General features: G+C 76.1%; 111 protein-coding genes, 1 pseudogene and 2 riboswitches (2 of these 114 cut by a window edge). Of the genes and pseudogenes, 46 read left to right on the top strand and 66 right to left on the bottom strand.

What is annotated here, in order from left to right; translation table 11 throughout:
• Positions 1–707, bottom strand: partial view of a M3 family metallopeptidase gene (locus BLS82_RS07185; RefSeq protein WP_092864945.1) — the 5' portion only. Its footprint begins 1,387 nt before the window's first position; only the first 707 of its 2,094 coding nucleotides appear in the window; its start codon is at positions 705–707; its stop codon lies beyond the left edge, outside the window.
• 174 nt (positions 708–881) lie between these two features.
• On the opposite strand from BLS82_RS07185, the gene BLS82_RS07180 reads away from it, so the two are divergent.
• Positions 882–1,319 (top strand): OsmC family protein, encoded by a 438-nt coding sequence (locus BLS82_RS07180; RefSeq protein WP_092863404.1) that lies wholly within the window; start codon positions 882–884, stop codon positions 1,317–1,319.
• 118 nt (positions 1,320–1,437) lie between these two features.
• On the opposite strand, the gene BLS82_RS07175 is transcribed toward BLS82_RS07180, so the two are convergent.
• Complete coding sequence (locus tag BLS82_RS07175) at positions 1,438–1,974, bottom strand: ATP-binding protein (protein WP_176818979.1); 537 nt, start codon at positions 1,972–1,974, stop codon at positions 1,438–1,440.
• 77 nt (positions 1,975–2,051) lie between these two features.
• Between BLS82_RS07175 and BLS82_RS07170 the strand changes: the two genes are divergently transcribed.
• A complete protein-coding gene (locus BLS82_RS07170) occupies positions 2,052–2,393 on the top strand; it encodes an STAS domain-containing protein (protein WP_092863398.1) in 342 nt (113 codons plus the stop codon).
• Positions 2,390–4,648, top strand: a complete 2,259-nt coding sequence (locus tag BLS82_RS07165) for a SpoIIE family protein phosphatase (RefSeq protein ID WP_176818978.1) — start codon at positions 2,390–2,392, stop codon at positions 4,646–4,648. The genes BLS82_RS07170 and BLS82_RS07165 overlap by 4 nt, the downstream gene beginning before the upstream one ends.
• 19 nt (positions 4,649–4,667) lie before the next feature.
• Here the strand turns inward: BLS82_RS07165 and trxA are convergent, their stop codons facing one another.
• From trxA to BLS82_RS07150, 3 genes are all read right to left on the bottom strand, one after another.
• Positions 4,668–5,039 (bottom strand): thioredoxin, encoded by a 372-nt coding sequence (gene trxA, locus BLS82_RS07160; protein ID WP_092863393.1) that lies wholly within the window; start codon positions 5,037–5,039, stop codon positions 4,668–4,670.
• 125 nt (positions 5,040–5,164) lie between these two features.
• A complete protein-coding gene (locus tag BLS82_RS07155) occupies positions 5,165–6,397 on the bottom strand; it encodes an epoxide hydrolase family protein (protein WP_092863390.1) in 1,233 nt (410 codons plus the stop codon).
• On the bottom strand, positions 6,394–7,041 hold the full coding sequence (locus BLS82_RS07150) for a TetR/AcrR family transcriptional regulator (protein WP_092863387.1): 648 nt from the start codon (positions 7,039–7,041) through the stop codon (positions 6,394–6,396). Before BLS82_RS07150 ends, BLS82_RS07155 begins: the two co-directional genes overlap by 4 nt.
• Before the next feature lie 107 nt (positions 7,042–7,148).
• Between BLS82_RS07150 and BLS82_RS07145 the strand changes: the two genes are divergently transcribed.
• Positions 7,149–9,371: a S9 family peptidase gene (locus BLS82_RS07145; protein ID WP_092863384.1), complete on the top strand. Its 2,223-nt coding sequence runs from the start codon at positions 7,149–7,151 to the stop codon at positions 9,369–9,371.
• 21 nt (positions 9,372–9,392) lie between these two features.
• On the opposite strand, the gene BLS82_RS07140 is transcribed toward BLS82_RS07145, so the two are convergent.
• Together BLS82_RS07140 and BLS82_RS07135 are read right to left on the bottom strand one after the other, a co-directional pair.
• Entirely contained in the window at positions 9,393–9,923 is a 531-nt protein-coding gene (locus BLS82_RS07140; protein ID WP_092863381.1) for a hypothetical protein, read from the bottom strand.
• Between the two features lie 106 nt (positions 9,924–10,029).
• Positions 10,030–10,551, bottom strand: a complete 522-nt coding sequence (locus BLS82_RS07135) for an Lsr2 family DNA-binding protein (RefSeq protein WP_176818977.1) — start codon at positions 10,549–10,551, stop codon at positions 10,030–10,032.
• 186 nt (positions 10,552–10,737) lie between these two features.
• Here BLS82_RS07135 and BLS82_RS07130 point away from each other — a divergent pair, with 186 nt between their 5' ends.
• The 3 genes from BLS82_RS07130 to BLS82_RS15645 all read left to right on the top strand — a co-directional run bounded on the left by BLS82_RS07130 (position 10,738) and on the right by BLS82_RS15645 (position 15,188).
• A complete protein-coding gene (locus tag BLS82_RS07130) occupies positions 10,738–12,816 on the top strand; it encodes a RecQ family ATP-dependent DNA helicase (RefSeq protein ID WP_092863375.1) in 2,079 nt (692 codons plus the stop codon).
• Between the two features lie 118 nt (positions 12,817–12,934).
• On the top strand, positions 12,935–13,984 hold the full coding sequence (locus BLS82_RS07125; protein ID WP_092863372.1) for an aldo/keto reductase: 1,050 nt from the start codon (positions 12,935–12,937) through the stop codon (positions 13,982–13,984).
• A 118-nt stretch (positions 13,985–14,102) separates the two neighbouring features.
• Positions 14,103–15,188 (top strand): hypothetical protein, encoded by a 1,086-nt coding sequence (locus BLS82_RS15645; RefSeq protein ID WP_176818976.1) that lies wholly within the window; start codon positions 14,103–14,105, stop codon positions 15,186–15,188.
• Positions 15,189–15,206: 18 nt separating this feature from the next.
• Here BLS82_RS15645 and BLS82_RS07115 read toward each other — a convergent pair whose 3' ends face one another.
• Together BLS82_RS07115 and BLS82_RS07110 are read right to left on the bottom strand one after the other, a co-directional pair.
• Positions 15,207–15,422, bottom strand: coding sequence for an RNA-binding S4 domain-containing protein (locus tag BLS82_RS07115; protein ID WP_092863369.1), 216 nt, complete (start codon positions 15,420–15,422; stop codon positions 15,207–15,209).
• A 23-nt stretch (positions 15,423–15,445) separates the two neighbouring features.
• A complete protein-coding gene (locus BLS82_RS07110) occupies positions 15,446–16,423 on the bottom strand; it encodes an aldo/keto reductase (protein WP_092863366.1) in 978 nt (325 codons plus the stop codon).
• 122 nt (positions 16,424–16,545) lie between these two features.
• Positions 16,546–16,638, top strand: a riboswitch (TPP riboswitch).
• On the opposite strand from BLS82_RS07110, the gene thiM reads away from it, so the two are divergent.
• The 4 genes from thiM (at position 16,631) to BLS82_RS07090 (ending at position 19,732) form a co-directional block, all read left to right on the top strand.
• A complete protein-coding gene (gene thiM / locus BLS82_RS07105; protein ID WP_092863363.1) occupies positions 16,631–17,494 on the top strand; it encodes a hydroxyethylthiazole kinase in 864 nt (287 codons plus the stop codon). It overlaps the preceding riboswitch by 8 nt.
• On the top strand, positions 17,491–18,159 hold the full coding sequence (thiE, locus tag BLS82_RS07100) for a thiamine phosphate synthase (RefSeq protein WP_092863360.1): 669 nt from the start codon (positions 17,491–17,493) through the stop codon (positions 18,157–18,159). Before thiM ends, thiE begins: the two co-directional genes overlap by 4 nt.
• On the top strand, positions 18,156–18,974 hold the full coding sequence (thiD, locus tag BLS82_RS07095) for a bifunctional hydroxymethylpyrimidine kinase/phosphomethylpyrimidine kinase (protein WP_092863357.1): 819 nt from the start codon (positions 18,156–18,158) through the stop codon (positions 18,972–18,974). The genes thiE and thiD overlap by 4 nt, the downstream gene beginning before the upstream one ends.
• Complete coding sequence (locus BLS82_RS07090) at positions 18,971–19,732, top strand: thiaminase II/PqqC family protein (protein ID WP_092864942.1); 762 nt, start codon at positions 18,971–18,973, stop codon at positions 19,730–19,732. Before thiD ends, BLS82_RS07090 begins: the two co-directional genes overlap by 4 nt.
• Positions 19,733–19,844: 112 nt before the next feature.
• Here BLS82_RS07090 and BLS82_RS07085 read toward each other — a convergent pair whose 3' ends face one another.
• The 4 genes from BLS82_RS07085 to BLS82_RS07070 are packed head-to-tail and all read right to left on the bottom strand — an operon-like array spanning position 19,845 to position 24,647.
• Positions 19,845–21,380, bottom strand: coding sequence for an arabinosylfuranosidase ArfA (locus BLS82_RS07085; RefSeq protein WP_092863354.1), 1,536 nt, complete (start codon positions 21,378–21,380; stop codon positions 19,845–19,847).
• 53 nt (positions 21,381–21,433) lie between these two features.
• Positions 21,434–22,360, bottom strand: a complete 927-nt coding sequence (locus BLS82_RS07080; protein WP_092863351.1) for a carbohydrate ABC transporter permease — start codon at positions 22,358–22,360, stop codon at positions 21,434–21,436.
• The gene (locus BLS82_RS07075; RefSeq protein ID WP_218123698.1) at positions 22,360–23,331 is read right to left on the bottom strand and encodes a carbohydrate ABC transporter permease; all 972 of its coding nucleotides are present in this window, start codon (positions 23,329–23,331) and stop codon (positions 22,360–22,362) included. The genes BLS82_RS07080 and BLS82_RS07075 overlap by 1 nt, the downstream gene beginning before the upstream one ends.
• A complete protein-coding gene (locus tag BLS82_RS07070) occupies positions 23,328–24,647 on the bottom strand; it encodes an extracellular solute-binding protein (protein ID WP_176818975.1) in 1,320 nt (439 codons plus the stop codon). The genes BLS82_RS07075 and BLS82_RS07070 overlap by 4 nt, the downstream gene beginning before the upstream one ends.
• A gap of 91 nt (positions 24,648–24,738) precedes the next feature.
• On the opposite strand from BLS82_RS07070, the gene BLS82_RS07065 reads away from it, so the two are divergent.
• Positions 24,739–25,752, top strand: coding sequence for a LacI family DNA-binding transcriptional regulator (locus BLS82_RS07065; protein WP_218123697.1), 1,014 nt, complete (start codon positions 24,739–24,741; stop codon positions 25,750–25,752).
• A gap of 13 nt (positions 25,753–25,765) precedes the next feature.
• On the opposite strand, the gene BLS82_RS07060 is transcribed toward BLS82_RS07065, so the two are convergent.
• From BLS82_RS07060 to BLS82_RS07030, 7 genes are all read right to left on the bottom strand, one after another.
• Complete coding sequence (locus BLS82_RS07060; protein ID WP_092863341.1) at positions 25,766–27,040, bottom strand: D-arabinono-1,4-lactone oxidase; 1,275 nt, start codon at positions 27,038–27,040, stop codon at positions 25,766–25,768.
• Positions 27,041–27,090: 50 nt separating this feature from the next.
• Positions 27,091–27,939, bottom strand: a complete 849-nt coding sequence (locus BLS82_RS07055; RefSeq protein ID WP_218123696.1) for an ABC transporter permease — start codon at positions 27,937–27,939, stop codon at positions 27,091–27,093.
• Positions 27,932–28,897, bottom strand: coding sequence for an ABC transporter ATP-binding protein (locus BLS82_RS07050; protein ID WP_092863337.1), 966 nt, complete (start codon positions 28,895–28,897; stop codon positions 27,932–27,934). Before BLS82_RS07050 ends, BLS82_RS07055 begins: the two co-directional genes overlap by 8 nt.
• Before the next feature lie 7 nt (positions 28,898–28,904).
• On the bottom strand, positions 28,905–30,134 hold the full coding sequence (locus tag BLS82_RS07045) for a LolA family protein (protein WP_092863334.1): 1,230 nt from the start codon (positions 30,132–30,134) through the stop codon (positions 28,905–28,907).
• 91 nt (positions 30,135–30,225) lie between these two features.
• Entirely contained in the window at positions 30,226–30,507 is a 282-nt protein-coding gene (locus BLS82_RS07040; protein WP_092863331.1) for an isoamylase early set domain-containing protein, read from the bottom strand.
• 182 nt (positions 30,508–30,689) lie between these two features.
• The gene (locus tag BLS82_RS07035) at positions 30,690–32,150 is read right to left on the bottom strand and encodes an aldehyde dehydrogenase family protein (protein ID WP_218123695.1); all 1,461 of its coding nucleotides are present in this window, start codon (positions 32,148–32,150) and stop codon (positions 30,690–30,692) included.
• A gap of 10 nt (positions 32,151–32,160) precedes the next feature.
• Complete coding sequence (locus BLS82_RS07030; RefSeq protein WP_092863328.1) at positions 32,161–34,209, bottom strand: beta-galactosidase; 2,049 nt, start codon at positions 34,207–34,209, stop codon at positions 32,161–32,163.
• Positions 34,210–34,298: 89 nt separating this feature from the next.
• On the opposite strand from BLS82_RS07030, the gene BLS82_RS07025 reads away from it, so the two are divergent.
• From BLS82_RS07025 to BLS82_RS06995, 7 genes are all read left to right on the top strand, one after another.
• Positions 34,299–34,766 carry an NUDIX hydrolase gene (locus tag BLS82_RS07025; protein ID WP_092863325.1) on the top strand — a complete coding sequence of 156 codons (468 nt, stop codon included), beginning with the start codon at positions 34,299–34,301 and terminating at the stop codon, positions 34,764–34,766.
• Between the two features lie 47 nt (positions 34,767–34,813).
• Positions 34,814–35,590: a cyclase family protein gene (locus BLS82_RS07020; RefSeq protein WP_092863322.1), complete on the top strand. Its 777-nt coding sequence runs from the start codon at positions 34,814–34,816 to the stop codon at positions 35,588–35,590.
• A 2-nt stretch (positions 35,591–35,592) separates the two neighbouring features.
• Entirely contained in the window at positions 35,593–37,248 is a 1,656-nt protein-coding gene (locus tag BLS82_RS07015) for a thiamine pyrophosphate-binding protein (protein ID WP_092863319.1), read from the top strand.
• Between the two features lie 90 nt (positions 37,249–37,338).
• Positions 37,339–37,995 (top strand): peroxiredoxin-like family protein, encoded by a 657-nt coding sequence (locus BLS82_RS07010; protein ID WP_092863316.1) that lies wholly within the window; start codon positions 37,339–37,341, stop codon positions 37,993–37,995.
• 160 nt (positions 37,996–38,155) lie between these two features.
• Entirely contained in the window at positions 38,156–39,601 is a 1,446-nt protein-coding gene (locus BLS82_RS07005; RefSeq protein WP_092863313.1) for a cation:dicarboxylate symporter family transporter, read from the top strand.
• A gap of 133 nt (positions 39,602–39,734) precedes the next feature.
• Positions 39,735–40,481, top strand: coding sequence for a response regulator transcription factor (locus BLS82_RS07000; RefSeq protein ID WP_092863310.1), 747 nt, complete (start codon positions 39,735–39,737; stop codon positions 40,479–40,481).
• Positions 40,482–40,487: 6 nt separating this feature from the next.
• The gene (locus BLS82_RS06995) at positions 40,488–41,903 is read left to right on the top strand and encodes a sensor histidine kinase (RefSeq protein ID WP_092863307.1); all 1,416 of its coding nucleotides are present in this window, start codon (positions 40,488–40,490) and stop codon (positions 41,901–41,903) included.
• Here BLS82_RS06995 and BLS82_RS06990 read toward each other — a convergent pair.
• A complete protein-coding gene (locus BLS82_RS06990; RefSeq protein WP_092863304.1) occupies positions 41,884–42,882 on the bottom strand; it encodes a TAXI family TRAP transporter solute-binding subunit in 999 nt (332 codons plus the stop codon). The two genes, BLS82_RS06995 and BLS82_RS06990, sit on opposite strands and share 20 nt — an antisense overlap.
• Before the next feature lie 137 nt (positions 42,883–43,019).
• On the opposite strand from BLS82_RS06990, the gene BLS82_RS06985 reads away from it, so the two are divergent.
• A complete protein-coding gene (locus tag BLS82_RS06985; protein ID WP_092863301.1) occupies positions 43,020–44,129 on the top strand; it encodes an LLM class flavin-dependent oxidoreductase in 1,110 nt (369 codons plus the stop codon).
• A gap of 235 nt (positions 44,130–44,364) precedes the next feature.
• Here the strand turns inward: BLS82_RS06985 and BLS82_RS06980 are convergent, their stop codons facing one another.
• Entirely contained in the window at positions 44,365–45,768 is a 1,404-nt protein-coding gene (locus BLS82_RS06980; protein WP_092863297.1) for an amino acid permease, read from the bottom strand.
• Positions 45,769–45,947: 179 nt separating this feature from the next.
• On the opposite strand from BLS82_RS06980, the gene BLS82_RS06975 reads away from it, so the two are divergent.
• A complete protein-coding gene (locus BLS82_RS06975; protein ID WP_176818974.1) occupies positions 45,948–46,484 on the top strand; it encodes a CAP domain-containing protein in 537 nt (178 codons plus the stop codon).
• Positions 46,485–46,542: 58 nt separating this feature from the next.
• On the opposite strand, the gene BLS82_RS06970 is transcribed toward BLS82_RS06975, so the two are convergent.
• Positions 46,543–47,523, bottom strand: coding sequence for a pirin family protein (locus BLS82_RS06970; protein ID WP_092863291.1), 981 nt, complete (start codon positions 47,521–47,523; stop codon positions 46,543–46,545).
• Positions 47,520–48,449, bottom strand: a complete 930-nt coding sequence (locus BLS82_RS06965; protein WP_218123694.1) for a PfkB family carbohydrate kinase — start codon at positions 48,447–48,449, stop codon at positions 47,520–47,522. Before BLS82_RS06965 ends, BLS82_RS06970 begins: the two co-directional genes overlap by 4 nt.
• 128 nt (positions 48,450–48,577) lie before the next feature.
• Here BLS82_RS06965 and BLS82_RS06960 point away from each other — a divergent pair, with 128 nt between their 5' ends.
• Positions 48,578–48,967, top strand: a complete 390-nt coding sequence (locus BLS82_RS06960; protein ID WP_092863288.1) for a hypothetical protein — start codon at positions 48,578–48,580, stop codon at positions 48,965–48,967.
• A gap of 84 nt (positions 48,968–49,051) precedes the next feature.
• On the opposite strand, the gene BLS82_RS06955 is transcribed toward BLS82_RS06960, so the two are convergent.
• Positions 49,052–51,454, bottom strand: a complete 2,403-nt coding sequence (locus BLS82_RS06955; RefSeq protein ID WP_092863284.1) for a glycoside hydrolase family 31 protein — start codon at positions 51,452–51,454, stop codon at positions 49,052–49,054.
• A gap of 1,027 nt (positions 51,455–52,481) precedes the next feature.
• Here BLS82_RS06955 and BLS82_RS06950 point away from each other — a divergent pair.
• Entirely contained in the window at positions 52,482–53,948 is a 1,467-nt protein-coding gene (locus tag BLS82_RS06950; RefSeq protein WP_218123693.1) for an ExeM/NucH family extracellular endonuclease, read from the top strand.
• Here the strand turns inward: BLS82_RS06950 and BLS82_RS06945 are convergent.
• From BLS82_RS06945 to deoC, 5 genes are all read right to left on the bottom strand, one after another.
• Positions 53,930–54,493, bottom strand: a complete 564-nt coding sequence (locus BLS82_RS06945; RefSeq protein WP_092863279.1) for a C40 family peptidase — start codon at positions 54,491–54,493, stop codon at positions 53,930–53,932. The genes BLS82_RS06950 and BLS82_RS06945 overlap by 19 nt on opposite strands.
• A 4-nt stretch (positions 54,494–54,497) precedes the next feature.
• Positions 54,498–54,653, bottom strand: a riboswitch (cyclic di-AMP (ydaO/yuaA leader).
• A gap of 240 nt (positions 54,654–54,893) precedes the next feature.
• A complete protein-coding gene (locus BLS82_RS06940; protein WP_218123692.1) occupies positions 54,894–55,679 on the bottom strand; it encodes a DUF429 domain-containing protein in 786 nt (261 codons plus the stop codon).
• Positions 55,676–56,569 carry an aldehyde dehydrogenase family protein gene (locus BLS82_RS06935; protein WP_092863276.1) on the bottom strand — a complete coding sequence of 298 codons (894 nt, stop codon included), beginning with the start codon at positions 56,567–56,569 and terminating at the stop codon, positions 55,676–55,678. Before BLS82_RS06935 ends, BLS82_RS06940 begins: the two co-directional genes overlap by 4 nt.
• Positions 56,559–58,007, bottom strand: a complete 1,449-nt coding sequence (locus BLS82_RS06930; protein WP_092863273.1) for an aldehyde dehydrogenase family protein — start codon at positions 58,005–58,007, stop codon at positions 56,559–56,561. The genes BLS82_RS06935 and BLS82_RS06930 overlap by 11 nt, the downstream gene beginning before the upstream one ends.
• Before the next feature lie 46 nt (positions 58,008–58,053).
• Complete coding sequence (deoC, locus tag BLS82_RS06925) at positions 58,054–59,052, bottom strand: deoxyribose-phosphate aldolase (protein WP_092863270.1); 999 nt, start codon at positions 59,050–59,052, stop codon at positions 58,054–58,056.
• Positions 59,053–59,339: 287 nt separating this feature from the next.
• Between deoC and BLS82_RS16600 the strand changes: the two genes are divergently transcribed.
• The 6 genes from BLS82_RS16600 (at position 59,340) to BLS82_RS06895 (ending at position 68,039) form a co-directional block, all read left to right on the top strand.
• Complete coding sequence (locus BLS82_RS16600; RefSeq protein ID WP_218123691.1) at positions 59,340–60,152, top strand: LysM peptidoglycan-binding domain-containing protein; 813 nt, start codon at positions 59,340–59,342, stop codon at positions 60,150–60,152.
• 180 nt (positions 60,153–60,332) lie between these two features.
• Positions 60,333–61,196: a hypothetical protein gene (locus tag BLS82_RS06915; protein ID WP_092863267.1), complete on the top strand. Its 864-nt coding sequence runs from the start codon at positions 60,333–60,335 to the stop codon at positions 61,194–61,196.
• A gap of 176 nt (positions 61,197–61,372) precedes the next feature.
• Complete coding sequence (locus BLS82_RS06910) at positions 61,373–62,164, top strand: beta-phosphoglucomutase family hydrolase (RefSeq protein WP_092864922.1); 792 nt, start codon at positions 61,373–61,375, stop codon at positions 62,162–62,164.
• Complete coding sequence (locus tag BLS82_RS06905; protein WP_092863264.1) at positions 62,161–64,533, top strand: glycoside hydrolase family 65 protein; 2,373 nt, start codon at positions 62,161–62,163, stop codon at positions 64,531–64,533. The genes BLS82_RS06910 and BLS82_RS06905 overlap by 4 nt, the downstream gene beginning before the upstream one ends.
• A gap of 237 nt (positions 64,534–64,770) precedes the next feature.
• Positions 64,771–66,366 (top strand): ABC transporter ATP-binding protein, encoded by a 1,596-nt coding sequence (locus tag BLS82_RS06900; protein ID WP_092863261.1) that lies wholly within the window; start codon positions 64,771–64,773, stop codon positions 66,364–66,366.
• A complete protein-coding gene (locus tag BLS82_RS06895; RefSeq protein ID WP_092863258.1) occupies positions 66,363–68,039 on the top strand; it encodes an ABC transporter ATP-binding protein in 1,677 nt (558 codons plus the stop codon). The genes BLS82_RS06900 and BLS82_RS06895 overlap by 4 nt, the downstream gene beginning before the upstream one ends.
• A gap of 66 nt (positions 68,040–68,105) precedes the next feature.
• On the opposite strand, the gene BLS82_RS06890 is transcribed toward BLS82_RS06895, so the two are convergent.
• The gene (locus tag BLS82_RS06890; RefSeq protein ID WP_092863255.1) at positions 68,106–68,732 is read right to left on the bottom strand and encodes an SGNH/GDSL hydrolase family protein; all 627 of its coding nucleotides are present in this window, start codon (positions 68,730–68,732) and stop codon (positions 68,106–68,108) included.
• Between the two features lie 214 nt (positions 68,733–68,946).
• Here BLS82_RS06890 and BLS82_RS06885 point away from each other — a divergent pair, with 214 nt between their 5' ends.
• On the top strand, positions 68,947–70,065 hold the full coding sequence (locus BLS82_RS06885; protein ID WP_255378183.1) for a DUF3616 domain-containing protein: 1,119 nt from the start codon (positions 68,947–68,949) through the stop codon (positions 70,063–70,065).
• Between the two features lie 66 nt (positions 70,066–70,131).
• Here BLS82_RS06885 and BLS82_RS06880 read toward each other — a convergent pair whose 3' ends face one another.
• Both BLS82_RS06880 and BLS82_RS06875 read right to left on the bottom strand, forming a co-directional pair.
• Complete coding sequence (locus BLS82_RS06880) at positions 70,132–71,178, bottom strand: NAD(P)-dependent alcohol dehydrogenase (protein WP_092863249.1); 1,047 nt, start codon at positions 71,176–71,178, stop codon at positions 70,132–70,134.
• Positions 71,179–71,262: 84 nt separating this feature from the next.
• The gene (locus BLS82_RS06875) at positions 71,263–71,628 is read right to left on the bottom strand and encodes a hypothetical protein (protein ID WP_143028772.1); all 366 of its coding nucleotides are present in this window, start codon (positions 71,626–71,628) and stop codon (positions 71,263–71,265) included.
• 52 nt (positions 71,629–71,680) lie between these two features.
• On the opposite strand from BLS82_RS06875, the gene BLS82_RS06870 reads away from it, so the two are divergent.
• Positions 71,681–73,144: a protein adenylyltransferase SelO gene (locus tag BLS82_RS06870; protein WP_092863243.1), complete on the top strand. Its 1,464-nt coding sequence runs from the start codon at positions 71,681–71,683 to the stop codon at positions 73,142–73,144.
• A 10-nt stretch (positions 73,145–73,154) separates the two neighbouring features.
• Here the strand turns inward: BLS82_RS06870 and BLS82_RS06865 are convergent, their stop codons facing one another.
• Positions 73,155–73,646, bottom strand: coding sequence for a DnaJ family domain-containing protein (locus tag BLS82_RS06865; RefSeq protein ID WP_092863240.1), 492 nt, complete (start codon positions 73,644–73,646; stop codon positions 73,155–73,157).
• Positions 73,647–73,849: 203 nt separating this feature from the next.
• Complete coding sequence (locus BLS82_RS06860; protein WP_092863237.1) at positions 73,850–74,143, bottom strand: NUDIX hydrolase; 294 nt, start codon at positions 74,141–74,143, stop codon at positions 73,850–73,852.
• A 259-nt stretch (positions 74,144–74,402) separates the two neighbouring features.
• On the opposite strand from BLS82_RS06860, the gene BLS82_RS16025 reads away from it, so the two are divergent.
• From BLS82_RS16025 to BLS82_RS06840, 4 genes are all read left to right on the top strand, one after another.
• Positions 74,403–75,161: an excalibur calcium-binding domain-containing protein gene (locus tag BLS82_RS16025; protein ID WP_218123690.1), complete on the top strand. Its 759-nt coding sequence runs from the start codon at positions 74,403–74,405 to the stop codon at positions 75,159–75,161.
• 107 nt (positions 75,162–75,268) lie between these two features.
• Entirely contained in the window at positions 75,269–76,714 is a 1,446-nt protein-coding gene (locus BLS82_RS06850; RefSeq protein WP_092863234.1) for a lipase maturation factor family protein, read from the top strand.
• Between the two features lie 158 nt (positions 76,715–76,872).
• Positions 76,873–77,628 carry a hypothetical protein gene (locus tag BLS82_RS06845; RefSeq protein WP_143028771.1) on the top strand — a complete coding sequence of 252 codons (756 nt, stop codon included), beginning with the start codon at positions 76,873–76,875 and terminating at the stop codon, positions 77,626–77,628.
• A gap of 53 nt (positions 77,629–77,681) precedes the next feature.
• Positions 77,682–78,410, top strand: coding sequence for a hypothetical protein (locus tag BLS82_RS06840; protein WP_092863229.1), 729 nt, complete (start codon positions 77,682–77,684; stop codon positions 78,408–78,410).
• 234 nt (positions 78,411–78,644) lie between these two features.
• On the opposite strand, the gene BLS82_RS06830 is transcribed toward BLS82_RS06840, so the two are convergent.
• The 11 genes and pseudogenes from BLS82_RS06830 to BLS82_RS06775 all read right to left on the bottom strand — a co-directional run bounded on the left by BLS82_RS06830 (position 78,645) and on the right by BLS82_RS06775 (position 84,991).
• Positions 78,645–79,289, bottom strand: a complete 645-nt coding sequence (locus tag BLS82_RS06830; protein WP_143028770.1) for a helix-turn-helix transcriptional regulator — start codon at positions 79,287–79,289, stop codon at positions 78,645–78,647.
• Between the two features lie 140 nt (positions 79,290–79,429).
• Complete coding sequence (locus tag BLS82_RS06825; RefSeq protein ID WP_092863220.1) at positions 79,430–80,890, bottom strand: carboxylesterase/lipase family protein; 1,461 nt, start codon at positions 80,888–80,890, stop codon at positions 79,430–79,432.
• Positions 80,887–81,231: a type II toxin-antitoxin system PemK/MazF family toxin gene (locus BLS82_RS06820; protein ID WP_092863217.1), complete on the bottom strand. Its 345-nt coding sequence runs from the start codon at positions 81,229–81,231 to the stop codon at positions 80,887–80,889. Before BLS82_RS06820 ends, BLS82_RS06825 begins: the two co-directional genes overlap by 4 nt.
• Positions 81,228–81,470, bottom strand: coding sequence for a hypothetical protein (locus BLS82_RS06815; protein ID WP_092863214.1), 243 nt, complete (start codon positions 81,468–81,470; stop codon positions 81,228–81,230). Before BLS82_RS06815 ends, BLS82_RS06820 begins: the two co-directional genes overlap by 4 nt.
• A gap of 82 nt (positions 81,471–81,552) precedes the next feature.
• Positions 81,553–81,939, bottom strand: a pseudogene (locus tag BLS82_RS16345) (DUF86 domain-containing protein).
• A 47-nt stretch (positions 81,940–81,986) separates the two neighbouring features.
• Positions 81,987–82,391, bottom strand: a complete 405-nt coding sequence (locus BLS82_RS15640; protein ID WP_092863208.1) for a hypothetical protein — start codon at positions 82,389–82,391, stop codon at positions 81,987–81,989.
• Between the two features lie 55 nt (positions 82,392–82,446).
• On the bottom strand, positions 82,447–82,815 hold the full coding sequence (locus BLS82_RS06795) for a hypothetical protein (RefSeq protein ID WP_092863205.1): 369 nt from the start codon (positions 82,813–82,815) through the stop codon (positions 82,447–82,449).
• A 120-nt stretch (positions 82,816–82,935) separates the two neighbouring features.
• Positions 82,936–83,403 (bottom strand): very short patch repair endonuclease, encoded by a 468-nt coding sequence (locus BLS82_RS06790; RefSeq protein WP_218123689.1) that lies wholly within the window; start codon positions 83,401–83,403, stop codon positions 82,936–82,938.
• 44 nt (positions 83,404–83,447) lie between these two features.
• Complete coding sequence (locus BLS82_RS06785) at positions 83,448–84,296, bottom strand: nuclease-related domain-containing protein (protein ID WP_176818973.1); 849 nt, start codon at positions 84,294–84,296, stop codon at positions 83,448–83,450.
• A 108-nt stretch (positions 84,297–84,404) separates the two neighbouring features.
• Positions 84,405–84,692 (bottom strand): type II toxin-antitoxin system RelE family toxin, encoded by a 288-nt coding sequence (locus BLS82_RS06780; RefSeq protein ID WP_218123688.1) that lies wholly within the window; start codon positions 84,690–84,692, stop codon positions 84,405–84,407.
• Positions 84,689–84,991 carry a type II toxin-antitoxin system Phd/YefM family antitoxin gene (locus BLS82_RS06775; RefSeq protein WP_176818972.1) on the bottom strand — a complete coding sequence of 101 codons (303 nt, stop codon included), beginning with the start codon at positions 84,989–84,991 and terminating at the stop codon, positions 84,689–84,691. The genes BLS82_RS06780 and BLS82_RS06775 overlap by 4 nt, the downstream gene beginning before the upstream one ends.
• A gap of 252 nt (positions 84,992–85,243) precedes the next feature.
• On the opposite strand from BLS82_RS06775, the gene BLS82_RS15270 reads away from it, so the two are divergent.
• On the top strand, positions 85,244–85,723 hold the full coding sequence (locus BLS82_RS15270; RefSeq protein ID WP_143028769.1) for a hypothetical protein: 480 nt from the start codon (positions 85,244–85,246) through the stop codon (positions 85,721–85,723).
• Between the two features lie 286 nt (positions 85,724–86,009).
• Here the strand turns inward: BLS82_RS15270 and BLS82_RS06770 are convergent, their stop codons facing one another.
• The gene (locus BLS82_RS06770; RefSeq protein WP_143028768.1) at positions 86,010–86,360 is read right to left on the bottom strand and encodes a hypothetical protein; all 351 of its coding nucleotides are present in this window, start codon (positions 86,358–86,360) and stop codon (positions 86,010–86,012) included.
• A 285-nt stretch (positions 86,361–86,645) separates the two neighbouring features.
• Here BLS82_RS06770 and BLS82_RS16745 point away from each other — a divergent pair, with 285 nt between their 5' ends.
• The 3 genes from BLS82_RS16745 to BLS82_RS06755 are packed head-to-tail and all read left to right on the top strand — an operon-like array spanning position 86,646 to position 89,533.
• Positions 86,646–86,927 (top strand): hypothetical protein, encoded by a 282-nt coding sequence (locus BLS82_RS16745; RefSeq protein WP_092863193.1) that lies wholly within the window; start codon positions 86,646–86,648, stop codon positions 86,925–86,927.
• Positions 86,928–86,958: 31 nt separating this feature from the next.
• Positions 86,959–87,789, top strand: coding sequence for a hypothetical protein (locus BLS82_RS16740; RefSeq protein ID WP_369811066.1), 831 nt, complete (start codon positions 86,959–86,961; stop codon positions 87,787–87,789).
• Positions 87,680–89,533, top strand: coding sequence for a DNA/RNA helicase domain-containing protein (locus BLS82_RS06755; protein ID WP_369811065.1), 1,854 nt, complete (start codon positions 87,680–87,682; stop codon positions 89,531–89,533). The genes BLS82_RS16740 and BLS82_RS06755 overlap by 110 nt, the downstream gene beginning before the upstream one ends.
• Positions 89,534–89,545: 12 nt before the next feature.
• Here the strand turns inward: BLS82_RS06755 and BLS82_RS06750 are convergent, their stop codons facing one another.
• The 5 genes from BLS82_RS06750 to BLS82_RS06730 all read right to left on the bottom strand — a co-directional run bounded on the left by BLS82_RS06750 (position 89,546) and on the right by BLS82_RS06730 (position 92,229).
• Entirely contained in the window at positions 89,546–89,947 is a 402-nt protein-coding gene (locus BLS82_RS06750) for a type II toxin-antitoxin system VapC family toxin (protein WP_092863184.1), read from the bottom strand.
• On the bottom strand, positions 89,944–90,207 hold the full coding sequence (locus BLS82_RS06745) for a type II toxin-antitoxin system Phd/YefM family antitoxin (RefSeq protein ID WP_092863181.1): 264 nt from the start codon (positions 90,205–90,207) through the stop codon (positions 89,944–89,946). Before BLS82_RS06745 ends, BLS82_RS06750 begins: the two co-directional genes overlap by 4 nt.
• Positions 90,208–90,334: 127 nt before the next feature.
• The gene (locus BLS82_RS06740) at positions 90,335–91,582 is read right to left on the bottom strand and encodes an alpha/beta fold hydrolase (protein WP_218123686.1); all 1,248 of its coding nucleotides are present in this window, start codon (positions 91,580–91,582) and stop codon (positions 90,335–90,337) included.
• Positions 91,583–91,624: 42 nt separating this feature from the next.
• Entirely contained in the window at positions 91,625–91,990 is a 366-nt protein-coding gene (locus BLS82_RS06735; protein ID WP_092863178.1) for a type II toxin-antitoxin system VapC family toxin, read from the bottom strand.
• A complete protein-coding gene (locus BLS82_RS06730; protein ID WP_092864907.1) occupies positions 91,987–92,229 on the bottom strand; it encodes an AbrB/MazE/SpoVT family DNA-binding domain-containing protein in 243 nt (80 codons plus the stop codon). The genes BLS82_RS06735 and BLS82_RS06730 overlap by 4 nt, the downstream gene beginning before the upstream one ends.
• Before the next feature lie 97 nt (positions 92,230–92,326).
• Here BLS82_RS06730 and BLS82_RS06725 point away from each other — a divergent pair, with 97 nt between their 5' ends.
• Complete coding sequence (locus BLS82_RS06725) at positions 92,327–93,583, top strand: cysteine desulfurase-like protein (protein WP_092863175.1); 1,257 nt, start codon at positions 92,327–92,329, stop codon at positions 93,581–93,583.
• A 68-nt stretch (positions 93,584–93,651) separates the two neighbouring features.
• Entirely contained in the window at positions 93,652–94,641 is a 990-nt protein-coding gene (locus BLS82_RS06720; RefSeq protein ID WP_092864904.1) for an LLM class flavin-dependent oxidoreductase, read from the top strand.
• 18 nt (positions 94,642–94,659) lie between these two features.
• Here BLS82_RS06720 and BLS82_RS06715 read toward each other — a convergent pair whose 3' ends face one another.
• From BLS82_RS06715 to BLS82_RS06700, 4 genes are all read right to left on the bottom strand, one after another.
• Positions 94,660–95,055: a type II toxin-antitoxin system VapC family toxin gene (locus BLS82_RS06715; RefSeq protein WP_092863172.1), complete on the bottom strand. Its 396-nt coding sequence runs from the start codon at positions 95,053–95,055 to the stop codon at positions 94,660–94,662.
• Entirely contained in the window at positions 95,052–95,327 is a 276-nt protein-coding gene (locus BLS82_RS06710; RefSeq protein WP_092863169.1) for a FitA-like ribbon-helix-helix domain-containing protein, read from the bottom strand. Before BLS82_RS06710 ends, BLS82_RS06715 begins: the two co-directional genes overlap by 4 nt.
• 446 nt (positions 95,328–95,773) lie before the next feature.
• Entirely contained in the window at positions 95,774–97,168 is a 1,395-nt protein-coding gene (locus BLS82_RS06705) for a glucose-6-phosphate dehydrogenase (RefSeq protein ID WP_092863166.1), read from the bottom strand.
• Between the two features lie 52 nt (positions 97,169–97,220).
• Positions 97,221–98,090, bottom strand: a complete 870-nt coding sequence (locus tag BLS82_RS06700; RefSeq protein ID WP_092864901.1) for an SDR family NAD(P)-dependent oxidoreductase — start codon at positions 98,088–98,090, stop codon at positions 97,221–97,223.
• A 162-nt stretch (positions 98,091–98,252) separates the two neighbouring features.
• Here BLS82_RS06700 and BLS82_RS06695 point away from each other — a divergent pair, with 162 nt between their 5' ends.
• Positions 98,253–99,563 (top strand): MFS transporter, encoded by a 1,311-nt coding sequence (locus BLS82_RS06695; RefSeq protein WP_176818971.1) that lies wholly within the window; start codon positions 98,253–98,255, stop codon positions 99,561–99,563.
• Between the two features lie 30 nt (positions 99,564–99,593).
• On the opposite strand, the gene BLS82_RS06690 is transcribed toward BLS82_RS06695, so the two are convergent.
• The 7 genes from BLS82_RS06690 to BLS82_RS06660 all read right to left on the bottom strand — a co-directional run bounded on the left by BLS82_RS06690 (position 99,594) and on the right by BLS82_RS06660 (position 106,230).
• Complete coding sequence (locus BLS82_RS06690; protein ID WP_092863160.1) at positions 99,594–101,096, bottom strand: flavin-containing monooxygenase; 1,503 nt, start codon at positions 101,094–101,096, stop codon at positions 99,594–99,596.
• Between the two features lie 59 nt (positions 101,097–101,155).
• On the bottom strand, positions 101,156–101,644 hold the full coding sequence (gene nrdR / locus BLS82_RS06685; protein ID WP_092863157.1) for a transcriptional regulator NrdR: 489 nt from the start codon (positions 101,642–101,644) through the stop codon (positions 101,156–101,158).
• Between the two features lie 169 nt (positions 101,645–101,813).
• Positions 101,814–102,338 carry an OsmC family protein gene (locus BLS82_RS06680; protein ID WP_092863154.1) on the bottom strand — a complete coding sequence of 175 codons (525 nt, stop codon included), beginning with the start codon at positions 102,336–102,338 and terminating at the stop codon, positions 101,814–101,816.
• Positions 102,338–103,255 (bottom strand): ribonuclease Z, encoded by a 918-nt coding sequence (locus tag BLS82_RS06675; protein ID WP_092863151.1) that lies wholly within the window; start codon positions 103,253–103,255, stop codon positions 102,338–102,340. Before BLS82_RS06675 ends, BLS82_RS06680 begins: the two co-directional genes overlap by 1 nt.
• An 89-nt stretch (positions 103,256–103,344) precedes the next feature.
• A complete protein-coding gene (locus BLS82_RS06670; protein ID WP_092863148.1) occupies positions 103,345–103,716 on the bottom strand; it encodes a hypothetical protein in 372 nt (123 codons plus the stop codon).
• A gap of 379 nt (positions 103,717–104,095) precedes the next feature.
• Positions 104,096–105,175: a hypothetical protein gene (locus BLS82_RS06665; protein WP_092863145.1), complete on the bottom strand. Its 1,080-nt coding sequence runs from the start codon at positions 105,173–105,175 to the stop codon at positions 104,096–104,098.
• Positions 105,176–105,276: 101 nt separating this feature from the next.
• A complete protein-coding gene (locus tag BLS82_RS06660; protein WP_092864898.1) occupies positions 105,277–106,230 on the bottom strand; it encodes a ribokinase in 954 nt (317 codons plus the stop codon).
• Positions 106,231–106,389: 159 nt separating this feature from the next.
• On the opposite strand from BLS82_RS06660, the gene BLS82_RS06655 reads away from it, so the two are divergent.
• Positions 106,390–107,703, top strand: a complete 1,314-nt coding sequence (locus tag BLS82_RS06655) for an ATP-binding protein (protein ID WP_092863142.1) — start codon at positions 106,390–106,392, stop codon at positions 107,701–107,703.
• A gap of 87 nt (positions 107,704–107,790) precedes the next feature.
• Entirely contained in the window at positions 107,791–108,645 is an 855-nt protein-coding gene (locus BLS82_RS06650) for a formate/nitrite transporter family protein (RefSeq protein ID WP_092863139.1), read from the top strand.
• A gap of 8 nt (positions 108,646–108,653) precedes the next feature.
• Here BLS82_RS06650 and BLS82_RS06645 read toward each other — a convergent pair whose 3' ends face one another.
• Genes BLS82_RS06645 through BLS82_RS06635 form a run of 3 tightly spaced genes read right to left on the bottom strand, consistent with a single transcriptional unit; the run spans position 108,654 to position 111,877 of the window.
• The gene (locus tag BLS82_RS06645; protein ID WP_092863137.1) at positions 108,654–109,565 is read right to left on the bottom strand and encodes a carbohydrate ABC transporter permease; all 912 of its coding nucleotides are present in this window, start codon (positions 109,563–109,565) and stop codon (positions 108,654–108,656) included.
• A 3-nt stretch (positions 109,566–109,568) separates the two neighbouring features.
• Entirely contained in the window at positions 109,569–110,510 is a 942-nt protein-coding gene (locus BLS82_RS06640; RefSeq protein WP_092863134.1) for a carbohydrate ABC transporter permease, read from the bottom strand.
• Positions 110,507–111,877: an extracellular solute-binding protein gene (locus tag BLS82_RS06635; RefSeq protein WP_092864895.1), complete on the bottom strand. Its 1,371-nt coding sequence runs from the start codon at positions 111,875–111,877 to the stop codon at positions 110,507–110,509. Before BLS82_RS06635 ends, BLS82_RS06640 begins: the two co-directional genes overlap by 4 nt.
• A gap of 193 nt (positions 111,878–112,070) precedes the next feature.
• On the opposite strand from BLS82_RS06635, the gene BLS82_RS06630 reads away from it, so the two are divergent.
• Together BLS82_RS06630 and BLS82_RS15635 are read left to right on the top strand one after the other, a co-directional pair.
• Positions 112,071–113,120 carry a LacI family DNA-binding transcriptional regulator gene (locus BLS82_RS06630; RefSeq protein ID WP_218123684.1) on the top strand — a complete coding sequence of 350 codons (1,050 nt, stop codon included), beginning with the start codon at positions 112,071–112,073 and terminating at the stop codon, positions 113,118–113,120.
• A 45-nt stretch (positions 113,121–113,165) separates the two neighbouring features.
• A protein-coding gene (locus BLS82_RS15635) for a glycoside hydrolase family 2 protein (RefSeq protein WP_176818970.1) crosses the window boundary here: on the top strand, positions 113,166–113,303 show its start. The gene runs 1,791 nt beyond the window's last position; only the first 138 of its 1,929 coding nucleotides appear in the window; its start codon is at positions 113,166–113,168; its stop codon lies beyond the right edge, outside the window.

Raw genomic sequence — 113,303 nt, 5'->3', positions numbered from 1 at the left:
AGGGAGGCCAGCACCGGCTGGGCCGTCGGCAGGGCCAGCGGCAGCAGGTGGCCGCCCTCGTGCCCGCGGGCGCGGGCGGCCTGCGCGGCGGCGGAGACCTCCTGCGGCGAGAGGCCGTCGAGGGCGGCGGCGTCCTCCACGAGCACCGCGAGCGCGTTGGTCTCCTCCAGCAGGTGCGTGCCGAACGCCGTCGTCAGCGCCGACAGCTCCTCGTTCAGCGCGCGCAGCCGCTGCTGCTCCTCGGGCCCCAGCGCGGCGCCGGCGCGCACGAAGTCGGTGTGGTAGCGCTCCAGGACGGCGCGCTGCTCGGCGTCCAGCCCTGCAGCGTCACCGGCCGCCCGGGCGCGCACGGCGTCGATGCGCGCGAACAGGCGCGGGTCGAGGTGGATGGCGTCCGAGTGCGCCGCCAGCAGGGGCGCGACCTCGCTCTCGACCGCGCGCAGCTGCTCGCTGGAGACCGAGCTGGTGAGGTTGAAGAAGGTGTTCGCCGCCCGCGCGAGCAGCCGCCCGGAGCGCTCGAGCGCCTCGACGGTGTTCGCGAAGGTCGGCTCGGCCGGGTCGGTGGCGATCGCCTCCACCTCGGCGCGCTGCTCGGCCATGCCGGCCTCCAGCGCGGGGCGGTGGTGCTCGACCCGGATCCGGTCGAACGGCGGCAGCTGGTGCGGCAGGTCGCTGGGCGTGGCGTAGGGGTTCGTCGGCGCGAGCACCTGCGGCACGCTAGACCCGGTCCTCCCGCTGCGGCAGGGTGAGCCGGCGCCGCGGCACGGGCCGCGGCACCCCGCGCGGCGCCGCGCCGAGGATGAGTTGCGCGCGACCGATCCGCGGGACAGGCTCGCCGAGGAGCGGCTCCCGCCCGGGGGGCCGCCGTCGAGAGGAGCACCATGCCGACGAGGACCGCCCGCACCGCGTGGAACGGGACCCTGCAGGAGGGCTCGGGCCAGGTCGAGCTCACCAGCTCCGGTGTGGGGACGTACCACGTCTCCTTCCCCCGCCGCGCGGCCGACGACGCCGAGGGCGTCACCAGCCCCGAGGAGCTCATCGCCGCCGCGCACTCCTCCTGCTTCGCCATGCAGCTGTCGGCGCTGATCGGCCAGGCCGGCGGCACCCCGCAGCACCTGGAGGTCAGCGCGGACGTCTCGCTGGGCCCGGACCCGGCCGGCGGCTTCCAGATCACCGGCATCGCGCTGAAGGTGCGCGGCGAGGTCGACGGGCTCGACGCCGCCGGCTTCGAGAAGGCCGCGCAGGAGGCCAAGGTCTCGTGCCCGGTCAGCAAGGCGCTCAAGGCGGTCGACATGACCCTGGACGCCGCGCTCGACTGAGCCGCGCCCGGGCCTGGATCGAGCCTGGATGCAGTCGCGGCGCAGCCCCCGGCACCCGCCGGGGGCTGCGCTGCGTCGAGGGGCCGTGCCCGCGTCGAGGGGCGTCGGGCCGAGGGGCTCAGGCGGCCAGGAGGATCGAGCCCGGCTGCACCCGCAGGTTCTTGACGAGCACCAGCGTGGTGCCGTCCACGTCGGGCACGAAGTGCAGCTGGTCCACCAGCAGCTCCATCAGGCCGATGCCGCGCCCGTGCGTGAGCGGGTCCGCGTCCGGCAGGTCCGCGTCCTCGAGCGCGTCCGCCGCGGCGGCGGCCTCGGCGCCTGCGGAGGAGCCGGACCCGGGGTCGGCCGCAGTGCCGGTGCCGGCCGGGCCGGTGGTGGCGCCGCCGTCCTGCGCGCCCGGCCCGCGGTAGCCGACGCCGTGGTCGACGACCGTGATGCGGCAGACGGTGCCGTCCAGCTGCACGGCGATCTCGAAGTCCTCGAGGCTGCCGGCGTGCTTGACCACGTTCGCGCACGCCTCGGTGATCGCGAGGGCGACGTCGCCGACGCAGTCGGCCTCCACCAGCAGCTCCTCGAGCGTGGTCACCAGCAGCCGCCGCACGAGGGAGACGTACCGCACGTCCGTCGGCAGCCGGAGGCCGTAGGCCAGCTCCACCGCGTCACCTCCGCATCCGTCAGGTGCGATGATGACACGCCACCAGGCCTCCACCACTTTGGCACACCGGGAGCTCCGTGCAGGACTTCGCCGTGCAGTCGCACCGGGTCGGCGACCGCACCGTCCTGCGCGTCACGGGCGAGCTCGACGTCGCCACCGCGCCGCACCTCGACGCGGCGGCCCACGACGCCCTGAGCACCGGGTGCCCGCTCGTCGTCGACCTGAGCACCTGCACGTTCCTCGACTCCACCGGCGCCCGCGCGGTGGGCCTGGTGGCCCGCGCGGGCGCGCGGGCGGGCGCCGCCGTGGCGCTGGTGTGCCCGCCGTCCGCGCGCATCCCGCGCCGCGTGGTCGACCACGTCGGCCTGGCAGTGGTCGTGCCCGTGGTGGACACCCTCGACGAGGCGCTGCGGGCGTGACGGACCTGACGGACCGGGGAGGGGGGACGCCGGGGGGCGCCGTCCCCGACGACGTCGCCGCCCGGGCGGCGCGCGCCTGCGACACCGAACCGATCCGGGTGCCGGGCAGCGTCCAGCCGCACGGCGTGCTGCTGGCGCTGCGCCCGGACGACCTCGCCGTCGCGGTCGCCTCCACCGGCGCCGAGCGCCTCGTGGGGCGGCCGGCGCCCGACCTGCTCGGCGCCGCGCTGGCGGACCTGCTGCCGGACGCCGTCCCGCTCGCGCGGGCCGTCGCGAGCGGCGCGGACGACGTGGCGGCCTCCCCCCGGGCCGTGGCGACGCCGACGGGCGCGGCCGTGGACGTCCTCGCCCACCGCAGCGAGGACCTCGTCGTCCTCGAGCTGGAGCCGGCGGCGGACGGCGCGCACGAGGCCCCGTGGCACCACCTGCTGCCCGTGGCGCTGCGCCGCCTGCAGGAGGCGACGTCGGCGGCCCGGCTCTGCGAGGTGCTGGCGAGCGAGGTGCGCCGCCTGACCGGCTTCGACCGCGTCATGGTCTACCGCTTCGACGACGCCTGGAACGGCGAGGTGGTCGCCGAGGACCGCCGCGAGGACCTCGAGCCCTTCCTCGGCCTGCACTACCCCGCCTCGGACATCCCCGCCCAGGCCCGCGCGCTGTACGCGACGCAGTGGCTGAGGATCATCGCCGACGTCGAGTACCTCCCGGCCCCGCTCGTGCCCCCGCTGCACCCGGGCACCGGGGCGCCGCTGGACCTCTCGCAGGCGGGGCTGCGCAGCGTCTCGCCCGTGCACCTGCAGTACCTGCGGAACATGGGCGTCGCGGCGTCCATGTCGATCTCCCTGCTGCACGAGGGGCGGCTGTGGGGGCTCGTCGCGTGCCACCACTGCGCCGGGGCGCACCGGCCCGCCCAGCCCGTGCGCTCGGCCGCCGAGTTCCTCGGCCGCACGGCCTCGCTGCTGCTGCCGACGGTGCAGCGGCGCGACTCCTACGAGGCCGTCCTCGCGTCCGCGGCCGTGCGCTCGCGCCTGACCGAGCTGCTCGCCGCCCGCCCGGACCTGCCGCTGGAGGCCCTGACGCGCGAGGAGACCACGCTCGCCGACCTCGTGCCGTGCGGCGGCGCGGCGGTGCGCCTGCACGGGGAGCTGCGGCTGCTCGGCTCGACCCCGGACGCCGCGGACGTGCTCGCCCTGGCCGAGCGGCTGGGCCCCGAGGGGCTGGTCACCTCCGCCCTGGCCGAGGCGGTGCCGGAGCTGGCCGGCCTGAGCGCTGCGGCCAGCGGCGTGCTGGCGGCCCCGCTGGCCGGCGGGCGGCCCGGGGACCTGGTCGCCTGGTTCCGCCCCGAGGTGCTGCGGGAGGTCACCTGGGGCGGGGACCCGCGCTCGGGCGAGGTCGTCGTCGACGGCGAGGACGGGCCGCGGCTGAGCCCGCGGGCGTCGTTCGCGGCGTGGAGCGAGCTGGTGCGCCGCACCGCGACGCCGTGGGCGCCGCACGAGGTGGAGGTGGCCACCGCGTTCGCGCGCCACCTGTCGGACTCCCTGCTGCGCGAGGTCGAGCGCACCAGCCGCCTGGCCACCGCCCTGCAGCAGACGCTGCTCCTCGAGCGGCTGCCCGACCTGCCCCAGGTCGACGTCGCGGTGCGCTACTCCCCGCACAGCGACGACGTCGTCGGCGGCGACTGGTACGACGTCATCCCGCTCGCCAGCGGGCGCGTCGCGATCGCGCTGGGCGACGTCGCGGGGCACGGGCTGGCCGTCTCCGCGATCTCGGCGCAGATGCGCAACGGCCTGCGCGCCTACCTGCTGAGCACGGAGGACCCGGGCCAGGCGCTCAGCCGCCTCAACGACCTCGTGGTCTCCCTGCTGCCGGGGGAGCTGGCGACGGCGGTCGTCGCCGTCCTCGACCCCGGCACCGGTGCGGTGGACGTCGCGAACGCCGGGCACCCCCCGCTCGTGCGCCTCGGCGCCGGCGGCACGGGCCTGCTCGAGGAGGAGGCCCGCGGGCCGGCGCTGGGGCTCGTGGCGGGCGTGGACTACGCCTCCGCGCGCCTGCACCTTGACCCGGGCGAGCTGCTCCTGCTCTACAGCGACGGGCTCGTCGAGGAGCGCAGCGGCTCCTGGGACGAGCGGATCGCCCGCCTCCTGGACGCCGTCGCCGCGCCCTCGGACGACCTCGACGCCTACTGCGAGCGCCTCGTCGGCACGGTCTCGGCGCACGCGGACGACACGACCGTGCTGGCGCTGCGCTCGGTGCGCTAGCGCCAGCACGGCCGGCGGCTCAGCCCTGCTGCGCCTCGCGCTCGGCCAGGCGCGCCCGCACGTCGTCCATGTCCAGGTCCTTCACGGCCGTGATGACCTGCTCGAGGGCGGGAGCGGGCAGCGCGCCCGGCTGGGAGAAGACGAGCACGCCCTCGCGGAAGGCCATGAGCGTCGGGATCGACGTGATGCCGGCCTGCGCCGCGAGCGCCTGCTCGGCGTCCGTGTCGACCTTGGCGAAGGTGACGTCCGGGTGCGCCTCGGAGGCGCGCTCGAAGACCGGGCCGAACTGGCGGCACGGGCCGCACCAGGTGGCCCACCAGTCCACGAGGACGACGTCGTGGTCGACGACGAGCTGCTCGAAGGTGTCGGTGGTGGCGGTGACGGTGGCCATGCGCTCCTCCTGGAGGGGACGACGGGTGCTGCGTTCCTCGACGACGTTCCTCAACGACGCGGCGGCGCGCGGCATGCCCGCCCCGCCGCTCGTGGCCGGAGCGGGCCTCCTCGTCCGTCACGGTCTCAGCGCAGCCCGCGGAAGGTGGTGCGCACCTCCTCGACGAGGGCGTCCGGCTGCTCCAGGGCGGCGAGGTGCCCGCCGGCGGGGAGCTGGTCGAAGTGGACGAGGTCGCTGTAGCGGCGCTCGGCCCAGCGGCGGGACGTGCGCACGTACTCGCCCGGCATGACGGTGATCCCGGTGGGCACCGCGACCGGCGCCTCGACGCGGGCGGCGGGCGACCAGCGGGCCCGGGTCATCTCCCAGTACATCCGCGCCGCGGAGGCGCCGGTGTTCGGCAGCCAGTACAGCATGATGTCGTCGATCATCTCGTCGACGTCGAAGGCGGCCTCGGCGTTCCCGCGCGAGCCGCCGACGTCCTGGAACATCGCGTACAGCCACGCGGCGAGGCCGGCCGGGAAGTCGGCCAGGGAGTAGCCGATGGTCTGCGGGCGGGTGGACTGCACCTTGGCGTACCCGGACAGCTCCTGCCAGTAGTAGGCCGCCTCCTGCAGCATCACCGCCTCCTCGGCGGTGGCCTGCGCCACCTCCTCGGGGGTGGGGGAGGACATCGCCGTGTTCAGGTGGATGCCGACCAGCCCGGTGGGGGTGGTGGCCGCCGCGTCGCCGGCCGTGGTGATGGCGGCCATCTCCTCGGTGATCCCGGCGCCGAGGTCGCCGCCCTGGGCGCCCCACCGGGCGTGGCCGAGCCGGTGCATCAGGGTGATCCACGCCCGGGCGGTGCGGCACAGGTCCCAGCCGGTCGTGGTGGGCCTGCCGGAGAAGCCGAACCCGGGCAGGGAGGGGATGACCAGGTCGAAGGCGTCGTCGGCGCTGCCGCCGGAGGCGACGGGGTCGGTCAGGGGTCCGACGACCTTGCGGAACTCCAGCACCGAGCCGGGCCAGCCGTGGGTCATCACCAGCGGCAGGGCGCCGGGGAGGGGTGAGCGGACGTGCAGGAAGTGGACGTCCGGGCCGTCGATGGTGGTGGTGGACTGCCCCAGGCCGTTCAGCAGGGCCTCGGCGGGGCGCCAGTCGTAGCCGGTGGCCCAGCGCCGGACCAGGGCCTGGACCTCGGCCAGCTGCGGGCCCTGGCTGGTGCCGGGAACGGTCTCGCGGTCGGGCCAGCGGGTGGCGGCCAGGCGCCGGCGCAGATCGGCCAGCTGCTCCTCGGGCACGGCCAGGTGGAAGGGCGCGACCCGCTCGGAGGCCCGCCCGTCGGGCTGGCCGGTGAGCGGGTCGGCGGTGTGCTGGGTCATCGGTGGTCCCCTCGGGACGAGGAAGGGGAGGGGCGCGGGGAGGCGCCCAGCAGGGGCAGCAGCACGGTGTCGACCAGCGCGGCTCGTTCGCCGTCGGTGGGTGGCGCGCCGTGCAGCAGCGTCGTCAGGAGCACGTGGGCGACGGCCACCACCACCACGGGGCCGCCCTCGACGTGGGTGAGGAGCTCGCCGCGGGCGGCGGCGCGGGCGCAGACGTCCCGGCCGACCCGGGCGCTGCCGTCCTCGATCTGCGAGCGCACCTGGGCGCGCAGCACCGGGTCGTCGCGCACGGCCTCGACCAGGCCGAGCAGGGAGGGGCCGGCGAGGTCGCCGGTGCCCGTGACGGCCCGGGCGGTCGCCCGCACGGCGGCCAGGAGGTCCCCGCGCAGGCTGCCGGTGTCCGGGAGGGCGATCGGGCCGTCGCCCTGGGCCTGGCGGCGCAGCGCGTCGGCGACCAGCTCGGCCTTGCCGGACCACCGGCGGTAGATCGTCGCCTTGGAGGCGCGGGCCCGGGCGGCGATGGCGTCGCAGGTGAGCCGCTCGTACCCGACCTCGCTGACCAGCTCGACGGCCGCGGCCAGGATGGCCTCCTCCCGGGCCCGTCCCCGCGGGGAGCGGGCGACGCCGGCGTCCGTGGTCGTCATGTACGAAACGGTGTCGTTCACCTCGGTCCCGGTCGAGCCGGCGCCGCCCCGCCACCCGCCCTCGGGCGCCCCGGAGGACCGCCAGGACGCGCCCTAGGCTCGCCCGCGTGAGCGAGACCGCCCCCTCCCCCGCGGCAGCGGCCGTCGAGCCGGCCGGCGCCCCGCCCGTCGCCCCGCCCGTCGCGCAGCGGGTGCCGACCGAGCGCGTGCACCACGGCGACGTCGTCGTCGACCCCTACGAGTGGCTGCGGGACGCGCAGGACCCGGCCGTGCACGCCCACCTGGACGCCGAGAACGCCTACGCGGCCGCGCGCACCGCCCACCTGCAGGGGCTGCGCGGGACGCTGTTCGAGGAGATCCGCTCCCGCACGCAGGAGAGCGACCTGTCGGTGCCCGTGCGCGAGGGCGACTGGTGGTACTACACGCGCACCGTGCAGGGCGGGCAGCACCCGCTGCTGTGCCGCTGCCCGGTGACCGCGCCCGACGACTGGACCCCGCCCTCGACCGAGGACGGGGCTCCCCCGCCCGGGGAGCGGGTGATGCTCGACGGCGACGCGCAGGCGGACGGGCACGCCTTCTTCGCCCTGGGCGCCGCGGCCGTCAGCCCCGACGGTCGGCTCCTGGCGTGGTCGGTGGACACCACGGGCGACGAGCGCTTCACCCTGCGGGTGCGCGACCTGGCCACGGGGGCGGACCTGCCCGACGAGGTGCCGGGCGTCTTCTACGGCGCGACCTGGGCGGCGGACTCGCGGACCGTCCTGTACGTCACCGTCGACGCCTCCTGGCGCCCGCACCGCGTCGTGCGCCACCGCGTCGGCACGCCGGTGGCCGAGGACGCGGTCGTGCACGAGGAGCCCGACGAGCGGTTCTGGCTCGGCGTGGGACGCACCCGCAGCGACCGGTACCTGGTGATCAGCGCCGAGTCCAAGACCACCACCGAGGTGCACCTGCTCGACGCCGGCGCCCCGGAGGGCGAGCCCCGCCTGGTGGCCGCGCGCCGCGAGGGCGTGGAGTACGCCGTCGACCACGCCGTCGTCGGCGGCCGGGACGTGCTGCTGGTGCTGCACGACGAGGGCGCCGAGGACTTCGCGCTCGCCGTCGTCGACGCCGACGACCCCGCCCCCGAGCGCTGGCGCACCGTCGTCGAGCACTCCCCCGGTACGCGACTGGACGACGTGGACGCCTTCGCGGACTTCGTCGCCCTCTCCTACCGGCGCGAGGCCCTGCCCCGCGTCGCGGTGCTCCCCGTGGGCCCGGACGGGCTCGGCGCCCCGCGGGAGGTCGCCTTCGCCGAGGAGCTGTCGAGCACGGCGGTGTCCTCGAACCGGTCCTTCGCCGCGCCGCTGCTGCGCCTGGAGCACGGCTCCTTCGTCGTCCCGCCCGCGGTCGTGGACCTGCGCGTCGCCGACGGCGAGGTCCTCGTGCGCAAGCGGATGCCCGTGCTCGGCGGCTACGACCCCGCCGACTACGAGGAGCACCGCGACTGGGCGAGCGCGCCGGACGGGACCCGCGTGCCGGTCTCGGTCGTCGTGCGCGCCGGCACCCCTCGCGACGGCACGGCGCCCGGCCTGCTGTACGGCTACGGCGCCTACGAGCACAGCACCGACCCCGTCTTCAGCCCCTCGCGCCTCTCGCTGCTCGACCGCGGCGTCGTCTTCGCGGTCGCGCACGTGCGCGGGGGCGGGGAGCTCGGGCGGCACTGGTACCAGGACGGCAAGGGCCTGGCGAAGCCGAACACCTTCACCGACTTCGTCGCCGTCGCCGAGCACCTCGGGCGCGCCGGCTGGATCGACCCCTCCCGGCTCGCGGCCATGGGCGGCAGCGCCGGAGGGCTGCTCGTGGGCGCCGTGGCGAACCTCGCGCCGTCCGACTTCGCCGGGATCCTCGCGGCCGTGCCGTTCGTGGACCCGCTGACCACCATGCTCGACGAGTCGCTGCCGCTGACGGTGACCGAGCAGGAGGAGTGGGGGGACCCGCTGCGCGACCCCGCGGTGTACGCGGCGATGAAGACGTACTCGCCCTACGAGAACGTCGCCGCGCGCCCGTACCCGCCGATCCTCGCCACGACGAGCCTGCACGACACGCGGGTGCTCTACGTCGAGCCCGCCAAGTGGGTGGCGCGGCTGCGCGAGGTCGGCGGCGGGGCGCCGCAGGTGCTGCTGAAGACGGAGGTCGACGGCGGCCACGGCGGGCGCAGCGGGCGCTACGAGGCGTGGCGCGAGCGCGCGTACGAGTACGCGTGGGTGCTCGACGTGCTCGGGCTCGCCGGCGCCCCGCTCGACGGCGCCCCGCTCGACGGGCCCGCCGCGGACGGCGGCCGGCCGGCCTGAGCCGGGTCCGAGCGCCCCGGGTCAGCCCCGGCCGGCGCCCGACTTCGCGGACGTCTTCGCGGGAGCGGCCTGCGCGGCGGCCAGGCGCTGCTCCGCCTCGGTGGCCCGGGCCTCGGCGGCGGCCTGCGCGGCGGTGGCGCGCTGCAGGTCCGCGCGGGCCGCGTCCGCGGCCGCCCAGCCCTCCTGCGCGCGCGCCGACGCCTCCTGCTCGGCGACCTGCGCCGCGCGGGCGCCGTCCCGGGCCACCGCCAGCTCCTCGGACTCCCCCGAGGCGATGCCCGCCCCGGCGGCCGCGGCGAGGACGCCGACCACGAGCACCTGCGCGGTGCGCAGCCGCCGCGAGACCCCTCCAGGACGCCACTCGGTCAGGTGCGGCACCGAGGCGTGCGGCCCTCGCGGCGCCTCCTCGGCGGCGCGGCCCGCGGCGGACGCCGAGGGCGCCACCCAGCCGGCTGCCGGGCCGGCGGCGGTCAGGTCGAGCACGGGGCCGGCGGGAGCCGCCCCGCGCCGTGCCGGGAGGACCGCTTGGTGGAGCACCTGCCTGGTCGCCATGACCGTCCCTCGTTCCGGCCGGAGCTCCTCTCCGGCGTCGTCGGAACGCTAGGGGTGAGCAGCGGGCGGCGTCCGGCGAATCGGCCAGGTCGTCCGCCCCCGCCCGTCACGGGACCGCGGCGGCGTCGGGCGCGGCGGTGTCGTGCGCGGTGTCGTGGGCGGCGGTGTCGTGGGCGGCGGTGTCGTGGGCGGCGGTGTCGTGGGCGGCGGTGTCGTGGGCGGCGGTGTCGTGGGCGGCGGTGTCGTGGGCGGCGGCGAAGGCGGCCACGACGGCGTTGGACAGCCGGCCCCTGTCGTTGACGGCGAAGCCGTTCTGCCGAGCCCACGCCCGCACCACCGCGGTGGGCGCCGGCGCGGCCGCGGGAGGCGCCGGAGCGGCGGCAAGCGCTGGAGCTGCGGGCACCGGGCCGACGGCGGGCGCGGGCTCGGGGGCCGGGCGGGCGGCGGGCCGGGGCGTCGGCACCCACGAGGCCGCCGGGGCCACCGCCGCGAGCGCCGCCGTCGTCGGAGCGGTGCCGCTCGCGCCGGCGCGGGCCGGCACGGCCGTCCACACCGGCGGGGCCGCCCACGCGGGGGCGGCGGCCGGTCGCGGCGGGACGAGCCGGCGCAGGACGTCGAGGAGTCGCACCCGCCCAGGAGTACCAGCCGGCGCCGCGGCGGCGCGGGAGGCGCGCCGGAGTCGTCCTGATCGCCCCGGCTCGGCCCGGCTCGGCCCGGCTCGGGGCGGTTCGCGGCGTCCTGCGCCGCCGGCGCCGGCCCCGGACGGCGGAGCGCTGTCGGGGCGCCGCGGCACGATGGTCCCCGTGATCCGCTCATGAGCACCGCCCCGACCGCCGGCCTGCGCGAGGCCGCCGAGCAGCACCTGCGCGCCCTGGCCGGGCCCGCGGCGCAGCTGCGCGAGGACCAGTGGACGGCGGTGGAGGCCCTGGTGGCGCAGCGGCGGCGCGTCGTCGTCGTCCAGCGCACCGGGTGGGGCAAGTCCGCGGTGTACTGGGTCGCGACCGCGCTGCGCCGGGCCGCCGGCGGGGGCCCCACCCTCGTCGTCTCGCCCCTGCTGGCGCTCATGCGCGACCAGGTCGCGGCCGCCGAGCGCTCGGGCCTGCGCGCGGTCACGATCAACTCGGCCAACCTCGAGGAGTGGCCGGCGGTCGAGGCGCGCCTGGCCGCCGACGACGTGGACGTCCTGCTCGTCTCCCCCGAGCGGCTGAACTCCGCCGGCTTCCGCGCCCGCGTGCTGCCGCACCTGGCCCCGCGGCTGGGGCTGCTCGTCGTCGACGAGGCGCACTGCATCTCCGACTGGGGCCACGACTTCCGCCCCGACTACCGGCGCATCGCCACGGTGCTGCAGGGGCTGCCCGAGGGCACGCCCGTCCTGGCGACCACCGCCACCGCCAACGCGCGGGTCAGCGCGGACGTCGCGGCGCAGCTCGGCGAGGACACCCTGACCCTGCGCGGCCCGCTGGAGCGGGAGGGCCTCGCGCTCGCGGTCGTGCCCACCCCCGACGTCGCGACCGCGTACGCGTGGATCGCCGAGGCGGTGGCCGCGCAGCCGGGCAGCGGGATCGTCTACACCCTCACCGTCGCCGAGACGACGCGGCTCGCCGAGTTCCTCACCGCCCGGGGGCACTCGGTGGCGGCCTACTCCTCGGCGACCGAGCCGGCCGAGCGCGAGCGCCTGGAGCGCGCGCTGCTCGAGGGGTCGCTGCGGGCCCTGGTCGCCACGTCCTCGCTCGGCATGGGCTACGACCACCCGCGCCTGTCGTTCGTGCTCCACCTCGGCGCGCCCTCGTCCCCGGTCGCCTACTACCAGCACGTCGGCCGGGCCGGGCGGGCCCTGGACGGCGCGGTGGGCGTCCTGCTGCCCACGGCCGCCGACGAGCGGATCTGGGCGTACTTCGACTCCACCGCGTTCCCGCCCGAGCCGGTGGTGCGCCGCGTGCTCGACGTGCTCGCCGCCGCCCCCGCCCCGATGAGCCTGCCCGTGCTGGAGGTCGAGAGCGGGCTGCGCCGCGGGCGGCTGGAGGCGCTGCTGAAGGTCCTCGACGTCGACGGCGCCGTCGAGCGCGCCGAGGGCGGCTGGCGCGCGACGGGGGCGCCGTGGCGCTACGACGCCGAGCGGATCGCCGGCGTGGCCGCGGCCCGCCGCGCGGAGCAGGACGTCATGCGCTCCTACCTCTGCGGCGCCCGGTGCCTGATGCGCACGCTGCGCGAGGCCCTCGACGACCCGCAGGCGCAGGACTGCGGCCGCTGCTCGGTGTGCACCGGCTCCCTGCCGCCCCCCGGCGCCTCCCCGCAGCCGGGCTCGGTCGCCGCCGCCCTGGCGCACCTGCGCTCGCAGGTCACCGTGCTCGAGCCGCGGCGGATGTGGCCGTCGGGGGCCCCGCGGCGCGGGCGGATCCCTCTCGACCAGCGCGCCGAGCCCGGCCGGGCGCTCGCGCTCGCGGAGGACCCGGCGTGGGGGGAGGCCGTCACGGCCGCCCTGCGCGCGGACGAGCCCGTGCCGCAGGAGGTCCTCGACGGCCTGGTGCGCACCCTCGCGCGCTGGGGCTGGCCCGCCGGGCGCCCGACGTGGGTGACGTGGGTGCCCTCCCGCCGGCACGGCGCGCTGCTGCGCGACCTCGCCGAGCGCCTCGGGGCGCTGGGGCGCCTGCAGGTGGTGCCCGTGCTGGCGGCCGACCCCGACGGGCCCCGCCAGGACGCCGCCGCCACGAGCACGGCGGCCGCCACCGCCGCGCTGGCGCGCCTGTCGCTGGCCGCTCCCGTGCCGCAGGGGCCGGTGCTGCTGCTGGACGACACCAGCCGGTCCGGGTGGACCCTCGCGGTGGCCGCCGCGCTGCTGCGCGAGGCCGGCTCCGGCTCGGTGCACCCCCTGGTCCTGCACAAGCAGGTCTGAGCCGGCGTCCTGCGCGAGCGGGTCCGAACCGGCGTCCTGCGCGAGCGGGTCCGAACCGGCGTCCTGCGCGAGCGGGTCTGGGCTGGCGCGCCCGGGAGGTCGCGGCAGGATGGGAGGCGTGGAGCACAGGACCCTGGGCAGCAGCGGGTGCGCCGTCTCGACGTACGCGCTCGGCACGATGACGTTCGGCGCGGAGACCGACGAGGCGGGCAGCCACGCCCAGCTCGACGCCTTCGTCGAGGCCGGCGGCACGCTGGTCGACACCGCCGACGTCTACACCGCCGGCACGTCGGAGGAGATCATCGGCCGCTGGCTGGCCGCCCGGCCGGCCGAGGTGCGCGACTCCGTGGTGCTCGCCACCAAGGGCCGCTTCCCGATGGGCGAGGGCCCCAACGACGTCGGCCTGTCCCGGCGCCACCTGCAGCGGGCGCTGGACGCGTCCCTGCGCCGCCTCGGGGTCGACGAGGTCGACGAGTACCAGGTGCACTCCTGGGACCCGCTGACGCCGCTGGAGGAGACCCTCTCCACCCTCGACGACGCGGTGCGGGCGGGCAAGGTCCGCTACGTGGGCCTGTCGAACTACACCGGCTGGCAGGTGCAGAAGGCCGTCGCCGTGGCCCGCGAGCTGGGGCTGTCCGCGCCCGTGACGCTGCAGCCGCAGTACAACCTCCTGGTCCGCGAGGTCGAGTGGGAGGTCGTGCCGTCCTGCCTGGACGCCGGCCTCGGCCTGCTGCCGTGGTCGCCGCTGGGCGGGGGCTGGCTGACGGGCAAGTACACCCGCGAGGAGCGCCCGACCGGCGCCACCCGCCTGGGCGAGGACCCGGAGCGCGGCGTCGAGGCCTACGGCCGCCGCTCGGTGCAGCAGCGCACCTGGGACGTGATCGACGCCGTGCGGAGCATCGCGGACGCCCGCGGGGTGCCGATGTCGCAGGTGGCCCTGGCCTGGCTCGTCGACCGGCCCTCGGTGACCTCCGTGATCCTCGGCGCCCGCACCCTGGAGCAGCTGCAGGACAACCTCGGCGCCGCCGGCCTGCACCTGGGCGCCGAGGAGACCGCGGCCCTGGACGCCGCCAGCGACCCGGCGCCCGCGGACTACCCGTACGGCGGGCCGGGCGTGCAGCAGCGCAGCCGCCCCGTCGAGGGCGGCCGCGGACCCCGCCGCCGCTGACCCCGCCGCCGCTGACCCCGTCGCCGCTGACCCCGTCGCCGCGGACCGCTTCCGCGGCGGCCGCGGCCCCCGTCGCGTCCCGGTTGCCGGACGCCGCGGGGGCCGCGACCGTGGGGGCATGAGCGGAGCGATCAGGCGCGGGCTGGCCGCGGGCGCGGTCGGCACCACGGCCCTCAACGCCGTCACCTACCTCGACATGGCCGTGCGCGGCCGGGACGCGAGCAGCGCGCCCGCGCAGACGGTCGAGGTCCTCGCCCGCGCCACCGGCACCCGGGTGACCAGCAGGGGCGACGAGCGGCGCAACCGCCTGGGAGCCCTCGGCGAGCTCAGCGGGTACACCAACGGGCTCGCCGTCGGCGTCCTCGCCAGCGTCGCCCGCTCGGCGGGCATCCGCTTCCCCGGGCCCCTCGGGCCGCTCGTGACCGGCGCCGCCGCCATGGCCGCCACCGACGTGCCCATGACGCTGCTCGGGGTCACCGACCCGCGCCGCTGGTCGGGCTCGGACTGGCTGCTCGACAGCGCCTCGCACCTGTCCTACGGCGTCGCCGCGCACGCCACCCTCGACCTGCTCGACCGGGGCGACCGCCGCCGGCGCGCCGCGGGCCCCGGGCTGCTGCTCCGCTCCACCGCCCTCGGCGTCGCCTCGGGGCTGCGCAGCACCCTCGGCGTCGCCGGCCCCGTGCTCACCGGCGCCACCCGCGGCGTGTCGCGGGGTGCGGTGCTGCTCGCGGCGGCCGCCGAGGTGACCGCGGACAAGCTGCCGGTCACCCCCGACCGCACGCTGCCGCCGTCGGTGGCGCTGCGCACGACGTCCGGTGCCGTCGGCGCCGCGGCGCTGGCCCGCCGGGACGGGCGCAACGGCGCCCTGCCCCTGGTCGCCGGCGCGGCGGGCTCGGCGCTGGGCACCTACGGCGGCATCGCGTGGCGCCGGTGGGCGAGCGAGCGCCTGGGCCTCGTGCCCGCGGGGCTGCTCGAGGACGGCGTCGGCGTCGCGCTGACCGCGCTCGCGTGCCGGTCGCGCTCGCGCTCGGGTGCCGACGGGGACGCGGCGGAGCGCCGCGGCACCCGCACCGGCCGCACCGGCCGCACCGGCACCCGCACCGGCTCCGGCCTGCCGCCGCGCGTGGAGCGCCGCGGTGCCGACGGCACCGTCGCGCAGATCGACCTGCGCGCGATCAGCGGCGGCCTCACCCGCACCTTCTGAGCGCCCCGGCCGGGGCGCTCAGACGACGCGACGGGGGTCGCCGTCCACCGCGACGACGTCCCCGCGGCGGACCTGCCGCCCGCGCCGGGTCTCGACCTCGCCGTTGACGGTGACGGCGCCGCTGTCCAGCAGCGGCTTGACGTCCGCGCCGGAGTCGACGGCCCCGGCCAGCTTCAGCAGCTGGCCGAGCCGGATGACGTCCTCGCGGATGCGCACCTCGTCCACGCCGCCCATCCTCGCGCGCCCGTCCTCGCGCGTCAGAACCCGGCGACGGGGTGCGGCGCGTACGGCTCCTCGAGCAGGGTGACCTCCTCCTCGGACAGCCGCAGCGACAGCGCCGCCACGGCGTCCTCGAGGTGGTGCAGCTTCGTGGCGCCGACGATCGGCGCGGTGACCTGCGGCCGCGAGGCCACCCACGCCAGCGCGACCTGCGCGCGCGGCACCCCGCGCTGCTCGGCCACCTGCGCGACGCGCTCGGCGATCGCGCGGTCCGAGGCGGAGGTGTCGTAGAGGTCGCGCCCGAAGGCGTCGGTCTGCGAGCGCTCGGTGCGCTCGTCCCAGTCGCGGGTCAGGCGGCCGCGGGCGAGCGGGCTCCAGGGCAGGACGCCGACGCCCTGGTCCGCGCACAGCGGCAGCATCTCCCGCTCCTCCTCGCGCTGGAGCAGGTTGTAGTGGTCCTGCATGCTCACGAACCGGGTCCAGCCGCGCAGCTCGGCGGTGTGCAGGGCCTTGGAGAACTGCCACGCCCACATGGAGGAGGCCCCGAGGTAGCGGGCCTTGCCGGCCCTGACGACGTCGTGCAGCGCCTCGAGGGTCTCCTCGATCGGCGTCAGCGGGTCCCAGCGGTGGACCTGGTACAGGTCGACGTGGTCGGTGCCGAGGCGGCGCAGGCTGGCGTCGATCTCGGTCATGATCGCCGCGCGGGAGAGCCCGGCGCCGTTGGGGCCCGGCCGCATCCGCCCGTGGACCTTCGTGGCGATCACGACCTCCTCGCGGGAGGCCGCGAAGTCCTTCAGCGCCCGCCCGAGGATCTCCTCGCTGCTGCCGGCCGAGTACACGTTCGCGGTGTCGAAGAACGTGACGCCCAGCTCCAGCGCCCGTCGGACGAAGGGGCGGGCCTCCTCCTCGGGCAGGGTCCACGGGTGGGTGCCGCGCTGGGGGTCGCCGTAGCTCATGCACCCCAGGCAGAGGCGCGAGACCTCCAGCCCGGACCCGCCCAGCCTCACGTGCTCCACGGCGCACCTCCCTGCTCCCGGGGCTCGTGCCCCCGGCGCCATCCGAGCACGGGGCGCACCCGCGCCGCCACCGCGGCCGGGACGCCGTGGCGCCCCCGGCAGCGCGCTGCTACGGTCGGCGGCGAAGTGACACGGGGTGCCCCGCCCGGGGCTGAGATCACACCCGTCGAACCTGTCCAGGTCATGCTGGCGGAGGGATGTCACGGCATGAGCGCCATTGCGGCACCACGCGATCCGTCCACCCTGCGCGACGACGTCGCCGCGGCGCGCGAGCGGCTGCGCCGCGACGGCCCGCTCGTGCAGTGCCTGACCAACACCGTGGTGCAGGCCCTGACCGCCAACGCGCTGCTGGCCGCCGGGGCCTCGCCCGCCATGGTCGACGACCCGCACGAGGCGGCGGGCTTCGCCGCCGCGGCCTCGGCCGTGCTCGTCAACGTCGGCACCGTCAGCGCCCGCACCGCCGAGGCGATGCGCCTGGCCACCGCCGCGGCCGCCGAGCACGCCACCCCGTGGGTGCTCGACCCGGTGGCCGTCGGGCCGCTGCCGTGGCGCACGCAGCTGGCGGGCGAGCTGCTCGCGCACCGCCCGGCCGTGGTGCGCGGCAACGCCTCGGAGGTGCTCGCCCTGGCCGGGTCCGGGGCGGGCGGGCGCGGCGTCGACAGCACCTCCTCCCCCGAGGAGGCCCTCGCGGGCGCCGCGGCGCTGGCGCGGCGCACCGGTGGGGCGGTCGCCGTCAGCGGCGCGGTCGACGTCCTCACCGACGGCCGCCGCGTCGTCCGGGTCGGCGGCGGGCACGTGCTGCTCACCCGCACCACGGGCGCCGGGTGCGCGCTCGGCGCCCTGGTCGCCGCGTACGCCGCGATCGTCCCCGACCGCCTCGTCGCGGCGAGCGCCGCCTCCGCCCACGTCGCGCTCGCCGCCGAGCGGGCCGCCGCGGTGTGCGGGGGCCCGGGCACGTTCGCGGCCGCCTGGCTCGACGCGCTGGACGCGGTGGACGGCGCGCAGCTGGCCGCCGCCGACCTCTCGGCCGGGGAGCTGGCGGCGCACGAGAGCCCGGCGGGTGGGCGGTGAGCGCCGTCGCCGCGGGGGCCGCCGCCGGGCGGCGCCCGCTCGACCCGACGCTGTACCTGGTCACCGACACCGCCCTGAGCGCGCCGCGCGCGGTGCCGGACGTCGTCCGCGCCGCCGCCGCGGGAGGCGCGAGCGCGGTGCAGGTGCGCGACAAGCGCGCCTCGGCCCGCGACCTGCTGGCGCTCGTGCGCGCCGTCCGCGACGCGCTGGCGGACCACCCGTCCGTGGCCGTGCTCGTCGACGACGCCGTGGACGTCGCGGTGCTGGCCGGCGCGGACGGCGTGCACGTGGGGCAGTCGGACCTGCCGGCCGAGGAGGTGCGCGCCCTGCTCGGGCCGCAGCGCCTCGTGGGCCTGTCGGTGGGCAGCGCGGCGGAGGCGGCCGCGGCGGCGGACCTGCCGCCCGGCACGGTGGACTACTGGGGCCTGGGGCCGGTGTGGGCGACCCCCACCAAGCCCGACGCCGCGGCGCCGCTGGGCCTGGACGGGCTGCGCGCGCTCGTCGCGCCCGCCCGCCGCGCCGGCGTGGCCACGGTCGCCATCGGCGGCGTCGACGCCGAGCGCGCCCCCGCCGTGCGCGCCACCGGCGTCGATGGGATCTGCGTCGTCTCCGCCGTGGCCGCCGCCGCCGACCCGCGCGCCGCCGCGGCGCGGCTGCTGCCGTGACCGCCGTCGCGCTGAGCGTCGCCGGCAGCGACCCCAGCGGCGGGGCCGGGATCCAGGCGGACCTGAAGACCTTCAGCGCGCTCGGCGCCTACGGCACGGCCGTGCTGACGGCGCTGACCGCCCAGAGCACCCGCGGGGTGAGCGGGGTGCACGTGGTCCCGGCCGACTTCGTGCGCCAGCAGCTGGAGACCCTCCTCGACGACGTGGCGGTGCACGCCGCGAAGACCGGCATGCTCGCCACCGCGGAGGTGGTGCGGGCGGTGGCGCAGGTGCTCCGCGCGCGCGACGTCGGCGCGCTGGTCGTCGACCCGGTCATGGTCGCCACGAGCGGGGACCGCCTCCTCGACGCCGGCGCCGTCGACGCCGTGCGCGAGGAGCTGCTGCCGCTGGCGGACGTGCTCACGCCCAACGCGCCGGAGGCGGCGGTCCTGCTGGAGCGGGCTCCCGCCGCGAGCACCGACGAGCTGCTCGAGCAGGCGCACGCGCTGCGCGCCCTGGGCCCGCGCGCGGTGCTGCTCAAGGGCGGGCACCTCGGCGGCGAGCACAGCGTCGACGTCCTGGCCACGGCGCAGGGCACCGCGCTCGTCACCCGCCCGCGCGTGGCGACGTCGAACACCCACGGCACGGGCTGCGCGCTCGCGGCGGCGCTCACCGCGCTCGCCGCGACGCGCCGTCCCGGGCAGGACGAGCAGGCCTGGTACCGCATCGTCGAGGACGCCCGCGACCACCTGCACGAGGCGCTCCTGGCCGGCGCCGACCTGGGCGTCGGGTCCGGGCACGGGCCGGTGCACACCCTGGCGCGGTGGTGGCGGTGAGCTTCAGCGAGCAGGCGTGGGAGCGCACCAGCGGCCTGCGGGCGGCGATCGACGACCTGGCCTTCCTGAGGGAGCTCGCCGACGGCTCCCTCGACCCGGCCGCGTTCCGCCACTACCTGGAGCAGGACGCCCTGTACCTGGCCGGGTACGCGCGGGCGCTGGCGCTGCTGGCGGCCCGGGCCCCGGACACCGCCGCGGCGGGCTTCTGGGCGCGCTCGGCGCACACCACGGGGGTGGTCGAGGCCGCCCTGCACGAGGACCTGCTCTCCGGGGCGCTGCTCGACCCGGCAGCCGCGGACCCCGCCGCAGACCCCACCGCGGCGCCGTCACGGTCGTCACCCCGGCCGTCGCCGACGTGCCTGGGCTACACCTGCTACCTGGTCGCCGCGGCCGCCACCGCGCCCTACGCGGTGGCCGCGGCCGCCGTCCTGCCCTGCTTCTGGGTCTACGCCGACGTCGCACGGCGCCTGGCCGCGGCCGCGACGGCCGCCGCGGCCGGGGAGCACCCCTACGCCCGCTGGGTCGCCGCCTACGACGCCGAGGAGTTCCAGGGCGCGACGGCGCGGGCCCGGGCGCTCGTGGACGACGCCGCGCTCGCGCAGCCGACGCTGGTCCCGGCCATGCACGAGGCGTTCCGCACCGCCGTGGCGTTCGAGCACGCCTTCTGGGCGGCCGCCCACGCGCGCGAGCGGTGGCCCCTGGACGACCGGGACGGCGACGGCGCGATCGGCGAGGACGGCGGGGCCGCCGGCGCCTGACGGCACCGCGGCTCCGGCGCGCACCGGGACGCGGGCTGGGACAGGGCTGGGACAGGGCTGGGACAGGGGTGGGGACCGGTGGCTCCCCCGCGGCCACCGGTCCCCACCGGCCTCAGGCGCGGCGCGCGCTCAGCTGGACGACGGCCCAGGACAGCGGCGGCAGGCTCAGGCGCGCGGTGCGCCCGTCCACGGCCACGCCCTCGAGCGGGCGCAGGCGCACCGCGTCCGGGTCGGCCTCGGTGTTGGCGGTGTGCCGGTCCTGGCCCGGCCCGGCCGCCAGCACCGCGGCGTGCGCGACGCGCGCGTCGGCGAACCCGGCGAGCCCGACCTCGACGTCCGCGGCCTCGGCCAGGTCGCGGTTGACGAGGAAGAGGGAGACGGTGCCGCTGTCCTCGTCCCAGGTGCCGGAGGCGTCGACGACGTCGACGTCCCCGAACTGCGACGTCTCGTAGCGGTCGCTGCGGGTGCGCACGGCGAGGATCTGCCCGGTGGCGCGCCGGCGCACCTGCTCGAAGGGGTGGGCGATGGTCTGCTTCCACGCCGGCCCGCCCGGCTCGCTGCGCAGCAGGCCGATGACGTTGACCAGCTGCGCCTGGCAGGCGACGGTGACGCGGTCGCCGTGGCGCAGCAGGGAGTTCAGCAGCGTGCCGACGACGACGGCGTCGGTGATCGTGTACTCGTCCTCGATCACCCGCGGGGCGACCTCCCAGCCGCCCTCCCCGCGGGCGCGGGGCGTGGAGCGCCAGCGGTCCTGGTACCACACGTTCCACTCGTCGAAGGAGATGTCGATCGTCTTGGTGTGCCGCCCCCGGGCGCGCACGGCGTCGGCGGTGGCGACCACGGACTCGATGAAGGCGTCCATGTCGACCGCGCTGGCGAGGAAGTCGCCGGTCCCGAGGCTCTCGCGCTCCTCGTAGTAGGCGTGGGCGGAGACGTGCTCGACCTGGTCGTAGGTCTCCTCCAGGACGACGCGCTCCCACTCCCCGAAGGTCGGCATGGCCCGGCTGGAGCTGCCGCAGGCCACCAGCTCCACGGTGGGGTCGACCTGGCGCATCGCGCGGGCGGTCTCGGCGGCCAGGCGCCCGTACTCGGCGGCGGTCTTGTGCCCGGTCTGCCAGGGGCCGTCCATCTCGTTGCCCAGGCACCACAGCCGGACGTCGAACGGCTCCGCGGAGCCGTGCGCGCGCCGCAGGTCGGAGAACTTCGTGCCGCCGGGGTGGTTGGCGTACTCCAGCAGGTCGCACGCCTCCTGCACCCCCCGGGTGCCCAGGTTGAGCGCCATCATCGGCTCGGCCCCCGCCCGGCGCGCCCACCGGTCGAACTCGGCGAGGCCGAACTGGTTGGTCTCGATCGAGCGCCACGCGCGGTCCAGGCGGCGGGGGCGCTGCTCGCGCGGGCCGACGCCATCCTCCCACTCGTAGCCGGAGACGAAGTTGCCGCCGGGGTAGCGCACGACCGTCGGGCCGAGCTCGCGGACGAGGTCGAGGACGTCGGTGCGCAGGCCGTCCTCGTCGGCCTTCGGGTGGCCCGGCTCGAAGATGCCGGTGTAGACGCAGCGGCCCATGTGCTCGACGAAGGAGCCGAACAGGCGCGGCGGCACGGGCGCGAGCGTGAAGTCGGGGTCGATGGTCAGGCGGGCGCGGGGCACGGGGGTCCTCCGGGAGGGGTGGGGGGTCGGGTCGGCGGGGCGGGTCGGGCTGCTCACGTGCCGCCGAGGCCGGTGGTGGCGACGCCGCGGATGATCTGGCGCTGGAAGAGCATGAAGACCACCACCAGCGGCAGGCCGGCGAGGATCGCCGAGGCCATCACCTGCGCGTAGCGGACGCCGAAGCTGCTCTGCACCTGCACCAGGCCGACGGGCAGGGTCATCAGCTCCGGGTCGGAGGTGATGATGAAGGGCCACAGGAAGTTGTTCCAGGCGCTGATGAACACGAAGATCGCCACGGCCGCGAGGATCGAGCGGGACAGCGGCACCACGACCTGCCAGAAGATCCGGAAGGAGCCGGCGCCGTCGACGCGGGCGGCCTCCTCGAGCTCGGTGGGGATGCCGTCGAAGAACTTCTTGAGGATGAAGACCATCGCCGGCGCCACGAGCTGCGGGAGGATGATCCCCGCGAAGGTGTCGGCCGTGCCCCACGAGAGCATCTGCCGGTACAGCGGCACGATGAGGATCTGCGGGGGGATCATGATGCCCGCGACCGTGAGCGCGAACAGCGCGGTGCGCCCGCGGAAGCGGGTGCGGGAGAAGCCGTAGGCGGCGGCCGCGGACAGCGCCACGGTCGCGGCCGTGACGACGACCGCGACGACGGTGCTGTTGACGAACCAGGTGACCAGGTCGTCGTCGCCCAGCACCGCCCGGTACGCCTGCAGGGTGAACCCGCTGTCGGGCACCACCTCCAGGGGCACCGTGGTGGTGTCCGCCTCCGTCTTCAGGGACGTGAGCAGCGCCCACGCCAGCGGCGCCAGCCACAGGACGGCGAGGACGGCCAGGCCCGTGGCCAGCGCGATCCGCGTGAGCAGCGAGGCGCGCTGGGCCTTCGAGGGCCCCTGCGAGGTGCGCCGCGGCGGGGCCGCCTCGGCGTCGCGGGGGCGCGGCGAGCGCAGGGCGGTGGCAGCGGGGACGGCCATCAGGAACTCCTCCGGGCGGCGATGCGCGCCTGCACCAGGGCGATCGCGAGGACGAGCACGAAGAACACGTACGAGATCGCCGAGGCGTAGCCGAGGCGGTAGTTGACGAACCCGGTGTCGTAGACGTGCTGCAGGATCGGCGCCGCCGCCCCGCCGGGGCCGCCGCTGCCGGCGTAGAGGATGTACGCCTGGTCGAACAGCTTCAGGGACGCCAGGACCTGCAGCGTGACGACGAGACCGGTGGTCACGCCCAGCAGCGGCAGGGTGATGGAGAACAGCCGCCGCCAGCCGCCCGCGCCGTCGATGGCCGCGGCCTCGTACACGGTGGCCGGGATCGCCTGCAGCGCCGCGAGGTAGAGCAGGAAGTTGAACCCGACGGTCCACCACACGGTCAGCAGCACGGTCGACCACAGCGCGACGTCCGGGTCCGTGGTCCAGCCCACCGGGTCCAGGCCGACCCAGCCGAGCGCGGCGTTGAGCAGGCCGAAGTCGCCCTGGAAGAGCCACTGCCAGATGAGCACGACCGTGGCGACCGGCAGCAGGAACGGCGCGAAGTACGCGAAGCGCCAGAACCACTGCCCGCGGGTGCCGGTGTGCACCAGCAGCGCCATGACGAGCGCGACGAGCACGAGCGGGACCGTGCTGAGGAGCGTGAACAGCAGGGTGGTCCCGAGGGTTCGCCACACCTGCGGGTCGTCGAAGAGCCGCGCGTAGTTGGCCAGCCCCACGAAGCTGGAGTCGTCGCTGATCAGGCTGGTGTCGAAGAAGCTCATCCCGAGGCCGTGGACGAGCGGCCACAGGGTGAAGGCGGCGTAGACGAGCAGGAAGGGCAGGACGAACCAGAACCCTCCCCGGCCGCCGCTCAGGCCGTGGCGGCCACGGCGGCGGGCCGCGGCGCGCGGCGCGCGGCCGGAGACGATCGCGCCCGGCGCGGCGGCGCCGGTGGTCGCCGGCGCCCCGACGGCGCTCACAGCGGGGCTCCCAGGGTCAGCTGGGCGTCGAGCCAGCCGATGAGGTCGTCGGCCCCCTGCTCGGGGGTCAGCGCCCCGGAGGTCACGCCCTGCAGGCTCTGGCCCGCCCGCGACATCAGGGTCGACCCGGAGCCGGAGAAGTACGCCTCGGGGTCGAAGGCCACGACGTCCGCGGCCCCCCGGTAGTTCGACTGCGGCTGCAGCGCGAGGTACTCCGGGCTCTGCGCCACGGAGGACAGCGCGGGGATGTGGCCGCCGCGGGCCCAGTCCAGGCTGTTGGTGAGCATCGAGACCGCCATGTCGTACGCGGCGCTGCGCGCCGCCGGGTCGACGTCCGCCTGGGTCGGCAGGACGAGGCTGTGGCTGTCGGCGCGCACGAACGGGGTGTCGCCGAAGACCGCGGGGAACTGCGTCATCGAGAACGGCACGCCGGCGTTCTGCGCCGTGACGACCTCCCACGGGCCGATGAGGAGGAAGCCGGCCTGCCCGCTGGCGAAGCTGGCCGGGGCTGCGGGCCCGTCGAGGGTCCTCGAGGCGATGGTCCCGTCGCACATGGTCTGCAGGAAGGCCATCGCCTCCACCGCCGCGTCGCGGTCGACCTGCGCCGGGCCGCCGTCGGGCAGCTCCACCACCCCGCCGAGCTGGGTGAACAGCGACCAGAAGACCATCCACGTGGCCAGGGCGTCGGCCGCGCCGACGGCGATGCCGTTCGCGCCGGTCACCTCCGCGGCGCGCCGCCCGGCGTCGAGGAGGGCCTCGGCGCCGGAGATCGGCGCCAGGGCGCCGTCCGGGCCGAGCAGGCCGGCCTGCTCGCACACCTCGGTGTTGTAGAAGAGCACGAGCGGGTGGGTGTCCAGCGGCAGGGCCATCAGGCGCCCGTCGACGCTCACGCGCTCCCGCACGCGCTCGGGGAACTGGTCCGGGGTCACCCCCCGGGCGGCCAGCTCGTCCAGGTCCCACTCGTCGACCAGGTCGGCGCCGAAGGTCGCGAGGCGGGAGGCGTGCAGGGTGGCCAGGTCCGGCGCCCGCCCGCCGGCGCAGGCCATCGCCAGCTTCGTGTAGTACGGCGCGCCCCACATCAGCGTGGTGTCCGTGACGTCGACGTCGGGCGCCTGGTCGCGGTAGGCCTCGACGAGGCCGACCATGCGCTCCCCGTCGCCGCCGGTGAAGAAGTTCCAGTACGCCAGCGGGGTGCGCCCGCCGGCACCGGCGCCCTGCCCGCAGCCCGACAGGGCCGCGGCCCCGGCGGCGCCCCCGGCCGCCGCCGAGGCGGCGCGCAGGAACGCGCGCCGCGAGATGGACCTGCTGGTCGTCATCGACCGCCCCCTCCGATTTACACCGTGGTAAACGCACGGTCGCGCAGGGTTCGGTCGCCTGTCAAGGACGGGTCGCGCGAGACTGATCGCCGTGAGCGCCCGGCGACCCGCCACCATGCGCGACGTGGCCCTGGCCGCCGGCGTCTCGCCGAAGACCGTCAGCAACGTCGTCAACGGCTACGTGCACGTGCGCGCCGAGACCCGCGAGCGCGTGCAGCGGGTGGTCGACGAGCTGGGCTACCGCCCGCAGGCCGCGGGGCGCCAGCTGCGGCGCGGGCGCAGCGGGCTGGTGGCGCTCGCCGTGCCGGGCATCGACATGCCGTACTTCGCGGACCTGGCCAGGCACCTCGTCACCGCCGCGCGGGCGCACGACCTGACCGTCCTCGTCGAGCAGACCGACGGGCTCCTCGAGCGCGAGCGGGAGGCCGCCGACGGCTTCGGCGTCCGCTTCGTCGACGGGCTGGTCCTCTCCCCGCTGGCGATGGCCGAGGAGGAGCTGACCGCCCCCCGCCACGACACGGCCCTGGTGCTGCTCGGCGAGCACGCCGCGCACGCCGCGGTGGACCGCGTCGGCATCGACAGCGTCGACGTGGCGTGCACCGCCACCCGCCACCTGCTGGCGGGCGGGCGGCGGCGCGTGGCGATGGTCGGGGCCAAGACCGAGCGCCCCGCCTCGGTGGCCGAGCAGCGCCAGCTCGGCTGGGCCAGCGCGCTGCAGGAGGCGGGCCTGCGCGCGGAGCCGGGCCTGGCGCGCCCGGTGCCGGATTGGACGCGCGAGGACGGCGAGGCCGCCACCGACGCCCTGCTCGCCGAGCACCCGGACGTCGACGCGGTCTTCGCGAGCAACGACGTCCTCGCGCTCGGCGCGCTGCGCTCGCTGCGCCGGCACGGGCGCTCGGTGCCGGACGACGTCGCGGTGGTCGGCGTCGACGACCTGCCCGAGGCCGCCTACTCGGCGCCCACGCTGACGACCGTGGCGATCGACCGCGCCTTCGTCGCGGCCGCGGCCCTGGACCTGCTCACCTCGCGCCTGGACGACGCGGACCTGCCCCCGCGCACGGCGGTGGCCCCGCACCGCCTCGTGGTGCGCGAGAGCGCCCCCTGACGCGCCCGGCCCGTCAGCCCAGCTGCAGCACGCGCCGGGTGAAGCCGCTGGTGAAGGTGCCCTGCGGGTCCAGGCGGCGGGCGAGGGCCCGGAAGTCCTCCAGCCGCTCGTAGGGGGCGGCGAGCTCGTGCGGGAGCACGCAGGAGACCTTCCCCCAGTGCGGGCGGGCGCCGAGGGGCACGAGGGCGGCCTCGACGTCGCGCAGCACCCGCTCGACCTCGCCCTGGCGCCGCTGCCACGTGAAGTGGATCCCGACGCTGTCCTGCCCGCAGGTGGGGCTCAGCCACAGGTCGTCGGGGGCGACGGTGCGCACCTCGCACGCCTGCAGCAGCGGGGCCACGCGCTCGTGCAGCCCGCGCATCGCGGCGAGCGCGTCGTGGACGGCGGAGCGCGGCAGCAGGTACTCGGACTGGACCTCCTCCCCGCTGCTGGGGGTGAACCGCAGCTGGAAGTGCGGCAGGCGGTCCAGCCAGGGGCCCGGCACCCCGCCCTGCGGGGTGCAGTTCTCCCCCGACATGCCGGGCAGCGGGTGGCGGGCCCGGGTGGCGGGGCGGGCCCCGAACAGGTCGGGAGGAGCGGAGCCGGCGCTCCCCGCCGGCACGAGGCTCTTGCGCCACACCTGGTCCACCCCGCGCGGTGACCAGGCGGTGAAGAGGCTGACGCTGTACACACCCGTGGTGATCTCGTCGAAGCGCTCGTGGACGACGTCCCACGGCAGGTCCTCGTAGACGTCCTGGCGCACGTCGTAGGTCGGCACGACCTCCAGCTCCAGCGCCGTCACCACCCCGAGGGCGCCCAGGTGCACCACCGCGCCGGCGAAGGCGTCGTCCTCGCGCGTCATGCGCACGAGCTGCCCGCCGCCGGTGACGAGCTCGACGGCGCGCACGGCGTCGGCGAGGCTGCGGTTGCCGTCGCCCGAGCCGTGCGTGGCGGTCGCGACGGCCCCGGCGACGCAGATGTGGGGCAGGGAGGCGAGGTTGCGCAGCGCCCAGCCGCGCTCCTGCAGCGCCACCGCCAGGGCCCCGTAGCTGCTGCCTCCGTCGACGGTGACGGTGCCGGTGCCGGCCTCGGGGTCGGCGTCCAGCTCGGCCCGGCGCGGCAGGTCGGCGAGGCTGACCTGAGCGCCCTCGGTGTCCGCGACGCCGTTGAAGGAGTGGCGCGTGCCGAGCGCCTTCAGGCGCGGCGCGCGCGCGACGACCTCCTGCAGCTCCTCCAGCGTGCGCGGGCGGTGCACCTGCGACGCCCGGTAGGTGTAGTTGCCGGCCCAGTTGCTCCCCCGCTCGCCCACGCGGGCATCCCACCACACGCGCGAGGCGCCGCGGGAGCCGCCGGCGGCGCTCAGCTCGTGACGTCCCGGCTGGTCAGGCGCGCCCAGGCGAGGGCGAGCAGGACGGCGATCCAGCCGCCCTGGACCGCGAGCCCGTGCAGCACGCCGTCCCAGCGCACGGGGTCGCGCAGCAGGTCCCCGAACGCCAGCCAGTCGTGGGTGAACAGCCAGGGGTGGATCGGCTCCAGCTGCGGCACCGCGTCGAGGATCTCCGCGAGGACCACCGTGATCGCCGTCGCCGACATCGCGGCCACCGGCACCTCGGTCAGGGTGGAGACGAACAGGCCCAGGGCGGCCACCGTGGCCAGCATCGCCGCGACGTACAGGGCCACGGCGGCCACGCGCAGCAGCCCCGTCGCGTACGGGACGGTCACGCCGCTGAGCAGCGGCACCGGGCCGACGGGGAAGAGCAGCGCCCCGACCACCACTCCGGTCGCGGCCACGACGAGCGCGGCGACGAGGCCGAAGACGACGATCGCGAGCAGCTTGACCACCAGCAGCCGCGTGCGGTCCACCGGGGTGACCAGCAGGTAGCGCAGGGTGCCGGTGCTGGCCTCCCCCGCCACGGACTCCCCCGCGACCACCGAGACCGCCAGCGGCAGGAACACCGGCAGCGACGCGACGAGGGCGGTGAAGGCCAGGAAGATCCCGTTCTCGGTGATGCTCGCCAGGAACGGCGGCCCCTCCCCCGGCTCGGCGTCCGCGCTGGAGACCTCGATCGCGATCCCGATCAGCGTGGTGGCCAGCGCCAGCACCGCGAGCATCACGAGGTTGCGCCGGCGCGTGAGCACCAGGCGCAGCTCCGAGCGCAGCAGGCGCAGGTCCCGCAGCGCGACCGGCCCCGTCCCCGCCTCAGGCACGGACGTCGAACCCCTCACCGGTCAGGGTCACGAACAGGTCCTCCAGCGTCGCCCGCTGCAGCGCGAACTGGCGCACCCCGGCCCCGGAGGCCACCAGGGCGGCGAGGAGGCGCTCCGGGTCCGCGCCGGCCAGCTCGGCCTCGACGACGGCCCCGCCGTCGGCCGCGGAGCCGGCCGCGGCGCCGGTGGTACCCGTTGCCGGGCTCAGGCCGTGCTCGGCGAGCACGGCCGCCGCCCGCCGCGGGTCGCGGGCCTCCACCCGCACGCGCGTGCCGGTCGCGGCCGTGACCTGCGCGAGGGTGCCCTGCGCCACGAGCTGCCCGGCGCTCATCACCCCGACGTGGCTGCACAGCTGCTCGACCTCGGCGAGCAGGTGGGTGGAGACGAAGACCGTGGCGCCGTCGGCGGCCAGCTCGCGCACGAGCGTGCGCACCTCGCGGGTGCCCTGCGGGTCCAGGCCGTTGGTGGGCTCGTCGAGCACGAGCAGCTCGCGGGGGCGCAGCAGCGCCGCGGCGAGCCCGAGGCGCTGGCGCATGCCCAGGGAGTAGACGCGGTAGCGCTTGGTGGCCGCGGCCGAGAGCCCGACGCGCTCGAGGGCGGCGTCGATCCGGGCGGCCGAGGTGCGCGGGTCCACCGTGCGGTCCGCCGCGTCGGCGCGGCGCAGGTTGTCCCGTCCCGACAGGTACGGGTGGAAGGCCGGGCCCTCCACGAGCGCGCCGACTCGGGGCAGGACGCCGGCGCGCCGGGCCGGCATCGCCTCGCCGAGCAGCTCGGCGTCCCCGGACGTCGGCGCCACCAGCCCCAGGAGCATGCGGATCGTGGTGGTCTTGCCCGAGCCGTTGGGACCGAGGAAGCCGTACACCGCGCCCGCGGGCACGTGCAGGTCCAGGTCGCGCACGGCGACCTGGCCGCTGCGGAACCGCTTGGTCAGGCCCTGGGTGGCGACGGCGGCCGTCACCGGCCGGTCACTGCAGGGGCGCGGCGGCGGGGTCGAGCGCCGCGCGCTCGAGCGCGTCGAGCCCGACGGCGCCGACGAGCACGCGGCCGTCCTCCAGGGCCAGGACCGTGAGCAGGGAGGTGCTCAGCACCCGTCCGGCGCCGGCGTCCCCGGCGTACGGCTGGAAGCCGGCCGCCAGCGCCTGGCCGACGCCGCCGAGGTCCCCGCCGCCCGAGCCGGGCTCGCCGTCCTGCGCGGCGCCGTCCTGCGCGGCGCCGGCCGCGGCCGCGGGGTCGAGCAGCGCGGCCGGGTCGGTGCCGTGCATCACGAGCACCGACGTCCACCCCTCGCCGACGACCGCCGGCGGCGGGGTCGCGCGCGGGTCGGCGGGCGCCTCGACGCCGGGCAGGCCGGCGTCGGGCGAGACCGCCGCGCCGCCGGTGCCCTCGGCGGGCGGGACGGCGCCCTCGGGGAGGTCGAGCTCGGTGACCTCGGCGCCCTGCGGCGGCGCGAACGCGAAGACGTCGGCGTCGGGGGTCGTGAGGTCGATGTCGGTGTACCCGCTGGTGAACGCCGGCTCCGAGGCCCCGCGGGCGAGCACCTGCACCCGCAGCGGCAAGGAGGTCTCGGCGTCCACGGCCAGGCGCACCCGGCCCACCAGCGACCCCTCCTCGCGCGGGGACAGGACGAGCTCGTGGGCGTCGCGGCCGGCGACGCGGGCGGTGCCGTCGAGCTCGACCGCGGTGGTCGGCTCGATCGCGGCCAGCGCCGTCTGCGCGGCCTCGGCCGGGGTCGCGGCCCCCATCGGCAGCGGCGCGGCGGCCTCCGCCTCGGCGGCCTGCTCGGGCAGCCGCCCGTGCGCGGCGGTGCCGGTGTCGCTGCGCCAGACCCACAGGTCCTGGCCGTCGCGGACGACGGTCGTCTCCGCGAGGTCGTCGATCACCGACAGCCGCGAGCGGTCGGGCCCGTCGGCCCACACCTGGGCCGTCGTGGTGCCCGCCAGGAGCGAGGACAGGCCGCCCGCAGCGCCCTGCCCCGCGGGCAGCTCGGGCAGGCCGAGGTCGGTGGTCTGCTCCAGCGTGCCGGAGTGGTCCTGCGGCTCGGCGGCGGCGAGGTCCTCGAGCAGCTCCGCGGCCGTGGTGGGCGGCAGCTCGGGCTCGGCGCTGGCGACGGCCGGCACGATCAGGGAGGTCCCGACGACCGCGGCGGCGACGGTGGTGGGCAGGGCCCAGCGGGTGGCGGGGCGGGACGCGCGCATGGCACTACTGTGCGCCACCTGCGCCGGTAAGAACAGCCCGGGGCCCTGTGAGCGCGCGCAGAGCGGGGCCCGGGGTCGGGCCGCGCGCGGCTCAGACGTGCAGGACACCGCCCTCGGGGGTGTGCTCGCTGGCCTGCGGGTCGTCGAACCAGTGGCCGTGCTCGCCGAGGTAGCGGAAGACCACCGGCGTGCCGGCGGGCACCGTCACGGCGACGCTGCGGGTGCCGTTGCTGCGCCTGCGCAGGATGTGCGCGTAGGGGCTCCAGTCGTTGAAGGTGCCGACCACGGACACCGGGCCCTGGGCGACCTCCTCGTCGACGACGAAGGTGACCTTGACCTCGGAGCTGCCCTTGCTGCGCTGGAGACGGATCACGACGGACTCCTCGGGACGGCGGGACGGGCGGGGCGGGTGCACGGTGACGCCTTCGGCACAGGGCGGTCGCGACGCTAACCGCTCGCCCGGGCCGTGCGCGGCGTTTCCGCGGATCCGGTCCGGTCCGCTGCGGCACCACCCCGGTCCGCTGCGGCGTCCCCCGCTCCGGCCGGACCGCCGCCTCACCGGCGCGGCAGGAGGCGGCGCAGGAGCGCGTTCCGAACGCCCCGGTAGGGCGGCTGCAGCAGCCGCAGGGTGTCCGGGGTGAGGTCCTTGGCCAGCACCGCCTTGGCGTGCGTGAAGATCGCGATCGAGTGCTCGCCGTGGTAGGCGCCGGTGCCGCTCTCCCCCACCCCGCCGAACGGCAGGCCGGGCACGGACAGGTGGGCGGCCGGGACGCCGAAGCCCACCGCGCCCGAGGACGTCTCCTCCAGCAGGCGCCGGCGCGCCGTCCGCGACTCGGTGAAGGCGTACAGCGCCAGCGGCTTGGGCCGGGCGTTGACGAAGGCGATGGCGGCGTCGAGGTCGGGCACCCGCACGATCGGCAGCACCGGCCCGAAGACCTCCTCCTGCATCACCGGGGAGTCCGGGTCGACGTCGGCGAGCACCGTCGGGGCGAGGTAGCGCTCCTCGCGCCGCACCTGGCCGCCGGTGACCGCGCGCCCCGAGCCGAGCAGGGCCTCCAGGCGGGCCAGGTGCGCGTCGGAGACGATGCGGCCGTAGTCGTCGCTGGTCGCCGGGTCCGGGCCGTACAGGTCGCGCACGGCGTCGGCGAGGGCCGGCCCGAGGCGGTCGGCGACGTCCGGGGTGGCGAGCACGTAGTCGGGCGCCACGCAGGTCTGGCCGGCGTTGAGGAACTTGCCCCACGCGATGCGCCGGGCCGCGGCCGGCAGGTCCGTCGTCCCGTCCACGTACGTCGGGGACTTCCCGCCGAGCTCCAGGGTCACGGGCGTCAGGTGCTCGGCGGCCGCGCGCGCGACGACGCGCGCCACCTGCGCCCCGCCGGTGAAGAAGACGTGGTCGAAGCGCTGGCGCAGCAGCGCCTCGGCCGGCTCGCGGCCGCCCTCGACGACCGCGACGGCGCGCGCGTCGAGGTGGCGCGGCAGCAGCCGCGCCACGGCGGCGCTCGTGGCCCGGGCCAGCTCGCTCGGCTTGAGCACGGCCGCGTTCCCGCCGGCCAGCACGCCGACGAGCGGGGCCAGCAGCAGCTGCAGCGGGTAGTTCCACGGCGCGATGACCAGGACGACGCCCAGCGGGTCGCGCACCACCTGCGCCCGCGCCGGGCGCAGCACCAGCGGCACCGGCACGGGGGCGGGCGCCAGCCAGCGGCGCAGGTGGCGCAGCGCGTGGTCGACCTCGCCGACGACGAAGGCGATCTCCGTCAGCTGCGCCTCGACGGGGTGCTTGCCGAGGTCGCTGGCCAGGGCGGCCTCGAGCTCACCGGCGTGCTCGACGAGCAGGCGGCGCAGGGCGCGCAGCTGCTCCTCCCGCCAGGCCAGCGGCCGCGTCACCCCGGCCTCGAACGCGGAGCGCACGCGCGCGACCTCGGCCGCGACGGCGTCCCCGGTCGTGTCCCCGGTCCCGGCTCCGGTCCCGGCCCCCGTCCCGGCTCCGGCGGGCGGCCGGAGCACCTGCTCCTCCACGCCGGGCACCCTAGGCGGGCCGGCGCAGCACCACCACGCCCCCGGCGGGCACCGGCACCGGGCCCGCGTGCTCGGTGCCGGTGAGCAGGTCCAGCCCGCCGCCGCCCACCTCGCCGGCGTGCTGGCCGTGGTTGACCGCGAAGACCCACTGCGCCTCCCCGCGGCGGCGCACGCTGACCTCGACGCCCTCGGACGCCGCGACCGCGGGGGCGACGCCGGCGTCGGCGAGCACCCGGCCCACCAGCCGGCGCCGTCCGGCGTCCTGCAGCTCGGTGCTGACGTACCAGGCCCACCCGCTGCCGCGGCGCGCGCGCGTGATGGCCGGCCCCCCGGCGTGCGGGCCGTCCAGGTAGCGCGCGACCACCTCCGTGGCCCCGGGGTCGACGACGTCGACCGGCTCCACCCACGTACCGGCGGTCGCCGTGCCCACCGACGGCCCGTGCACGTGCACGGTCGTGCCCGGCAGCAGCGGGCCGAGCTCCTCCACCCGCACGCCGAGCAGGTCGCGGAAGGCGCCGGGGTGGCCGCCGAGGCGCACGTGGTCGTGCTCGTCGACGACGCCGGAGAAGTACGTCACCACGACGCTCGCCCCGGCCTCGGCGGCGGAGGCGATCCGCGCCGCCGTCTCCTCGCGCACCAGGTGCAGCAGCGGCACGAGCACCACGCGGTAGCCGGACAGGTCCGCGTCGGGGCCCACGACGTCCACGCCGACGCGGCTCTCCCACAGCGAGCGGTGCCAGGCCTCGGCGACCTCGCGGTAGTGCAGCTGCGCGCTCGGGTGCGCGGGCTGGTCGAGCACCCACCAGGCCTCGTAGTCGAAGACCAGCGCGACGTCGTTGGTGATCGTGGAGCCGACGACCTCGCGCAGCGCCGCCAGGTCCGCGCCGAGGGCGACGGCGTCGCGGAACAGGCGGCTGTCGGCCCCGGCGTGCGGGACCAGCCCGGAGTGGTACTTCTCCGCCCCGGCCCGCGAGGCGCGCCACTGGAAGAAGCAGACGGCGTCCGCGCCGCGGGCGACCTGCACGAGGCTGTTGCGGCGCAGCTGCCCGGGCGCCTTGGGCGGGTTGACCGGCTGCCAGTTGACCGCCGAGGTCGAGGACTCCATGAGCACCCACGGGCGCCCGCCCGCCAGGCCGCGGGTGTGGTCGGCGGAGAAGGCCAGCTCGTGCTGGCCGTCCGGGTCGGCGGCCATCACGTAGTGGTCGTTGGCGACCAGGTCCACGTCGGCGGCCCACGCGGTGTAGTCCAGGTGCTGCGTGTGCCCCATCACCATGAAGTTCGTCGTCACGGGCACGTCGGGCGCGACCCGGCGCAGCACGGCGGCCTCGGCGCGCAGCTGGTCCTGCAGCTGCCAGGAGGTGAAGCGCGCGAAGTCGAGGACCTGGGTGGGGTTGGGGAACGTCGGCGCCAGCCGCGGCGGCTGCACCTGCTCGAAGGAGCCGTAGCGCTGGCTCCAGAAGTCCGTGCCCCACGCGGTGTTGAGCGCCTCGACGTCGCCGTAGCGCTCGGCCAGCCAGCGGCGGAACGCGATCTCCGCCGCCTCGGAGTAGTCCGGGGCGTTGTGGCAGCCCATCTCGTTCGACACGTGCCACAGCGCCAGCGCCTCGTGGCCGCCGTAGCGCTGCGCCATCCGCTCCACGAGCTCCAGCGCCAGCTCGCGGAACAGCGGGGAGCTCGGCGCGTACGCCTGCCGGGCGCCCTGGTGCAGCACGTGCCCGGAGCGGTCGACCGGCAGGACCTCCGGGTGGGCGGAGGTCAGCCACGGCGGCGGGGAGGCGGTGGCGGTGGCGAGGTCCACCGCGATGCGGGAGGCGGCCATGAGGTCCATCACCTCGTCCAGCCAGGCGAAGTCCCACGCGTCCGGCGCCGGCTGCAGCCGCGCCCAGGAGAAGACGCCGAGCGTGACGAGGTTGACGCCGGCCTCCTGCATCAGGGCGGCGTCCTGCGCCCACACCTCCCGGGGCCACTGCTCGGGGTTGTAGTCCCCGCCGTAGGCGAGGGGGGGCCGCCCCTCGAGGAGCTGCTCGGGCCAGGGCCAGCGGATCCACGAGGCGCTCACAGGCGCATCGTGGCCCTCCGGCGCCGCGCCGTCGCGCCGGGCGACCGCACCGGCGCCCGGCCCGGGGTCGGGGTCCGTAGCCTGGGCGGGTGCCGGTCCCGGAGTTCATCGCGTCCCTGCGCGCCCGGATCGGGCACGACCTGCTGTGGCTGCCCGGCGTGACCGCCGTCGTGCGCGACGCCGCGGGCCGCGTGCTGCTGACCCGGCGCAGCGACACCGGGGCGTGGGCGCTGCCCAGCGGCATCCCCGAGCCCGGCGAGCAGATGGCGCGCGCGTGCGCCCGCGAGGTGCTGGAGGAGACGGGCGTGGGCGTGGTGGTCGAGCGCCTCGTCGGCGTGCAGACGCTGCCGCCGACGGCCTACCCCGACGGCGACCGGTGCCAGTTCGTCGACCACTCCTTCGCCTGCCGGGCGGTGGCCGGGCGGGCGCACGTCGCGGACGACGAGTCCACCGAGGTCGTCTGGTGCGCCGAGGCGGACCTGCCGGACCTGGGGTGGCAGACGGACGTCGTCCGCCGCGCCGCCGACCCGCACGCCCCCGCGTGGTTCGCGACCTGACCGGGGCCGCCCGGCCCGACCCACCCCCTGCGCCCGATCGGAGCACCGTGCCCGTCCTCTCCCCGCTGCTGGAGGCCCTGGCCTCCGGGGAGGTCGCGATCGTCGACCTCACCGCCCCGCTCAGCCCGAGCACCCCGGTGCTGCAGCTGCCCGAGCCGTTCGCGAACACCCGCCCGCTGAGCCTGGAGCCGGTCAGCGCGTTCGACGAGGCGGGCCCGCTGTGGGCGTGGAACGACATCCGCACCGGCGAGCACACCGGCACCCACCTCGACGCACCCTCGCACTGGGTCACCGGCCGGGACGGCGACAGCGTCGACCGCGTGCCACCGCGGCGCCTCGTCGGCCCGGCGGTGGTCGTCGACGTCACCGCGCAGGCGCAGGCCGACCCCGACTTCCTCCTCGAGCCGGAGCACCTGCTCGCCTGGGAGGACGAGCACGGGCCGCTGCCCGACGGCGGCTGGGTGCTGCTGCGCACCGGCTGGAGCGCCCGCGCGCACGACGCCGCCCCCTTCCTCAACGCCGACGAGCAGGGGCCGCACACGCCGGGGCCGTCGGCCGCCGCCGCCCGCTGGCTGGCGCAGGAGCGCGCGGTCGCCGGGCTGGGGGTGGAGACCGTGGGCATCGACGCGGGCGCCGCCGGCGGCTTCGAGCCGCCCTTCCCCGCCCACCACTTCCTGCTCGGGGCCGACCGGTACGGCCTGACCCAGCTGCGGCACCTGGACCAGCTGCCCGCGCGCGGCGCCGTCCTCGTGGTCGCGCCGCTGCCGATCGTCGGCGGCACGGGCAGCCCGGCCCGCGTGTACGCCCTGGTCGAGAGGAGCTGAGGGTGCAGGTCGCCGAGCTCGTCGGGCGCGCGGTCGCCGCCCTCGGGGCCGGGCGCGCCTTCGGGGTGGTCGGCAGCGGCAACTTCGCGGTCACCAATGCGCTGCGCGCGGCCGGCGTCCCCTTCACCGCCGCACGGCACGAGGGCGGCGCGGCGACGATGGCCGACGCCTGGGCGCGCACGAGCGGGCGCGTCGGCGTGCTCACGCTGCACCAGGGCTGCGGGCTGACGAACGCCGTCACGGGCGTCGCGGAGGCGGCGAAGAGCCGCACGCCCCTGCTCGTCCTCGCCGCGGACACGGCCGGCTCCGCGGTGCGCTCGAACTTCCGGATCGACCAGGACGCGCTCGTGCGCAGCGTCGGCGCGGTGCCCGAGCGGGTCCACTCCCCCGCCAGCGCGGTCCCCGACGTGCTGCGAGCGTGGCGCACCGCCCGCGACACCCGGCGCACCGTGGTGCTGAACCTGCCCCTCGACGTGCAGGCCGCGCCCGCGCCCGAGGACGCCCTGGCGCAGCTGCGCGACCCCGGGCCGCCCGTGCCCGCGCGTCCCGGCGAGGCCGCCGTCGAGGCCCTCGCCGCGCGCGTCGCCGCCGCGCGGCGTCCGCTGCTCCTCGCCGGCCGCGGAGCGCGCGGGGCCGGCCCGCTGCTGCGCGAGCTCGCCGAGCGCACCGGGGCGCTGCTGGCGACGACCGCCGTGGCCAAGGGCCTGTTCGAGGGCGACCCGTTCGACCTCGGCATCTCCGGCGGCTTCGCCTCCCCGCTGGCGGCCGAGCTCATCACCGGCGCGGACCTCGTCGTGGCCTGGGGCGCGAGCCTGACCGCGTGGACGACGCGCCACGGCCGCCTGCTCGGCGAGGACGCCGTCGTGGTGCAGGTCGACGCCGACGTCGACGCGCTCGGCGCCAACCGGCCCGTCGACCTCGGCGTGCTGGGGGACGTCGCGGCGACCGCCCGCGCCCTGCTCGCCGGCCTGCCGCAGGGCGCACCGCCACGGGGCGGCAGCACCGGCTACCGCTCGCCCGAGCTGGCCGCGCGCATCGCCGCCGAGGGCCGCTGGACGCGCGTGCCGACGGAGGACTCCTCCACCCCGACGACGATCGACCCGCGCGGCCTCAGCCGCGAGGTCGACGCGCGCCTGCCCCGCGAGCGGGTCGTGGCCGTGGACTCCGGCAACTTCATGGGCTACCCCAGCGCCTACTGGTCCGTGCCGGATGAGCGCGGCTTCTGCTTCACACAGGCCTTCCAGTCCGTCGGCCTCGGCCTGGCGACGCTCGTCGGCGCCGCCCTGGCGGCCCCCGACCGGCTGCCCGTGCTCGGCACGGGCGACGGCGGCCTGCTCATGGCCGCCGCGGAGCTGGAGACGCTCGTGCGCCTGCGCCTGGGCGCGGTGGTGGTCGTCTACGACGACGCCGCGTACGGCGCGGAGGTGCACCACTTCGGCCCGGACGCCGACCACGGCGCCGTGGTCTTCCCCGACACCGACATCGCCGCGTGGGCGCGCGGCGCCGGCGCCGCCGCGGCCACCGTGCGCAGCACGGCCGACCTGGGAGCCCTCGACGCGTGGCTGGCCGGGCCCCGCGAGGGGCCGATCGTCCTGGACTGCAAGATCAGCAGCGACGGGGGCGCGTGGTGGCTCGCGGAGGCCTTCCGCGGCCACTGATCCCGCCCCCGACCTAGGATCCAGCCGCGGCGCCCGCCCTCCCCGGGACGGCGCGCACCCGCAGCGGACGAGCCCGTCAAGGAGCAGCACGTGAGCAACCCGACCATCGCCGAGCAGGTCGTGACCTTCAACGAGGGCTTCACCGCCCAGGTCGGGCCCCGCCTGGCCGACGTCTTCGCCCGAGAGCAGGCCGACCTGCTCGCCGCCGGCGTCCCGGCAGGCGCCGTCCGCGCCGGCGACCCCCTGCCGGACGCCGACCTGCTGACCGCCGAGGGCACCCCGACCGGGCTGCACGCGGCGCTCGGCGACGGGCCCGCCGTCCTCGTCTTCTACCGCGGCGCCTGGTGCCCGTACTGCAACCTCACCCTGCGCGAGTACCAGGCGAACCTCGTGCCGGCGCTGGCCGGGCGCGGCGCCTCCCTGGTGGCGATCAGCCCGCAGACCCCCGACGGCTCCAGGGCCGCGGCCACCGGCGGCGAGCTCGGCTTCCCGGTCCTCTCCGACTCCTCGGCGGCCCTGATCAGGCGCCTGGGGCTGCTGACGGAGCCCAGCGCGCAGGCGCGCGCGGCGCACACCGAGCTCGGCTTCGACGTCGCGGACAGCAACGCCGACGGCACCGCCGGCATCCCCTTCCCCACCGTGCTGGTCGTCGACGCCGACCGCGTCGTCCGCTTCGCCGACGTCCACGTCGACTACACCAGCCGCACGGAGGTCCCGGCGGTCCTCGCCGCCGTCGACGCCCTCTGAGGTCCGCTCCCCCGGGGCCGGTCGCCGCGCCCGCCGCCGGCGACCGGCCCCGAACGTCAGGGGAACGTCAGGGATCGCGCCCTGCCGGCCGCCGCCGCGCCCGCCGCTCCTAGCGTCCCGGCGGAGCCGGCCCGACGGAGGACCGGCAGGAGGGACCCCGATGAGCACACCCGCGGACTCCGCCAGCAGCCCCAGCGGATCGACCGAGCGGGGAGCGCCCGCGGTGCCCCGCGGGCGCGACCGCTCCCACTGGCTCTACATCGCCGTCGTCGTCGCCGTCGTGGCCGGCGCCCTCGTCGGCGGTTTCTTCTCCGAGACCGGCATCGCCCTGCGCCCGCTCGGCACCGGCTTCGTCGACCTCATCCGCATGATGATCTCGCCGGTGATCTTCTGCACCATCGTGCTCGGCATCGGCTCGATCCGGCACGCCGCCACGGTCGGCCGCGTCGGCGCCCTGGCGCTCGGCTACTTCCTCGCGATGTCGACCTTCGCGCTGGCGATCGGCCTCGTGGTCGGCAACCTCGTCTCCCCCGGCGACAGCCTCGTGCTGCCCGAGGACCCGCTGTCCGGGGTGACGCTGCCCGACCCCGAGGACGAGGCCAACGAGGGCCTGGCCGGGTTCCTCCTCAGCATCATCCCGACCACCCTGGTCTCGCCCCTGGTCGGCGAGAGCGTGCTGTCCACCCTGTTCGTGGCGCTGCTCATCGGCTTCGCCATCCAGGCCCTGGGCACCGCGGGCGAGCCGGCGCTGCGCGCGGTCGCCGTCTTCCAGAAGGTCGTCTTCAAGGTCCTCGCCATGATCATGTGGCTGGCCCCGCTCGGCGCCTTCGGCGCCATCGCCTCGGTCGTCGGCGCGACCGGCTGGTCGGCCATCGGCGCCCTGGTCACCCTCATGGCCGGCTTCTACGCCACCTGCGCGATCTTCATCTTCCTCGTCCTCGGCCTGCTGCTGCGCGTCGTCACGGGCGTGAACCTGCTCTCGCTGCTGCGCTACCTCGGCCGCGAGCTGCTGCTCATCGTCTCCACGTCCTCCTCCGAGACCGCCCTGCCCCGCCTGATCGCGAAGATGGAGCACCTGGGGGTCAGCCGCCCGGTGGTCGGCATCACCGTCCCCACCGGCTACTCCTTCAACCTCGACGGCACGGCCATCTACCTGACGATGGCCTCGCTGTTCATCGCGCAGGCGCTCGGGCAGCCGCTGGCCGTCCCCGAGCAGATCGGTCTGCTCGTCTTCATGATCGTCGCCTCGAAGGGCGCCGCCGGCGTCACCGGCGCCGGCCTCGCGACCCTCGCCGGCGGCCTGCAGAGCCACCGCCCCGAGCTGCTCGACGGCGTCGGGTTCATCGTCGGCATCGACCGGTTCATGTCCGAGGCGCGGGCGCTCACGAACTTCACCGGCAACGCCGTGGCCACCGTGCTCATCGGCACGTGGGTCAAGGAGATCGACCGCGCCCGCGTCGACCAGGTCCTCTCCGGCCGCGCTCCCTTCGACGAGTCGACCCTCGTGGACGGCGGGCACGGCGCCCACGAGGGCCAGCGCGAGGTCCACGGCGCCGCGGTGGACGGCGCCCGCCCCGCGACCGCGGAGCCGGCCCGCACCCCCTGAGCACCCGCTGAGCACCCCCTCCCTGAGCGCTCCGGGCGCACCCGGGCACCGCTCGAGCTCGGCGCCGGGGCCGGGGCCGGGAGCGCACCGCGCGCTCTCGGCCCCGGCGCCGTGCGGCTCCTACCCTGGCCGCGTGCGCATCCTGGTGGTCGAGGACGACGACCGCGTCGCGCGCGCCCTGAGCACGGCCCTGCGCCACGCCGGCTACGAGGTCGTGCGCGTGCCCACGGCCGCGGAGGCGGTGGCCGCACCGCCGGCCGACCTCGTCCTGCTCGACCTCGGCCTGCCGGACGCCGAGGGCACCGACGTCCTGCGCGCGCTGCGGCGCCGCTCCTCCGGCGACGGCCGCCCCGGCGGCCCCGCGGTCATCGCCGTCACGGCCCGCAGCGAGGAGGCCTCCCGCGTGCGGCTGCTGCGCGGCGGCGCCGACGACTACGTCGTCAAGCCGTTCGGCGTCGCCGAGCTGCTGGCCCGCGTGGAGGCCGTGCTGCGCCGCACCCGCACCGAGCGCGGCCTTGCGCGGTCGACCGGGCAGGTGCTGCGCCTCGGCGCGCTGCGCGTGCGCGGCGCCGAGCGGCGCGCCGAGCTCGGCGGGCACCCGCTGCCCCTGACGCCGAAGGAGTTCGACCTGCTGGCGCTGCTCTCCCGCCACGCGGGCGCCGTGGTGCGCCGCGACGTGATCGCCGAGCAGGTGTGGCAGACGCCGCTGGCGGGCGGCGTCCGACCGCCCGGCGCGTTCCGCACCGTCGACACCCACGTGGCGTCGCTGCGCGCGAAGCTGGCGGCGCTGGCGGGGCGGGCCGCGCCCGGCGAGGGCGTGCCGACGATCCGCACCGAGCGCGGCACCGGGTACGCGCTCGTGCTCCCCGACGAGCCCTGAGCCGCCGTGGCGCGCCGCTCCGCCGTCGTCCTCGTCCCGCTCCTGCTCCTCCTGCTCGCGGCGCTCGGCGTGCCGCTGGCGGTCACCACCGCCACCCGGCAGACGCAGGAGGTCTACCTCGACCGCCTCGCCGACGGCAGCCGCTTCGCCGCCCTCACCGGGGAGGTGCTGCAGACCGGCCAGCGCGAGCCCCTGGCCTCTGAGCTGCAGCGCTACGAGCAGGTCTACGGCATCACCGCGACGGCCCTCGGGCCCGGCGGCGCCGTGCTCGCCGGCTCCCCGCCGCCCGCCCTGGGTCCGGAGCCGCAGGGCCGCCTCGACCTCGACCTCGCCACGGCGCTGGGCGGCAGCCGCCCCGGCGCGCCGCCGACCGTGTGGCCCTGGAGCGAGGAGCCCCTCGTCGTCGTCGAGCCCGTGACCGGCGAGGGCCAGCAGGCCGCCGTCGTGCTCGTCTCCCCCACGCCGGCGCTCGTGGCCGACCTGCGCCGCACCTGGGCGGCGTGGGGCGCGCTCGGCCTGGTCGTCGCGGGCGCCGCCGCGCTCGCCGTCCCGCCGCTGACGCGCTGGCAGGCGCGCCCGCTGCGCGAGCTGGACGCCGCCGCCGCGCAGGTCGCCGCCGGGGACGCGCGGGTGCGCGTCGACGCCCGCCGCGGGCCGCCGGAGGTGCGGCGCCTGGCGGAGTCGTTCAACCGCATGGTCGCCGTGGTCGAGACCACCCTGCGCCACCAGCGCGCGTTCGTCGCGGACGCCTCGCACCAGCTGCGCAACCCCCTCGCCAGCCTGCGCCTGAGCGTGGACAACCTCCTGCCGCACCTGCGCTCGGACGACGCCCGCGCCGACCACGCCGAGGCGGTGCAGGACGCCGAGGCGATGGGCCGGCTGCTGGAGTCCCTCCTGGCGGCCACGCGGCTCGGCGGGCTGCAGGCGGGTGCGCCGACGCCGCTCGGCGGCCCGGACGGGCTGCTGGCCACGCGGCGGGACGCCTGGCGCGCCCGGGCTCCCGCCGCCGCCGGGGTGGTGGTCGAGGTCGCCGTGCCGTCCGAGCCGCTGCCGGTGCCCGCGCACCCGGACGCCCTCGGCGCGGTGGTCGACGAGCTGGTCGACAACGCCCGGCGGCTGTCCGGGGGCACGCGCGTGCGCGTGTCGGCCGAGCGCGAGGGCGCGCCCGACCGCGTCGTGCTGCGCGTGGTCGACGACGGGCGCGGCCTGCCGCCGGAGCAGCGCGAGCGCGCGGCGCAGCGCTTCTGGCGCGCGCCCGAGCACCAGAACGTGCCCGGCACCGGCCTGGGGCTCGCGATCGCGGCGGAGGTGGCCGAGGGCTGCGGCGGCTCCCTCGCGCTGCACGACGCGCCGGGCGGCGGGCTCGACGTGCGCCTGGTGCTGCCGCTGGCGCCGGCCGCGCTCAGGCCTTCGAGGCCCTGAACCACGCCAGCGCGCCCGGGTGCAGCGGCACGGGCGCGGTCTGGACCCCGCTGCGCGCGTTGACCTGGGCGAGGGCGGGCGGGGCGCCGGCGGAGCGGCGCAGCCCCTCACCGGCGTAGACGGTCTCGGCCACGGCCGCGACGACGGCGTCCGGCAGGTCCTGCCGGGCCAGCAGCAGCGTCGGCGCGGCCAGCGTCGGGCACGGGCCCAGGCCGGGGTAGGCGGTCAGCGGGATGGTGGCGGGGCGGTAGGCCCCGGGGTGGCGCTGCTGCAGCGCGAGCGCGACGTCGTGCAGCGGCACCAGGCGCAGCGCGGCCAGGGCCTGCGGGGCGCCGAACGCCGGCGTCGGCAGGCCGGAGAGGTTGAAGCCGGCGTCGACGTCCCCGCCGAGCAGGGCCGCGACCGACGCCTGCTGGTCGAGGTCGAGCGCGCGCACCGGCACGCCGAGCAGCTCCAGCGCCCGCAGGGCGGTGAAGTGGGTGCCCGAGCGAGCAGCGCCGGTGGCCACGCGCAGCCCGGCGAGGTCGGCGAGGCGCTGCACCGGCGAGGCGCGCGGGACGAACAGGTGCAGGTAGTTCTCGTGCAGGCGGCCCACGGCGGACAGCCCCGCGCCGCCCTCGAGCGCGGCGACGGCGGCGTCGGCGTGCACCAGGGCCAGGTCCGCGCGCTCCGCCTGCCCGTCGGCGGGGGCGGTGAGCAGCTGCAGGTTCTCCAGCGAGGCCGCCGTGCGCCGGGCGGTGACGGCGTCCTCGCCCCACCGCTGCCGCAGGGCCGCGGCGATGCTGGCGCCGACGACGTCGAAGACGGCGCCCTCGGGGCCGGTGGCGAGCACGAGCGGGTCCGCGGGGACATCGCCGGCGCGGGTGCAGGCGGCGGCACCGGCCGCGGCGCCGACGGCCAGCGCCGCGGCACTCCTGAGCACGGCGCGCCGCGTGGGCGCCGCACCGGGGAGCGGGTCCGTCCGCAGCCGCTGCCGCACGCACCGAGGCTACGGACCCCTCCTCGTCGCACCCGCTGCCAGGGGACGGGGGAACGCCGGGCCGGCGTGTGTTGTTGAAAAGTCAACGGTGATGCCGGAGGATCGGCAGCACACCAGCGGAGCACCTGGAGGCAGTCGTGCAGTTCGGAGTGTTCACGGTCGGCGACGTCACGCCGGACCCGACGACGGGGCGCACGCCGTCCGAGGCGGAGCGCATCAAGGCGATGGTCACCATCGCCCGGCACGCCGAGGAGGTCGGCCTCGACGTCTTCGCCACGGGCGAGCACCACAACCCGCCGTTCGTGCCGTCGTCCCCCACGACGATGCTCGGCCACATCGCGGCGCTGACGCAGCGGCTGGTGCTCTCCACCTCCACGACGCTGATCACCACGAACGACCCGGTGAAGATCGCCGAGGACTACGCGATGCTGCAGCACCTGGCCGACGGGCGCGTCGACCTCATGCTCGGCCGCGGCAACACCGCGCCGGTCTACGGCTGGTTCGGCCAGGACCTGCGCGAGAGCGTCCCGCTGACGGTGGAGAACTACCAGCTGCTGCGGCGCCTGTGGGAGGAGGAGGTCGTCGACTGGTCCGGCCGCTTCCGCACCCCGCTGCGCGGCTTCACCGCCACCCCGCGGCCGCTGGACGGCGTGCCGCCGTTCGTCTGGCACGGCTCGATCCGCACCCCCGAGGTCGCGGAGATCGCCGCCTACTTCGGGGACGGCTACTTCGCCAACAACATCTTCTGGCCGAAGGAGCACTACGCGGCGCTGATCGACCTGTACCGCCAGCGCTTCGAGCACTACGGCCACGGCCGCGCCGACCAGGCGATCGTCGGCCTGGGCGGTCAGGTGTTCATGCGCCGCAACAGCCAGGACGCCGTGCGCGAGTTCCGGCCCTACTTCGACGACGCCCCGGTGTACGGGCACGGGCCGTCGCTGGAGGAGTTCACCGCGCAGACCCCGCTGACGGTCGGCACCCCGGAGCAGGTGGTCGAGAAGACCCTGACCTTCCAGGAGTCCTTCGGCCACTACCAGCGCCAGCTGTTCCTCGTCGACCACGCCGGCCTGCCGCTGAAGACGGTGCTCGAGCAGCTCGACCTGCTCGGCGGGGAGGTCGTGCCGGTGCTGCGGCGCGAGCTCGAGGCGCGCCGCCCGGCGCACGTGCCGAGCGACCCGCCGAGCCACGCCGCCCGGGTCGCCGCCCGGGACGGCGCGGACGCCGTGCCCGCGGTCGCCGGCGCCTGACCGGCGCCCTCACCGCTCGGGTGCTGGGTCCTCGTGCGACGCGCTCGGCACGTCGCACGAGGACCCAGCACCCGGCGCGCGGGGGGAGGCCGTGGCGGCCGCCAGGAGCACCTGCCGCGCCAGGCGCGTGGAACGGCCCCGGGCGAGCGGCCACCCGAGGTGCTCATCGGGATGGCCGCGCGCGACCGGCGCCCGGACCTCTACGGCGCGGTCACCGCCCCGCGCTGGGGCCCCCTCAGCGGACGGCGTCGACCGGCGGCCGCGAGCGGCCGCGCTGGCGCGCCGTCGCCGCGAAGAGCACCAGGATCACCGCCCACGACCCCAGGCTGAGCAGCAGCTGGGAGCGGGTGCCGGCGTCCACCGCCATCATCACGAGCACGGTGACGATGCCGGCGATGGTCACCAGGGTCAGCACCGGGTACGCCCACATCTTCACCGGCAGCTGCGCCGGATCGCTGCGGCGGCGCAGGATCAGCTGCGAGACCGCGATGAGCAGGTAGACGAAGAGGATCACCGCGCCGGAGGAGTTCAGCAGGAACAGGAACACGGTGTCCTCGCTGACGTAGGCCGCCACGACGCACAGGAAGCCGACGACCGTGGAGGCGAGGATCGCCGCCGTGGGCACGCCGCGGGCGTTGACCCGCACCAGCCGCTGGGGCGCCTCCCCGCGGTCGGCGAGCACGAAGAGCATCCGGGACGCCGTGTACAGCCCGGAGTTCAGGCACGACAGGACGGCGGTCAGGACGACGAGGTTCATGATCGTCCCGGCGTACGGGATGCCCATCGTGGAGAAGGCGCTGGCGTAGGGCGAGACGGCCAGCTCCTCGGAGTTCCAGGGCAGGATCACCGCGATCAGGAAGACCGACCCGACGAAGAACAGCGCGATGCGGATGATCACCGAGTTCGTGGCCCGCGCGATCGCCCGGCCCGGGTTCGTGGACTCCGCGGCGGCGATCGTCGCGATCTCGGCCCCGACCATGGAGAACACCACGACGACGACGCTGGAGAAGATCGCGGTCGCGCCGTTGGGGAAGAAGCCGCCGTGCGCGGTCAGGTTGCTGAAGTCCGCCTCCCGCCCCGGCCACAGGCCGAGGACGAACAGCGCGCCGAGGGCCAGGAAGGCGATGATCGCGAAGACCTTGATGCTCGCGAACCAGTACTCGAACTCGCCGTAGGAGCGCACCGAGAACAGGTTCGTGGCCGTCATGAGCACCATGAGGACGAGGGCGATCGTCCACAGCGGCGCGTCGAACCACAGCTGCAGGATCCGCGCCCCGGCGACGGCCTCGAACCCGACGACGATGACCCAGAAGTACCAGTACAGCCACGCGGTGGAGAACCCCGCCCAGTCCCCGAGGGCGGAGCGGGCGTAGGCGGAGAAGGAGCCGGTGGCGGGGTTCGCCGCGGCCATCTCCCCCAGCATCCGCATCACCATCACGATGAGGACGCCGGTGACGGCGTAGGTGAGGAAGGCGCCCGGGCCGGCGGTGCTGATCACGACCCCGGAGCCGACGAACAGGCCCGCGCCGATGACGCCGCCGATGGCGATCATCGTCAGGTGGCGCTGGCCGAGGGACTTGCGCAGCGCGGCGGAACCGGCGCTCGGAGCGGAGGGTCCGGAGGCGGCGGGTGCGCTCATGGCGCTCCGATCGGTCGGCGCCGCCGGACGCGGCGCGCTCGCGGCCCATCCTGGGCCCGCGAGCGCGCCAGCGGAACGCCGGCCCTCGAACTGCGGCAGTCTCCTGGGGGCGCGGCCCCGCGCGGGCGGGTGCGGCGTCCGAGCGCGGACCTCGAGCGCGGCCCCTACCCTGCTCCTCCGTGATCTTCGAGAGCGCAGCCCCGCTCGCCGTCCTGCGCGTCGGCCTGCTCAGCGCCCTGCTCACCGCCGCCGCTTCGGGCGCACCCGCGCTGCTCACGGCCGCGCCCGCCGCCGCGCAGGGCGCCCCGCCGCCTGAGCAGGGGCCCGGTCAGGCGCCCGAGCACCTGCTGCACGACCGGGAGGTGCTCTACGGGCTGGTCGACGCCGCGCGGGCCGAGCACGGCCTGGCGCCCCTGACCCGCGACCCGGCCGTGGAGGCGGTGGCGCAGCGCTGGTCGCAGGCGCTGGAGGCCCGCGGCGCGCTCGCGCACGACCCCGCCCTGCACGCGGCGCTCTCGCCGCTGGTGAGCGCGGCGCGCGAGAACGTCGGCGTGACCAGCGGGGCACCCGCCGACGTCCACGCGGCCTGGCTGCGCTCGCCCTCCCACCGCGCCACGCTGCTCGACCCGGACGTCGACACCGCCGGCATCGGGGTCGAGCACGGCGCCGACGGTCGCACGTGGGTGACCCTGGACGCCGGCATCGACCGGCCCTGAGCGGCCCGGACCGGCCCCGACCGGCCCTGAGCGGCCCCGGGCGACGCGCTCGGGTCCCTCAGCTCATGGCGGGCGCCGGCGCACCGCCGTCGGCCCCGGCCCCGACGTCCGCGCCGGCCGGTGCAGGACGGCGGCGGCGCGGCGTCAGGCGCACGCTCGGCAGCCCCGGGGCGGGGATGCGCTCGTCGCCGTGCCCGGGGACGGTGCCGAAGCGGGTCTGCCCGGCCTCCTCCCACTCGGCGCGCGCCCGCGCGACCTCGTCGTGGTCGCGGCCGACGAAGTTCCACCACATCACGAGGTCCTCCCCGAACGGCTCCCCGCCGAGGAGCAGCAGCCGGGCCCCGCCGGGACTGCGCACGACGAGCTCGTCGCGGCCGGTGCCCAGGTGCAGCAGCGGCCCGCCGGCCAGGTCCGCGCCCGCGACCTGCGCCGCGCCGTCCAGGACGAGCACGGCGTGCTCGAAGTCCGGGCGCAGCGGCAGCACCGCGCTCGCCCCGGCGTCGACGGCGACGTCCGCGCCGAGCAGCGGCGTGTGCACCGAGGCCGGGGAGGCGACGTCGCCGAGGGCCCCGACGACCACGGTGGCGCGCGCCCCGGGCGCCTCGAGCACCGGCAGGTCGCGGTGCTGCTCGAAGCCCGGCGCCCCAGCGGCCCGGGAGGCGGGCAGCGCCACCCACAGCTGCAGCGCGTGCAGCAGGGGCCGGTGCCCGACGGAGAGCTCCGAGTGGCAGATGCCCCGACCGGACGTCATGAGGTTCAGCTCCCCCGGCCGCAGCAGCACGTCCGTGCCGAGGCTGTCGCGGTGGTGCACCTCGCCGGCCAGCGGCCACGTGACCGTCTGCAGGCCCGTGTGCGGGTGGGGCAGCACGCGCATGTCGACCCGCTGGGGGCCGATGCGGTCGAGGAAGCACCAGGCGCCGACGGTCGGCAGCGTGCGCTGCGGCAGCCAGCGCGTCACGCTCGTGCCGCGCACGCCGCCCAGGGGCACCTCTCGGCCGGGCAGCAGCTCCAGGACCGGTCCGGACGTCGGCGCGCTCATCCGGGCATCCTGCCCCGCCGCGCCGGCACGGGCGGCAGGTGCGCCAGCCACGCCCTCGGGCCGACGCTGCTCACCCGGTGCGCGGCCACGACGGCGGCCGCGGCCAGCGCCTCCTGCGTGCCGGCGCCGCACGCCAGGGCCCACGCGCACGCGCCGTGGAAGGCGTCGCCGGCGCCGAGGGTGTCCACCGCCCGCACCGCCGGCACGGCCACCTGCCCGCTGCGCCCACCCTGCCACCACCGCACCGGCCCGGGCCCCGCCGTGGTGGCGACCACCGGGACCCCGGCCGCGAGCAGCACCGCCGCCGTGGCGGGAGCGTCGTGCGCGCCCGGGGCGCGGAAGTCCGCGGAGCAGACCGCGACGTCGAGGAGCGGGAGCAGGTCGGCGACCACGGGCTGCCACCGCCCGGCGTCGAGCAGCAGCAGGGGCGCCGCGCCGCGGTCGCGGCGCTCGGCGACGGCGCGGGCGGCCGCCAGGGCCAGCCGCGGGTGGTGCCCGTCGAGCAGGACGACGTCCGCGCCGTCCAGCAGCTCCTCCAGGTCGGGCGGCGCGGGCACGTCAGAGCCGGCGGCGTCGAGGGAGGTCACCGTGCGCTCGCCGCTGGCCTCGAGGACCTGCACCGCCGAGACCGGTGTGGGTGCGTGCGAGGGCGCCGGCACGACCTGCACCCCGCAGGCGCGCAGGTCGTCGCGCACCGCGGCGCCGGCGGCGTCCGGGCCGAGCGCCGTGACCAGGCGCGCCCGCCCGCCCAGCGCGGCGAAGGCGACGGCCGCGCCGGCGGCGGGACCACCGGCGGCGACGTCCTGGCGCACGGCCGTGACCTTCTCGTCGCGCCCGGCCAGCCGCGTCACGCGGTGGACGACGTCGAGGGTGGCGAGGCCGACGAAGACGCCCAGCGGCGGCTCGGGGCGAGGCGGTGCGGGCACTCGGCGATCCTGCTGCCTCGGCGCGCTGCCGGCGCGCGGGGCGCCGCCGGTCGTCCACGACCGGCGGCGCGACCGGCCCTGTGGACGACGGCAGCGGGACCCGGCGGCGCGGGACGAGACTCCGGCGCGTGGAGGAGCTGCGCGTGGCGCTGGACGAGGTCGTCGAGGTGGAGCGCCGAGGAGGTCGGCGGGTGCGGGTGACGCCCACCCTGCACGCGGCGCTGGCGCCGCTGCGGGAGGCGCTGGTGGCGGCCGCCCGGCAGCGGCGCACGGTGACGTGGGCCGAGGCGGCCGCGGCGACGGGCGCCTACCCGCCGATCGGGGTCGGGGTGGTCGTCGACGTGCTCGACGTCGACTGCCGCCGCCGCGGCGAGCCGCCGCTCGGCGCGCTCCTCGCGCGCCGGGCCCGGCGCAGCAGGGGCGACGAGGAGGCCCGGGCCGAGGCCGCCCGCGAGGAGGCGGCGCGGGCGGCGGCCCGGGAGGCGTGCTGGGAGCACTGGCGGACCGGCGAGCGGTAGCGCGCGGGCGCCTCGTCGAGGGCCCGCTGTCCAGGCGGAGTCCGACGAGGTCGAGCCGGGCGGCCCACGGCGCCGCCGCGCGGCTCACCCCTGCGCCGCCGGCTCCTGCGCGCGGGCGAGCAGCAGCTCGAACAGGGCCGTCTCCAGGGGCCGGCCCAGGTCGAGCGCCTGCAGCCGGGAGAGCCGCAGCGCCAGGGGCGCGTCGGCCGTGGCCGCCTCGTGCGCCCGGGTCTTGGTGGCGTAGGGGATCTGCGCCCGGTGCAGCAGGGCGAGGACGCGGTCGGCCACGTCGTTCGGCGCCAGCCGCGGGGAGGCGCCCAGGCGCAGCTGCAGCGCGGAGGTGACCGGCACGGCGTCCACGGTGACGCGCGTGCGCCGGCCCTGCACCTGCACGCGCGCGGGCGCGGGCTCGCCGTCGACGAGCGCCTCGGCGCCGGTCAGGACGCACGCGGGCAGGGTGAGCGTCCAGGAGCGCCGCGCCGGCGCGCAGGCGGGATTCCCCCGCGCGGGCCCGACGGTGACGACGCCCGCGGCGGCGTCGAAGCGCAGCGGGGTGGTCAGCCACCGCTCCGGCTCGTCCCCGCGCCCGGCGCCGTCGTCCTCGACCAGGTCGAAGGCGCCGTCCGCGCCGACGACGAGGAGCACCTCCAGGGCGCTCGGGTTGACCGGGTCGTTGCCCGGCTCGGCGTCCAGCGGCACGAGCGCCCCGGCGCGGGCGAGCACCGGGACCGCGTCGAGGCCGCGGTGCAGGACGAGCTCGCGCCCGCCGTCGTAGACGAGGTCGGCCAGGACGTCGACCCACGTGCCCTCCGGCAGCCACGCCGTGACCGACCCCAGCAGCAGCTGCGGGTCGGTGGGGGTGGTGATCGGCGCGACGAGCAGCTGGCTGCCGAAGGCGTACTGGGTGCGGGCGCGGTAGGCCTCCTCGCGCCACGGGTGCTCGTGGTACATCGGCGTCACGAGCGGCACGCCCTCGTGGGCGGCGCGGTGGTTCATCGTGTGCAGGTACGGCACGAGGCGGTGGCGCAGGCGCAGCGCCTCCTCCATCGACGCCCGCGCGGCCGGCCCGAACGCCCACGGCTCCTTGCTCATGAACGGGTTGTTCATCGAGTGCAGCCGCGTGATCGGCGAGAGGACGCCGAGCTGGACCCAGCGCGCGGCGAGGTCGTCGTCCCTGGCTCCGAACAGGTGGCCGCCGACGTCGTGGCTCCACCACCCGAAGCCGATGTTGGCGGCGGTGGCGGTGAACTCGGCCTGGAAGTCCAGGGAGGCCCAGCTGACGACCGCGTCCCCGGAGAAGCCCACCGGGTAGCGGTGGCTGCCCGGCCCGGCGTAGCGGGAGAAGGTCAGCGGCCGGCGCCCGTCGCGGGCGCTGTCGAGGAAGTGGAAGTGGTTGAGCATCCACAGCGGGTCGACGCCGGCGACGCGGCTGTGCGGGCCCTGCTGCCAGTCGATCCACCAGAAGTCCACCCCCTCCTCCTCCAGGGGGCGGTGCAGGACGTCGAACCAGGCGCGCAGCAGGTCGGGGTCCGTGACGTCGAACGGGATCGGCCGCTCGGTGGCCGGGTCGATGCCGAGGGCCGCGGCCATCGCGGGGTAGGCCGCCTCGTGCGGCTGCACGCCGTCGGCCGGGTGGTCGTTGAGCGTGACCCGCAGGCCGCGCTCGTGCACCGCCTCCAGGAAGCCCGCCGGGTCGGGGAACAGCTCGCGGTTCCAGGTGTAGCCGGTCCAGCCGCTGCCGAAGCGCGGCTCGACCTGCGTGAGGTGCCAGTCCATGTCGACCACGGCGACGGAGAAGGGCAGGCGCTCGGCGGCGAAGCGGTCCAGCAGCGCCAGGTACTCCTCGGCGGTGTAGCGGTGGTAGCGGCTCCACCAGTTGCCCAGCGCCCAGCGCGGCAGCAGCGGCTGGGGCCCGGAGACGGCGTACAGGGCGCGCACGGCCTGCGCGTGGTCGCGCCCGTAGGCGAAGACGTACAGGTCCTGCGCCGAGCCGTCGCGCGGGGCGACCCAGCCGTCCTCCTCCAGGACGAGGGTGCGCGAGTCGTCCAGGACGGCGAAGCCGTTGCGGCTGGCGACGCCCGGCTCCAGCGGCACCGCGCCGTCCGCCTCGTCGAGGGTGCGGGCGGTGCCGCCGAGGCCGCCCGGCTCGTCGTCGACGCCGTAGCGCCACACGCTGTGCCAGCTGCTGACGCCGCCGCGCACGGCGATGCTGAGCCCGGACGTCGAGAACGGCCTGCGGTCGTAGACCAGGTGCAGGCGCTCGGTGACCACCTCGACGTGGGAGTCGGTGTGCACGACCTCGAAGTCCGGCACGGGCAGCCGGCGGTGGAGCGCGAACGCCGACGGGCGGTCCTCGAAGGAGCCCGACGGGTCGTGCTCGAGGCGCACCAGCCCGTCGGTCAGCACCGTGATGCGCCAGTCGGGGCCGGCGACGACGGCGCGCGGGTCGGCGACGGGGCGGCAGGGGAGGCGGTAGCGCTCGTCCACGACGCCTTCCTACCCGCTCGCCGGGACGGGCGCCGGTCGGCCGCCAGCGGGCCGCGGGCGGGCTGGCGGGCGGGCTGCGGGCGGGCACCGTCCGGCAGGCCGCTCTCACTGTCGGTGCCTATCGTTTAACTGTCCGCACCTGAACGTCGTGCCGCCCGGAAGGACCACCCCGTGCCTCCCCGCCCCGCCAGCGCACGCCCTTCCGCAAGCACCCGCGTGCGCTGCGTCGTGCTCGGCGCGGTGGCGTCCCCGGCCGCCCCCGGCCTGCCCGCGCCCGCGGCGCTGGCGGCGCCCCCGACGGCGCCGTTCGTCTCCGAGCTGCACTACGACGACGCGGGTGCCGACGTCGGCGAGTTCGTCGAGGTGCACCTGCCCGCCGGCACCACCTCCGAGGGCCTGTCGGTCGTCTCCTACGACGGCAGCACGGGCGTCGGGTACGGGCGCGTCCCGCTCCCGTCGGTCACGGCTCCGGCCGACGCCCCCGCGGCCGTCGCCGTCGCCACCGCGGGCCTGCAGAACGGCTCCCCGGACGGCGTGGCCCTCGTCCGCGGCGACCAGCTGCTGGAGCTCCTCTCCTACGAGGGCGCCTTCGCGGCGACGTCCGGGCCGGCGGCCGGGACGCGGAGCACCGACACCGGCGTGAGCGAGGCCCGCGCCGGACTGGCCGGGCAGTCGCTCTCGCGCGCCTACGACGCCGCGGCGGACGCGCTGGTGCGGGCCGGCCCCGCCTCCGCCACGAGGGGGACCGTGAACCCGGCCGGCGCGCCGCCGCCTTCCCTGCCCGCGGCGTGCGGGGCGGCGCCCACCCACGAGGTCGGCGCCGTGCAGGGCAGCGGCGCCACCACGCCGCTGGCCGGCCAGCAGGTCACCGTGCGCGGGGTCGTCGTCGGCGACGTCCCAGGCCTGTCGGGCTTCTACCTGCAGGACCCCGACGGCGACGGCGACGCGGCGACGTCGGACGGGGTCTTCGTCCTCAGCCCCGCCGCCGTCGACCTCGGCGACGCCGTGGCCCGAGCGCCTGGAGGGCGTGCTCGTCGAGCCCGCCGACGCCCTGAGCGTCAGCGACGTCTTCGCCCTGACCAGGTTCGGCGAGCTGACCCTGGCCGAGGGCGGTGTGCTGGTGCAGCCGACGGAGCTCGCCCGCCCCGGCACGCCCGAGGCCGCGCAGGTCGCGGCGACGAGCGCCCTGCGCCGCATCGTCCTCGACGACGCGGCCAGCGCCTCGGGAAGCACGACCACGCGCCCGTACCTGACGCCCACCACGCCGGTGCGGGTCGGGGACGTGCTCGACCTGGTGGCGCCGGTGGTCCTCGGCTCCGGGTTCGGCCAGTGGCGGCTGCAGCCGGCCGACGGCACCGCGGAGGGCACCTTCGCCCTCCAGAACACCCGGCCGGCGGCGCCGGAGCCGGTCGGCGGCGACGTGCAGGTGGGCGCCTTCAACGTCCTGAACTACTTCCTCACCCACACCGGGCCCGACGCCCGCGGCGCACGCAGTGCCGAGCAGCTCGAGCACCAGGCCGCCAAGACCGTCCCCGCCGTCGAGGCGCTCGGCGCGGACGCCGTCACGCTGATGGAGGTCGAGGACACCGACTCCACCGGGTTCAGCCCCGGGGACGCCGACCGGGCGCTCGCGGACCTCGTGCGGCGCCTGAACACCGCCGCCGGGTACGAGCGGTGGGCCTACGTGCCGCTGCCGCGCGAGCTCTACGGCGTCGCCCGCGACGTCATCCGCAACGCGGTCATCTACCAGCGCGACGTCGTCCAGCCGGTCGGCGAGCCAGTGGGCCTGGTCGACGAGGCCGTGTGGTCCAACGCCCGCGAGCCGGTCGCGCAGACGTTCGTCAAGGACGGCGACGCCTTCACCGTCGTGGCGAACCACTTCAAGTCCAAGGGCTCGGCGGACGGCGCCACCGGCGACGACGCGGACGACGGCGACGGGCAGGGGGCCTGGAACGGCGACCGCACGCGCCAGGCCGCCTCGCTGGCCGCGTTCACCGAGCAGCTGCGCGAGCGCACGGGCGACGGCGACGTGCTGCTGCTCGGCGACTTCAACGCCTACACGCAGGAGGACCCGATCCGGCGGCTGGCCGAGGCCGGGTACCCCGACCTCGGGCAGGCCCTGGACCCGCAGCGGTACAGCTACGTCTTCGACGGCCTCTCCGGCTCGCTCGACCACGCCCTGGCCACCGGGGCGCTGACGGCGAAGGTCACCGACCTGGTGCACTGGAACGTCAACGCGGTCGAGTCCGCCGCCTACCAGTACACCGGCGACCCGGCGCTGTACGCCCCGGACCCGTACCGCTCCAGCGACCACGACCCCCTCGTGCTCGGGATCGACCTCGCCGAGCCCTGCCAGGGCCCCGCGCCCGCGCTCGCCGGCACCGACGGGGACGGCGTCCTCGTGAGCGGCACGGGTCCTGACGGCGGCGCAGCGGCGGCGCCGGAGCCCCGCCGCGGCGCCGCCGCTGCCCGGGCTCAGGCGACGCGGCCGTAGACGACGGCGCTGGTCCAGATGCTGCGCTTGGTCACCGACCGGGGCGAGCTGCCCGCGTCGTACATCTTGCCGTCGCCGGCGTAGATGCCCACGTGGTAGGCCCGGCCCCCGCTGGTGAAGAAGACGAGGTCACCCGGCTGGGCCTCGCCGGCGCTGATGCGCTGCGTGGCGCCCAGCTGCTGGTTCGCGGTGCGCGGCAGCGAGACGCCCACCTGCTTGAACACGTACTGGACGTAGCCGGAGCAGTCGAAGCCGGACGGCGTGGTGCCGCCGTAGACGTACGGCGTGCCGACGTACTGCGCGGCCACCGACAGCACCGAGGAGGCGGCGGGCGCCGCCGCGGCCGGCACGAGCACGGCCTGGGCCGGCAGGGCGACGCCGACGGCGAGGCCGCCGGCCATCGCGATGCCCGCCAGGGAGCGGCGGACCTTGGAGCGCTGGGACGCGCGGGCGCGCTCGGCGGCCCGCAGGGAGCGACGGGTGGGCAGGGCCGAGCCCTGCTCGGACGGCACGAGGGTAGGCGTCAGGGCAGCGGGAACAGACATGTGGTGGGCCTCTCCGACGCCTGCGAGGTGAGCTGTCGGGTTCGGGTGGGAAGGTCACCCGGCTCGCGCGGTGCGCTGAGCTTCACCCCGAGGACGCGGCAGGGCCGCGCCCGGAAGTGGTTCCCCCGTCCTCTGCCGCACGGGTTCGCGACCCCTCGTGCGCCGGCAGAGGCTCGGCGTGCGCACCGGGGACCTCCGGCGTTCTCCGGAGGCGCCGTCATGCAACCTTCTGTGACGGTGCGTCGTCAAGGCCCTCCGGAATGGTCATCTTCCGGGCCCCGGCGCTCGGCAGGGTGCTGCCCGCCGCGCCGCGCGACCCGCCCGCGTGCTGACCTGCGCCGACGCCGTCCGCGGCCCACGGGCGCGCGCGGACGCACGGCACGTGCCTGCCGAGGACCCGTCAGGTCCAGACCGCGGCCGGCCAGCCGTCGGAGGACCGCTCGGGCGGGTCCGGCAGGCAGCGTGCGAGGCCGGCGGCGCACCGGCGCGCGCTCCACGCCGCCGCCGCGGCGTCCAGGACGTCGTCGACGGCCGCGACCTCGCCGGCCCGCCCCAGCGGCCCGGTGAGCTCGACGCCCTGCTCCCGCAGCAGCGAGCACCGCAGCTCCGCGCCCGCCCAGCTCTTCTTCCGGTGCTCCAGCGGGTGCCCCGCCATCGCGGCGAAGGACAGCTCCGGGTGCACCTCGACCACCCGCAGGCCGTCGGGGCCGCCGTCGGGGCCGCCGTCGGGGCCGGCGTCGGGGCCGGCGTCGCGGTGCACCCACGCGTCGACCTCGAGCACCTTCGCCGCCAGCGCGAACGCCTGGCGCGACAGCCCCTCCCCGGCGAGGGCGCGGTTGACCGCCGCGGCCTCCTCGTAGGAGGCCGCGAGCAGGGCCGGCCGCACCGGCGTGAGGAACACCGACGCGCGCCGCGGGCCCAGGAGGGCCCGCGCCGCCACGTCGGCGGCGCGGCGCCCGGCGTCCGGCAGCCCGATCGGGATGTCGAGCGCCACCACCGCCAGCTCGCCGCCCGCGCGGGCCTGCCGCACCAGCTCGGCGACGGTCGGCGCGGTCACCGCCGCCGCGCTCGCCGGCCCGTCCGCGGCGCCGTCCAGCACGACGCCGACCCAGCGGCCGGCGGCGACGTCGGCGCCCAGCACGCGGACGCCGGGCGTGCCGGGCGGCGGCGGAGCGGACCGGCTCACGTGCCCTTGGGGTGCCAGACCGTCTTCGTCTCGCAGAACCGCAGGATCCGCGCCGGGCCGTCCGGGGCCGCCGCCCAGTCGGGCTCGCCGCCCCGGGCCGGGCGCAGCACGCGCTTGAGGTTCTCGGCGGCCTCGCGCTCCAGCGCGGCCCAGTCCAGGTGCGCCGCGCCGGTGAGGTCGATCGCGTCGACGTCCAGGTGCGAGGCCAGCCACGGGGCGACCTCGGCGGTGCGGCCGGTGATGATGTTGACCGCGCCGCCCGGCACGTCGGAGGTGGCGAGCACCTCCGCCAGCGTGACCGCCGGCACGGGCCGGGCCTCGCTGGCGAGGACGACGGCCGCGTTGCCCGGGACCAGCACGGGCGCGAGCACGCTGACCAGCCCGAGCAGGGACGAGCCCTGGGGGGCGAGCACGGCGACGACGCCCGTCGGCTCGGGCGCGGAGAGGTTGAAGTACGGGCCGGCGACCGGGTTGGCGCTCCCGGCGACCTGGGCGACCTTGTCCGTCCAGCCGGCGTACCAGACCCAGCGGTCGACCGCGGCGTCGACGACGGCGCCGGCGGCCGCGGCGTCCAGGCCCTCGGCGCGCGCGACGTCGTCGACGAACTGCGCGCGGCGGCCCTCCATCACCTCGGCGACGCGGTAGAGCACCTGGCCGCGGTTGAACGCCGTCGCCCCGGCCCAGCCGGCGAACGCCCTGCGGGCCGCGACGACGGCGTCGCGGGCGTCCTTGCGCGAGCCCATGGCGGCGTTGGCGAGGAAGCCGCCGCGCGCGTCGGTGACGGGGTAGGAGCGCCCCGACTCGCTGCGCGGGAAGGCGCCGCCGAGGTAGAGCTTGTGCGTCCTGCGGACGGCCAGGCGCGGGAGCGCGGGAGCGGGCTCAGACGGCACGGGCGACCTCCAGGTAGGCCTCGAGCCCGTGCCGGCCGCCCTCGCGGCCGTACCCGGACTCCTTGTACCCGCCGAAGGGGGAGGCGGGGTCGAAGCGGTTGAACGTGTTGGCCCACACCACGCCGGCGCGCAGCCGGTCCGCGGCCCACAGGATCCGCGAGCCCTTCTCCGTCCACACCCCCGCCGACAGCCCGTAGGGGGTGTTGTTCGCCTTGGCGATCGCCTCGTCGGGCGTGCGGAAGGTCAGCACCGCCAGCACCGGCCCGAAGACCTCCTCGCGCGCGATGCGGTGCGAGTTCGACACGCCCGTGAAGACCGTGGGCGCGAACCAGAAGCCGCGCTCGGGCAGCCGGCACGCCGGGGACCACCGCTGGGCGCCCTCGGCCTCCCCCGCCGCGGACAGCTCGGTGATCCGCTGCAGCTGCGCGGCGGAGTTGATCGCCCCGACGTCGGTGTTCTTGTCGAGCGGGTCGCCGACGCGCAGCGTGCCCAGCCGGTGCTTGAGGCGCTCGACGACGTCGTCCGCGACCGACTCCTGCACCAGCAGGCGCGAGCCCGCGCAGCACACGTGCCCCTGGTTGAAGAAGATCCCGTTGACGATCCCCTCGATCGCCTCGTCGACGGGCGCGTCGTCGAAGACGATGTTCGCGGCCTTGCCGCCCAGCTCGAGGGTGACGCTCTTGCGGCTGCCGGCCACCGAGCGGGCGATCTCCTTGCCGACCGCGGTCGAGCCCGTGAAGGCGACCTTGTCGACGCCGGGGTGCGCCACGACCGCGCGGCCGGTCTCCCCCGCGCCGGTGACGATGTTGACGACGCCGGGCGGCAGCTCCGCCTGCTGGCAGATCTCGGCGAACAGCAGCGCGGTCAGCGGCGTCGTCTCAGCGGGCTTGAGCACGACGGTGTTGCCGCAGGCCAGCGCGGGCGCGACCTTCCACGCCAGCATCAGCAGCGGGAAGTTCCAGGGGATCACCTGGCCCGCGACGCCGAGCGGGCGCGGGCCGGGCCCGAGGCCGGCGTGCTCGAGCTTGTCGGCCCACCCGGCGTAGTAGGAGAAGTGCGCCGCGGCGGTGGGGACGTCGACGTCGCGGCTCTCCCTGATCGGCTTGCCGTTGTCGAGGCTCTCGGCGACGGCGAGCTCGCGGGAGCGCTCGGCCATGATCCGCGCGATGCGGAAGAGGTACTTGCTGCGCGCGGAGCCGGGCAGGCGCGACCAGACCTCCTCGTAGGCGCGCCGCGCGGCGGCGACGGCGCGGTCCACGTCCCCGGCGCCGCCCTCGGAGACCTCGGCCAGCACCTCCTCCGTGGCGGGGTCGGTGGTGGCGAAGGCGCCGCCGTCCACGGGCTCGGTGAACTCGCCGTCGATGAACAGGCCGTAGTGGTCGCGGAAGGAGACGACCGCCCGCGACTCGGGCGCGGGGGCGTACTCGAAGACGCTCATGGGTCCCTCGGTGCTCTCGGTGTCGCTCCGGGTGTCGCAGGTCGGCTCAGTCGAGCGTCACGTGGGCCGGGCCGGAGTAGCGGCCGGTGGCGAGCCTGTGGCGCTGCAGCAGCAGGTCGTCGAGCAGCGTGGAGGCCCCGAAGCGGAACGCGTCGGGGGTCAGCCAGTCCGGGCCGGCGACCTCGTTGACCACCACCAGGTGCTTCACGGCGTCCTTGGCGCTGCGGATGCCGCCGGCGGCCTTGACGCCGACCAGGGCCCCGGTGGCCCGGCGCCAGTCGCGCACGGCCTGCAGCATCACGAGCGTCGTCGGCAGCGTCGCCGCGGGCGTGACCTTGCCGGTGGAGGTCTTGATCACGTCGGCGCCGCCGAGCATCGCCAGCCAGGACGCGCGGCGCACGGCGTCGTAGGTGGCCAGCTCGCCGGTCTCGAGGATCACCTTCAGGTGCGCGCCGCGCCCGGCTGCGGTGCACAGGTCCTTGACGGCGGCGACCTCCTCGAGCACCTGCAGGTACCGGCCGGAGAGGAACGCGCCGCGGTCGATGACCATGTCGATCTCGTCGGCGCCGGCGTCGAGGGCGTCGGCGGTGTCGGCGAGCTTGACGTGCAGGCTCGCGCGGCCGCTGGGGAAGGCCGTGGCGACGGCGGCGGTCCGCACGCCGCTGCCGCGCAGCGCCTCGACCGCTCCCGGCACGAGGTCGCCGTACACGCACACGGCGGCGACCCGCGGGCAGGTGGGGTCGGCCGGGTCGGGCTGGCGCGCCTTCGCGCACAGCGCGCGCACCTTGCCGGGGGTGTCGGCGCCCTCGAGGGTGGTCAGGTCGACCATGGAGATCGCGGCGTCGATCGCCCACGCCTTGGCGGTGGCCTTGATCGAGCGGGTGCCGAGCTGGGCGGCGCGGCCGTCGGCGCCGACGCGGTCCACGCCCGGCAGGCCGTGGAGGAAGGCGCGCAGCGACGCGTCGTCCAGGCGGGAGGAGCCCAGGACGTCGCGCGCCCTCGTCGCGACGTCCTGGGGCGGGGCATCGCTGGTCACGGCGTCCATGCGTCCTCGTCCTCTCGTGCGCTCGGCGCGACGGGGACCACGGCCGAGGAGGGCGCGATCGCGGCGTCGCGGGCCCTCATCCTGCCGCAGCGCGGCCGGTTCCCGCGGGCGGGAGCTCACCGTCCGGGGGCCGCATCGGGACGGATCCACGCAGATGCCTGAGAACACCAGATTCGACACATCCCACTCACTCTGCGTACGGTCGCCCCGCTCACGCAGCCGGGCGGGTCATCTTCCCCCGGCGTGGGCCGGGTGCCGCCACGTGCTCGAGACCGAGCTGCGGGCCCTTGACAAGTCGATGCCCTGGTCGTGCTGCGCCCTGCGCCCGGCCACCGCCGCCCGTCCACCGCGCCTGCGCCGACCGCAGGACGACGGGCCGTACCGAGGAGTCCACCATCCGTTCCTTCACCGCTGCCTCCGCTGACCCGCGCCACCGCGCCGCCTCCGCTCGCCGCACCCGCCGGGCCCTCGGCCTCGGGGTCGCCGCCGCCGCGCTGGCGCTGCCCACGATCGGGGCCGGTGCCGCCAGCGCCGCCACCGACGCGACCTGGGACGCCCTCGCCGAGTGCGAGTCCGGCGGGAACTGGGCGATCAACACCGGCAACGGCTACTACGGCGGCCTGCAGTTCTCCGCCAGCACGTGGAAGGAGTTCGGCGGCACGGCCTACGCGCCGCGCGCCGACCTGGCCACCCGCGACCAGCAGATCGCCACCGCCGAGAAGACCCTCGCGGTGCAGGGCTGGGGCGCCTGGCCCGCCTGCTCCAAGAAGCTGGGCCTGACCGAGGCGGACAAGGCCGGCTCGGCCGGTGCCGCGCCGGCTCCCGCCGCCGCCCCGGCGCCCGCTCCGGCGCCGGCTGCCGCGCCCGCGCCGGCCGCCGAGGAGCGCGCCGCTGCCGCGCCGTCCCGCTCCTCGGAGCGCAAGGGCGAGAACCGCCGCGGGAACCGGGGCGGGGACGCCTACACCGTCGCGTCGGGCGACACCCTCGCGAAGATCGCCGCCGCGCACGGCACCACCTGGCGCGTGCTGCACGACAACAACCGCGGCGTCATCGGGTCGAACCCGAACCGCATCTTCGCGGGCCAGGTCCTCTCCGTCTGAGGTCCGTCCTCCCCCGCCCCCGAGGGCCTGCTCCTCCGGGACCTGCTCCCTCGCAGCGTGATCATGGGCGAGGTGCAGCCGTCGTGCCCGACCGGCTGCACCTCGCCCATGATCGTCCGCGACCGTGATCGCCGGCCGGGTGACCGGGATCGACATCCGCCCTCACCGCACGGGGGAGCCGTGGTCGACGTCGACGCCGTGGGCCTGCTCACCCGCGAGGTGCTGCGCGAGCGCACGGGCGACCTCGTCGCGGAGGCCTGCGCGTGGAGCGTGGGCGTGTCCGACCAGCCGCACCGCGTGCGCCGGCACGGGCGCGTCGTCGACTCCGGCCTGACGCTCGGCGCGCGGGCCGCGGCGGGCCTGCCGCTGAGCGGCGAGGAGGACGCCCGCCTCGAGCTCGGCGACGCCCGGCCGGGCAGCTTCCAGGACGCCCTGGGCGCCCTGACGCCCTCCGGCGCGATGCTCGCCGACCGGTTCGAGCGCGAGGTGGTCGACCCGTTCGTCCTCGACACGTGCGTGAGGGCCGCCGAGCGGGTGCGCGAGAGCGACCCGGCCGCGTGGGCGGAGCTGCTCGACGACCTCGGCGAGGACGGCGAGGACCTGGTCGCCGTCGTGCGCGCCGGGGAGTGGGAGGCGCCGCTGCGCACGGAGGCCGAGCAGCTCGTGCTGGCGGCGCTGGCGACCGCGCCGCTGCTGGAGGTCGAGGCCGAGGGGCTGCCCCTGTCGCTCGTGCGCGCCGCCGAGGCGACGACGCGCGCGGCCGCCGGACCGGCGTCCGGCCCCCCGGCCGGTTCCTCGGCCGGTTCCTCGGCCGGCGGGGACGACCTCGCCGGCGCCCGCTTCCTCGCCGCGGCGGCGCTCGCCGACGGCGGCTGGCCGCTGCCCGTGGCGCCGGCGCACGCCGGCGCGCTGCTTCACGCCCTCCTGGCCCAGGGGCTCGACGAGGAGGAGGTGCTGCGCGTGCTGCCGGACCTGCCCGTCGAGCGGGCCACCGCCGCCGCGGTCGGCACCGCGCTCGCTCAGCGCCCGCACCGGCACGGCTGACCCGCACGGCTGACCCGCACGGCTGACCCGCACGGCTGACCCGGACGGCTGACCCGCGCCGTCGAGCGCCGGCGCCGCGTCCTGCGGTGCGCGAGCGCCCCGGTGTCCTTACGGTCAGGCGTGCGGGACGGGCCTGCCCGCAGCGACCTGGGAGCGACGGCGAGGCGGTGGTGGGCGTGCTGGGGCTGCCCGGGAGAGTGACGGCGTGCCTGTTCGACCTCGACGGCGTGCTCACCGACACCGCGTCGGTGCACATGACGGCGTGGGCGGCGGTGTTCGACGCGTACCTGCGCGAGCGCTCGGCGCGCACCGGCGAGCCGTTCGTGCCCTTCGACCCCGTCGCCGACTACACCGCCCACGTGGACGGCCGGCCGCGCCAGGACGGCGTGCGCGCCTTCCTCGCCAGCCGCGGCACCACCCTGCCCGAGGGCTCCCCGGACGACGACCCCGGCGCCGAGACGGTGCACGGGCTGGGCAACCGCAAGAACGTCGAGCTGCTCGCGGCGATCGAGCGGGACGGCGTGGAGGTCTTCGAGGGCTCGCGCCGCTACCTGCTCGCCGCCGAGCGCGCGGGCCTGCGCCGCGCGGTGGTCTCCTCCAGCGCCAACACCGAGCACGTGCTGCGGGTGACGGGGCTGGCGCCGCTGGTCGAGGCCCGCGTCGACGGGCTGACGCTGCGCGAGCGCGGCCTGCCCGGCAAGCCGGCGCCCGACGCCTTCCTCGCCGGCGCCGCGGCCCTGGGCGTGGAGCCCGCCGCGGCCGCCGTCTTCGAGGACGCCCTCGCCGGCGTGCAGGCCGGGCGCGCCGGGGGCTTCGGGTACGTCGTCGGCGTCGACCGCGTCGGGCCCGGGCACGCGCGGGCGCTGGGCGTGCAGGGGGCGGACGTCGTCGTGACCGACCTCGCCCAGCTGCTGGACGCCCCTGCCGGGAGCCCGGTCGGCGGCGCGAGCGACGGGGGCTCCCGGTGATCCCCCCGTCGGTCTTCCCGGTCGAGCCGTGGTGCGTGCGCGAGACGCACCTGGACCTCGACGTGCTCGCGCAGTCGGAATCGGTCTTCGCCCTGTCCAACGGGCACATCGGCTTCCGCGGCAACCTCGACGAGGGCGAGCCGCACGGCATGCCCGGCACGTACCTGAACTCCTTCTTCGAGGAGCGCCCCCTCCCCTACGCCGAGGCCGGCTACGGCTATCCGGAGGAGGGCCAGACGATCGTCAACGTCACCAACGGCAAGCTGGTGCGCCTGCTCGTGGACGACGAGTCCCTCGACGTGCGCTACGGCACCCTGCACGCGCACGAGCGGGTCCTCGACCTGCGCGCGGGCACCCTGACCCGCCACCTGGACTGGACCTCCCCCGCCGGCAAGCGCGTGCGCGTGCGCTCCACGCGCCTGGTCTCCTTCACCGAGCGCGCGGTCGCCGCGATCGAGTACGTCGTCGAGGCGGTCGAGGACCCGGTGCGGCTGATCATCCAGTCCGAGCTCGTCGCCAACGAGGCCCTGCCCGTGCGCCGGCCCGACCCGCGCGTGGCGGAGGTGCTCGACTCGCCGCTGCAGGCGATGGCCCGCGACGTCGGCCGCGCCAGCGTGATCATGCTGCACCGCACGCGCCTGAGCGGGCTGCAGATGGGCGCCGGCATGGACCACCAGGTCACCGCCCCCGGGCGCGTGGAGGTGGAGACCATCGCGGACGACGACTGGGCGCGCACCACGTACGTGTGCACTCTGCAGCCGGGCGAGTCCGTGCGGCTGGTCAAGCTCGTCGCCTACGGCTGGTCGGCGCTGCGCTCCACCCCGGCCGTGCGCGACCAGGTCGCCGCCGCCCTGACCGGGGCCCGCTACTCCGGCTGGGAGGGGCTGATCGAGGCTCAGCGCGCCTACCTCGACGACTTCTGGGACGCCTCCGACGTCCAGGTCGAGGGCGACCCCGAGGTGCAGCAGGCGGTGCGCTTCGCGCTCTTCCACGTCCTGCAGGCGGGGGCGCGGGCCGAGGGCCGCTGCATCCCGGCCAAGGGCCTGACCGGTCCCGGCTACGACGGGCACACGTTCTGGGACACCGAGTCCTTCGTGCTGCCGGTGCTCACCCACGCCCTGCCCGAGGCCGCCGCGCACGCCATCCGCTGGCGGCACTCGACGCTGCCGCTGGCGCGCGAGCGCGCGACGGTGCTCGGCCTGCGCGGCGCGGCGTTCCCGTGGCGGACCATCCACGGGGAGGAGACCTCCGGGTACTGGCCGGCCGGCACCGCGGCCTTCCACATCAACGCCGACATCGCCACCGCCGTCGAGCACTACCGCGCCGCCACCGGCGACGAGTCCCTCGAGCGGGAGGTGGGCCTGGAGCTGCTCGTCGAGACCGCCCGGCTGTGGATGTCGCTGGGCAACCACGACCGCGAGGGCCGCTGGCACATCGTCGGCGTCACCGGCCCCGACGAGTACACCGCCGTCGTGCGCGACAACGTCTTCACCAACCTCGCCGCCGCCCAGAACCTGCGCGCGGCCGCCGGCGCGGTGGACCGCCACCTCGACCTCGGCCACGACCTCGGCGTCGACCTGGAGGAGGTCGCGCGCTGGCGCGACGCCGCCGACCGCGTGCACATCCCCTTCGACGAGAAGCTGAGGGTGCACCAGCAGTCCGACGGCTTCACGCAACTGCCGGAGTGGGACTTCGCCCACCGCGACCGGTACCCGCTGCTGCTGCACGCGCCGTACTTCGACCTCTACCGCCGCCAGGTGATCAAGCAGGCCGACCTCGAGCTGGCGATGCTGTGGTTCGGCGACCGGTTCTCCGCCGAGGACAAGGCGCGCAACGTCGACTACTACGAGCGGCGCACCGTGCGCGACTCGTCCCTGTCGGCGTGCGTGCAGGCGGTGATGGCCGCCGAGGTCGGGCACCTGGAGCTCGCGCACGACTACGCCTACGAGGCGGCCCTGATCGACCTGCGCGACCTGCACCACAACACCCGCGACGGGCTGCACATCGCGTCCCTGGCCGGCACGTGCATCGCCCTGGTCAACGGCTTCGGCGGCATGCGCTACCACAGCGGCGTCCTCGCCTTCGACCCCCAGCTGCCCGACGGCATCACCCGGCTGCGGTTCACGCTGCGCTGGCGCTCCCTGCGGGTGCACGTGGACGTCGAGCGGCACCAGGCCACGTACAGCCTGCGCGACGGGCCGGACGCCGAGCTGCGCTTCCGGCACGCGGGCCAGGACGTCGTCGTGAGCGCCGGCGCCCCGGTGACGCTGCCGGTGGCCAAGCGGACGCCGCTGCTGCCGCGGCCGCCGCAGCCGCCGGGCCGCGAGCCGGCGCACCGCGGGACGTCGGAGCGCTCGCGCCGCTCCTGACGCGCCACCGCCGACGAGGCCGACGACGCCGACGACGCCGACGACGCCGACGACGCCGACGGTTGCCCGGCGTCGCAGGGGGTAAGCGGGCTGCGACACCCGGTCCGACCAGCGGAGCCCGTCATCCTCGCCGCACCACCCCTGGCGCCCCCGCCGCCCCGGGCCGCGCTGCGCCTGCTCGCGGCCACGGCATGGGGCGCGCGCCGCCACCTGTCCCGGGGCGTCGCCGCGGGGCTGGTGTGGCAGGCGGGCGCCGCCGTCGCCCCCCTGGTGCTCGGCCGCGCCGTCGACGAGGGCGTCGTGGCCGGTGACCTGCGCGCGCTGCTGCTGTGGTGCGCGGTGCTGGCCGCGCTCGGCGCGGTCGAGGCCCTCGCGGCGCTCGTGCGCCACCGGCACGCGGCCGGCTCCTTCGCGGAGTCCTCCGCGGCGCTGCGCCAGCGCCTGCTGCAGCGGGCGCTGGCCCTCGACGCCACCTTCCACGACCGCGTGCCCGCCGCCTCGCTGCTGGCGCGGGCCACCAGCGACGTCGAGCGCGTCGGCCGCCTCCTCGACTGCGTCGCCCACACCGTCGCCTACGCCGTCTCGCTGGTGGGCGCCGCCGTCCTGCTCGCCGTGCTCGACCTGCGCCTCGCCGTCGTCGTCACCGGCGGCCTGGCCTGCCTGACCGCGCTCATGGCGTGGGCCGCGCCGCGGCAGCGGGCGCGCGCGGCGGCCCTGCAGGAGGCCGTGGACGGGGTGACGGTCAGCATCGACGAGACCGTCACGGGCCTGGAGGTCGTCCAGGGCGTCGGCGCCGAGCGGGCCCGCGAGCGGGCCGTCGCCCGCGAGAGCGCCCGGGTGCGCGAGCGGGGCCTGCGCGTGCACCGCCTCAACGCCGGCGTCGAGCCCTTCCTGGACGCCGTGCCGCTGCTCGTGCTGGCCGCCACCGTGCTCGTCGGCGGGCGCCTGGTGCTCGCCGGCGACCTCAGCGTCGGCGAGCTCGTCGCGGCCGCCTCCTACGTCCTCCTCCTCGCCACGCCCACGCGCGTGCTCGGCGAGCGCGTCGCCACGGTGCAGCAGGCGCTGGCCTCGGCGCAGCGCCTCGAGCAGGTGCTCGCGGCCCGCCCCGTGCTCGACCCGCCGCAGCACCCCCGACCGCTGCCCGCCGGGCGCGCGCTGCCCGTGGAGCTCGCCGCGGTCCGCTTCGGCTACGGCGGCGCCCCGGTGCTGGACGGCGTGGACCTGTGCGTGGGCGCCGGGGAGCGGGTCGGTGTGATCGGGCCGCCGGGCTCCGGCAAGTCCACCCTGCTGAGGCTGCTGGCCCGCCAGTACGACGCGAGCGGCGGGCGGGTGCGCGTCGGCGGCGCGGACGTGCGCGAGGTCGACCTCGCCGAGCTGCGCTCGCGGGTGGCGCTGGTGGCCGAGCCGGTGCTGTTCGCGGGCACCGTCGCGGACGCGGTCCGCTTCGCCGACCCCGGCGCCGACGACGCGCGGGTGCGCGCGGCGGCGCGGGCGGCGGGCGCCGACGGCTTCGTCGCGGCCCTGTCCGGCGGCTACGACGCCGAGGTCGGCGAACGCGGCGGTCGCCTGTCCGGAGGGCAGCGCCAGCGCGTGGCGCTCGCGCGCGGGGTGCTGCCCGGGGCGTCCGTCCTGCTCCTGGACGACGTCACCTCCGCCCTCGACCCGGCCACCGAGGACGCCGTGCTCACCTCGCTGCGAGAGGCCACGCGGGGCGCCACGCTCGTCCTGGCCACCTCCCGCCCCTCGGCGCTGCGCCTGGTCGACCGGGTCGTCGTCCTCGAGCGCGGGCGCCTCGTCGCGGACGGCCCCCGCGAGCCGGTGCCCGCCGCGTGAGCCCACCGCTGGCCACTCCGCCCGCGCGCTCGGTGCTGCGGCACGTGCGCGACCTGCTGCGCCCGCACCGCGCGCGCCTGGGCGTCCTCGCGGTCGCGGTCGTCCTCGGCGCGCTCGCCACGACGGCCGCTCCCCTGCTGGTGCGCTCGGCCGTGGACGGCGCGCTGGCCGGGCGGGAGGCGGCCGTGCCGCGGGCCGCGCTCGGCATCGCCGCCCTCGCCCTGCTCGCCGGCGCCGCGACGGCGGTGCGGCTGCGGCTGTGGGGCGCGGTGGCCGAGGGCGTGCTCGCGGAGCTGCGCGGGCGCTGCCTGCGCCGGGTCCTGGCCCTCTCCCCGCCGCAGCTGAGCCGGACCGGGCGCGGCGACGTGCTCGCCCGCACCACCGGCGACGTGGAGGTGCTCGGCGAGGCGGCCCGCCTGAGCCTGCCCGTCCTCGTGCGCGGCCTGACGGTCCTGGTGCTGGCGGCCGCCGTGCTGCTGGGCGTGTCCGCGCCGCTGGCCGGGGTCGCGGTGCTCGGGCTGGTGGGGGGAGGGCTCTCCGCCCGCCGGCTGCTGCGCCGCACCACCGTGCTCTACCCCCGCTACCGCGCCTCGTCCGGCGCCGCCCTGTCGGTGCTGCGCGAGACCCTCGTCGGGGTGCGCGTGGTGCAGGGGCACGGGCGCGAGGCCGAGCGGGCGGCGGCGTACGGGGCCGCGAACCTGGAGGTGGTCGAGCGCTACGCCGACGGCACGCGGGCCCGCAACGGCTTCTTCCCCGTCGTCATCGCCCTGCAGTCCGCCACGGCGCTCGCCGTGCTGGCGGTCGGGGCGGCCATGGCCTCCGCCGGCGCCGCCTCGGTGGGCACCGTCAGCGCCGCCGTCCTGGCCACCGTCGCGCTCTACTCCCCGGTCACCCAGCTGACCGAGGTGCTCGACCAGCTGCAGACCGCCCGCGCCGCGCTCGGTCGGGTCGTGGCGCTGCTCGACCTCTCGCCGTCCCTGGAGGTCCCCGACGACCCGCGGCCGCTGCCGGACGACGGCACCCTGGCCGTCGACGGCGTCCGCTTCGGCTACCGGCCGGGGCAGCTGGTGCTCGACGGCGTGGACCTTGTCGTCTCCCCCGGCGAGGTCGTCGCGCTGGTCGGCGAGAGCGGCGCCGGCAAGTCCACGCTCGCCGCCCTGGCCGCGCGCTGGGCCGACCCGGACGCCGGCCGCGTCACCCTCGGCGGCACCGACCTGCGCGACCTCGCGCCCGAGCAGCTGCGGCGGGCCGTCGTCGTGGTGCCCCAGGACGGGCACCTGGTGCGCGGCTCGGTCGCGGACAACGTGCGCCTGGCCCGCCCGGAGGCCTCCGACGCCGAGGTGCTGGGCGCCCTGGCGCGGCTGGGGCTGCGCGCGTGGGCCGAGCGCCTGCCGCACGGGGTGCGCACGCCGGTCGGGCACGGCGGCGGGGCGCTGTCGGCCGGGGAGCGGCAGCTGGTCGCGCTCGCCCGGGTCGCGCTGGCCGACCCGCAGGTGGTCGTCCTGGACGAGGCGACGTCCGTGCTCGACCCGGACACCGCGGCGCTGGTCGACACCGCGCTGCACCGGGCGCTGCAGGGCCGCGCCGTGCTCCTGGTCGCCCACCGGCCGGACAGCGTGCAGCGCGCCGACCGCGTGGTGCGCCTGGACCGCGGGCGGGTGCGCGCGCCCTGACGCCGCGGTCACGAGCGCCCTGGCGCGCGCCGTCCGGCGTGCCGCTGCCCGGCGGCCGGCGCGGGCTCAGGCGCTGCGGGTGCCGTCCGCGTCGGCCGTCGCCGCGCCGGCGGCAGCGCGCACGGCCGGCAGGAGCGCCTCGGCGATCACCGCGTAGCCGGCGCTGGAGGGGTGGAAGCGGTCGGCGGAGAACAGCGACGGGTCGCTCGCGAACGCCGCCGTCGTGCGCCCGCCCAGGTCGGCGACCCGGCCGCCCTCGGCGAGGACGGCGCGCGCCTGCGCACCGCGCAGCAGCGCGCTGGCGGCCCGCACCAGGCCGCGGGCCGCGGGCGGCACGTGCGCGAGGACGCTGAGGTCCGGTGCCGGGACGACGACCACCTGCGCGCCGAGGGCCCGCAGGCCCCGGACGGCGCGGCCCAGGTCTGCGGCGGCCTGCGCGGGCGGCACCTGCCGGGTGAGGTCGTTCGCGCCGACGACGACCACGGCGACGTCCGGGCGCCAGGGCGCGGCGCGCTCGACCTGGACGGCGAGGTCGGCGCTGCGGGCGCCGGGCACGGCGACGCAGGCCGACTCGGTGGGCGTGCCGGTGGCGCAGAGGGCGGCGGCGAGGCGGGGAGCGAGCGCGTCGGCGGCGCGCGCGGCCCCGGTGCCGGAGGCGATGGAGTCCCCGAGGAGGACGAGGCGAAGAGTCATCACGGAGTGCAACACCGCGCGGGCGCCGGTTCCTCCGCCGGAGCGCCCCGAGGCCACCTCAGCGACCCGGACCTGCGAGCGTGGTCGGCGTCGGCTGGTCTGCCACGTCCACGACGACCCTCCGAGACCTCGCGGCGACGATGACAGCGGCCGTCGTGGTCACGTGCGCCGTCGCTGGTGTCGCAGCGAGCGCCGAGCGCAGTACCGTGGCAGCGTGCCGGAGCGGGTCAGCAGCGCAGCGCCAGGCCCGTCCGGCACGGTGCGGCTGCGCTTCACCGCCGCCTCCCGGGAGGCGCAGACGCACGTGAACCTCTCGGCCGTCCGCCTCGACGGGCGCGCCCTGTGGGTCGCCGGCGACGAGACCGCCACCCTCGAGCGCCTCGTCGTCTCCGAGGACGGGTCCGGGTACGGCGAGCAGGTCACCTACCACCTGGCCGACCTCGTCGACCTGCCCGGCCCCGCCTCCGAGGAGGCGGACGTCGAGGGCCTGGCCCGCTCCGGGCCCTTCCTGTGGGCCGTCGGCTCCCACAGCCTCAAGCGCAAGCGCGTGAAGGCCGAGCACGACGGGGCCAAGGCCTTCAGGCGCCTCGCCGGCGTGGTCGACGAGGTCAACCGCCACGTGCTGCTGCGCCTGCCGGTGCAGGACGACGAGCACGGGCTGCCCGCCCCGGTGCGGGCCACGGGCAGCGGGGCGCAGCGGCTGACCGCGGCCGTCCTCGGCGGCCCCGGCGACCGCACCCTGCGCGACGTCCTCGCCGACGACGAGCACCTCGGGCCGTTCGTGGCGATCCCCAGCAAGGACAACGGGCTCGACGTCGAGGGCATCGCCGTCGCCGGGGAGCGCGTCTACCTGGGCCTGCGCGGGCCGGTGCTGCGCGGCTGGGCGTTCGTGGTCGAGCTGGCGCCGTACGTCGACCCGGGCGCGCCGGGCCGGCTGCGGCTGCGCGACCTGGAGGACGGGCGCCCGTACCGCAAGCACCTGCTCGACCTCGGCGGGCTCGGGGTGCGCGACCTGTGCCCGCACGGGGAGGACCTGCTGGTGCTCGCCGGGCCGACCATGGACCTCGACGGGCCGGTGCGCGTGCACCGCTGGCACGGCGCGTGCACCGTGGAGGCGCCCGCGGTGCTGCGCGGGGACGACCTGACCCCCGAGCTCGACCTGCCGTACGGGCCGGGCGTCGACCACGCCGAGGGCATCGACGTCCTCGAGGGCCCGGGCGGCACTGACGACGGGGGCGGCGAGCGGCTGCTCGTCGTCTACGACAGCCCGGCGCCGCAGCGGCTCGGGGACGACGGCGCGGTCGTGGCCGACGTCCTGCCCCTGCGCCGCTGACGCAGGCCCGCCCGGGGCCGGCGTGCTCGGGGCCCACCAGCCCCCGAGCACGCCGGCCCCAGCGCGTCAGCCGGCGATCGTCGCGGCGTCGATGACGAAGCGGTAGCGCACGTCGCTGGCGACGACGCGGTCGTAGGCCTCGTCGATCTGGTCGGCGCTGATCACCTCGACCTCGGCGCCCAGGCCGTGCTCGGCGCAGAAGTCGAGCATCTCCTGGGTCTCGCGGATGCCGCCGATCATCGAGCCGGCCAGGCGCCGGCGTCCGGGGATGAGGGCGAAGGCCGGCACCGTCATCGGCTCCGGGGGCGCGCCCACGGTGACCAGGGTCCCGTCCAGCTTGAGCATGTTCAGGTACGCGGTCATGTCCACGGTCGCGGAGATGGTGGAGATGATGAGGTCGAAGCGGCGCTCCAGCTGCTCGACGGTGCCCTCGTCTCCGGTGGCGTAGTAGTGGTCTGCGCCCAGGCGCAGGCCGTCCTCCTGCTTCTTCAGCGACTGGCTGAGCACGCTGACCTCCGCGCCCATCGCGTGCGCGAGCTTGACGCCCATGTGGCCCAGGCCGCCGAGGCCGACGATCGCGACCTGCTTGCCCGGCCCGGCGTCCCAGTGGCGCAGCGGGGAGTACAGGGTGATGCCGGCGCACAGCAGCGGCGCCGCGACGTCGAGGGAGATGCCCTCGGGGATGCGCAGCACGAACGCCTCGTCGACGACGATCTTCTCGCTGTAGCCGCCGTCGGTGGGCCGCCCGTCCTCGCCGATGGCGTTGTAGGTGCCGGTGTTGCCCTCGAGGCAGTACTGCTCCTCGCCGGCGCGGCAGTGCTCGCACTCGCGGCAGGAGTCGACCATGCACCCGACGCCGGCGCGGTCGCCGACCGCGAACGTCGTCACCTCCGAGCCGACGGCGGAGACGGTGCCGGCGATCTCGTGGCCGGGCACGAGCGGGAAGAGGGTCTCGCCCCACTCCCCGCGGGCGGTGTGGATGTCGGAGTGGCAGATGCCGGCGTAGGCGATGTCGATGAGCACGTCGTGCGGCCCCAGGTCGCGGCGCTCGATGGTCGTCGCCTCGAAGGGCGCGCCGGCGCTGGCGGTGGAGCGGGCGGAGACGGTCAGCACGAGGGGACCTCCGGGAGGGGTGGGGGTGTCCCCCCATGCTTCCCGAGGCCCGCGCGCGGCGCAGGTCGAGGAGTGCGCACCGGGCTACAGGTCGTGCACGTCCCGGCCGTCGCTGGTGCGGGGCAGGTCGGTCTCGTGGACGCCGGAGCCGCCGCGCGCCGCCTCCTCCGCGGCCGCGACCAGCGCCGGGGTGCCCAGGAGGTGGTCGGCGTCCTCCTGCAGCCACTCCCGGGCCCGCACCTCGGCGTCCGGCGGCAGCGCGGCCCGGCCGGCGATGCCCGGGGTGACGGTGGTGTCCGCGGCGTCGAGGAGGACGGTCAGCGCCTCGCGCAGGCCCGTGGCGACGTCGAGGTGGCGGGCCCGCTCCCGCTCGTCGTCCGCGGCGGCCGCCCGCGCGACGTGCCGCACCAGGGCGTTGCGGAGCGCGGGGCCCGCCTCGGCGTGGGTCATGGCCCCCAGCATGCCGGTGGCCGGTTCCGGCAGGCGACGTACCCTCGTCAGGGTGAGCGTCGCACCGCCGTCGACCATCGCCCTGCAGGACCGCTTCGCCCGCGAGCTGCCGGAGATGGCGATGCCCTGGCAGGCCGAGGAGGCTCCGGACCCGCGGCTGCTCGTCCTGAACGAGCCGCTGGCCGCGCAGCTCGGCCTCGACCCGGCCTGGCTGCGGGGCCCCGACGGGGTGCGCTTCCTGGTCGGCGACCGGGTTCCGGACGGCGCCACCCCGGTGGCGCAGGCGTACGCCGGGCACCAGTTCGGCAACTTCGTCCCGCGCCTGGGCGACGGGCGGGCGCTGCTGCTCGGGGAGGTCGTCGACGCCGAGGGCCGCCTGCGCGACCTGCACCTGAAGGGCTCCGGGCGCACGCCGTTCGCGCGCGGCGGGGACGGCCTGGCCGCGGTCGGGCCGATGCTGCGCGAGCACGTCGTCAGCGAGGCGATGCACGCCCTGGGCATCCCCACCACCCGCTCCCTGGCCGTGGTGGCCACCGGGCGCCCGGTGCGCCGCGAGACCCTGCTGCCGGGCGCCGTGCTCGCCCGGGTCGCGAGCAGCCACCTGCGCGTGGGCAGCGTCCAGTACGCCCGCGCCACCGGCGACGTCGAGCTGCTGCGCCGCCTCGCCGACCACGCGATCGCCCGCCACTCCCCCGGCGCCGCGCGGGCCGAGCGCCCGCACGTGGCGCTGCTCGAGGCCGTGGTCGCCGCCCAGGCCTCCCTGGTGGCCCGGTGGATGCTCGTCGGGTTCGTCCACGGGGTGATGAACACCGACAACACGACGATCTCCGGCGAGACCATCGACTACGGGCCGTGCGCCTTCCTCGACGCCTTCGACCCGACCACCGTCTACAGCTCCATCGACACGATCGGGCGCTACGCCTACGGCAACCAGCCGGTGGTGGTGGAGTGGAACCTCGCCCGCCTCGCCGAGGCGCTCCTGCCCCTGTTCTCCGACGACCAGGAGCAGGCGATCGCGATCGCGGTGGAGGCGCTGGAAGGGTTCCGCCCGCAGTACGCCGCGGCGTGGTCGCGCGGGATGCGGGCCAAGCTCGGCCTGCCCGAGGGCCTGGACGACGCGGTCACCGCGGCGCTGGCCGAGGACCTGCTCCGCCTGCTGCAGGAGGGCCGCGTGGACTTCACGTCCTTCTTCCGCTCCCTGGGCGCCGCCGCCCGCGGCGACGCCGCGCCCGCGCGCGACCTGTTCCTCGACCGCGAGGGCTTCGACGCCTGGGCGCAGCGCTGGCGCGCCCTGGGCCCGGACGCCGACGCGATGGACCGGGTCAACCCCGTCTACATCCCGCGCAACCACCTCGTCGAGGAGGCCCTGGCGGCCGCCGCCGACGGCGACCTCGGGCCGCTCGGTCAGCTGCTGGAGGCCGTGAGCGCGCCCTACGACGAACGCCCCGGCCTCGAGCGCTACGCCGCGCCCGCCCCGGAGGACTTCGGCGCCTACCGGACCTTCTGCGGCACCTGAGGCCTCGCCGCTACCGGCCCGCCCGCCGGATCCGGCGCTCCCAGTGCCACCACCGCCTGCGAGCGACCGGCGGCTCCGGCTCCGCGCTCGGCGCGGGCCGGGGGTGCGCCTCGCGCCACCGCCGCAGCGCGGCGTCCAGGCCGATCGGCGCCAGCGCCAGCGGCGGGCCGTCCGGCGGGCGACGGTAGGCCTGGTCGAGCCGGGCGTTGAAGTCCTGCACCAGCGCCCGCACCTGCGCCTCGGAGCCCTGTCGCGGCAGGGACGCCGTCAGCTCTTCCCGCTCCTTCGCCAGCGCCAGGCTCAGCGGCAGCATCGCGGTCAGGTCGGCGCCCTCGCGCTTGGCCCACTCCACGGTCCACTCGTCGGTCGTCGAGGGCCGGCCCTTGGGCAGCGGCTTGCCGGCGAGGGAGAGGTTGTCGAACTCGCCGCGCTCCTGGGCGACGCGGATCTGCCGGTCGACCCAGGTCTCGAACGGCACCTGGGGCGGCTTGCGCTGGGTCATGTCCTCCTCGCATCCTCCTCGCAGCGGTCGGTGCTCGCTCCATGGTCCGCCGAGCCGTCAGCGGAGCCGCAGGGTCCCCTCCAGCACGGCGCCGCCGCGGCACGCGGGTCGGGCCCGGCGCGCCGTCCGGCCGCCGTCGACGAGCGGGCTGCGCGTGCTGAGGAGGGCGACCTGGCCGTCGACGTGGGACCTCGGGGAGTCGCTCACAGCGGACCGGCCACGGCGAGCAGGCCGGCGACCGTCATGGCGCTGGTGATGTCCCCGGAGCGGACGGCGGCGACGGCGGCGACGGCGGCGCCGCCCGGGTGCGCCACCACGTCGTACGTCGTCGTCGAGTCGGGGCCGGTGCGCACCTCGTCCGTGCGCACGGAGACGAAGCTGCCCTCGACGTGCTCGGTGCGGGACAGCTCGGCGCAGCCGTCCGGGGGCGTCGTGGAGCGGGTGAGGTCGGTCGTGGTGCCCTCCTCGTACCCCGGTGCGGCGTCCTGAGCGGACAACGGCCGCCCTGCGCCCGGGAACGCCCGAGGGCTGTGGAGCCTTGCAGGACGTGGCCGGTCCGGTGCACGTCCCCGGGCCTCACCCCCGCCGCCACGAGCGGCCCCTCGCCGCGAGGCGACTGTCGGATCGGCCCTCGCGTGGACGGCCGCCCGGCCAGCTGACCGGGCGGCCGTCGTGCTGTCCGGTGTGTCGCTCCCGCAGATCCGTCTCGGCGCGTGCTCCTCTGGTCTCACGTCCAGGTCCACGGGGGGAGCGATCATGGAGAAGACCCGGCCCATCGACCTCCGGGAGAGCACGCTCTCCCTGTCATCGGCGCCGTCGGCGCCGACCGGCGCTCCACCTGTCGGCGCCCTGCCTCTCGGCGCCGAGCCGCTCGGTGAGGACCGCCCGGTCGAGCGCCGCCGGCGGCGCTGGGTGCTCGTCGCCGGCGCCGGCGTCCTGGGGCTCCTGGCCGGCACGGGGATCGGCTCCGCCGGTGGTGAGGCGGACCTCGCCCGGGCGCAGGAGGAGAGGCGCACCGCGGTCGAGGCGCGCCAGGACGCCGAGGCGCAGTCGCGGAGCGCCGCAGCGGAGCAGGCCGAGGCCGAGACGGCGCTCGAGGCCGCGGCGGCGGCGCAGCGGTCCGCGCAGACCGCCCGCGCGTCCGCCGAGGGCCAGCTCGCCGACGCGCAGCGCCAGGTGGAGGACCTGCAGGGGCAGCTGGCGAGCGTGCAGGCCGCGCTGGCCGCCAAGGGCTCCGCGGCGAAGGCGTCGAGCGGCACGGCCTCGAGCGCGTCGTCCTCCTCGCAGTCCTCAGGCTCCTCGAAGTCCTCCTCCTCGCAGTCCTCCTCCTCGCAGTCCTCGCCGGTCTCGGAGTCCTCGGGCACCTCGAGCGCGGCAGCGGACAGCGGCTCCAGCACGTCGTACGCGAACTGCTCCGAGGCCCGAGCGGCCGGGGCCGCCCCTCTTCACGCCGGCGACCCCGGGTACAGCGGCAAGCTCGACCGGGACGGGGACGGCGTCGCCTGCGAGTCGTGACCTGCGCATGAGCGCTGCGGACGCCGGCGCCTGACCCACGGGGTGCGTCGTCGTCCACCCGCCGGGGTACGCCAGGGTCGACGGGACGCTCCGAGCAGGAGGCGGCGGTGGACTGGCTCTCCGACCCCGGCTACTGGCACAGCCGGCTGGTCTTCACCCGGGCGCTCGCGCTGATCTACCTCGTCGCGTTCACGGTGGCGCTCACCCAGTTCCGGCCGCTGCTGGGCGAGCGCGGACTGACGCCGATCCCCCGCTTCCTCGCCCGGGTGCCGTTCCGCCGTTCCCCCAGCCTGTTCTCGTGGCGCTACTCCGACCGCCTCTTCGCCGGCGTGTGCTGGGTCGGCATCGCGCTGTCCGCGCTCACGCTGGTCGGCGTTCCGGACCGGTTGCCGCTCGCGGGCTGGATGCTCGTCTGGTTCGCGCTGTGGGCGCTGTACCTGTCGATCGTCAACGTCGGGCAGACCTGGTACGGGTTCGGCTGGGAGACGCTGCTGCTCGAGGCCGGGTTCCTCGCGATCTTCCTCGGGCCGGCGCACGTGGCGCCGCCGGTGCTCGTGCTGTGGCTGCTCCGCTGGCTGCTGTTCCGCCTCGAGTTCGGCGCCGGGCTGATCAAGATGCGCGGTGACCGCTGCTGGCGCGACCTCACGTGCCTGGAGCACCACCACGAGACCCAGCCGATGCCCGGGCCGCTGAGCTGGTACTTCCACCACCTGCCGAAGCCGCTGCACAAGGTCGAGGTGGTCGTCAACCACGCGATGCAGCTCGTCCTCGTCTTCGGGCTGCTGCTGCCGCAGCCGGTCGCGAGCGTCGCGGCCCTCCTGGTGATCATCACGCAGGGCTACCTGGTGGTCAGCGGGAACTTTTCCTGGCTCAACGCCCTGACGCTGGTGCTGGCGATCCCGGTGCTCGACGGGCGGTGGTTGGACGCCGTGGTGCCGGTCGACCCGCCCACCGACCTGTCGTCGCCGGCGTGGCACCAGGTGCTCACCATCGCGCTGACCGCGCTCGTGGCCGTCCTCAGCGTGGGGCCGGTGCGCAACCTGCTGTCCAAGCGGCAGGCGATGAACGCCAGCTTCGAGCCGCTGCACCTGGTCAACACCTACGGCGCGTTCGGCTCGATCACCCGCGTGCGCCACGAGGTCGTCCTCTCCGGCACCGACGATCCCGCGCCCGGCCCGGAGACCGTGTGGCGCGAGTACGAGTTCAAGGCCAAGCCCGGCGACGTCCACCGCCGCCCGCCGCAGATCGCGCCCTACCACCTGCGCCTGGACTGGCTGATGTGGTTCGTGGCCATCAACCCCGGCTACGGCGACCGCTGGCTGGTCCCGCTGCTGGTGAGGCTGCTCGAGGGCGACCGCGCGACGCTGAAGCTGCTGCGCTCCTCCCCCTTCCCGCCGCAGGCGCCGCCGCGGTGGGTGCGCGCGAGCGTGTACCGCTACCGCTACACCACCCCCGCGGAGCGGCGAGCCACCGGCGCGTGGTGGACGCGCCGGCACGTGAACGACCTCGTGCGCCCGATGTCGCTGGAGAGCTCACCGAGCCGGGCCCGGTGAGAGGCGTCGGTGCTCGGGCTCCGGTCACAGGCTCTTCATCAAGCGATCGACTAACGATGCCCCGTTAGGAGATCGGCCAATCAACGGTGATCAGCACGACCCCTGAGAAGTCCTGGTCCTACGTTCGTCATGTTCGCTCGCCGACGGAGGAGGAGCGCATGACGGGGAGGACCACCATGGAGAACCGCAGGAGTCGGGCCGTCGCGGGCGGTATCGCGGCGGCAGGGTTGGGGCTGACGCTCCTCGGACTCGCCCCAGCGGCGAACGCCCAGGAGATCACGGACCCCCAGGTCCTCTCCGAGCAGGACCTCTTCCGGATGTGCCAGGGCGAGAACCTCGGGCACGTCGCCGACGACGTGGTGGCCCGGTGCGACTACACGCCCACCACACCCGTCGAGAGCAGCCTGCGCTGGTACGCCCTGCCCGAGGTGAGCACCGACATGTGCGGCGCGCCTGCCGGGACGACAGGTCGCCTGGAGGTCGAGGGGCGGTTCACGCGGACCCGGGCGTGGACGGTCGGCGGTGCCCTGGGGGGCGGCGCGCAGTTCCCCGGGCTGTGGGACGTCACCGTGAACGAGGACACCCTGCACCAGGAGAGGCGGAACACCGCTCCGATCGCTGCTCACACCTTCGACGTCGCGCCGGGGTGGAAGGCGCGGGGAGTCCTCGTCGAGGCCATGGACAGGTCCAGCGGCGTCCTGGAGGCCGCCGTGACCTACGAGGAGGTCACGGCGACGGGTACCCCGGTGCGGCGCGTCCACCACCGGGAGATCCCGCTCGAGGACGTGGAGATCCCGGTGTCGACCGCTCCGATCGGCGTCACGGCGGAGAAGAAGGAGTGTGACTGGGCCTGGGAGGACTACCAGGTGCTCGGCCCGGACAGATGGGTCAGCACCGCCACCAGCGCTGGTTGAGGACCGTTCATCCCGTTGCTACCGCACACTTCGAACAGAGAGGACCGAGCACCATGAGGAAGCTGGTTCGACGGGCCGCGGCGAGCGGCATCGCCACCGCGAGCCTGGGCGTCGCGATGGTCGCACTCGCGCCCATGGCGAGCGCCCTGGACAACCTCACTGATGAGCAGGTCTTCAAGGTCTGCCAGGGCGACACAGAGGGCATCAACACAGGGATCACCGTCGAGAACTGCGACTACGACCCCACGACGCCCAAGACGAATGTCGCGCGCCACCTGGCCCTGCCCACGCCGGTCACGAACAACTGCGACGCCGCGGAGGGAGAGGAGGCGGGCCACGAGGAGGCAGGGCAGTTCACCCGGACGAGGTCGTGGACGGTGGGTGGCTCCCTGGGCGGCGGCGCGGAGCTCACGAAGTTCTTCGGCCTCACGGTCGCGGGCAGCGCCGAGTTCTCGCAAGGGGAGGAGGAAGCGACCATCACCAACCACACCTTCGAGGTGGCACCCGGTCAGAAAGCGCGGGGCATCCTCATCGAGCCCTTCTACCGCACCAGCGGAAACCTGGTCGCCGACGTGACCTACACGGCGGTCTACGGTTTCGGTGCTGGCACGACCTTCGACACGCGGGAGGAACACCGCGAGATCTTCCTCACCGATGTCGAGTTCGCGGTACCGAACGGTGATATCGAGGTCGCGGTCGAGCGCAAGCCGTGCGGTTGGCCGTGGGAGCCGTACTGGAAGATCCCGCTGGACCGCTACATCGACAAGGTCACCAGCCGCTGAACCTGAGTGACAACGCTCCGTCCAGCGAGGAACAGGGTGCATGGCGGCCCACCGAACTCGCCGGCATGACCACGACGCGATGGACCTCGGTCGGGAACTCCTTCGACCGAGGTCCATCGCGTCGCTCCGTGCCTCCGTACGCCTGATGAAGCTGATGCAGCAGTTCCTCCTGCCGCGCGTGGTGCTCGATCGGCTGCAGCCGATCGAGCACCACGCGCGGCAGGAGTGCGCCGTTCAGGGGTGCCGGCGGGGCGGCACGAGGATCCCCTTGGCGTAGGCCGTGGCGGTCAGGGCAGCACGGTTCGAGACCCGCCAGCGGTGCATGAGCCGGGACAGCCTCCATCCGACGGCCTGCCGGCTGTAGTGGGTGGCCGCCGCGATCTCCTCGTTCGACCTGCCCTCGGCCACGAGGGCGAGCATGACCTCGTCCACCGGCTCCAGCTCCTCGTCGCCGCCCGGCTCCGGCGGGGCGGTCGGCCTCGCGGCCCGGGTGGACCTGGCCCGCACCCACGCCTCCACCCAGGTGCTGATGACCTCCTGGGCCACCACGCACCCCCGCTCCACCAGCTGGGCGGCACGGGCGCCGTCGGCGGTCTCCTGGACGAACCCGCAGAACACCCGCACCGCCGGCAGCGTCGCGCGCAGGCTCACGGCGAGCGGGACCTCGGTCTCGGAGCAGTCGGCCGCCAGCTCGCGCAGCCGCGCCACGCACCGCGGTGGGAGCGGGCTGCCGTCCTCGGCCGCGCGCAGGGCGTCGACGAGCACCACGGGGACGACCCGGCGGTACTGATCGCGCAGCCACGAGCGGTGCGGCTCGGCGACGTGGTCGTGCGGCAGCTGCAGCAGCGCCGCGGCGATCTCGGGCGCGCGCTCGGACACCGGCCTTGGTGACCTCATTCGTCCATGGAACAACTCTCGTGCCGGTACGTCATATCGAGTGAATAAATGCCCATTCTCTCGACGCTGAGTGACAACTCGCCTCTTCTTGGTGACCGCTCCGGCGGTGCTCACGGAGCAGCTCAGGGGTGCGGCATCACGTCGGCGCCCGCCCACGCCGTCCGGCGCTCGGCTGCCGGATCGACCTGGACCCGATCCCCCGCGGGGTGGAGGACGAGGGTGCGCCGCTTGGGCAGCTCGTGCACCGGCCAGGCGCCGCCGGGGTGCCCGTCGCGCACGAAGTCGACCCAGTGCCGCTGCAGCCGCGCCGCCAGCGCGCGGCGGGCCGAGGTGGGCGCTCCGCGCAGCACGAACGCCGTCGCCCCGCCCCAGGCCCACAAGTACGGCAGGTCGGCGGCGTGGCAGGCGCCCAGCCACGGCGTCGCGGCGTCGAAGCGGTACGCGAACGCCGTCCCGCCGGCGGCGGCGTGCCGCTCGGCGAGGTGCGCGGTCGGGCGCGCGAAGTTCAGGTCGGTGCTCAGCCGCACCTCACCCAGGAGGCTCCTCGGGTAGCGCGCCAGCACCGCGTCGGCGTGCTCCTCCCCCAGGGCGTTCCGCAGGCGGGAGGCGATCTCGGCCCGGCCGGTGAGGAGGATGTCCGAGCGGGTGCGCCGGAAGAACAGCATCTCGTCGCGGGTCGAGCCGGCCAGCAGGGTCAGGTCGGGGCGGACGGCGGCCCGGGCCTGCTCCAGCGAGCCCGGCACCACGTCGCCGTCGAACCACGGCGCGGCCGGCGTCGTGGCGTGCACCTGCTCGCTCACCGCGACCTGCGCGGCGAGGAGCTGCTCGGCGGGCAGGTCCGACAGCGCCGCGCCGCCGCGGGGGCCGATCCGCAGCTCGGCCGCGTACCGCGCGGCGACGTCGGTGCGCGCCTGCTCGCCGTGGTTGAGGCTGTAGGTGCCGCTGGAGCAGATGGCGGCGCGGAACAGGCCGCGCGCCGCCGGCGCGACCATCAGCAGCGAGACCAGCACCGACCCGGCCGACTCCCCCGCCACCGTCACCCGCGCCGGGTCGCCGCCGAAGGCCGCGACGTTCTCGCGCACCCACTCCAGCGCCGCGATCGCGTCGCGCAGCCCGAGGTTGGACGGCACGTCGGCGTTCGTGACCGCGGCCAGGTCGACGAAGCCGAACACCCCGAGCCGGTAGTTGACGGTGACGACCACGACGTCCCCGAGCGCCGCGAGGTGCCGGCCGTCGTAGAGCGCGCCGGAGCCGTTCGTGAACGCGCCCCCGTGCAGCCACACCAGAACCGGGCGCCGGGCGTCGTCCGCGGCCGGCGAGGAGACGTTGAGGTACAGGCAGTCCTCGCTCACCGAGGACCCGAGCCCGGTCATCGGCGCGCTCAGCCGCGCCCGCTGCATCGCCGCGCCGCCCGGCTCCAGGGCCGGGCGGACGCCGTCCCAGCGCGGAACGGGCTGCGGCGCGCGGAAGCGCAGCGGCCCGACGGGTGGGGCGGTGTAGGGGACGCCGAGCCAGGTGGTGACGCCGTCGCTGCGGCGCCCTCGCACCTGGCCGGCGGTCGTGGTCACCGTCGTCGCGCTCATGCCAGGGCCAGGAAGTCGCGCAGGTAGACGTCGATGGCGGCCTCCGTCTCGGCGTCCACCTCACCGGCGACCGTCCGGACCCTGGCTCGATCGATGGTGCGGGGTTGCTCGGTCATCGCCCAGCTCGGTCGTCGCAGGCCTGTCGGACCGCGCAGAGGCACGTGGTTGGGCCACCCCCGGTCGACGGTGGTGACGGGGACGACGATCGCCAGCGTCGTCACCGTCTCGAGGTAGTCGTTCGAGGCCACCACGACGACGGGGCGACGACCGGCCTGCTCATGCCCGCTGCCGGTGTCGAGCGAGGCCCACAGCACGCTGCCGCGGTGCCAGGCCTGGCTCACGCGCCGTGCAGCCCGTCACCGTCCGTGGTCGCCCAGGCCGCCGTCTCCTCCTGGTAGGACTTCTGCTGGTCGGCGGACGTCGCGGCCACGGCCGCCCGCAGCTGCGCGAAGCGCCGGCTGCGGGCGCGCTCCGCGAGCAGCGCCTCGAGGAGGCGCCCGACCGGGACGCCGTCTCGCCGCGCCTCCTCGTTGAGACGGTCACGGAGGGAGGTGTCGACCTTGATCGTCGTCTGTGCCACCCGAGCAGTATACCTCTGGTATACCTGCTGGACACGGCGCGCACGGTGCAGGTCACCGTGCGCCGCTCGGTCGTCTCCACCATCAGGCGCGTTCGACCAACCACGCGGCTACCTGTCGGACGAACGCCGACAGGTCTCGCGCGGCGACCGGCACTGCAGCGGCGACGCGAGCGAGATCGACGCGGGCGTACTCGTGGACCAGGACGTTCCGCAGGCCGACAGCCGCTCATAACGAGGTGGCGAGATCGTTCCTGATGAGACCCGTCGTCGCTGCCTTGCTGATCGCGTCGCGGTACGTCGTCGGCGCTGTCGAACCCCGTGCGCTCACCACGTGACTGCACACCGACACGACGAGGTCGACGGCCTGGGTGAGGATCCGCTCGACCGCCAGCCGCGTGATGACGTCGGACCGCAACCGCTCGGCCGTGACGTCGCCGACGACTGCCAGTGCTTCGAGCAGCTCCCCCACCAGGCGCAGCTTGGCGTGAACGGTGGCGACGTCCACCGCCCGAGGGGTCATCCGGCGGCCATCCGCTCCAGGTCGAGGCGGCGCATCCACGCGGTCTCGTAGAACTCCAGCGCCGCCGCCATCTGGGTGCGCGCGAACAGACCGGGCTCGGCCTCGTGCAGCGGCACGACTCCGCTCAGGCCGTTGCGCCGCGCCGTGGGCGAGGCATCGTCGAGGACCATCACGTCGACGAGGTCGGTGCCCGTCAGGTCCAACAGGTCACCGACGAGGCCGAGCAGATCCGCGTCCGGAGCCAGCGACACCGCGATGTCGAGGTCGTGAGCGTGCTCGGCGTCGCGGACGGCGCTGCCGAACACCGTCATCAGCCGGACGCCGTGGAGCCGGCAGATGCGCTCGATCCGGCCGTCATCGGCGGCGGATCGCAACCGGGTGAACGCCTCAGCGATGCTCATCCGGTCACGATAGGGCTGCTCACCTCTGCGGCCGTGTCGGGCAGTCGCGCCTGCGTCAGGCGTCGGTGGGCACGGTGGTGCGGCTGGCCAGGTCGAGGACGACGCACTGGTGCAGGGCGCGGGCCGCGGACCTCGCGGTGGGCAGGTCCGTGTAGACCTCCGCGACGTCGATCGCCGTGTGGGTGCCCTCGACGGCGGCGTCGAGGACGCGGTCAGCACCGGCGAGCTCGCGCTGGTGGTGGCCGACGTAGCCGGCGAGGACCCCGACCAGTGCCGCCTGGCTGGTGGTGGGGACGACCTCCTCGGTGCCCGGGATGGCCACGGCGAACCCGTGGTCGAGGCGGGCGCGGCCGGAGCCGACGACCGCTCCCTCGTGCAGGGCGGCGTCCGCGACGGCGTGCAGGTCCAGCGTGGGAGACAGCATGGCGCGCTCCAGGACGGTCCCGAGCCCACCTCGTCCGAGGTGGACAGGACCATCGTCGCCGTCGGGTCCGACAGTTCCGCGCTGCAGGAGCGGCTTCCGCTCCTGCAGCACCTCGCCGTCTCAGCGCCCACGACCGGAAGCGAGGAGCACCTCCAGGCGGTCCACGGCCGCTCGCGGCTCCTCGTGCTCCCAGATCCGCACCGGCACCCATCCGGCGGCGCGGAGCTCGACGTCCGTGCGGGCGTCGCGCTCGCGGACGCTCGCGAGCTTGACCTCCCACCACTCGCGGTTGCGCTTCGGCACGGACAGGTGCTGCGGGCACGAGTGCCAGAAGCACCCGTCGACGAAGACCGCGATCCGCGCGCCGCGCAGCAGGACGTCGGCGCGTCGGCGCCTGCTGGTGCCTGCGGGTGTGGCGTCGACGAGGTAGCGGTGACCGCGCCGCCAGAGCTCCCGGCGCAGGGCGACTTCGGGCTGGGTGTCGCGGCGGCGGTTCGCCCTCATGGTGCGTGCCGCGGCCGGCGAGGAAGCGGCCGGCGCCGGCGGGACGACGATCGGACGCGTCGTCACGACGACGGCCTCGTCCATGCCGAGGACCGTAGGCGGGGGCTACGACAGCGGGTCGCCCCGGATCAGCTCATCGACTGCAGGAAGCCCAGAGCGCTCAGCGCCGCGGCTGCTCCCACGGCGAGTCGAACGGGCATAGGCATCCCGCCGCGGCGGCGGGCCCCGCGGGTTCGCGGCGCAGGAATGCCGGCGCGCCTTGTCGGTGCTGATCGACGCGGCCTGGACCGGGAAGCCCGGTGGGGCAGGCAGCGCGCAGGCACGCTCCCGGGCGAGGGGATGTGGCAGGTGGTCAGCTGCGCCGGGGACGCCGGGGCGCCGAGCGTCCGCTCCAGGTGCGCCGCGATGGTGGCGACGTCCGACGCCGTCAGCCGCTGCGGCAGCGCGCGACACCACGCGGCGACCGAGGAGCGGCCGAGCACGACGACGCCTCCTGTCACCGAGGCGGCCGGGAGGTCGTGCTGCACCAGGCACAGCACGCCGACGACCGCACTGCGGTGCGCTGGCTCCAGGAGCGCGGCGACTGCTGCCGTCGCATGTGCCACGGCCTCGCACTCCCGGCGCTGGGGATAGCGACCCCGCCACAGCACCTCGGACCTGATGGTGACCGGTCCCGACCAGTTCTTGGTGTCGATGACGAGTACGCCCGCTGGCCCGACCGCCACGTGGTCCAGGTTGGCCTTGGGACGGCCCGGCCAGTGGACGTCGTGGAGGAGCACCCACCCGCCGTCACGCAGCGCATCGAGCTCCGCGGCGACGAGCCGCTCGCCCTCGGCGCCAGCCTCCCAGTTCCGCAAGCGCTGGTGCAGCGCCTCGGCCTCGCGCTCCTCGGCCGCGATCTGGGCGCGCTTCTGCTCCAGCCTCTGCGCCAGCCGTCGCGCCTGCGCGTCGGCTCCCGCGCCAGCAGCCGTGACCACCTCCGTCTCATCGACGGAGTCGGACAGCTCGCCGTGGTCGTGAAGGCGCCAGCCGGTCCAGCACCCCGACGGCCGACTTGCCCTGCGCCGTCCGGGTGGTCGGACTCGTCAGGCCCGGTACGCGTGGGCGCGGTGGCTCACCGCTGTGACCGTGATGGTGCGGGTGTCCTCGTCGATGACGTAGAGCACCCGATAAGTCCCTCGGCGAGCGGACAGCGCCGGCGCCAACGGCGGCCGGAGCGTCTTGCCGACGCGGTAGGGGTTCTGGCGCAGGGGCCCGTTGATGAGCTCGTACACGGCCGCAGCCACGGGTTCGGGGAGCTCGTCGGAGAGGTCCCGTGCTGCCGACGAGGCCAGCTCGACGGAGTACGGCCCCTCCGCCGGCTGCTCGGTCACTGATCGCGCACGTCGTCCACGCCTGACGAAGGCTTTCGGTCGCGCACCACCTGCACCACATCTGCATCGACGACGTCACCGGCCGCCACCTCGGCCAGACCGGTCAGGTGGGCCCGCAGCAGGTCCTGGTCCGCCAGGACTGCGAGGGTCTCCTCCAGGGCGTCGAAGTCCTCCGCGCTGAGCAGCACAGCAGCACGGCGCCCGTTCCGGGTGATGTCGTAGCGCTCGTGCGTGGCCTGGGCCTCGTCGACCAGGCTCGACAACTGAGCACGGACTTCGGCCAGGGGCAGCGTGGTCATGTACAGAATTCTAGTCAGATCGTCGGCCCGCTACTAGCTCCTGATCGACGGCGACGAGCGCCTCGCATGGGTCGCCATGCGCGTGTTCTGCCTGCTGACCGGCCGGGACCTATCATTCTCTATCGCGGAGGCGATGGTCGTCGCCGTGGCCGCGGGCCAAGCCATGATCAGTCGGCAACCCCGCCGATCACGTCTGCGAGGTCGACCGTACTGAGGCGGTTCATGTCGGTGGGTCAGGACAAGCTGGGGACCGTGACCATAACCGAGACGCCTAGCCAACCCGACGCCTCATTACACCGATGGATTGACATCTTCCTGAAATCCTTCGCCGGTACCGTATTAGTGGCACTGGCCGCCCTCTGGTACTACGACGACGCGGCCGATCGCTACAAGGTCGCTGACGTCCATAACAAGGCCGCAGTGAACGCCCTCGCTCATGCTGTGGTCGAGGGTGGAGCAGATAGGGACAGCTACCCGAACCTTCCCGTGCTGCCGAGTTCCACGCCGGTATCGGCGGAGCGAGCGGAGGCAGCCGTTGCGGCTGATGCGGCCGTTGTCTCCTACCACCTCGACCGAGCCACGGAGGCGACCAACGACGGGCGACTTCTGGTTAGCGGTGCTGGAGCCACCGCACTCGTGGGGTTCGGCCTCCTCTATCCGCTTGTCTCAACAGTAGCGAGGGGCGGTGCGCATCGCGTGCGGGACTGGTGGCGGAGACGCAGAAGCCGGTGAGTCGAAAGGTCTCCTGCAACGAGGCGACGCAGTCGGCCTAGACCGCGCAGTCCGAAACCCCGCGCAGGCGCCGGTCGGCACGCCAAGGGCGACCAGCTCCTCCGGGCGCAAAGCCCATGCTGAGGTCCTCCACATGGCCCGGCCTCTCCTGTAAGGCATTGAGCCTCTGTCACTAGCGGCCCTCCTCGATGCTCCTCAACACCAATGCAGTGGCGGCGATTGAAGGGGTGCCCCGGGGGCAGAGGCGGAAGCGGGCAGGCTCGGGGCTGCTCTGGATGAGTCGGAATCATGCTTGTCGCTCTCGAGCGACGAGCAGGAATGCGACCGTGGCGATGACCCGTACGACGATGTTCGCGATCAAGACCGCGCTCGCCTCCTCCATGATCATGTAGACGACCTCGAGGATTGCGGTCGCGCCATGAAAAGCCGCAAAGGAGAGTGCGATCAGCCAGACAGCACTTGCATCGTGCATGCGCGGCACCGTGAGGGACAGCGCGCCGATCCCGAGTTCCGCGGCGGCCAAGAAGTACGAGAGCAGATACTCGTTGGATCTCATCGAGATGCCCACGATCGCAGGTATGGCCGCAGGAAGCACCACGAGCACGACCGCCGCAGCCAGCGTCACGACACCGTGCACGATGAAGATTATCCGTTCGATACTTCGTGCCACACCTGCAACATCTCATTCCCTAGTGAGACAGTCAAAGAGGCGTTGCCGGCGGCGTCGCGAGCTGCGCGCCCGGTGAGGGTATGAGGGCCTGCGTTCTTGACTGGCGGCGGCCAGAGCCGTCGGTGGTGCCCTTCAGAATCATGCGTGCTTCCTCACCGCGCCAGCCTCGACGTCCCCCGCTGCCTCGCACGGCGCATTGCGCGCCTGCTGGCGGCCCACCGGGTCAGGATCAGCACCCGTAGGCACCGCCGGGTGCTGCGGTACTTCGCCCAAGCGGTGCTGCTACTGCGATTCGTGCGTCAGCACACCGCGGTCACCGACCTAGCTCGAGACAACCACATCAGCCTGTCCAGCGCCTACCGCTACCTTCATGAAACGCTCGACGTCATCGCCGTCCAAGCCCTGAACCTCAGCGAGGTCATCAGCGAGGCGGTTCGCGCCGGACATGAACACCTGCTGCTCAACGGCACCCTGATCCCCCGCCGATCGCACCCGCGACCCCGGCCCAGGAGCCGATGGTTGGTACTCCGGTAAGCGTCGCCGCCACGGCGGCAACGTCCAGGTCATCTGCGACCCTGACGGACGACTGCTGTGGATGTCACCGGTCAAGCCCGACGGCACCCACGATCTGAACTGCACCCGCCGACACGCACTGCCCCTGCTCCACCTGGCTGCCCGCCAGGGTCTTCCCACACAGGCGGACAAGTTCTCGCCCCGGCCACCCTTGGGTGAAACTTCTACATCGACCCCACCGGGCCTTCGTCGAGCACGGCATCGCCCAACTCAAAATCCGCTAGCGAGCCCTGCATCGCATCACCCTATGCCCCTGGCGCATCACCGCGCTGACCGCCAGCGCGTGGGTACTAAGCATCTTGGAGGACCGCTACTGACAACGGCTCTTGAGGCCTGGCCCCGTATGCGACGGACAGCACCCACTACCCCAACTCACCCCGAAACCATCACCTCGCCCACATCACGCATCCAGCGCAGTTTGGACGCCCACGGACGCGGCCATGGACGACAGCGGCTCGGAGCCCGCCGGATCTGGTGGCGGGTGCCGTCCTGCCGCCGAGCCGGTCTGTCCCCTGATGCCCTACATCTGCTTCGAGCGGCGAACTTCACGTCTACCGTGATCCCTGCGGCCCGACAGGCTTCGTCCGTCTCCGACGGTCCTCGACACGCCTCCACCCGCACGAGTCGATTCGTGCTGCCCGGAGGACGTTCCCGTGTCACTGGTCCGCCTGTCCGCTGCCTCGTTGGCGTCGAGCGCTTCCGACGACTCCGTCATCGAGCAGATGATGCGCCAGATGCTGCACCGTGCAGGCCATGCCCCATCCGAGTCGGAGGTGCACTCCTGGGAGCGCAGCCTGCCCGTGCTGGCGGCAGACCTGCGTGACGCCGGTCTCGGGGACGTCGAGGTGCTACTGGAGCACCACCTGCCCCTGACGTCCAAGCGGGCCGACGTCATCCTCGCTGGAGCGCACCCGCAGACGGGGCAGGCGTCCTACGTCGTCGTCGAGTTCAAGCAGTGGTCACAGGCACGGCACTTCGAGGGCAACCCCGACCTGGTGGAGGTGCCCGGTGCTCCCGGCGGACCGAAGCTCCACCCCGTCACGCAGGTGACTGGGTACTGCGACTACCTCACAGACTTCCTCCGGGTTCTCGAGAACCATCCGGACGCCGTGGCCGGCGCGGCGTACCTCCACAACGCCACCGACCCGCTCGCCGTCCAAGACCTCTTCGACCGCCCCGTGGACACCCGAGGACGGCTCTTCATCGGTGCTGACCGCGGCGCCTTCCAGTCCTTCCTACGCAGCCGGCTCAGCACCGACGTCAAGGGAGCCCCGTTCGCCGACGAGCTGCTCAACTCCCCCGTAGCACCGTCCAAGCAGCTCCTGAAGCTCGCGGCCGACGAGGTCCGTGACCGCGAGCAGTTCCGGCTCCTCGCGGAGCAGGACGCCGCGGTCAAGCTGACGCTCCACACCGTCCGACGGGCACAGCAGGCCGACCGCAAGCGCGTCATCGTGGTCACCGGAGGTCCGGGCAGCGGCAAGAGCGTGATCGCGCTGTCCCTCCTCGGAGAGCTGGCGCGCCAGAACCGCACCGTCCTGCACGCCACGGGGTCGCGCTCGTTCACCCAGACCCTTCGCCGCGTCGCTGGCAACCGCTCGCCGCGGGTTCAGAAGGTGTTCAAGTACTTCAACCAGTTCATGGACGCCGAGAGGAACGCGCTCGACGTCCTCATCCTCGATGAGGCGCACCGCATCCGGCACACGTCCGCCAACCGGTACACCCGCGCGGAGCTGCGCACGGACAGGCCTCAGGTCGACGAGCTCATGGCCGCCGCCCGCGTGCCGGTGTTCCTCCTCGACGAGCACCAGGTCGTCCGCCCCGGCGAGATGGGATCCCTGGAGGAGATCACCCGGCACGCTGGCAAGCTGGGCTTGGACGTGCAGGTGATCGAGCTCGACGGGCAGTACCGATGCGGCGGCAGCGCCGAGTACCTGCGCTGGGTCGAGCGCCTCCTCGGCCTGGTCGAGGGAGGTCCGGTGACCTGGGACGGCGACCCTGCCTTCGACGTCCGGATCGCCGAGACGCCCGAGGAGATGGAGCAGTTCGTCGCCGCGCGCACGGCCGACGAGCGAGGTCCGTACAGCGGGCGGCTCTCCGCTGGCTACTGCTGGCCGTGGAGCGACCCGCGTCCCGACGGAACACTCGTCTCGGACGTGCAGATCGGCGCCTGGGCCAGGCCGTGGAACCTCAAGGGTGAGCGCCGGGTCGACGGCGCCCCTCCTGCCTCGCTGTGGGCGACCGAGGACGGCGGCTTCGGCCAGGTGGGGTGCGTCTACACGGCCCAGGGCTTCGAATACGACTGGAGCGGCGTCATCCTCGGTCCGGACCTGGTCTGGCGAGACGGACGCTTCGTCAGCGACCGGTCGGCCAACAGGGATCCGGACTTCCGCAGCCGGACCTCGGTGAGCGATGCCGACTTCGACCGCCTCGTGCGCAACGTCTACAAGGTGCTCCTCACCCGCGGGATGATCGGCACGGTCATCTACTCCACGGACGCCGAGACCCGAGAAGCGCTGCGCCAGCTCGTGGGACGGGGAACCGCCGACCAGCGCGAAGCAGGTCCCTGACGGTGCTGTGGATCAGACGCGGATCAAGGTGAAGCCCTCAGCGCCGACGAGCGCATCGAAGTCGCCGTCCTGGGAGACCACAGGCAGGCGGTGAGCCACGGCCGTGGCGGCGATCCACAGGTCGTTGACGCCGACCCGTCGCCCCGTCTCGGCCAGGTGCACGCGAAGACGCGCCCACTCCCCTGCGACCGCTGCGTCGATGCCGAAGGCCTTGACCGTCGACGCCGCCTCCAGCGTCGCCAGCCGGCGGGCGCGGACGCCGGTGTCGACGGCCGCCAGGACCCCTGCCCGCAGCTCCGCCAGGGTCACGACCGACAGGGCGCCCTCGTCAGGCAGGTTGCTCTCATCGAGGCCGCGGCCCGACTCGGTGGCGATGTAGACGGAGGTGTCGAGGAGACCCCTGGGCGCCGTCACGTCAGGGGTTCGAGGTCGTCGGTGGTGTCCCCGGCCAGTTCTGCGAGGTCCCGCCGCAGCCCCGCATCCGCCTGCACGGTGCGCAGCTGGCGGACGAGCTGCTCCCGCGACACCCACGCGCCAGGGCCGCTGTGAGGGAGCGGTACGAGCTGCGCGGCGGGACGTCCCCTGACGGTGATGACGATGTGCTCGCCGCCCTGCGCTCGTCGGATCACTGCGCTCGTGTCGTTGCGCAGCTCACGAGCCGCGATCTCCGTCATGGCGACGAGCGTAGCCGCGTCGTAGCCGCATGTCGCCCACGTCTACCTCGCTCGAGTCGGCGCAGCCCGCCGAGCAGGTCATGGATGCCGGCATCCGCCGGCGGCGGACGCTTCAGCGGCGCACCGGTCAGGCGCGGCCGCGGGCCATCGCGATCAGGCGGTCCAGGATCCGGGCGCCGTCCGCGCGCAGGCCGTTGTGCAGGTGCTCGTTCGTCAGCCACACCCGCGCCCCGCGCACCGCCCGCGCGGTCTCCAGGGAGAAGGTCGCCTCCACGTAGGGGTCCTCGGCGTAGACGGCCGCCGCAACCGGCACCTCGTTGACCGCGAGCTGCGCCGGGTCGTACAGCCGCGGCCACGGGTGGTCGGCCAGCAGCAGCGCCGCGTCGCGCAGCGGCGCGAGCGCCCCCACGTCGTCCAGCACCCACGGGTGCACGTGCTCGCCGAAGAGCAGCGAGGGGTCCTCGTCGAAGGCGGCGGGGCGCGTGCGGTCCGCCGACCACGCCGTCGTGGCGCCGTCGGCGTAGCAGGCCTCGTGCAGGACGGCGTACAGCGGGTTGCGCGCGAAGCCCATGAGGTCAGCGGCGTCGGCGCGGAACGCCGGGGAGTCCGCGGGCAGCTCCAGCAGCCCGTGCAGGCGGTCGGATCCGTCGCTCATGCCCAGGCCGTGCCCGGCGCTGCGGAACCGGCGGGCGGTCAGGAAGTCCCCGCCGGGCAGGGCGAGCGGCTCAGAAGACAGGCGCCGGTGCAGCGCCAGCACCCGCTCGCGGTCGCTGGGGCAGCGGGCGTAGTGGCGCTCGACCAGCTCGCGGTGGCGCGCCCAGGTGGCGGCGTAGACCTCGTCGGGGGAGCGCCCGACCGGCGGTAGGCCGCCGGTGACGTAGGCGGCGTCCAGCGACTCGAGGGCGATCGACAGGTAGGTCAGGGCGCAGAAGCCGCCGAAGGACTGCCCGAGCACGCTCCAGCGGCGCACTCCGAGCGCCTCCCGCACGGCCTCGGCGTCCCGAACGATGCTGTCGGCGCGGAAGCGGGTCAGGTGCTCTGCTTGCTGGGCCGGCGACATCCCCGGCAGGTCCCCGACCGGCGCCGAGCGGCCGGTGCCGCGCTGGTCGAGCATCAGCACCCGGTGGTCGGCGAGCGCCCGCTCCAGCCAGCCCGGTGACATCGGCGACCCGGTGGGGCGCGGCGCCTCATTGCCGGGGCCGCCCTGCAGGAACAGCAGGAACGGGCGGTCGAGGCCGTCGGGGTCGGCGACCTCGCGCGCGAAGACGGGGATCGACGGGCCGTCGGGGCGGTCGTGGTCCAGCGGCACCGGCACCTCGTGCTCGACGAGGACGAGGCCGGGGGTGCGGACGGTCACCGACGTGGTCGCGGGCACGCGCGCGAGCCTGCCACGCCCGGGCAGAGGGTCAGCGGACCATCAGCGGACGAGGAGCACCGACGGCCGGTCCGCCCACCCACGGTCAGCGGTGAGGACTGTCGTCCCGAGCCGGGCGCCGAGCGCCAGGCACAGCCGGTCCCCCAGCGACAGACCCGCCCCACGCTCCCACGAGGCCGCTGCCTCCTCAGCGTCCGCCTCGGTCACAGGCTCGACGGTGAGGGGGTAGCTGCGCAGGAGCGCACGGGCGAGCGGCCAGTCAGCTCCCGCTGCACGCACCTTCTGCGCCACTTCCGACCAGTTCGCCGCGCTGCAGCTGCCACCGGCACCCAGGTGCTCCTCGACGAGGTCCGCTCCCGGCTCACCCCGCAGGTACGCCAGCAGCGCGGACGCGTCGAAGACGCTCACCGGTCCTCGGCCTCGGCCGCGGCACGACGCTCGGCCAGCAGCTCGGCGACCACGTCGCTGCCGGACAAGTCGGAGCGCACCAGGTCGCGGAGCTCCTGCCGGGGCAGGAGGACGACGCCTCGGGGCGTCTCGACGAGGACCAGCGCGGTTCCTTCGCGCCAGCCGCGGCGGTCGCGCAGCTCCGCGGGCACGACCAGCCGGCCTCGGTCTCCCAGGCTGACGCTGTACGTCCCACTCATGTCGCGAAGGTACCACCGGAGCACTCGTTGTGGGCTGCGTGCCGCACCAACGCCGCGCGGTCGCGGGGCCGCATCGCGACGGCGACAGACTGGCCCCATGACGCAGCCCGTGGTGGAGGCCCCCGGCGGCTACGACGTCGCCGCCGTGCGGGCGCAGTTCCCGGCCCTGGCCGCCGGGGCGGCGCACTTCGACGGTCCCGGTGGCACGCAGGTCCCCCGCCAGGTCGCCGAAGCGGTCGCGGCGGCGATGCTGGCCCCGACCTCCAACCGCGGCACCCTCACGGCCGCCGCCCGCACCGCCGAGGCGACCGTGCAGGGCTGCCGCGCCGCGCTCGCGGACCTGCTGGGCGCCGACCCCAGCGGCGTGGTGCTCGGGCGCAGCGCCACCCAGCTGACCTTCGACGTCTCCCGCGCGCTGGCCGCGACCTGGACGCCGGGCGACGAGGTCGTCGTCACGCGCCTGGACCACGACGCCAACATCCGCCCCTGGGTGCTCGCCGCCGAGCGGGTCGGGGCGCGGGTGTGCTGGGTCGGCTTCGACCCCGCCACCGGCGAGCTGGCCCCCGAGCACCTGGCGCCGCAGCTGGGCGACCGCACTCGGCTCGTGGCGCTGCCGGGCGCGTCGAACCTCATCGGCACCCGCCCGGACCTGCCCGCCCTCACCGCCCTCGCCCACGACGCCGGCGCGCTGACGTGGGTGGACGGCGTCCACCTGAGCGCCCACGCGCCCGTGGACGTCGCCGCGCTCGGCGCGGACCTCTACGTCTGCTCCCCGTACAAGTTCCTCGGCCCGCACTGCGGGGCCCTGGCCGCCGCGCCCGCGCTGCTCGAGCGCCTGCACCCGGACAAGCTCGTGCCGTCGAGCGACGCCGTTCCCGAGCGCTTCGAGCTGGGGACGCTGCCGTACGAGCTGATGGCCGGCGCCACCGCCGCCGTGGACTTCCTCGCCGCCCTCGCCCCCGGCGAGGCGACGGCGCTGGGACGGCGCGCGCAGCTCCTCGCGTCGATGGCCGCGGTCGAGGCGCACGAGGACCGCCTGCGCGAGCGCCTCGAGGCCGGGCTGCGGGACCTGCCGGGCGTCGTCCTGCACTCGCGCGCCGCGCACCGCACGCCCACGCTGCTGATGACCTTCCCCGGGCTCGGCCCGGGTGCGGCGGGGGCGGCCGCCCGGCACCTCGCCGAGCGCGGCGTCAACGCCCCCGCCGGGCACTTCTACGCCCTCGAGGCGTCCCGCCACCTCGGGCTCGGCGATGCCGGCGGGCTGCGCGCCGGCCTCGCGCCCTACACCGACGACGCCGACGTCGACCGGCTGCTGGAGGGCCTGGCGGGCTTCCTGGCGGCCGCGGGCGCCTGAGCGGCCGCAGCCGGCGGACGGTCCGGCGGAAGAGCCACCGCTCCGCGACCGTTGCCTCAGGCATGTCCATCCGCGTGCCGCTGTCCGTGCTCGACCTCGCCTTCGTGCCGAAGGGAGGCAGCATCGGCGAGACGATCGCCGCCTCGGTGGCCCTCGCCCAGCGCGCGGAGGAGCTCGGCTACCGCCGGGTCTGGTACGCCGAGCACCACAACATGCCGAGCATCGCCTCCTCCGCGCCCGCGGTGCTGATCGCGCACGTCGCGGCGCACACCCGCTCCATCCGCCTCGGCGCGGGCGGGGTGATGCTGCCCAACCACGCGCCGCTGACGATCGCCGAGCAGTTCGGCACCCTGGCCGAGGTCCATCCCGGCCGCATCGACCTCGGCCTGGGCCGCGCGCCCGGCTCGGACCAGGCGACGTTCGCCGCGCTGCGCCGCGACCCCGCGGCGTCCGACGCGTTCCCCTCGGACGTCCTGGAGCTGCAGGCCTACCTCGCCGGCGACTCGCGGGTGCCGGGTGTGACCGCGGTGCCCGGCGCCGGCACCCGGGTGCCCCTGTACGTCCTGGGCTCCTCCCTCTTCGGCGCCGGCCTCGCCGCGGCGCTGGGCCTGCCGTACGCGTTCGCCTCCCACTTCGCGCCCGCGGCGCTGCACGACGCCGTCGCGCTCTACCGGCGCGAGTTCGCGCCGTCCGAGCAGCTGGAGCGCCCGTACGTGATCGCCGGCGTCAACGTGCTCGCCGCCGACACCGAGGACGACACCCGCGCGCAGCTGGTGCAGGTGCGCCGCCAGCGCGCCGTGGCCCTCTTCGGCCGCGGTCAGGACCTCTCCGACGAGCAGGCCGACGCGCTCCTGGACGCCGGCGCGGGCCGGCACGTGGACCGGATGCTCACCTGCACGGCGCTGGGCACCCCGGACCAGGTGGGCGAGCAGCTGGACGACTTCGCCGTCCGCGCCGACGCCGACGAGCTCATCACCGCCCACGCCTCCCCCACCGCCGAGGCGCGGCTGCGCTCGCTGAGCCTGCTGGGCGAGGCGGCGCGCTCGGTCCCCGCCTGAGCGCTGCGGGAGCCGGCCTCAGCCCGGGACCACGACCTCGACGTCCGAACCGCGCAGCGCCCGCTCGAGGCGGCGGTCGACGGTGAGCAGCGCCGTGCCGAGCCGTCGCGCCAGGGCGACGTACAGGCCGTCCCGCACCGCGACGTCCGCCCGCGGCCCCCAGGCCTCAGCGAGCAGGGGGCCGCAGGCGTACCGGGTGATCGGCGCGTCGCGCAGCACGGTCAGGCGCCGCCCCACCGCAGGCTCCTCGTCGGGATCCGCACGCGCCAGGCGCGCCAGCGCCGACAGCACCTCGGCGTCCACGTGCGCAGGAGCGCTCACGGCTCTCGACGCGACGACGGCCGCGACCTGCGTGCCGGCTGGGGTCTGCCGCAGCATCTCGACGGCAGCGCTGGCGTCGAGCACAGGGCTCATCCGCCGGTGGGTCCGCTGGAGGGGTCGCCGTCCGGAGGGCTGTCCGGATCGCCGTCCCGGCGACCGAGGCGCACCAGCTCGGCGCTGTCGAGGGAGGAGCGCACGGGAGGCAGGTCGGCCAGCTGCGCACGCCACTCGGCCACGGACGGACGTCGCACCGACTGGGTGAGCACCTCGATCACGTGGGCCCGGAGGCTCTGTCCCGCAGCGGCGGCACGCTCGCGCAGCAGGGCGTGGACGTCGGGAGGGACGTCGCGCACGTTGAGGTCCACGACCGGCATGGTAGCGGTTCGATACCATGCCGCGCCGTGCGCAGCGACGGCTGCCCCGTCCGCACCGCCGCCCGTCGGTGTCGGTCCTGGTCCTTCCGCCCGTGGTGGGCGATGATGTGATCACGCCGGCGGGAGGTCGCCGGGCGGCGATCGGAGGCGTCGTGGCCGTTCAGGAACGACTGACCCTGCGCAACCTCTACCTGTCCTGGTCTGCCTGGTCACGCTCGTCATCGCCCTGTTCGCCGCCGTCAGCCTGGTGCGCAGCGCGGTCTCGCTGGCCTATCCCGACCCCGGGTACTACGGCGTGCCCGCGCCGGGTGAGGACTCCGGCCTCAGCGAGGAGGAGCTCACCCGCCAGGAGGAGCTGGCCCGCGAGTCGCAGCGCCGCCAGGCGGTGCTGGCGGCGGGTGCAGGCCGAGCTGCCGCAGGCGGCCGCCCGGTGAGCGTCACGCCCGCAGCAGCCCCGGCCCGCTCGAACCGGCCGGGTGCTGCAGCAGCGGCGCCCGGCCCTCGCGCCACGCCCGCAGCACCGGCGCGAGGGCCCGCCACGCCTCCTCGGACTCCTCCGCGCTGACCGACACGCGGCTGCCGCCGGAGAGGACGTCGGCGAGCACCGTGCTGTAGGCCCGCCGCTCGGCGGAGACCCGCGGGTCGCCGCCGGGGCCGTCGAGGTCGATCCACAGCCGCCCGCCCTGCGCGCCGGGCGCGGACGCGCCGTTCCGGAAGTGCACGAGCACGCCCTTGCGCCCGGCGGCGAGCGCCTTGCCCGTGCGCAGGGCGAACCGGGTGCCCGCCCACCGCGGCGCGTCGACCTCGAGGACGACCTCGGCGTAGGTCTCGGTGCCGCGGGCGGGGTCCACGCCCTCCTCGGCGGCGTAGTCGGGCACCCGCCGTCCGAGCGCACCGCCGGCGCCGGCCAGCCGCCCGGCGGTGTAGCGGGCCCGGCGCGTCCACGCGTCCGGAGCGAGCCCGGCCGGAGGCCGCACGGCGCGCAGCAGCGCGAGCTTGGCCGCGTGCAGGGCGGCGTCGTCGTCGCCCTCCGGCGGCTCCATCGCGGTGAGCACGAGCACCTGCAGCAGGTGGTTCTGCACGATGTCCTTCAGCGCGCCGGCGCGGTCGTAGAAGTCCGCTCGGCCCTCCAGGCCGATCACCTCCTCCCACAGCACCTCCACGCGCTCGATCGCCGTGCCGTGCCACACCTGCGCCAGCGCGCCGCCGGGCAGTCGCGCGGCGAGCAGGTCCTGCACGCCGGGCATGGCCAGGGCGTGGTCGGTGCGGAAGACCGCGCCGTCCGCCTGCCCGGGGCCCGCGAGATCCGCGGTGACGTCGGCGAGCAGGGCGTTGAGCGCGACGGCGCCCTGCAGGTCCTCCCCGAACGGCTTCTCCACCGCGATGCGGCTGCCGGCCGGCAGGCCCGCCCGCCCCAGGGCGCGGATCGCCGCCGGGAACGCCGTCGGCGGCAGCGCGAGGTAGGCCGCCACCGGCGCGGCCCCGCCGTCCCCACCGGCCCCGCCGTCCCCACCGACGTCGTCGTCCGGGCCGGACGTCGCGGTGCGCACCGCGGCGGCGACGGTCCCGACGTCGTCGAGGTCGACCCGCGCGTACCGCACCCGCTCCAGCAGCGCCGTCCGCGCCTCCTCGGGCACGTCCGCGGCGTGCTCGGCGAGGCGCGCACCCACGTGCGCGCGGAAGGCGTCGTCGTCGAGGTCCTGCGGCGCGGCGCCGACGACGCGCAGGCCGGCCGGCAGCTGCCCGTCGGCGCTCGAGCGGGCGAGGGCGGGCAGGAGGAACCGCCCGGCGAGGTCGCCGGTGGCGCCGAGCAGGAGGAGGCGGGTGATCACAGCGGTCTCCGCATCGTCGGATCGTCGGATCGTCGGATCGCCGGGCCGCCGCTCACCGGCGCCGGCGGCGCGCCAGCCACTGCCCGAGCACGACCCCGAGGACCTTCTCCGACGCCGCCATCACGTGCGTGTACCCGCCCGGCGCCACCCGGGACAGCAGGTCCGGCCCCTTGGCGGTCAGCCCGACCAGCACCCGCGGCCTGCGGTGCTCCACCGCCCTGAGGACCTTCTCCGCGACCTGCTCCGGCTCCAGGGTCAGCACCCGGTCGAAGACCGCCTTGATCGCCTCCGCCTCCTGCGCCGGCACGCCGGTGCCGGGGGTGGCGTCGCGAGCGATGCGCGTCTTCGTCCCACCCGGGTGCACGCTGGTCACCCCGATCCCGGCCGGGCGCAGCTCCGCGCGCAGCGCGTCGGTGAACCCGCGCACCGCGAACTTCGAGGTGCAGTACGCGATCGCGCGCGGCACCGCGGCCAGGCCGAAGACGCTGGAGACGTTGGCGACGTGCGAGCCCGGGGAGGCCTTCAGCGCCGGCAGCAGCGCGTGCGTCAGGTGCACGGGAGCGCGCAGGTTCACGTCCATCACCTCCCAGAACTCCTCCAGGGCGTTCTGGTCCAGGCGGCCCATCAGCGCCACCCCGGCGCAGTTGACGAGCAGCGAGATCCGCGGGTGCTCGGCCAGCACCGCGCCCGCCGTCGCGGCCGTCGCCTCGCGGTCGGCGAGGTCGACGAGGTGGGTGCGCACCGGCACGCCCGGGTGCCGGGCACCCAGCTCGGCCTCCACGCGCGCCAGGCGCTCGGGCACGCGGTCGATGAGCACCAGCCCGCTCCCCCGCGCGGCGAGCGCGTGCGCCAGCGCCCGCCCGATCCCGCTGCCGGCTCCGGTGACGACGGCCGTCCCGCCCGCGAACACGAAGTCCTTCATCCCGTCATCCTGGGCGGACGCCGCCCGGACGGCGCGCCGGAGCCGCCGGCGCCCGCTGGGCCGGTGCGGGGAGCGGGCGGGAACACCCGGCGTCCGGCGGGGGTTGCCCGAAGGCTGCCCCGGTCCGGAGGCGGCCCGTCGCCGGGACGAGACCCGGCCGCCGTGTTCGAAGTGGACCGCTCCGCCGTGTCGCTCGCCCCGTACCGCTCCGTCGTCTCGCGCCCCGGCGTCCCGGGGCTGCTGCTCGTCTCCCTGCTCACGCGCCTGCCCATCGCCGCGGCGCCGGTGGTGCTGACCCTGCACGTCGTGCAGGACCTGCACCGCGGCTTCGCCGCCGCCGGCCTGATCGGCGCCGCCTTCGCCGTCGGCGGAGCGATCGGCGCGCCCCTGCTCGGCCGCGGCCTGGACCGGCTGGGGCTGCGCCCGGTGCTGGTGGCGACCACGCTCGTCGAGGGCGCCTTCTGGTGCGCCGCGCCGCACCTGGGCTTCCCGGCGCTGCTGGCCGCGGCGTTCACCGGCGGGCTGCTGGCGATCCCGATCTACTCCCTGACCCGGCAGGCGCTGGCCGCGATGCTGCCGCTCGAGCAGCGCCAGGCGGCGTTCTCCCTGGACTCCATGGGCGTCGAGCTCTCCTTCGCCCTGGGCCCCGCGGCCGGCATCTGGCTGCTGACCGCCACCGACGCGAGCACGGCGCTGCTCACGGTCGCCGTCACCGTCGTCACGGGCGGGCTGGCGCTGCTGGTGCTGGACCCGCCGGTGCGCGCGGACGCCGCGCTCGTCGCCGCTCCCGGGTCCGCGCCCGCGGCCCGGGTGCCGGCGCGCGCGGAGCTGCGGTGGCTGACCGCGCCGGTGCTCGCGGTGCTCGTCGTCACGTTCGCCTCGACGTTCACCGTCATCGGCACCGAGACGGCGATCACCGCCGTCCTGACGCAGACGGACGGCGTGGAGCACCTCGGCCTCGTCTACGCGATCTGGTGCCTGGCCTCGCTGGTCGGCGGCTTCGTCGTCGGCGCCAGCGGGCGGCACGTCCCCCCGGTGCTCCTCCTCCTCCTGCTCGCCGTCACCGCCCTGCCCGTGGCGCTCGCGGACGGCTGGGTCTCCCTCGCGCTGCTCGTGGTCCCGACCGGGCTGTTCTGCGCGCCGGTGATGTCGGCGACCGCCGACGTCCTGACCCGCACCACGCCGGTCGGCGTCCGCGGTCTCGCGCTGGGGTTCCACAGCTCCGCGCTGACCGTCGGCAGCGCCGTCGGGGCGCCGCTGACCGGTCTCGTCGCCGACACCGCCGACCCGCGGCTCGGCTTCGTCGCCGTCGGCGTCGTGGGCCTGGCCCTGGCCGCGCTCGCCGCCGTCCTCGGCCGCGTCGGCCGCGGCGAGCGGGTCGAGGCGGAGGCCGGGTCGGCGCTCGAGTCGGCGCTCGAGTCGGCGCTCGAGTCGGCGCCCGAGCCGGTGGCGGCCGGCGGACGGGCGGCCTGACCGCGCCTGGGCGCGACCGGTCGCAGCGCCTCAGCGGGCCTCCTGCGGCGCGCGCGCCGGTGAGGCAGCGGGTGCGGGCGTGAACCGCAGGCCGTCGGTCAGCCGCGCCGAGCGCAGCACCCGCCGGTCGTTCAGGTGGCTCTGCTGCACCCGCCACGGCTGTGCGGGGCCCTGCTGGGGCAGGGCGGCGATGCCGCGGGCGACGTAGCCGGAGCGCAGGGCGATCAGCGGCGCCAGTCCCGCCGCCGGCGCCGGCCCCGGCGTGACGACGGCGCACCCGGGCGCGTCGAGGCGGTCGAGCAGCCGGCACACCGCGGCGCTGACGAGGTCGACCCGCAGCGTCCAGGAGGCGTGGGTGTACCCGAAGGTGAACGCGAAGTCGGGAACGCCGGACAGCATCATCCCCCGCCACGCGACGGTGCGGGCGAGGTCGACGTCCTGCCCGTCGACGCTCAGCGCCATGCCGCCCAGGGCGAGCAGCTCCAGGCCCGTGGCGGTGACGACGACGTCCGCGGCGAGCTCGCGCCCGGACGCCAGGCGCACGCCGTTCGCGGTCAGGGTCTCGATCCGGTCGGTGACCACGCCGGCGCGTCCCTCGCGCAGCGCGGCGAACAGGTCGCCGTCCGGGACGACGCACAGCCGCTGGTCCCACGGCGCGTAGGACGGCGTGAAGTGGGTCGCGACGTCGAAGCCGGCGGGCAGCTGCGCGGCGAGGCGGCGCAGCAGCACGCGGCCGACCGCGCGCGGGGCGACGCGCGCGGCGCGGTAGGAGGCCGCAGTGAGCAGCGCGCTCTTCCACCGCACGGCGGCCGCGGCGGCCCGCGGCGGCAGCGCGCGGCGCAGCCGGTCGGCGACCGGGTCGCGCGAGGGCAGCGAGGCGACCCAGCTCGGGGAGCGCTGCAGCATCGTCACGTGCGCCGCCTCCCGGGCGAGCGCGGGCACGAGGGTCACCGCGGTGGCGCCGCTGCCGATCACGACGACGCGCCGGCCGGTGAGGTCGAGGTCCTCGGGCCAGAGCTGGGGGTGCACGAGGCGGCCGCGGAAGGCGTCGGCGCCGGGCAGGTCGGGCGCGTACCCGTGCTCGTAGCGGAAGTAGCCGGTGCAGGCGTGCAGGAAGCGGCAGGTGAGGGTGACCGTCGTGCCGGGGGCGACGCCGGGGCCGGTGCGCTCGGCCTGCACCGTCCAGCGCGCCCGCTCGCTCGACCACGACGCGCGCACCACCCGGTGCCCGTAGCGGATCGCGCCCTCGACGCCGTGCTCGCGGGCGGTGTCGGCGAGGTAGCGCAGGATCGCGGCGCCGTCCGCGAGCGTCGTGCCGTCCCGCCACGGGCGGAAGCCGTAGCCGTAGGTGGCCATGTCGGAGTCGGAGCGCACGCCGGGGTAGCGGAACAGGTCCCACGTGCCGCCGAGGCGCTCGCGGGCCTCGAGGACGGCGAGCGTCGTGCCGGGCCGCCGCGCCCGCAGGGTGGCGGCAGCGCCGATGCCGGACAGGCCCGCACCGATGACGAGGACGTCGAGGTGCTCGGGTGCCACGGCAGGGGTCAACGGCAGGGGTCAACGGACGCCGCGGGCCGGCGCTTGCACGCCGCGGCTCACGCGCGCTGGCCCGCCGTCCCGGCCCCGACGCCGGAGGGGTCGTGCTCCGCGCGCAGCACGGCGATGGCGGCCTCGAAGTCCTCGAGGGAGTCGAACGCCTGGTACACCGACGCGTAGCGCAGGTAGGCGACCTCGTCGAGCGCCCGCAGCGGGGTCAGGACGGCGACCCCGACGTCGTGGGACTCCACCTCCGCCCTGCCCGAGGCGCGGATCGACTCCTCGACTTGCTGGGCCAGCAGCTTCAGCTGGTCCTCGGTGACCGGGCGGCCCTGGCACGCCTTGCGCACCCCGGAGATGACCTTCTCGCGGCTGAACGGCTCCACGACGCCGGAGCGCTTGATCACCGTCAGGCTCGCGGTCTCCGCCGTGGAGAAGCGGCGCTGGCAGTTCGGGCACTGGCGCCGGCGGCGGATCGCGGTGCCGTCGTCCGAGGTGCGCGAGTCGATGACGCGCGTGTCGGGGTGCTTGCAGAACGGGCAGTGCACGGGGGTCCGTCCTCTCGCACGCTCGGCGGGCGGGATCCGCGCAGGACCACCGCGTCGTGCTCCACGCTAGAGGCGCGGTGACTGCGCGTGCAACGACCCCTGCGCCACGGGAGCGGCGCAGGGGTCGTCGTCGCGGGGTGGCGGGAGGCGCTGGCGTCAGGCCGCGGGATCAGGCCGTGGCGTCGGCGGTGGCGCGCTGCACGGAGACGTCGAGGGAGAGCGGGCTCGCGAGCGTCTGGTAGACGACGCAGTAGCGCTCGGTGAGCTTCAGCAGGGTGTCGAGCTGGTCCTGCTCGGCGTCGGTGTCGAGGCGGAACTGCACCCGGATGTCGCGGAATCCCACGGGGGCGTCCTTGGCGACGCCGAGGGTGCCGCGGAAGTCCAGGTCGCCCTCGACGTGCACCTCGCCGCCGCGGATCGGGATCTCCAGGCTCGTGGCGACCGCGTTGAGCGTCACGCCGGCGCACGCGGCCAGGGCCTGCAGCAGCATGTCGCCCGAGCACAGGGACGCGCCGTCCCCGCCCGTCATCGGGTGCAGGCCGGCCTTGGCGAGCGCGCGCCCGGTCTGCACCGAGCACGTGACGCCCTCGGTGAGGCTGCCGTCGGCGGTCAAGGTGATCACCGCGGACTCCGGGTCGCCCTTGTACTTGTCCTTCAGGGGGGCCTGCATCTCGCGCAGCTGGGAACGGTCCATCACACGAGGCTACGCCGCGGCGGAACGGCGACGCGGGCGCCGTCCTCGGCCACGACGACGTCCGGGTGCACGGCGCGGGCCTGCTCGCCCAGCGCGCCGACGTCGGCGTAGCGGGAGGAGAAGTGGGTGAGCACCAGGCGGCGGGCGCCCGCCGCGGCGGCGATCTCACCGGCCTGGCGACTGGTCAGGTGGGCGTGGGCGGCGGCGAGGTCGGCGTCCGCGGCGGCGAACGTGGACTCGATCACGAGCAGGTCCGCGTCGCGGGCGAGCGCGCGGGCGCCGTCGCAGACGCGGGTGTCCATCACGAAGGCGAACCGCTGGCCCGGCCGCGGAGCGCTGACCTCCTCCAGGCGCACCTGCCCGTCCGGGGTGGCCAGGACGCCCTCGCGCTGGAGGCGGCCGACGTCCGGGCCGGTGACGCCGCGGGCGGCGAGCGCGTCGGGCAGCATGCGGCGCCCGTCGGGCTCGACGAGGCGGTAGCCGATCGCGGGCACCCGGTGGTCGAGGGCGGCGGCCTCGAGGGCGCCGCCGGCGAAGCGGAGCACGGGGCCGTCGGTGCTGATCGGCACGGGGCGCGCGAGGGCGGCGCCGTGCGCGGCGGCGCCGAGCAGGTGGGCGACGTACGGCCCGGCCGCCTCGGGGAAGAGCAGCGGGACGGGCTGGGTTCCGCCGTCCAGCGCTCTGCGCTGCAGGACGCCGGGCAGGCCGAGGCAGTGGTCGCCGTGGGCGTGGGTGATCGCGATGGCGTCGACGTCGGACGCCGCGACGCCCGCGAGCGTCATCTGCCGCTGCGTGCCCTCGCCGGGGTCGAGGAGCAGGCCGGCGCCGTCCCAGCGCAGCAGGTACCCGTTGTGGTTGCGCGTGCGGGTGGGCACCTGGGACGCCGTCCCGAGGACGACGAGCTCGCGGGCCGGCACCCCGGCGACGCCACCCCGCTCCCCACCCCCTCCCCCGTCGTGATCATGCAGTTCCGGCTCGGGGGCGGGCGCGCGCTGCGCGGCCGGCGTCAGAACAGCTCGTCCTGCTCCGCGTCGTCCAGGCCGGGCAGGTCGCGCACCGGCGGCGCCGGCAGGTCCCCGGCCGGCGTGCCGGGGGTGCGCGGGCGCAGCCGGTACCGCTGCCGCCGGTCGTCGTGGACGACGTCCCCGGCGGTCTTCAGCCGCGCCAGCCCGTGCCCGATGCGCGTGTCGAGGACGGCGAGCTCCGCCGGCGGCAGCCGCTCGGCGTAGGCGCGGGCGAGGGCCGAGCGCAGGTCGGCGCGCCGCAGCCCGAGCGGGTGGGCGGCGAGCAGGTCGAGGACGTCGCGCTGCAGCGCCGCGTCCGGAACGCTGCCGCCGCAGGGCCCGGCGCGCAGGACGAGCTCCTCCTGGTCAGGCACTCCCCCATCGTCCACGGCGCCCCGGCGGCTGCCAAGCACGTCAGCCGGGAAGAGCGCGCGCGTCCCGGCGGGCCGTCCTCGTCGGAGCGGTGCCACGCGGAGGCGCTGCCCGCCCGCGCCGACGGCACCCACGACCCCGACGCCCACGCCCGCCGCCGCCTGACCCTGACCACCGACCGCACCGGGATAGTGCTCGTGCGCGGGCAGCTCGACCCGGTGGCCGGACGGCGCCGGAGGGCCCCGGCGCGAGCGGGCAGCGCCCGGGTCGGCCACGGCTCGGCGGGGCGCCCCGCTGCACCGGCAGGCGAGCCTCGCCCTGCGCGACGAGCGCACCCGGGGCAGCGGCGCGCCGACGCCCTCGGCGTCCGCTCAGGACGTTCTAGCCGTTGCCGTTCCCGGCGCTGTTGCCGTTCCCACCACCGCTGTCGCCTCCGCCGTTCCCGTTGCCGTTCCCGTTGCCGCCGCTGTTGCCACCGCTGTTGCCGTTACCGCTGCCACCGCCGTTGCCGCTGCTCGGCGCAGGAGCGGAGGTCTCCGGCGCCGGCGCGGGCGCGGGGTCACCGGTCGGCTCCGGCTCGGGTGCAGGCTCAGGTGCGGGCTCGACGGCGGCCGACTCCGACTCCGGCTCGGGTCCGGGCTCCGGCTGCGGGGCGGGCGTGGCCTCGGCGTCCTCGGCCGGCTCGGGAGCCGGTGACGGCTCGACGGCCGCAGCCTCCTGGTCACCGGCGGGCGCGGGCGCAGGCTGGGAGCCCACCGCGCCGCTCGAGCTCCCCGGTGCGCTGCCACCCGCGGCGGCACCCGGTCCGGAGCTCGCGGTGGCGGATGCCGCGGTGCCGGCTCCTGCGCCGGCCGAGCCACCGCTCCCCGCAGCGGCGCCCGGACTGCCCGTGGCACCCGCGCCGCCCGCTGCACCCGCGCCTCCCCTGACCACGGGCGGCGCCCCGGGCGGCGTGACGAAGGGCACCGCCGCGGTCGGCCTCCCCTCTCGAGCCGTCGGAGGCTCGACGGAGGGGGAGATCGGCGTCGCCGCACCGTCCGGCCCGGCGGCACGGCCCACCAGGCCCCCGGGCGTGAACAGCGGCACGGGGGCGGGCGGGTAGATCGGCGGGTCGCTGGCAGCCGCTGACCGCGCCGGCGCGGTCAGGAGGAGCGTGACCGCGAGGAGGGACAGAGCGGCGCCGACGAGCGCGGTGCCGATGGCCGAGGAGCCCTCGTGCAGGTGCGCCCAGTCCAGGCCCCCGCGTGCGGCGGCGACGACCCCGACGGCGAGCAGAGGCACGCCGAGCACCAGCAGGCCGACGCCCGCGTGCGCTGCGAGCGTCAGCACCACGGCGAGGACGACGTCGCCCACGACGGCGACGGCGACGATCGCGGCGCGCCGCCCGTCGCGCCGTCCAGGAGCGGGCGCGCTGCCGCTGGTGGTCGGCGGGGTCCGGCGCAGGTCAGGCAGTGGAGGCACAGCCGTCCGTCCTGGTCGGGGAACCCTCCTACTGCACTGCCGTTCGCGGGTTCGTGCAAGTCAGGGGCCCGCGCCGTGGACGCCGTGGACGGCGCGGGTAGTCACCCGCGTGCGGCGCCGCCGTGGTCGGCGAGCGCGCGGTCGACCTGCTCCGCCGTCGGGATCGACGGCACCGCCCCCCGCACCTGCACGCTCAGCGCCCCGGCGACCACGGCCCGCCGGACGGCGTCCGCGAGCGGCGCCCCCTGCGCCAGGGCGGCGGCCAGCACCCCCGTGCAGGTGTCCCCCGCGCCGGTGGTGTCGACGACGTCCACGACGGGCGCGGGCACCCGGCCCTCCTCCGCGGTCCGGCGGGCGTGCAGCGCACCGGCCCCGCCGAGGGTGACGACCACGGCGGGCACGCGCTGGAGCAGGTGCCGGGCCGTCGCACCGACGTCGCCGCCGGCACCGGAGGCGCCCGCGAGCTCGGCCGCCTCGTGCTCGTTGACGACGAGGACGTCGACGAGGCCGAGCAGCTCGTCCGGCAGCGGCCGGGCCGGGGCGGCGTTGAGCACGACCGCCGTGCCGGCCCCCTGCGCCGCCCGCGCGCCGGCGAGCACGCCCTCGAGCGGCACCTCCAGCTGGGCGACGAGGACCCGGGCCGTAGCGATCGCCTCCGCGTCGCGGCCGGTCAGCCCGGTGAGCGTCGCGTTCGCCCCCGGTGCGACGACGATGGCGTTGTCGCCGTCGTCCTGCACCGCGATGTGCGCAGTGCCGGTCGGGACGTCGACCCGCCGCACCAGGGCGGCTGAGACGCCGTGCTCGGTGAGCACGGCCGCCAGCGCGGAGCCGGCCTCGTCCTGGCCCAGCGCGGCGAGGAAGGCGGTGCGCGCGCCGGCGCGGGTCGCGGCGACCGCCTGGTTCAGGCCCTTGCCGCCCGGGTAGCGCGCCGTCGAGCGGGCGAGCACGGTCTCCCCCGCGGCTGGCACGCGCTCGACCGCGAGGACGACGTCCGCGTTGGCGCTGCCCAGGACGACGACGTCGGGGGCGCTGGCGGGTGCGGGGTGCTCGGTCACGGTGCGGCGGAGCCTGGACGCCCGGACGCCCTGCGTCAAGCGCACCACCTGCGGCAGCGACCCACGGCAGCGACCCGCACGAGCGGTCCGCGCGTAGGCTCGACGCCCCGCCGGCGCTCCCGCGCGCCGTCCGCCCCGCCCCCAGGGACCACCACCTCGATGACCTCGCTCCCCCGCTCCGGCGCCTCGCCGCTGACCGGCGAGGCGCCCGCCGTCCGCCGCGCCCTGACCCTGCTCGGCGAGCTGCTCACCGGCGCGAGCGGCACCACCACCACGGCCAGCGGCTTCCTGGAGGCGTGCCTGCACCAGCCGCACACCTCCCTCGTCGTGGAGCAGGTGGAGCTGACGAACACCCGCGCGGTCTCGGTCGGGGCGGCGCTCGCCGACCTGGTCGCCGTCCACGGCGCCGCGCTGGGGCCGGTGCGGGACGACGAGGCGCCCACGTGGGGGCGCATCGACCTCGGCGACGAGCACCTGTCGGTGCCGACGTCCGCGGCGGCCTTCTTCCCGGCCGGCACCGCGGCGGGCGCGGACGTCGTCGTCCAGCTGCTCGAGCACGACTTCGAGCCGGAGCCGGCGTCCCTGCGGGTGCTGACCCGGCCCGCCGACCACGCCGCGGCGCGGGAGGTCGCCGACGCCCTGCTGGCCACCGCGCGCCGCGACAAGGGCTTCTTCCGCGGCCGGGTGCTGCACGCCAGCGCCCGGCTGCCGCTGGAGCTGGAGCCGACGACGCTGGCGGAGGGCAGCCGCGAGGACCTCGTGCTGCCCGAGGCGGTGTGGGCGGAGGTCGACGTCAACGTGGCGGCGCTGACCAGCCGCGCGCCCGTGATGCGCGACCTCGGGCTGGGCACCAACCGGGGCATCCTGCTCGCCGGGCCGCCCGGGGTGGGCAAGAGCGCGCTCAGCCGCGTGGTCGCCCGCGAGCTGGCCGGCGCCTTCACGGTGATCATCGTGGACGCCGCGGCCGCCACGACGGTGCTGCGGCAGGTCTACCGCGAGACAGCGGACCTCGGCCCCTGCGTGGTGGTCCTCGAGGACGTCGACCTCTACCTCGGCGACCGCCGCGCCGGGGCCCGCGGGACGGCGCTGGCCGACCTGCTCGCCGTCCTCGACGGCACCGAGCCGTACACCGACGTCCTGACCATCGCCTCCACCAACGACCCGGCCGCCCTCGACGCCGCCGTGACGCGCTCGGCGCGCTTCGACGCCGTCGTGCACCTGGCGCCGCCGGACCGGGCCGCGTGCGCGCGGATCCTGCACCGCTACCTGGGCGGCGCGTCCGGCCCGACGGCGGGCGTCGACGTGACGGCGGTCGCGGCGGTGCTGCCCGCGGGGATCACCGGCGCGGACCTGCGCGAGGTCGTGCGCCGCGCGGTGCTCGCCCACGGGCGGGAGCTGACGACCGAGCGCCTGCAGCGGGTGGTCGCCGAGGGCCGCTGGCAGCCGGGGCCGCTGACGGGCAGCTACCTGTAGCGCTGCCCGACGCCGCCCGCCGCACCGCCGACTCGTGGCCCGCGGACGGCGCCCCTAGTGTCGCTGCCACGACCTCGGGAGGCGCTCGTGTCCGCTCGCGAACCGCAGGAGATGGCGCAGGTCGCCACCGCGACGGGGGCGAAGAAGGTCCACCGCGCGTGGGACAAGGTCGTGCTCAGCGGCTTCCTCGCCGGCGCGTACATCGCCTTCGGCAGCCTCGTGGCCATCACCGTCTCCTCCGGGCTGGACCCGGCCACGTGGGGCACGCTGCCGACGCTGGTGATGGGCGCCGCCTTCACCCTCGGCCTCGTGCTCGTGCTCGTCGCGGGCTCCGACCTCGCGACGGGCAACATGATGCTCGTCCCGCTCAGCGCCATGCGCGGGAGGATCGGCCTCGGGGACGTCGTCCAGAACCTCACGCTCGTGCTGCTGGGCAACCTGCTGGGCGCGCTCTTCGTCGCCTACTTCCTCGCCGTGCAGACGGGAGTGATCGGCGGGCAGCTGGCGGAGGCCGGCACCAGCGGGGCGCTGACGCACGAGCGGCTCGCGCAGATCGCCGAGGGCAAGGGGCTGGAGCACTCGGCGTGGCAGACGTTCCTGCGCGGCCTCGGCTGCAACTGGCTGGTGTGCCTGGCGGTGTGGATGTCCCTGGCCGCGACGTCCGTGACCGGCAAGGTCGTCGCGGTCTTCTTCCCGGTGATGGCCTTCGTCGCGATGGGCTTCGACCACGTGGTGGCGAACATGTTCTTCCTGCCCGCCGCGATCTTCGCGGGCGTGCCCGGGATCGACTGGGGCGTCGCGGTGACCAACTGGCTCCTCGCCGGCGTCGGCAACCTCGTCGGCGCGGTGGTCTTCGTGGCGACGTCGTACTGGTACCTGTTCCTCAAGGACGCTCCCGAGCAGGCCCCGGAAGGCGCTGCGGAGCCCGCCGAGCGCGCCTGAGGACGCCGCTACTGGCCGCCCAGGCCGGTGGTGGCCACACCGCGGATGATGTGCCGCTGGAAGAGGATGAAGACGATCAGCAGCGGCAGCATGGCCACCGTCGCGCCGGCCATGTCGGCCGCGAAGGTGACGCCGTAGGCGTCCTGGACGACGTTGAGGCCGACCGGCATGGTCATCAGCGCCGGGTCGTTCGTGACGATGAACGGCCAGAGGAAGTTGTTCCACGCCCCGATGAAGACGAAGATCGAGACGGCGGCGATCACGGACCCGGACAGCGGGAGCACCACCGACCAGAAGGTGCGGAACATGCCCGCGCCGTCCATGCGAGCGGCCTCCTCGAGCTCCACCGGGACGGCGTCGAAGAACTGCTTGAGCACGAACACCATCACCGGGGCGACCACCTGCGGGAGGATGATCCCCCAGTAGGTGTCGACCAGGTCCAGGGCGAGCATCTGCCGGAACAGCGGCACGATGAGGATCTGCGGCGGCACCATGATCGCCGCGATGGTGAGGGCGAACAGCCACCGGCGCCCCCGGAAGACGGTCCGGGAGAAGCCGTAGGCCGCCAGCGCCGAGACCGCCACGGTGATCACCGTGACCGCCACGGCGACGAGGGTGCTGTTGAACAGCCACAGCGGCAGGCTCGAGGTCGTCAGCACCCGCGCGAACGACTCGATCGTGAACCCGCCCTCGGGGACCCACCGCACCGGCAGCGCCGCGGCCTGGTCCTCGCTCTTGAAGGCGGTCACGACCGCCCACAGCAGCGGCACCAGCCACAGGGCGGCCATGACGACGAGGGCGAGGACGCCGAGCGCGCGCGGCACGCGCGGGCGGACAGCCGTCGCGGCCCCCGCGCGGGTGCTGGTGCGGGAGCGCGAGGAGCGAGCGAGGGATCCCGCGGTGAGGCTGGGGGTGGCCATGGCTCACGCCTCCCGGCGGTCGAACAGCCGCAGCTGGGCGATGGACAGGACGATGATGATCAGGAAGAAGATGTTCGCGATCGCCGAGGCGTAGCCCAGGCGGTAGCTGGTGAAGCCCTGGTCGTAGACGTAGAGCAGGATCGAGCGGGTGGAGTTCCCGGGCCCGCCGTTGGTCATCTGGTAGATCTGGTCGAAGACCTTCAGCGAGGCGAGGATCTGCAGGACGACCACCAGGCCCGTGGTGCGGTTGAGCATGGGCAGCGTGATGGAGCGCAGCTGCCGCCACGGGCCGGCGCCGTCCAGTGCCGCCGCCTCGTACAGGTGGTCGGGGATGTTCTGCAGGGCCGCCAGGTACAGCAGGAAGTTGAAGCCCGCCGTCCACCACACGGTGGCGATGACGATGCCCCACATCGCGGTGGACTCGTCCTGCAGCCACGGGATCGGGCCGATGCCGACCGCGCCGAGCCAGTCGTTGAGCAGGCCGAGCTGCGGCTGGAAGATCCACACCCAGATCAGCGAGACCACGGTGACCGGCAGCAGGTAGGGCGCGAAGAACGCCAACCGCCACAGCCACTGCCCCGGCAGGCCCAGGTGCACCAGCAGCGCCATGGCCAGCGGGACGACCACCAGGGGGACGGTGCTGGCGATGGTGAAGAAGACGGTGTTCCACAGCGTCCGCCACACCAGGGGGTCGCTGAGCGCCTCGGCGAAGTTGGCGAGCCCGACCGCGTCGAGGCCGCCGCCGGCGAGGGTGGCGTCGGTGAAGGCGAGGTAGAGCCCGTACACCACCGGGTAGAGCAGGAAAGCGGCGAAGACGACGAGGAAGGGCGCGGTGAACCAGAAGCCCCGGTTCCCGCCGCGGACGGCGCCGGGCTGCCGCGCGGCCGCGACCGGCGGCGGCAGGGGTGCCGGCCGCGGCGCCTGGACCTGAGGAGCGGTGCTCATGCCGGCTCTCCCACGGGGTTCGGGGTGGCGAGCAGCTCCTCCACCCGGGCGACCATGCCGTCGATGGCGGCCTCCGGCGGGGCCGAGCCCTCGACGGTGGGCAGCATCGCCTGCGTCATCAGGTTCTGGAAGTTCGCGCCGGCCCCGGTGAACCAGGCCGCCGGGTCCAGCACGGCGAACCCGGCGGTCGGGGCGTAGTCCGACTGCGGCTCGAGCTCGGCGTACGCCGGGGACTCCACGATCGGGCCGTACGAGGGCACGTGCCCGGCCTCGGCCCAGGTGAAGGACTCCTTGAGCAGGGCGGCGACGGCCTCGTGGGTCGCGCGGCGCCGCTGCGGGTCCGGGGCGTCCTGGTGCGGGAGGACGAAGGAGTGGGCGTCGGCGTACGCGCTGGGCTGGCCGAACATCGTCGGCACCGGCGAGGCGCCGAGGGGGATCTCGGCGTCCAGGAAGGCGGGCAGCTCCCACTCCCCGGTCAGGATCATGCCGGCGCGCCCGGAGATGAAGGTCGCGAGGCCGGCGGTGTAGTCCAGGCTCGGGTCGGCGACCGTGCCGTCGAGCACGGCGGCCGTGAACTCCAGCACCGAGGTCGCGACGTCCCGGTCGACCTCCAGCGTCGACCCGGTCAGGTCCCACTCCGGGGCACCCTGGGTGTACAGGCCGTAGAACAGGCGCCACAGCTGGGAGGTGTCGTTCTGGAAGCCGAAGGAGACGCCGACGTCCCCGGTCACCTCGGCCAGCGCGCGCCCGGCGGCCAGGAACTCCTGCGGGGAGGTGATGGGGACCAGCTTGGCGTCGGCGTCCAGGAGCCGGGCCCGCTCGGCGACGTCGATGTCGTACATGACGACGAAGGGGTGGGTGTCCAGCGGCACGGCGTAGAGCCGGCCGTCGTGCTGGGCCCGCTGCCACACCGTCTCGGGGAAGTGCTCCTCGCGCACGTCGAACTCGGCGAGCAGGTCCAGGTCCCACGGGTCGAGGAAGCCGCCGGGGGCGTAGCCGGCCAGGCGGGAGAGGTGCAGGACCGCCAGCTCCGGGGACCGCCCGCCCGCCGAGCTCATGGCCAGCTTCGTGTAGTACGGCGCGCCCCAGGCCAGCACGGTGTTGCGGATGTCGATGCCGGTCTCCTGGCGGACGGCCTCGAGCATCGTCTCCATGCGGGCGCCGTCCCCGCCGCTGAACAGGCTCCAGAAGCGCACGTCCTGGCTGGCTCCTGCGGCGGCCCCGCCGCAGCCGGCGAGGGAGGCGGCGAGCCCCCCGTACAGGCCGGCGGACAGCAGGCCGCGGCGGCTGAGGGTGCGCCGGGCGAGGGGCGGCAGGGGCGGCGCACCGGGTGCTGGCGACCGGCCGCACGGTTCGGATCGGGTCATCATCGACTCCTCCACAGGTGGCGCCGAGCATTCTTACAACGATGCACAAAGCCTTGCAACGATGCATCGCGCCCGGCACAGTGCGATCCGCGCCCCAGCGAGCAGAGCAGCCCGGTACCGCGCGAGAGTGCTCCTCGGGTGCTCGACCGGGCGCGGCGAGCACCCCGCACGCCGACGAGAGGAGAGCGCGACAGTGCCCAGGGCCCGCCTGCAGGACGTCGCCGAGCTCGCCGGGGTCTCGATCAAGACGGTGTCCAACGTGGTCAACGCCCACCCCCAGGTGCGCCCGGACACCCGGCAGCGGGTCCAGGCCGCGATCTCCGCGCTGGGCTACCGCCCGCACGCGGTGGGGCGGCAGCTGCGTCGCGGGCGCACCGGCCTGATCGCCCTCGCCGTGCCCGAGCTCGACGCGCCCTACTTCGCCGAGCTGGCCCGCCACGTGGTGACTGCCGCCGCCGCGGCCGGCCTGACCGTGCTCGTCGAGCAGACGGACCGGTCGCTGGACGCGGAGCGGGCCGTGGTCGACGCCCGCGAGGCCGGGCTGGTGGACGGCATCGTCCTCAACCCCGTCGCCATGTCCGCGGAGGAGCTGCAGGCCCGCAGCCGCGAGGTGCCCATGGTGCTCGTCGGCGAGGGCGCCCGGCCCGCGGGCGTGGACCACGTGGGGATCGACGACCACGCCGCCGCGGCCGGGGCCGTCGACCACCTGGTGCGAGGCGGGCGCCGACGCATCGCCTTCCTCGGGACCCAGCCTCCGGGCCCGCTGTCCACCGCCACCTGGCGCCAGGAGGGATGGGCGCAGGCGCTGCGCGCCGCGGGGCTCGACCCTGCGCCCGAGCTGGAGCTGCCCGCGGCGCACTACGTGCCCGAGGAGGGCCGACGCGCCGCGGCCGCGGCCGTCGCCGCAGGCACCGACCTCGACGCGCTGCTGTGCGCCAACGACCTGCTGGCGCTGGGGGCCCTGCGCGGGCTGGAGGAGTGCGGCCTGCGCGTGCCCGACGACGTGGCCGTGGTCGGCTGGGACGACGTGGCCTTCGCCGCCTACCTCAGCCCCCCGCTCAGCTCGGTGCGCCCGGACCTGCGCCACATCGCCACCAGCGCGGTGGAGATGCTCACCGAGCGCGTGGAGGGCACTGACGCGCCCGGACGGCGCGTGGTCGCCCGCTCCGGGCTCGTCGTGCGCCGCAGCTCCACCGGATCCCCCGCACCGGCCCAGCCCGTCCTCCGCCAGCCCGCTCCCTGAGCGCTCCCCCCTTCGTCCGCCCGCCCCTCCCGAAGGAGTTCCCGCGTGCCCGCTCGCGCCAGCGCCCAGGACGGCACCCACCCCCGCCCGCAGCTCCTGCGCGACGCGTGGAGCGACCTGTCGGGCACGTGGCAGTTCGCCCACGACGACGAGCGCGCCGGCCTGGCCCAGCGGTGGCACGCC

Origin of the sequence: Quadrisphaera sp. DSM 44207, from assembly GCF_900101335.1 — a bacterium.
Classification (GTDB): Bacteria; Actinomycetota; Actinomycetes; order Actinomycetales; family Quadrisphaeraceae; genus DSM-44207.
This window is presented reverse-complemented; position numbering and strand designations above follow the sequence as displayed.

Coding starts and splice junctions, on each gene's coding strand:
- BLS82_RS06945 (WP_092863279.1), bottom strand. CDS start 54,493: ATGTCTGTTCCCGCTGCCCTGACGCCTACCCTCGTGCCGTCCGAGCAG.
- BLS82_RS15645 (WP_176818976.1), top strand. CDS start 14,103: ATGAGCGGAGCGATCAGGCGCGGGCTGGCCGCGGGCGCGGTCGGCACC.
- BLS82_RS07130 (WP_092863375.1), top strand. CDS start 10,738: ATGAGCACCGCCCCGACCGCCGGCCTGCGCGAGGCCGCCGAGCAGCAC.
- BLS82_RS06775 (WP_176818972.1), bottom strand. CDS start 84,991: ATGACCACGCTGCCCCTGGCCGAAGTCCGTGCTCAGTTGTCGAGCCTG.
- BLS82_RS06890 (WP_092863255.1), bottom strand. CDS start 68,732: ATGACTCTTCGCCTCGTCCTCCTCGGGGACTCCATCGCCTCCGGCACC.
- BLS82_RS06730 (WP_092864907.1), bottom strand. CDS start 92,229: ATGAGTGGGACGTACAGCGTCAGCCTGGGAGACCGAGGCCGGCTGGTC.
- BLS82_RS06725 (WP_092863175.1), top strand. CDS start 92,327: ATGACGCAGCCCGTGGTGGAGGCCCCCGGCGGCTACGACGTCGCCGCC.
- BLS82_RS06825 (WP_092863220.1), bottom strand. CDS start 80,890: ATGAGCGCGACGACGGTGACCACGACCGCCGGCCAGGTGCGAGGGCGC.
- BLS82_RS07155 (WP_092863390.1), bottom strand. CDS start 6,397: ATGACCCAGCACACCGCCGACCCGCTCACCGGCCAGCCCGACGGGCGG.
- BLS82_RS15640 (WP_092863208.1), bottom strand. CDS start 82,391: ATGAGCATCGCTGAGGCGTTCACCCGGTTGCGATCCGCCGCCGATGAC.
- BLS82_RS07005 (WP_092863313.1), top strand. CDS start 38,156: ATGAGCACACCCGCGGACTCCGCCAGCAGCCCCAGCGGATCGACCGAG.
- BLS82_RS06875 (WP_143028772.1), bottom strand. CDS start 71,628: ATGACCCACGCCGAGGCGGGCCCCGCGCTCCGCAACGCCCTGGTGCGG.
- BLS82_RS06845 (WP_143028771.1), top strand. CDS start 76,873: ATGACGGGGAGGACCACCATGGAGAACCGCAGGAGTCGGGCCGTCGCG.
- BLS82_RS06790 (WP_218123689.1), bottom strand. CDS start 83,403: ATGGACGAGGCCGTCGTCGTGACGACGCGTCCGATCGTCGTCCCGCCG.
- BLS82_RS06840 (WP_092863229.1), top strand. CDS start 77,682: ATGAGGAAGCTGGTTCGACGGGCCGCGGCGAGCGGCATCGCCACCGCG.
- BLS82_RS06930 (WP_092863273.1), bottom strand. CDS start 58,007: ATGAGCGTCTTCGAGTACGCCCCCGCGCCCGAGTCGCGGGCGGTCGTC.
- BLS82_RS06980 (WP_092863297.1), bottom strand. CDS start 45,768: ATGAGCGCACCCGCCGCCTCCGGACCCTCCGCTCCGAGCGCCGGTTCC.
- BLS82_RS06635 (WP_092864895.1), bottom strand. CDS start 111,877: ATGACCCGATCCGAACCGTGCGGCCGGTCGCCAGCACCCGGTGCGCCG.
- BLS82_RS07180 (WP_092863404.1), top strand. CDS start 882: ATGCCGACGAGGACCGCCCGCACCGCGTGGAACGGGACCCTGCAGGAG.
- BLS82_RS06680 (WP_092863154.1), bottom strand. CDS start 102,338: ATGGACCGTTCCCAGCTGCGCGAGATGCAGGCCCCCCTGAAGGACAAG.
- thiM (WP_092863363.1), top strand. CDS start 16,631: ATGAGCGCCATTGCGGCACCACGCGATCCGTCCACCCTGCGCGACGAC.
- BLS82_RS06640 (WP_092863134.1), bottom strand. CDS start 110,510: ATGAGCACCGCTCCTCAGGTCCAGGCGCCGCGGCCGGCACCCCTGCCG.
- BLS82_RS06715 (WP_092863172.1), bottom strand. CDS start 95,055: ATGAGCCCTGTGCTCGACGCCAGCGCTGCCGTCGAGATGCTGCGGCAG.
- BLS82_RS06970 (WP_092863291.1), bottom strand. CDS start 47,523: ATGAGCGCGCCGACGTCCGGACCGGTCCTGGAGCTGCTGCCCGGCCGA.
- BLS82_RS07140 (WP_092863381.1), bottom strand. CDS start 9,923: ATGGCGACCAGGCAGGTGCTCCACCAAGCGGTCCTCCCGGCACGGCGC.
- BLS82_RS06865 (WP_092863240.1), bottom strand. CDS start 73,646: ATGACCCAGCGCAAGCCGCCCCAGGTGCCGTTCGAGACCTGGGTCGAC.
- BLS82_RS06655 (WP_092863142.1), top strand. CDS start 106,390: ATGACCTCGCTCCCCCGCTCCGGCGCCTCGCCGCTGACCGGCGAGGCG.
- trxA (WP_092863393.1), bottom strand. CDS start 5,039: ATGGCCACCGTCACCGCCACCACCGACACCTTCGAGCAGCTCGTCGTC.
- BLS82_RS06795 (WP_092863205.1), bottom strand. CDS start 82,815: ATGCTGTCTCCCACGCTGGACCTGCACGCCGTCGCGGACGCCGCCCTG.
- BLS82_RS07080 (WP_092863351.1), bottom strand. CDS start 22,360: ATGGCCGTCCCCGCTGCCACCGCCCTGCGCTCGCCGCGCCCCCGCGAC.
- BLS82_RS06700 (WP_092864901.1), bottom strand. CDS start 98,090: ATGAAGGACTTCGTGTTCGCGGGCGGGACGGCCGTCGTCACCGGAGCC.
- BLS82_RS06745 (WP_092863181.1), bottom strand. CDS start 90,207: ATGACGGAGATCGCGGCTCGTGAGCTGCGCAACGACACGAGCGCAGTG.
- deoC (WP_092863270.1), bottom strand. CDS start 59,052: ATGGACGCCGTGACCAGCGATGCCCCGCCCCAGGACGTCGCGACGAGG.
- BLS82_RS07115 (WP_092863369.1), bottom strand. CDS start 15,422: ATGGGCGGCGTGGACGAGGTGCGCATCCGCGAGGACGTCATCCGGCTC.
- BLS82_RS16025 (WP_218123690.1), top strand. CDS start 74,403: ATGGAGAAGACCCGGCCCATCGACCTCCGGGAGAGCACGCTCTCCCTG.
- BLS82_RS07070 (WP_176818975.1), bottom strand. CDS start 24,647: ATGACGACCAGCAGGTCCATCTCGCGGCGCGCGTTCCTGCGCGCCGCC.
- BLS82_RS07150 (WP_092863387.1), bottom strand. CDS start 7,041: ATGACGACCACGGACGCCGGCGTCGCCCGCTCCCCGCGGGGACGGGCC.
- BLS82_RS06645 (WP_092863137.1), bottom strand. CDS start 109,565: ATGGCCACCCCCAGCCTCACCGCGGGATCCCTCGCTCGCTCCTCGCGC.
- BLS82_RS07045 (WP_092863334.1), bottom strand. CDS start 30,134: ATGCGCGCGTCCCGCCCCGCCACCCGCTGGGCCCTGCCCACCACCGTC.